Consider the following 113,779-nt stretch of genomic DNA (forward strand, 5'->3'; position numbering starts at 1 on the left):
ATTTCGCTTTTCTCTCGCTGACCCGGCGGCTTGTCAGTCGTTGTTCCCGGTCAGTGGAGGCGCATTATAGGGAGTTCTCGGCGGGCCGCAACCCCTAAATGCAAAAAACTTTTCAAGCGCGGATTTTTTCGGCAAAAGGGCGAAAAAGCGACGAATTTATGTCACTTTTTCAGGCAAACAGCCATAAAAGCTGGCGATCGCTGGAGTAAAATAGAAATAACGATGTCAGTAAGGACCCGCAGCCATGCCGTTAAATGCACAACAACAGGCCGCCCAACGCAATCTTTCTTATCTGCTTGCAGAGAAACTCGGCCAACAAATTCTGGCGGGCGATTATCAGGCCGGTAGCATCCTGCCCGGTGAAATGGAACTGGGCGAGCAATTCGGCGTCAGCCGCACCGCAGTACGCGAAGCGGTAAAGATGTTAGCCGCCAAAGGCATGTTGCTACCGCGCCCGCGCATCGGCACCCGCGTGATGCCGCAGAGCCAATGGAATTTCCTCGATCAGGATTTACTGACCTGGTGGATGACGCGGGAAAACTTCGATCAAGTGATGCAACACTTCCTTATCTTGCGCACCTCGCTGGAGCCACAGGCCTGTGCGTTGGCAGCAAACCACGCCAGCCCACAGCAAACCAAGCTGCTGGCGGAGCTGATGGCGGAAATGCGCGCGCTGCATACCCAGTTTGACCGCGAGCGCTGGATCCAGGTCGATACCCAATTCCACCAGCTCATCTATGAGGCCAGCGGCAACCCGTTCCTGACCTCGTTCGCCAACCTGTTCAGTTCGGTGTACCAAAGCTACTTCCGCGCCATCACCGGTAATGAAGTGATCAAGCTGCGCCATCATCAGGCTATCGTCGATGCGATACTCGCCGGGGACAGCGCCGGCGCGCTCGTCGCCTGCCAGGTGCTGCTGAAAGAGAAAGACTAGACACGCTCCCCGCTTATATATAGAAGAAAGAGACGAGGGACAGACGACCATTTAACCAGGACCGACCATGACCCAATCCGCGCGCAGTATGGCAGGGCTACCGTGGATCGCCGCAATGGCGTTCTTTATGCAGGCGCTGGACGCCACCATCCTCAACACGGCGCTACCGGCGATCGCCCAAAGCCTGGGGCGATCGCCGCTGGCGATGCAATCGGCCGTCATCAGCTACACGCTGACGGTGGCAATGCTGATCCCGGTCAGCGGCTGGCTGGCGGACCGCTTCGGCACCCGGCGCGTGTTCATCTTCGCCGTCACGCTATTCACCCTCGGCTCGCTGCTGTGCGCCCTCTCCCCCACGTTGAGCGCGCTGGTCGCCTCTCGCGTGCTGCAGGGCATCGGCGGCGCGATGATGATGCCGGTCGCGCGGTTGGCGCTGCTGCGCGCCTACCCGCGCAGCGAACTGCTGCCGGTGCTGAACTTCGTCACCATGCCCGGCCTGGTCGGGCCGATTCTGGGGCCGCTGCTGGGCGGGTGGCTGGTCACCTACGCCACCTGGCACTGGATTTTCCTGATCAATATCCCTATCGGCCTGCTCGGCATCTTCTATGCGCGCAAATACATGCCGGACTTCACCACGCCCAAACGCCGCTTCGATTTTCTTGGCTTCATGCTGTTCGGCCTAAGCCTGGTGCTGATCTCCACCGGGCTGGAGCTGTTTGGCGAGCGGGTACTGGCAAGCTACGTTTCGCTGGGTATTCTGCTCAGCGGCTTTGTGATGCTGTTCGGCTACATCGCGCACGCCCGCCGTCACCCTCAGCCGCTGATCGGTCTCGACCTGTTCAAAACCCGTACCTTCTCGGTCGGTATCGCTGGCAACGTCGCCTCCAGGCTGGGCACCGGCTGCGTGCCATTTTTAATGCCGCTCATGCTGCAGGTGGGATTCGGCTATACGGCGATCGTCGCCGGTTGCATGATGGCGCCAACCGCCATCGGCTCGCTGATGGCGAAATCCACCGTCACTCAGGTGCTGCGCTGGTTCGGCTACCGTAAAACGCTGGTCGGCATTACCGTTATCATCGGAGTGCTGATCGCCCAGTTCGCCCTGCAAAGCCCGGGCATGCCGCTGTGGCTGATGATCCTGCCGCTGTTCGTGCTGGGCATGGCGATGTCCACCCAGTTTACCGCCATGAACACCATCAGCCTGGCAGATTTGAACGACGCCAACGCCAGCGCCGGCAACAGCGTCCTGGCGGTCACCCAGCAGCTGTCCATCAGCTTCGGCGTGGCGATCAGCGCGGCGGTGCTGCGTTTTTACGAATCCCTGTCGTTAGGCACCATGATCGACCACTTCCATTACACCTTTATCACCATGGGGATCGTCACCGTGGCGTCGGCGCTGGTGTTTATGTTGCTGAGAAGGAAAGATGGCCGCAATTTGATCAGCGGCCAGGAAAGCAAGAAAGAAGCGAAGGTGGCGAGCTAACGGCGGCCCACCGAGGCGCGTTCCACCAGCTCGGGCGTCAGCACCAGCACCTGGGGCGCGCGCTCCGGGTTTTGCAGGCGGTTGATCAGCGCATCGATCGCCAGTTCGCCCAGCGAATCCTTCGGCTGATGAATGGTGCTCAGCGGCGGCGCCAGATAACGGGCCAACTCAATGTCATCGTAGCCCATCACCGCCATATCCTGCGGCACGGAAAGCCCGGCCTGATACAGCGCCTGATAAACGCCTACCGCCACCGCGTCGTTGCCAGCGAACACCGCATGCGGCGGCTCGTCCAGCGCCAGCAGTTGGCGCATGGCGTTTACCCCGCCCTCAAACTCAAAATCGCAATGCACTTCATACCCTGGCGAAACCGGCAATCCGGCGCGACGCATTGCGTTGCGATAGCCTTCCAGTCGGTGACGAGCGGTGGTTTTATCCTCCGGGCCAGCAATGCAGGCAATCTTGCGGTAGCCGCGGGCGATCAGATGATCGGTCGCCATCTCGCCGCCCAGCAGCGAGTTATCCTGAATAATGTCGTTAGCGCCCTCGAACGGCGCCCAGTCCATCATCACGATCGGCAATGACGGGTAGCGGCTCAGGGCATCTTGCGATGGCCGGTGGTTTTCGGTGCACATCAACAACAAACCGTCGACGCGCTTTTGCAGCAGCGTCTCCATGCTGCGGTTCATGCGCGCGGCGTCTTCTTCGGTATTGCACAGGATTAAACTGTAGCCACGTTCATAGCAGCTGCGCTCCACGCCGCGCACCACTTCGGCATAAAACGGGTTGTTGCTGGCGGTCACCAGCATGCCGATGGTGCGCGTCTGATTGAGCTTCAGGCTGCGCGCCAGCGCAGAAGGCGCATAGTTCAGCTGTTCCACGGCCGCCATGACCTTGTCGCGCACGCTGTCGCTGACAAAACGATTATTGTTGACCACATGCGACACGGTAGAGGTTGAAACGCCCGCCAGGCGGGCGACATCTTTCATGGTGGCCAAAGGATCACCCCTGCTGCTGCAAGAAGGCGTCGATCTCTTCACGCCAGGGCACCGAAGGTTGCGCGCCGGGGCGGGTCACGGCGATCGCCGCCGCCGCATGGGCGAAACGCACCGCATCGGCCATGATCTTGCCTTCCAACAGGGCGGTCACCAGCGCACCGTTAAAGGTATCGCCGGCGGCGATGGTATCCACAGCTTGCACCTTAAAACCGGGCACCCGTTTGCCGTTGCCGTTTTCGCTCAGCCACACGCCGCGGCTACCGAGGGTGATGATCACCGTCGCGATGCCCTTGTCGTGCAGCGCCTGCGCCGCACGCGCCGCATCCGCTTCGTTGTCCACGGCGATGCCGGTCAGGCGCTGGGCTTCGGTTTCATTCGGGGTGATCATATCGATCATGCCCAGCAGCTCGTCCGGCAGCTCACGCGCCGGGGCCGGGTTGAGGATCACCTGCGTTTGATGTTGTTTCGCCAGGCGGGCGGCGGCGATCACCGTCTCCAGCGGCGACTCGAGCTGCATCAGCAGGGCATCGGCGTCGATCACTTTTTGTTGGTAGCGCGCCAGGTAATCCGGCGTTACCGCGGCGTTGGCGCCGGCATCGATGCCGATCACGTTCTCGCCTTCGGCGTTGACGAAGATCAGCGCCACGCCGGTGGTGGTGTCGGCGATGGCTTCAATCGGCTGGGTATCAATGCAATCGCTCGCCAGCTGCCGGCGGACACGTTCGCCGATATCGTCGGCGCCCACGCAGGCGATAAAGGCGATCTTCGCCCCGCTGCGCCCGGCCGCCACCGCCTGATTCGCGCCCTTGCCGCCAAACGCCACCTTATACTGTTTCCCGATCACCGTTTCGCCCGGGTGGGGGAACTGTTCAATATTGAGGATATGGTCGGCATTGATGCTGCCAAGAACCACCAGCTTACCTGTTTCCATCGCATTGATTCCTGAATTGCGCGCCATCGTAAACGCCCCGTTCCGATGGCGCTGGTATGACTTACTGAGTGACCAGTTTCAAATCGACCGGGATGGTCGCCGGCACTTTTTCGCCTTTCAGCACTTTATCGGCGGTTTCCACGCCGATCACGCCGATCTGATCGGGGCGCTGCGCCACCGTCGCCGCCAGCTTGCCGCCTTCGACCGCTTTCACGCCGTCAGCGGTGCCGTCGAAGCCTACCACGATCACGTCGGTTTTACCGGCGGTTTGCAGCGCGCGCAGCGCACCCAGCGCCATTTCATCGTTCTGGGCGAACACCGCCTGCACATCCGGGTGCGCGGTCAGCAGGTTCTGCATCACGTTCAGGCCCTTGGTGCGATCGAAATCGGCCGGCTGACTGGCCAACAGTTTGAATTTATTCTGATCCAGCGACTGCTTGAAGCCTTCACCGCGTTCACGCGCGGCAGAGGTGCCAGCGATGCCTTCCAGCTGAATCACCTTGGCATCGGCGCCCGCTTTCTTGGCGATGAAATCACCGGCCATTTTGCCGCCCACGCGGTTATCCGAAGCGATGTGGCTCACCACGTCACCCTTGCTCGCCACGCGGTCCAGCGTGATGACCGGGATCTTAGCCTGGTTGGCCATCTTGATGGCGTTACCCACCGCATCGGAGTCGGTCGGGTTGATCAACAGCAGCTTGGGCGCCCGCACCATCAGATCCTGCACGTTGGCCAGCTCTTTCGCCGGGTTGTTCTGGGAATCCAGCACCACCAGGTTGTAGCCCAGCTTGTTGGCCTCTTGCTGCGCGCCGTCCTTCATCGAGACGAAGAACGGGTTGTTGAGGGTGGACACCACCAGCGCGATGGTGTCTTTGGCCATGGCATTGGCGCTCAGGGTGGCGCTCAGCGCGATGGCGGAAGCTAAGGTTGCCAGTTTTTTCATTTTCATCATCGTGATTCCTGTAGGGGGAGGTTACTTGTTGCTTTTGTTATCTACCAGAACCGCCAGCAGTATCACCACTGCCTTCACGATCATTTGGTAGTAGGAAGAAACACCCAATAAATTCAGGCCGTTGTTCAGGAAGCCGAGGATCAGCGCCCCGATCAGCGTGCCGACGATGCGCCCCTTGCCGCCGGCCAGGCTGGTGCCGCCCAGCACCACGGCGGCGATGGCGTCCAGCTCATAGCCGGTGCCGGCGGTCGGCTGCGCCGACGACAGGCGCGCCACTTCGATCACCCCGGCCAGCGCCGCCAGCAGGCCGCACAGCGAGTAGACGATAATCTTCACTTTATCGACGCTGATGCCGGACAGGCGGGTCGCCGCTTCGTTGCCGCCCAGGGCATAAATATAGCGGCCCAGGCGCGTATGGTGCAGCATATACCAGGCGGCGATGAACACGATCGCCATGATCCAGATCGGCGTAGGCACGCCCAGCGGACGGCCGATGCCGAACCAGCCGAAGGTGTCGGCCACGTCGGTGAAACCGGTGTTGACCGGGCTACCGTTGGTGTACACCATGGTGACGCCGCGCAGCAGCAGCATCATCACCAGCGTGGCGATAAAGGCCTGCACTTTGCCTTTGGCGACGATCACCCCGGTGCAGGCGCCAATCGCAGCGCCCAGCGCCAATGCCGCCGCCACCGCCACCAGCGCGTTGACCTCAAAGCCGACGATCGACGCCGCCACCGCGCCGGTCAGGGCCAACAGCGATCCTACCGACAGATCGATGCCGGACGTGAGGATCACCAGCGTCATCCCCACCGCCATGATGGCGTTCACCGAAGTCTGCTGCAGAATATTGAACAGGTTGTTCAGGGTGAAGAAGTTCGGGCTCATGGAAGAGACCACGGCGATCAGCACCAGCAGCGCAATCAACGACTTCTGCTCTAACAGCCACTCTTTACTGAACCAGCGCTTGGCTGCGATAGTCTGGGAACTCATATCTGATTACTCCTGCTTTACGCCGTATTGCTTGCCGACGGCTGCCGCCATCAACGCTTCCTGGGTGGCCTGTTCAATCGGGAACTCGCCGCTGAGATGCCCTTCGTGCATCACCAGAATGCGATCGCTCATGCCCATCACCTCCGGCATTTCCGAAGACACCAGAATGATGCTCAGCCCTTCCTGCTTGAACTGGTTGATTAACTGATAGATCTCTTTTTTGGCGCCGACGTCGACGCCGCGCGTCGGCTCATCGAGGATCAGCACTTTCGGCCGGGTCATCAGGCCGCGGGCGATCGCCACTTTTTGCTGGTTGCCGCCGGAAAGCAGGCCGATCGACTGCTCCATCGACGGCGTTTTGATATTGAACAGGCGGATGAAATCCCCCACCGCCTGCCGCTCATCGGCCTGTTTCAGGCTGCCGTCGGCGCGGCTGAAGTAGCGCAGCGCGGTCAGAGACATGTTTTCCTTTACCGACATGCCCAGCACCAGGCCGTCGCGCTTACGGTCTTCCGAGATATAGACGATGCCGTTCGCCAACCCGTCCTGCGGCGAGTGGGTGACCACGTCGCGGCCGTCCAGGCTGACGGTGCCGGCCTTACGCGGCGCGGCGCCGTACAGGATCTTCATCAATTCAGTGCGCCCGGCGCCCATCAGCCCGGCCACGCCGAGGATCTCGCCGCGGTACAGCGTAAAGCTGACGTCTTCAACGCCGGGTCCGGAAAGGTGGCTGACGTCCAGCCGCTTTTCCCCGCGCGGCAAATCAAGGCGCGGGTATTGTTCTTCCAGCTTGCGGCCGACCATCATCTCTATCAGCGAATCTTCCTGCAGCTCGCTCACCGGCCGCTCGGCGATGAACTGCCCGTCGCGGAACACGGTCACGTCGTCGCAGATTTCAAAAATCTCTTTCAGGCGGTGCGAGATATACACGATGCCGCGCCCTTCGGCCTTCAGCTCGTTGATCACCTTGAACAGCGAGGCGGTTTCGGTGTCGGTCAGCGCATCGGTCGGTTCGTCCATGATGATCACTTTCGATTCGAAGCTCAGTACCTTGGCGATCTCCACCATCTGCTGATCGCCGATCGACAGCTCCCCCACCAGCCGGTGGCTGCTGTAGCGCAGGTTGAGGCGCGCCAACAAGCGATCGGCCTCGGCGTACATGCGCTTCCAGTCAATGCGGCCGAAACGGTTGACGAACTCGCGGCCGAGGAAGATGTTTTCCGCAATCGTCAGCTGCGGGATCAGGTTCAGCTCCTGATGAATAATGCCGATGCCCGCTTCCTGCGAATCCTTAGGCCCGTTGAATACCACCTCTTTACCGAGAAAATACTGACTGCCGGCGTCTTTCTGGTAGATGCCGGTCAGCACTTTCATCATGGTGGACTTTCCGGCGCCGTTTTCCCCCACCAGCGCCATCACCTTGCCGGGATAAACGCTGAGAGCGGCGCCGGAAAGCGCCTTCACGCCGGGAAAGGCTTTATCAATCCCTTTCAGTTGCAGTAAAGGTTGCATAAACGCCTCAGAAAGTTACGCCTGCGCACAGGATCACGTTCGCGTAAGGCGAACACTCCCCACTGCGGATCACCGCCCGGCTGTGCTCGGTTTGCGCTTTAAACGCCTGATGGCTGATATAACGCACGCCGATGGTATTGCCCTGGCGTTGGCCCAGTGCGGTCAGTTCCGCCAACAATGCCTCGTGGAGCGACGGATTTTGTTTCACGATTTCTTCCGCCAGGATGGCGCTTTCTACCTGCATCTCTTGCGTGACCGCCGCGAACACCTGCATGAAGGTCGGCACGCCCTGCGTCAGCGCCAGATCGATGCGCTGCGTCGCCGCCGGTATCGGCAAACCCGCATCGCACAAGGTGAGCTGATCGGTATGCCCCAGCCGGGCAATCACGGCAGACACGTCGGAATTCAGTAATACGCCTTTTTTCATCTTCTCACTCCGCTAGCGAAACGTTTCGCTCTCTGGAGGAGTTTAAAAAAACGGCAGGGGAAGGCAACCGGGACAATGCAGAAGTGTGATCGCTATCGAAACGTTTCGTTCGCGCGTGGAAAAAGTGCAAACAAAAGGGGCTCAGCCATGCTGAGCCCCTGTCAGACGGGTTAGATCTCGACCTGCGTGCCGAGCTCGATGACCCGGTTCGGCGGGATCTCAAACTGATCCGGCGCCCGCAGCGCGTTGCGGCTCAGAGCGACGAACAGCTTGCCGCGCAGGTAGAGGTACCATGGCCGCTTGGTGAGGATCAGCGATTCATGGGACATGAAGAACGACGTCTCCGACATGCGGCACGGCAACCCTTCCAGCCCGCAGCGGTGGAACACTTCCTCCACGTTCGGCGTTTCGCGCCAGCCGTAGCTGGCCACCACCCGCCAGAAGGTCGGCGACAGCTGCTCGATGGTCACCCGGCGCACGTTGTGCACGTAAGGCGCATCCTCGGTGCGCAGCGTCAGCAGCACCACGCGCTCATGCAGCACCTTATTGTGTTTCAGGTTATGCAACAGCGCAAAAGGAATGACATTGGTGGCGCGCGACAAGAAGACCGCGGTGCCCGGCACCCGTACCGGCGGCGATTTCTCCAGCGAGGCAATCATCGCCTCCAGCGAGTTGCCGTGTTCGTGCAGGCGGCGCAACAGGCGGAAACGCTCGCTCTTCCAGGTAGTCATAATGATGAACATTACCAGCGCCAGGGTCAGCGGCAGCCAGCCGCCGGAGAACAGCTTCAGGGCGTTGGCGGAGAACATCGGCACGTCGATGATCAGCAAGATGGTTACGATGCCGATCGCCAGGAAGCGGTTCCAGTGCCAGTTATTAATCGCCACCGAAGTGACCAGAATGCTGGTCAGCACCATGGTGCCGGTGACGGCGATGCCATAAGCCGCCGCCAGGTTGCTGGAGTGCTCGAACCCGATGATCACCAGCACCACCGAGATGTACAGCGTCCAGTTGATCACCGGAATGTAGATCTGGCCAGATTCCATTTCCGAGGTGTGAATGATGCGCATCGGCGAAAGATAGCCCAGGCGCACCGCCTGGCGGGTCAGCGAGAAGACGCCGGAAATCACCGCCTGCGAAGCGATAACCGTCGCCAGAGTCGCCAAAATCAGCAGCGGGATCAGCGCCCAGTCGGGCGCCAGCAGGAAGAACGGGTTTTTGATCGCCTCAGGGTTTTTCAGCAGCAGCGCCCCCTGCCCGAAGTAATTGAGCACCAGCGAAGGCAGCACCACGGTGAACCAGGCCAGGCGGATCGGGAACTTGCCGAAGTGCCCCATGTCGGCATACAGCGCCTCAACGCCGGTGATAGACAGCACCACCGCCCCCAGCGCGAAGAACGACACCTTCTTATATTCCATAAAGAAGTTGAGCGCCCATTTGGGATTCAGCGCCTGCAGCACTTCCGGGTTCGAAATGATGCTGCGCGCGCCCAGCACCGCCAACACGATGAACCACAGCAGCATTACCGGGGCGAACAGCTTGCCGACGCTGCCGGTGCCGTGTTTTTGGATAACGAACAGCAGGGTCAGCACCAGAATCGAGAGCGGGACGATATAGGCGTCGAGCGCAGGCGCGGCGATTTCCAACCCCTCTATCGCCGACATCACCGAGATCGCCGGGGTGATCACCACCTCGCCATAGAAGAAGCTGCCGCCGATCAGGCCCAGTATCACCAGCACTGCGGTGGTGCGCGCCGAGGTATTTCGCCCGGCCAGCGACATCAGCGTCAAAATGCCGCCTTCGCCGGCGTTGTCCGCCCGCATCACGTAGGTAAGATATTTGAGGGAAACGATCACGATCAGCATCCAGAAAATCAGCGACAGGAAGCCGAAAACCACGTCTGGACGAACATCGAAGCCGTAATGGCCGGAGAAACACTCTCTCAACGTATAGAGAGGACTGGTGCCGATATCACCGTAGACCACGCCGATGGCAGCCAGGGTTACCGCCGATAGGGACTGCTTATGCTCTGCGCTCATAATTCGTTTCTTTATCAGAACATCCGTTAGCGATGCATCCGCATCAGGCAAAATACGGGCTCAAAGATCCGTCACGCCCACCAGAAAGCCGCACAGTATGCACCATTTATACGGCTTGCCTACCCTTATATCAGAGCCGAAAAATAAACAAAATGTGAACCGGATATCCGGCACAACTGAGAAAAATATTACTAATCAATGAGCTATACCATTAAAAATAATGGTGGTTTATCATCGGATTATCGACCAAGATTGGCTAACTCTCGGACAATGCGACGATTATATGACGCCATCATCCCTTCTGGCAGAACGAATTTCCCGCCTCAGCAGCGCGCTGGAGAGCGGCCTTTATGAGCGGCAAGAGGCAATCCGCCTGTGCCTGCTGGCGGCACTGAGCGGCGAAAGCGTATTCTTGCTCGGCCCGCCCGGCATCGCCAAGAGCCTGATCGCGCGCCGGCTGAAGTTTGCCTTCCGCAACGCCCGCTCCTTTGAATACCTGATGACGCGCTTTTCCACGCCGGAAGAGGTCTTCGGCCCGCTCTCGATTCAGGCGCTGAAAGACGAAGGGCGCTATCAGCGCCTGACCGCCGGCTATCTGCCGGAAGCGGAGATCGTGTTTCTGGACGAGATCTGGAAGGCCGGCCCGGCGATCCTCAACACCCTGCTGACGGCGATCAACGAACGGCGCTTTCGCAACGGCAACAGCGAAGAACCGATCCCGCTGCGCCTGCTGGTCACCGCCTCCAACGAACTGCCCGAAGCGGACAACAGCCTCGAAGCCTTATATGACCGTATGCTTATCCGCCTGTGGCTGGACAAGGTGCAGGATAAACAGAATTTCCGCTCGCTGCTGGTCAACCGCCAGAGCGAAAGCCAAAACCCGGTGCCGGCGGCGCTGAGCATCAGCGACGAAGAGTTTCTGCAGTGGCAACCGCAGATCGACAAGGTGGCGCTGCCGGAAGCCTGCTTTGAGCTGATTTTCCAGCTGCGTCAGCGGCTGGACGCGCTGGAGCAGGCGCCATACGTCTCCGATCGGCGCTGGAAAAAAGCCCTGCGTCTGCTGCAGGCCTGCGCCTTCTTCAGCGGGCGCGATGCCATCGCCCCGCTCGACCTGATGCTATTGAAAGACTGCCTGTGGCACGATCTCACCTCGCTGAAGCTGCTGCAACAGCAGATCGATCAGCTGCTGACCGAGTCGGCCTATCAGCAGCAGTCGATGCTGATCCAGTTGCAACAGATCCATACCCGCTGGCTGCAGGACCAGCAGCAGCAAAGCGATCGGCAGGCCATCAGCCTGGTGAAAAAGGGCGGCATGTTCAGCCGCAAACCGCAATATGCGCCGGCCACGCCGTTCGCCGGCGGCACCCTCACCCTGCTGCTGCAAAAACCGCTGCAGCTGCATGACATTCAGGTCAACCATCTGAGCATTGAGAGCAGCGTGCTGGATAACTGGCTGCAAAAAGGCGGCGACGTGCGCGCCAAGCTGAACGGCATTGGCTTCGCGCAGCCGATCGATTTGAACGTCGATGACCAACTGCACCTGACGGTGCTGGACGTCAGCCGCCAACCTTCGCTGCTGGCGCTGCCGGGCAAACAGGCCACCGCCACGCCGCAGGCGCTGCTGGATGAAATGGACGCATTGGCCCAGCGCCTGGCGGAGCAGCGCCGCGCCTTCAGCCAACATCAGCCCTGTCTGTTCACGCCCGCCGCCGGCCTGGCCAAGATCGAAGCCAGTCTGCTGCAAGTGGCGGAACAGGTTAAACAGCAACAGCAGCAAATGCGCGGCCAGTAACCATGCTCAGTCTGGAGACGCTCGATCTGCTGCTGGCGATCACCGAAGGCGAGATGATCGAGGAGATGATCGTCGGCATGCTGGCGGCGCCGCAGCTGTCGGTGTTCTTTAAAAAGTTTCCGGCCCTTCGCCGGGCGCTGGATCGCGATCTGCCACGCTGGAAACTGCAGCTCAAGGAGCGTCTGCAGGAGGCTATGGTGCCGCCGGCGCTGGCGCAGGAGTTTTACCGCTACCAGCAGTGCCAGCTGGAGAACAACACCCAGTTCTATCACAACCTCAATGACACGATGGAGCTGCTGCGTCAGCTGGTCTCGCCGTTTTATGAACAGGCACGCGCGCTGGTGGACGCCGCCGATCTGCCCAACCACCCGCTGGACGACAGCTTCCAAACCCTGTTCTTGCAGCGCTGGCGCATCAGCCTGACGCTGCAGGCCACCATGCTGCACCACCAGTTGCTGGAACAAGAGCGCGAGCAGCTGATGGCGGAACTGCAGGAGCGCCTGGCGCTGAGCGGCGCGCTGGAGCCGCTGCTGTCGGAAAACGACACCGCCGCCGGCAGGCTGTGGGACATGAGCAAAGGCCAGCTGCAGCGCGGCGATTACCAGCGGCTGGTGGAGTATGGAAACTTTTTGCAGCAGCAGCCGGAGCTGAAAAAGCTGGCGCAGCAGCTGGGCCGCAGCTATCAGGCCAAGGCGGTGCAGCAACAGGACGCGCAGCCGGAGCCGTTCAGGGTCATGGTGCAGGTGCCGGCCACGCTGCCGGAAGAAGTGAGCGGCATTCATCAGAGCGACGACATCCTGCGTCTGCTGCCGCCGGAGCTGGCGACGCTGGGGATTGAAGAGCTGGAATTCGAGTTTTATCGCCGTCTGTTGGAAAAGCGACTGCTGAGCTACCGTCTGCAGGGCGACGTCTGGCAGGAACAGATCCTGATCCGTCAGGTCACCCACCAGCAGCAGGATCAGCAGCCGCGCGGGCCGTTTATCGTCTGCGTGGACACCTCAGGATCGATGGGCGGCTTCAACGAACAGTGCGCCAAGGCGTTCTGTCTGGCGCTGCTGCGCATTGCGCTGGCGGACAACCGCCGCTGCTACATCATGCTGTTCGCCAACCAGATCGTGCATTACGAACTCACCGCCGCCAGCGGCATCGAGCAGGCCGTGCGTTTTCTCGGTCAGCAGTTTCGCGGCGGCACCGATCTGGCGGCCTGCTTGAACGCCACCGTCACCAAAATGGCGGAGAGTGGCTGGTTCGACGCCGATGCGGTGATCATTTCCGATTTTATCGCCCAGCGGCTGCCGGAGGAGGTAATAAAGAAGGTGAAACAACAGCAGCAAAGCCACCAGCAGCGTTTCCATGCGGTGGCGATGTCCGCCTACGGCAAACCCGGCATCATGCGCATCTTCGATCATATCTGGCGCTTCGATACCGGGCTGAAAAGCAGGTTGATGCGCCGCTGGCGGCGCTAGGCGGTTAGAGCAGGCCTTCGACCGCGCCGCGCACTTCCGGCGACCACACGCCGCACTGCACCTGGCCGATATGCGACAGCTGCAACAGCAGCATCACCAAACGCGACTGACCGATGCCGCCGCCGATGGTCTGCGGCATATCGCCGCGCAGCAGCGACTGGTGCCATTCCAGCTTCATGCGCTCTTCGTCGCCGGTCAGCGCCAGCTGATGTTTCAGCGCCGCGGCGTCGACGCGGATGCCCATGGAAGACAGCTCGAAAGCGTCCTGCAGCACCGGGTTCCACACCACGATATCGCCGTTCAGGCCCGCCAGGCCATCCGCCGTCGGCGTGGTCCAGTCATCATAATCCGGCGCCCGCACATCGTGCGATTTGCCGTGCGACAGCTTGCCGCCGATGCCGATCAGGAACACCGCGCCCAGCTCTTTGGCGATCGCCCGCTCACGCCCTTTGGCGTCCAGATCCGGATAGCGCTGCAGCAGGGTTTCGCTGTGCACGAAGTGGATCTGTTCCGGCAGAAACGGGGTCAGGCCATGCTCACGGCTGACTTCCGCTTCCGTCGCCTTGATCGCGGCGTAAATGCTGCGCACGGTACTTTTCAGGTAGTCCAGACCGCGCTCACCGTCGCCCATCACCCGCTCCCAGTCCCACTGATCGACGTACACCGAGTGGATTGGCGTCAGGCGGTCTTCATCCGGGCGCAGCGCCTTCATATGGGTATACAGGCCCTCGCCGGCGCCGAAATCGTAGCTGCCCAGGGTTTTGCGTTTCCATTTCGCCAGCGAATGCACCACTTCGAAGGTGGCGTCAGGCAGAGTTTTGACCTTAACCTGCACCGCTTTCTCGCTGCCGGAAAGGTTATCCTGCGTGCCGTCGCCCAGACGGCTGAGGATCGGCGCTTGCACTTCGATCAGGCCGAGCTGTTGCTCCAGCTGGCGGGAGAAGAAGGATTTGACCTGGCTGATTTGTTGTTGTTTTTGGATGAACTGTTTTTTCATTGCCGTATCTCTTGTAAACCTGTCTCTGTTGACATCGATTAAGCAACAAAATGACACGTCAATTCAATATCCATTAATCAATATTGCCTTTTCACTTTTAATCGTTCATTTTTACCCGGACAGAATTCAACAATCGTTAATTAATGGGGGATTAAATGGCGGAAATTTATCAGATCGATAATCTCGATCGCGGCATCCTCAACGCCCTGATGGACAATGCGCGCACACCGTACGCCGAACTGGCGAAAAACTTCGCCGTCAGCCCCGGCACCATTCATGTGCGGGTGGAGAAGATGAAACAGGCCGGGATCATCACCGGCGCGCGCATCGACGTCAGCCCCAAACAACTGGGCTACGACGTGTGCTGCTTTATCGGCATCATATTAAAGAGCGCCAAGGACTACCCTTCGGCGCTGAAGAAGCTGGAAAGCCTGGAAGAAGTGGTAGAAGCCTATTACACCACCGGCCACTACAGCGTCTTTATTAAGGTAATGTGCCGATCGATCGACGCGTTGCAACAGGTACTTATCAACAAGATCCAGACCATCGACGAGATCCAGTCTACCGAAACGCTGATCTCGCTGCAGAACCCCATTATGCGCACCATCGTGCCGTAACCCGTCAAATTGCATACCCACATTATCCACAGGTAGATCCCAGCCGATTCACAGCGTACAATGCAGCCACTTTGAGTGAGAAGGTTGGGATCGTTGGTTCATGGCAGACATTACTCTGATCAGTGGCAGTACGCTTGGCAGCGCCGAATACGTGGCTGAACATTTGGCTGAAAAACTGGAAGACGCGGGTTTCTCTACCGAGATGCTGCACGGCCCTGAACTGGATGAACTGCCGTTGACCGGCCGCTGGCTGGTGGTCTCTTCCACGCACGGCGCCGGCGAACTGCCGGATAACCTTCAGCCGCTGTTGGAACAGATCGCAGATCAGCAGCCGGATCTTTCCGAGGTGCAGTTCGGCGCCGTCGGTTTGGGCAGTTCGGAATACGACACCTTCTGCGGCGCGATCAAACAGATCGACGATCTGTTGATCGCCAGAGGCGCTAAAAGGATCGGCGATCGTCTCGAGATCGACGTGACCGAGCATGAAATTCCCGAGGATCCGGCCGAGGAATGGGTAAAAACCTGGATTAATTTACTCTAATTCGTCTAAAGATCGCGCGAACGATTGTGGATAACTAAGCTTAAAAGCAGGGTAAAAGCCGTAGTTATCCCAATAACAACCGTAGTGCGCTTTTTGTCCTGTGCATAACAAGCCTTTTAGATCCCAACTTATCTGCGTCGGGATCACCGATCATTCACAGCAAACGATCCTCCTTAATCTGCTGATCTTCATCGTGAATAGTCACTTATCCACAGAGGATCGCGATCCTAATAAGAGATCTAATAAAGAGATCTTTAAATAAAAAAGATCTTCTTTTAATTACCGACGATCCTGACCACTTGGTCGATCGTCTAAACTTGAGTAGAATCCCCGACCCCAGGGCAAATACGATCGTTCGCAATACGGCGAGGTGCAGTTCCATGTTTTATCCAGATCAATTTGACGTCATCATCATCGGTGGTGGCCATGCAGGTACCGAGGCCGCCATGGCCGCGGCGCGCATGGGACGTCAGACTTTATTATTGACACACAATATCGATACGCTGGGACAGATGTCCTGTAACCCGGCGATTGGCGGTATTGGTAAAGGGCATCTGGTTAAGGAAATTGATGCACTCGGTGGCCTGATGGCAACGGCGATCGACCACGCCGGCATTCAGTTTAGGATACTAAACGCCAGCAAAGGCCCAGCCGTTCGTGCCACACGCGCTCAGGCGGATCGCGTACTGTATCGCCAGGCGATCCGTACCGCGTTGGAGAACCAGCCCAACCTGATGATCTTCCAACAACCTGTTGAGGATCTGATCGTCGAAAACGATCGCGTAGTCGGCGCCGTCACCCAAATGGGCCTGAAATTCCGCGCCAAGGCGGTGGTATTGACCGTAGGCACCTTCCTGGACGGCAAGATCCATATCGGTCTGGAAAACTACAGCGGTGGTCGCGCCGGGGATCCACCTTCGATCTCGCTGTCGCAACGTTTGCGAGAACTGCCGCTGCGCGTTAACCGCTTGAAAACCGGTACGCCACCGCGCATCGACGCCCGCACTATCGATTTCAGCGTACTGGCGCCACAACACGGCGATACGCCGGTGCCGGTATTCTCGTTCCTGGGCGATGCCAGCCAACACCCGGAACAAATGGCGTGCTACATCACCCACACCAATGAAAAAACCCATGACGTGATCCGCAATAACCTCGATCGCAGCCCGATGTATGCCGGGATCATCGAAGGGATCGGCCCACGTTATTGCCCGTCGATCGAAGACAAGGTCATGCGCTTTGCCGATCGCAATGCGCACCAGATCTTCCTCGAGCCGGAAGGCCTGACCAGCAACGAGATTTACCCTAACGGGATTTCCACCAGCCTGCCGTTCGACGTGCAGATGCAGATCGTCCGTTCGATGGAAGGAATGCAAAACGCGCGTATTATTCGCCCTGGTTATGCTATCGAGTACGATTTCTTCGATCCACGCGATCTGAAGCCGACGCTGGAAAGCAAATTCATTCAGGGGCTGTTCTTCGCCGGTCAGATCAACGGCACCACCGGGTATGAAGAAGCCGCTGCGCAGGGCCTGCTGGCCGGTCTGAACGCCGGGCGTTTCGCCGACGAACAAGAAGGCTGGGCGCCACGCCGCGATCAGGCCTACCTGGGCGTGCTGGTGGACGATCTCAGCACCCTCGGCACCAAAGAGCCGTACCGCATGTTTACCTCACGCGCCGAGTATCGTCTGATGCTGCGCGAAGACAACGCCGATCTCCGCCTGACGGAAAAAGGCCGCGAGCTGGGTCTGGTGGACGATGTGCGTTGGGCGCGTTACAGCGAGAAGCTGGAGCGAATCGAACGCGAACGTCAACGCCTGCGCGACATCTGGATGCACCCGCACGCCGAGAACGTCGAACAGGTCAATGCCTTGCTGAAAGCACCGCTGTCGCGCGAAGCGAACGGCGAAGAGCTGCTGCGCCGCCCGGAGATGGATTACGCGCAGTTGACCGGCACCGACGCCTTCGCACCGCCGCTGGACGACGTACAAGCGGCCGAACAGGTCGAGATCCAGGTCAAATACGAGGGCTACATCGCTCGCCAACAGGAAGAGATCGAAAAACAGCAGCGCAACGAGAATACCGTGCTGCCGTTGGATCTCGACTACCGTCAGGTTTCGGGACTGTCGAACGAGGTGATCGCCAAGTTGAACGATCACAAACCGAACTCCATCGGCCAGGCTTCGCGCATCTCCGGCATTACGCCGGCGGCGATCTCGATTTTGCTGATCTGGCTGAAAAAGCAGGGACTGCTGCGCCGCAGCGCATAAATCTTGCATCCAGGCGGCCGTTTGTTCATCCCGTAGCCAAACGGCCGCTGACATCACTTGCGCCCTGAATTATCATAGTCGCCTCATTGCGCCAGCTAACCATCCGCTGGTCGTTCAGCGCCTGCCAGAGGATCCGTTGTGCAAAAAAAATTAGACTCGCTGCTTGCGGCGGCAGGCATTGAGCTGCCCGATCAGCAAAAACAGCAGCTGCTGGGTTATGTCGGCATGCTGGATAAGTGGAACAAGGCTTATAACCTCACGTCGGTGCGCGATCCGCAGCAAATGCTGGTGCGCCACATCCTCGACAGCATCGTGGTCAACCCGCATTTGCAGGGCTCACGTTTCATCGATGTCGGCACCGGCCCCGGCTTACCGGGCATTCCGCTGGCGATCGTGCGCCCAGACGCGCATTTCACGCTGCTCGACAGCCTGGGCAAACGCGTGCGCTTCCTGCGCCAGGTGCAGCATGAGCTGGGCCTGAACAATATCGAGCCGGTGCAGAGCCGCGTCGAAGCGTTTCCGGCCGAGCCACCGTTTGATGGCGTGATCAGCCGCGCGTTCGCTTCGCTGCAGGATATGCTGTCCTGGTGTCATCATCTGCCGGCGAAAGGGCAGGGGCGTTTTTACGCGTTGAAAGGCGTGCGCCCGGATGAAGAATTGGCGCACTTGCCGGAAGGCGTCAGCCTGGAATCCATTGTGCGGCTTCAGGTGCCTGAATTGGAAGGTGAACGCCATCTGGTGGTGCTTAAGGCAAACTGAGTTTGTTTTTGATCAAACAAGCGTGAATTAAAGGTAGTACTAAGCGTAAAAATAAGCAGGCTAATTAATTGGTCGCTTTTTTTAGTTAATTTACTTTCTATTAACACAAAAAACGCGGCTAATTAGCGACAATAGAGTAATTGCATTTGGAAATAGTCACGTTAGCAATCATGTGCGAAAGATTGGCCTTTGCTGCTAATGTTAATTGGCTGTTGGAATATTGCCTCGCTGCTTGTCAATAAAAGGTTTTCGTCGGGTATACGGATTGTTTTTGAACAGTTAACTGATAATGTTTTGATTTATATAATCTTTTGATCGCTCAAATTGCTAAAGACGGTTTGGTTGACCATCGGCTATAAATCAGGAAGGGGTATTACTGTGATCGGCTTCGCGTTTCTAAACGCAACGCTGGAATAATCAGACAATTAAATGCGTCCTATTATTCCGACCGTTTTCTTGTGAAAATAGGCTGGAATAGGGAAATTTAAATAATTGTTCACCTTTTCGCTACTTATCGATTGAATTCGTTGGTATGCCCCGTATAATTTGCTCGTTTTTTGCTGCTTGACTCAGGACAGCAAAAACAGTTGTATACGTCACTCAGCATACCCCCTCAGGGGTACGGAGAGAACAAACGTCATGTCTGTGTCCCTTTACAGCGGGAAAGTCGCACGCAAACTGCTGTTTTTGCAGTTAATGACTTTTGTTCTGATCAGCGTTGCTTTCTGGCTGAAAAGCCCGGAATGGAGCGCTTCGGCGCTGGCAGGCGGTCTCGCCGCCTGGTTGCCGAGTGCAATGTTTATGCTGTTTGCCTTGCGCCATCAGGCGCAAACGCCGGCGCCCGGTAGGGTTGCCTGGTCGTTCGCCATCGGCGAGGGGCTAAAGGTCGTGATCACCATCGTTTTGCTGATCGTGGCGCTGGGGGTGTTCAAGGCGGAGTTTATACCGCTTGGCCTGACCTATTTAGCGGTGTTAGTGGTGCAGATAGTGGCACCGGCCGTGATTAACAGTTACCGAAATTAACTAAATAAAGGGTAGAGGCATCATGTCTGCAGAGGGATACAACAGTCCACAGGAGTATATCGGTCACCACCTGACGCAGCTTCAGGTCGGGACTGGGTTTTGGTCGATTAACCTCGACTCGATGTTTTTCTCCGTCGTCCTCGGGGTTTTGTTCCTGGTGATTTTCCGCAAAGTGGCTAAAAACGCCACCAGCGGCGTGCCGGGTAAACTGCAAACCGCCGTGGAGCTGGTGGTTGGTTTCGTCGACAGCAGCGTGCGCGACATGTACCACGGCAAGAGCAAGGTGATTGCGCCGTTGGCGCTGACCGTGTTCGTCTGGGTGTTCCTGATGAACCTGATGGACCTGATTCCGGTAGACTTCCTGCCGTTCATCGGGGCGCATCTCGGTCTGCCTGCGCTGCGCGTGGTGCCTACCGCTGACGTGAACGTCACGCTGTCTATGGCGCTGGGCGTGTTTATCCTGATTCTGTTCTATAGCATCAAAATGAAAGGCGTTGGCGGGTTCGTTAAAGAGTTGACCATGCAGCCGTTCAACCACCCTGTATTCATTCCTATCAACCTGATTCTTGAAGGTGTCAGCCTGCTGTCCAAACCTGTTTCACTGGGTCTGCGACTGTTCGGCAACATGTATGCGGGTGAGTTGATCTTCATCCTGATTGCCGGCCTGTTGCCGTGGTGGTCACAGTGGGTCCTGAGCTTGCCTTGGGCTATCTTCCACATCCTGATCATTACGCTTCAAGCCTTTATTTTCATGGTTCTGACGATCGTCTATCTGTCGATGGCGTCTGAAGAGCACTGATTTTCTTAAAACACTTGCACTTTTAAACTGAAACAAACTGGAGACTGTCATGGAAAACCTGAGTATGGATCTGCTGTACATGGCTGCCGCTGTGATGATGGGTTTAGCGGCAATCGGTGCTGCGATCGGTATCGGCATCCTGGGTGGTAAATTCTTGGAAGGCGCTGCTCGTCAGCCTGACCTGATTCCTCTGCTGCGTACACAGTTCTTTATCGTTATGGGTCTGGTCGACGCCATCCCGATGATCGCTGTAGGTCTGGGTCTGTACGTGATGTTCGCCGTCGCGTAAGTAGAGTAACCCTCTACGACGTAACCAAACTATTAACTTTTAAAGAGGCATTGTGCTGTGAATCTTAACGCAACAATCCTCGGCCAGGCCATCGCGTTCGTTCTGTTTGTCTGGTTCTGCATGAAGTACGTATGGCCGCCGATCATGGCTGCCATCGAGAAACGTCAGAAAGAAATCGCTGACGGCCTCGCTTCTGCAGAGCGTGCCAAAAAAGATCTGGACTTAGCGCAAGCCAATGCGACCGACCAGCTGAAAACTGCTAAAGCAGAAGCTCAGGTGATCATCGAGCAAGCGAACAAACGCAAAGCTCAGATCATGGATGAAGCGAAAGCCGAAGCCGAGCAGGAACGTAACAAAATCGTGGCGCAGGCTCAGGCTGAGATCGAAGCCGAACGTAAGCGCGCTCGTGAAGAGTTGCGTAAGCAAGTCGCGATGCTGGCAATTGCCGGCGCCGAGAAGATCATCGAACGTTCCGTGGATGAAGCTGCTAACAGCGACATCGTTGATAAACTGGTCGCTGAACTGTAAGGAGGGAGGGGCTGATGTCTGAATTTGTAACTGTAGCTCGCCCCTACGCCAAAGCAGCTTTTGACTTTGCCGTTGAGCACCAAAGCGTAGAGCGCTGGCAGGAGATGCTGGCGTTTACGGCTGAAGTCACTCGCAATGAACAGATTTCTGAACTGCTGTCTGGCGCGGTTGCGCCAGAAACGCTGTCCAAGACGTTCATCGCGGTTTGTGGCGATCGGCTCGACGAACATGGCCAGAACTTTATCCGTGTAATGGCCGAAAATGGACGTTTACTGGTTCTTCCTGCCGTGCTGCAGCAGTTCATCGAACTGCGCGCCTCGCTGGAATCCACCGTCGAAGTCGAAGTGCTCTCTGCGAGCGCGCTGAGCGACGAACAGCAGGCGAAAATCGCCGCTGCGATGGAAAAACGTCTGTCACGCAAAGTTAAGCTGAATTGCAAAATTGACAAGTCTGTACTGGCCGGCATCGTTGTTCGCGCCGGCGATATGGTGATTGATGGCAGCGTTCGCGGTCGTCTTGAACGCCTGACAGACGTCTTGCAGTCTTAAGGGGACTGGAGCATGCAACTGAATTCCACCGAAATCAGCGAACTGATCAAGCAGCGCATTGCTCAGTTCAATGTAGTGAGCGAAGCTCACAATGAAGGTACTATCGTTTCCGTCAGCGACGGGATCATCCGCGTACACGGCCTGGCCGAAGTTATGCAGGGCGAAATGATCGCGCTGCCTGGCAACCGTTACGCAATCGCATTGAACCTGGAGCGCGACTCTGTCGGTGCCGTGGTCATGGGGCCGTACTCGGATCTGGCCGAAGGCATGAAGGTTAAATGTACTGGCCGTATCCTGGAAGTTCCAGTCGGTCGTGGTCTGCTGGGCCGCGTAGTTAACACCCTGGGCGCACCTATCGACGGCAAAGGCCCGATTGAAAACGACGGCTTCTCTCCGGTAGAAGCTATCGCGCCAGGCGTTATCGAGCGTCAGTCCGTTGATCAGCCGGTTCAAACTGGCTACAAATCCGTTGACGCCATGATTCCAATCGGCCGTGGCCAGCGTGAGCTGGTGATCGGTGACCGTCAGACCGGTAAAACCGCGCTGGCGATCGATGCGATCATCAACCAACGCGACTCCGGCATCAAATGCGTTTACGTGGCTATCGGCCAGAAAGCGTCCACCATCGCTAACGTGGTGCGCAAACTGGAAGAGCACGGCGCACTGGCCAACACCATTGTGGTGGTGGCGACCGCTTCCGAATCCGCTGCACTGCAATACCTGGCGCCATACGCCGGTTGCGCAATGGGCGAATACTTCCGTGACCGCGGTGAAGATGCGCTGATCGTGTACGATGACCTGTCCAAACAGGCCGTTGCTTACCGCCAGATTTCCCTGCTGCTTCGTCGTCCGCCAGGTCGTGAAGCTTACCCAGGCGACGTATTCTACCTGCACTCCCGCTTGCTGGAGCGTGCAGCGCGCGTTAACGCCGAATACGTTGAAGCCTTCACCAAAGGTGAAGTTAAAGGCCAAACCGGTTCACTGACCGCTCTGCCGATCATTGAAACCCAGGCGGGTGACGTTTCCGCGTTCGTTCCGACCAACGTAATCTCGATTACCGATGGTCAGATCTTCCTGGAATCCAACCTGTTCAACTCCGGTATTCGTCCGGCAGTTAACCCGGGTATCTCCGTATCCCGTGTTGGTGGCGCCGCGCAGACCAAGATCATGAAGAAACTGTCCGGTGGTATCCGTACCGCGCTGGCACAGTATCGTGAGCTGGCTGCGTTCTCCCAGTTCGCCTCCGATCTGGACGACGCGACCCGCAAACAGCTGAGCCACGGTCAGAAAGTGACCGAGCTGCTGAAACAGAAACAGTATGCGCCGATGTCGGTTGCACAACAGTCTCTGGTGCTGTTTGCCGCAGAACGCGGTTACCTGAACGACGTCGAAGTCGCCAAAGTGGTGAGCTTCGAAGCCGCGCTGGTCGCCTATGCGGACCGCGAGCACGCCGAACTGCTGAACCACATCAACCAAACTGGCAACTTCAATGATGAGATCGAGGGCAAGTTGAAAGACGTCCTCGAGACCTTCAAGAAAACCCAGTCCTGGTAACGCCGAACGGTCCTGCTGTTGAAAGACAGCAGGCCGTCTGGCACTGAGGAGAAGCAGAGATGGCCGGCGCAAAAGAGATACGTAGTAAGATCGCTAGCGTGCAAAACACGCAAAAGATCACTAAAGCGATGGAAATGGTCGCCGCCTCCAAAATGCGTAAATCGCAGGATCGCATGGCGGCCAGCCGTCCTTATGCAGAGACCATGCGCAAAGTGATTGGTCACCTTGCGTTAGGGAATCTGGAGTACAAGCACCCGTACCTGGATGAGCGTGACGTTAAGCGCGTCGGGTATCTGGTGGTGTCTACTGACCGTGGTCTCTGCGGCGGCTTGAACATCAACCTGTTCAAAAAGCTGCTGGCGGAGATGAAAGCCTGGTCCGAAAAAGGCGTCGAAACCGATTTGGCGCTGATTGGCTCTAAAGCGGCCTCTTTCTTTGGTTCCGTGGGCGGCAACGTGGTTGCCCAGGTGACCGGCATGGGGGACAAACCTTCCCTGTCGGATCTGATCGGGCCGGTGAAAGTGATGCTGCAGGCCTACGACGAAGGTCGTTTGGACAAGCTGTACATTGTCAGCAACAAATTTGTTAATACGATGTCCCAAGAGCCACAGGTGCTTCAGCTGCTGCCGTTACCGCCAGCCGATGACGAAGAGCTGAAGAAAACGCCTTGGGATTACCTGTATGAACCCGATCCAAAAGTGCTGCTTGATACCTTGCTGCGCCGCTATGTGGAGTCGCAGGTTTATCAGGGCGTCGTGGAAAACCTGGCCAGCGAGCAGGCCGCACGAATGGTCGCGATGAAAGCCGCAACCGATAACGGCGGTAGCCTGATCAAAGAGCTGCAGTTGGTATACAACAAGGCGCGTCAGGCCAGCATCACTCAGGAACTCACCGAGATCGTTTCGGGAGCCTCCGCGGTTTAAGCTAGGTTTACGAATTACGTAGAGGATTCAAGATGGCTACTGGAAAGATTATCCAGGTAATCGGCGCCGTGGTGGACGTCGAGTTCCCTCAGGATGCCGTACCAAAAGTGTACGATGCCCTTGAGGTAGAAAACGGCACCGAAAAACTGGTGTTGGAAGTTCAGCAACAGCTGGGCGGTGGCGTGGTTCGCTGTATCGCAATGGGGACCTCCGACGGTCTGCGTCGCGGTCTGAAAGTGAACAACCTGGACCACCCGATTGAAGTGCCGGTGGGTAAAGCTACCCTGGGCCGTATCATGAACGTATTGGGCCAACCGATCGACATGAAAGGCGACATCGGCGAAGAAGAGCGTTGGGCGATTCACCGCGCGGCGCCAAGCTACGAAGAGCTGTCCAGCTCCCAGGAACTGCTGGAAACCGGTATCAAGGTAATGGACCTGATTTGTCCGTTCGCCAAGGGCGGTAAAGTTGGTCTGTTCGGCGGTGCGGGCGTAGGTAAAACCGTAAACATGATGGAGCTGATCCGTAACATCGCGATCGAGCACTCCGGTTATTCCGTGTTTGCGGGCGTGGGCGAGCGTACTCGTGAGGGTAACGACTTCTACCACGAAATGACCGACTCCAACGTTCTGGACAAAGTATCCCTGGTTTACGGCCAGATGAACGAGCCACCAGGTAACCGTCTGCGCGTTGCGCTGACCGGTCTGACCATGGCGGAGAAATTCCGTGACGAAGGCCGTGACGTTCTGCTGTTCGTTGACAACATCTACCGTTACACCCTGGCCGGTACCGAAGTGTCCGCACTTCTGGGCCGTATGCCATCCGCGGTAGGTTATCAGCCAACGCTGGCGGAAGAGATGGGCGTTCTGCAAGAACGTATCACCTCGACCAAGACCGGTTCCATCACTTCCGTACAGGCCGTTTACGTTCCTGCGGATGACTTGACTGACCCGTCACCAGCCACCACCTTTGCGCACTTGGACGCAACCGTGGTACTGAGCCGTAACATTGCTTCTCTGGGTATCTACCCGGCCGTTGACCCGCTGGATTCTACCAGCCGTCAGCTGGATCCGCTGGTTGTTGGCCAGGAGCACTACGACGTAGCGCGTGGCGTGCAGTCCATTCTGCAACGCTACCAGGAACTGAAAGATATCATCGCGATCCTGGGTATGGACGAGCTGTCTGAAGAAGACAAACTGGTCGTATCCCGTGCGCGTAAGATCCAACGCTTCCTGTCTCAGCCGTTCTTCGTGGCAGAAGTCTTCACCGGTTCTCCGGGCAAGTTCGTATCGCTGAAAGACACCATCCGTGGTTTCAAAGGCATTATGGACGGCGACTATGACCACCTGCCGGAGCAGGCGTTCTACATGGTTGGCACCATTGAAGAAGCAGTGGAAAAAGCCAAGAAACTGTAACGCCTTGAGAGGAGGGTGATATGGCTATGACTTACCATCTGGATGTAGTCAGCGCGGAAAAACAGATGTTTTCCGGCCTGGTGCAGAAGATCCAGGTGACAGGCAGCGAAGGTGAACTGGGGATCTTCCCTGGCCATGCGCCGCTGCTGACTGCCATCAAGCCTGGCATGGTGCGTATTGTTAAGCAGCACGGTGAAGAAGAGTTCATCTACCTGTCCGGCGGCATCCTCGAGGTGCAGCCGAGCGTGGTTACCGTGCTGGCGGACACTGCTATCCGTGGTACTGACCTCGACGAAGCGAGAGCGTTGGAAGCTAAGCGTAAAGCTGAAGAACACATTCGCAGCTCTCATGGCGATGTCGACTATGCTCAGGCATCCGCTGAACTGGCGAAAGCGATCGCAAAACTGCGCGTTATCGAGCTCACCAGAAAAGCGATGTAATGTTTGGGTGCTCTGCACCCAACTTTAAGAAAGCGGCCTATAGGGTCGCTTTTTTTTTACTTTAAAATAAGCATTTCAGCCCGGCGGGCGGTGTGGTGTATAACCCCTGATATCGGGAAAGAAACGTCGCCGAACGCCGACAGTTTTTTCGTCCTGAAGCCGAATCGGCCATGATGGCGGCAGGCCAAGAGGCGCGCGGCCTGCGCCGGGTTCGTGATGAGAAATATGTAGTAATATCGTCGCTAAACGGTTTTACTTTCGTCTATCAAAATGGAGTTATCAGGTTGCTTATGTCGAACAGCGCAATGAGCGTGGTCATCCTCGCCGCGGGCAAGGGTACGCGCATGTATTCCGATCTTCCCAAAGTGTTGCATCCGTTGGCCGGTAAGCCGATGGTGCAGCACGTCATTGATGCCGCGATGAAACTGGGCGCGCAACATGTTCACCTGGTATACGGCCACGGCGGCGATTTATTGAAAAGCACGCTGACGGACGGCGCGCTGAACTGGGTGCTGCAGGCGGAGCAATTGGGCACCGGCCATGCAATGCAGCAGGCGGCGCCGCATTTTGCCGACGATGAAGACGTGCTGATGCTGTACGGTGACGTGCCTTTGATTTCCGTGGATACGCTGCAACGCCTGATTGCGGCCAAGCCGCAGGGCGGCATCGGTCTGCTGACGGTGAAACTGGACGATCCGAGCGGTTACGGCCGCATCGTGCGCGAGCAGGGCAACGTGGTGGGCATCGTTGAACACAAGGACGCCAGCGAGGCACAGCGTCAGATTAATGAGATCAATACCGGCATCCTGGTGGCGAACGGGCGCGATCTGAAGCGCTGGCTGGGGATGCTGAACAACGACAACGCACAGGGCGAGTTTTACATCACCGATATCATTGCGTTGGCCCATGCCGACGGCAAGAAAATCGAGGCTGTACACCCGTCGCGCCTGAGTGAAGTGGAAGGTGTGAACAACCGCCTGCAACTGGCGACCCTGGAACGCGTATTCCAGTCGGAACAGTCTGAAAAGCTGCTGTTGGCCGGCGTGATGCTGCTGGATCCGGCGCGTTTCGATTTGCGCGGGGAACTTGTTCACGGCCGCGACATCACTATTGATGCGAATGTGATTATCGAAGGTCACGTCAAGTTGGGCGATCGGGTGAAAATCGGCGCCGGCTGCGTGCTGAAAAACTGCGTAATCGGTGATGATTGCGAGATCAGTCCTTACAGCGTGCTGGAAGACAGCGTGCTGGAAGTCGGCTGCACCGTGGGGCCATTTGCCCGCCTGCGCCCAGGCGCGGAGCTGGCGGCAGGGGCCCACGTCGGCAACTTCGTGGAAATGAAAAAGGCGCGTCTGGGCAAAGGCTCCAAGGCCGGCCACCTCAGCTACCTGGGCGATGCCGAAATCGGCGATGACGTGAATATCGGCGCCGGCACCATCACCTGTAACTACGATGGCGCCAACAAGCACAAGACGCTGATCGGCGATGGGGTGTTCGTCGGTTCCGATACTCAGCTGGTGGCGCCGGTATCGGTCGGCAAAGGCTCCACCATCGCCGCAGGCACCACGGTGACGCGCGATATTGCCGAGAACGAATTGGTGCTGAGCCGCGTCAAGCAGGTGCACATTCAGGGCTGGCAACGTCCGGTGAAGAAGAAGTCATAGTGTGTTTTGCGTTGGGCTCTGTTCACGAGCCCAATACAAAACATAATAACCCCCACCATCTACAGGCTCGGGGGACGCACGGTAAAAACCGGCAAAAATCAGGTCAAGGCATCGAAAGCGCCCATGAAGGGCGTTCATTAGGAATATAACTGATGTGTGGAATTGTAGGCGCAGTAGCGCAACGTGATATCGCAGAAATCCTGTTGGAAGGTTTACGTCGTCTTGAGTACCGCGGTTATGACTCCGCCGGTCTGGCGGTGGTCGATGAAAAAGGCAACGTCAGTCGCCTGCGTCGCGTAGGCAAGGTACAAAAACTGGCCGAAGCGGCGGAGCAAACCGATCTGCACGGCGGTACCGGCATCGCTCACACCCGCTGGGCAACGCACGGTGAACCGACCGAAGCGAACGCGCACCCGCATGTTTCCGACTACATTACCGTGGTGCATAACGGCATCATCGAAAACCACGAACCGCTGCGCGAGCTGCTGATCGAACGTGGTTACCGTTTCAGCTCCGAAACCGACACCGAAGTGATCGCGCACCTGGTGCACTGGGAACAGTTGCAGGGCGGTACGCTGCTGGAAGTGGTTCAGCGCGTGATCCCACAGCTGCGCGGCGCTTACGGCACCGTGGTGATGGACAGCCGCGATCCGAGCGTATTGGTTGCGGCGCGCTCCGGCAGCCCGCTGGTTATCGGCCGCGGCGTTGGGGAAAACTTCATCGCCTCCGATCAGCTGGCGCTGCTGCCGGTCACCCGCCGCTTCATCTTCCTGGAAGAAGGCGATGTGGTGGAAGTGACTCGCCGCACCGTCAACATCTTCGACAAGCAGGGCAACGCCATCGAGCGTCCTGAGATCGAATCCCAGGTGCAGTATGACGCCGGCGACAAGGGCGCTTACCGTCACTACATGCAAAAAGAGATCTACGAACAGCCGCTGGCGCTGAAAAACACCCTGGAAGGGCGTTTCAGCCATGGCCAAATCAACCTGAGCGAGCTGGGCCCGCACGCCGACGAGCTGCTGGCCAAGGTGCAACACGTGCAGATCATCGCCTGTGGGACTTCTTACCACTCCGGGATGGTGGCGCGCTACTGGTTTGAAGCGTTGGCCGGCGTGCCGTGCGACGTCGAGATCGCGTCCGAATTCCGTTACCGCAAATCGGCGGTGCGTCCGGGTAGCCTGATCATCACCCTGTCGCAGTCCGGCGAAACCGCCGACACGTTAGCGGCGCTGCGCCTGTCCAAAGAGCTGGGTTATCTTGGTTCGCTGGCCGTTTGTAACGTTGCGGGCTCTTCGCTGGTGCGTGAATCCGATCTGGCGTTGATGACCAAAGCGGGCACGGAAATCGGCGTAGCCTCGACCAAAGCCTTCACCACCCAGCTTACCGTGCTGTTGATGCTGGTGGCGCGCCTAGGCCGCCTGAAAGGCATGGCGGAAAGCGTGGAGCAGGAGATCGTGCACGGCCTGCAGGCGCTGCCGGCGCGTATCGAGCAGATGCTGTCGATGGATAAAGAGATCGAAGCGCTGGCGGAAGGCTTCTCCGACAAGCACCATGCGCTGTTCCTCGGCCGCGGCGATCAGTATCCGATCGCCATGGAAGGGGCGCTGAAGCTGAAAGAGATCTCCTATATTCACGCCGAAGCTTATGCGGCGGGCGAGTTGAAACACGGCCCGCTGGCGCTGATCGACGCCGATATGCCGGTGATCGTGGTGGCGCCAAACAACGAACTGCTGGAAAAGCTGAAGTCCAACATTGAAGAAGTGCGCGCGCGCGGCGGCCAGCTGTACGTGTTCGCCGATCAGGACGCCGGCTTTGTCAGCAGCGAAGGCATGACCATCATTCCTCTGCCGCACGTCGAGGAAATCGTCGCGCCGATCTTCTACACCGTGCCGTTGCAGCTGCTGTCTTACCACGTGGCGCTGATCAAAGGCACCGACGTTGACCAGCCACGCAACCTGGCGAAGTCTGTCACCGTAGAGTAATTTGCCGCAGGTAAACTGCAAAAGCCGGCCTTCGCGCCGGCTTTTTTCATGAGTGGCCTTAAAGATGACAGCGCGACCGATTCGGCGATAAACGTTGTCATATTCAAGCGGATAGGCCGCGCCAAAACGGTTTTTTTATTGCTTGGCAAATGTGCTGTTTAACAACTAACTTTTTGATTTATAGATAAAACAATACCCATCAAACGCACTGTAATATAACTGTCATATTGCGTACATTTTTCTGTCACCAAACTGTCCTATTTTCCCTCCTGCAGCAATACTTACTCTGATTAAAACGACTCGAAGTCGATTTTAAGTATCCCATTAGGAGGGATTATGAAACTGATGCGTACCACCGTCGCCAGTATTGTGGCAGCGACCTTCTCCCTGACCGCCGTGTCCGCGTTCGCTGCTGCCAGCCTGACCGGTGCAGGTGCGACATTCCCCGCTCCGGTTTACGCTAAGTGGGCAGATTCTTATCAGAAAGAAACCGGCAACAAAGTTAACTATCAGGGCATCGGCTCCTCTGGCGGCGTGAAGCAAATCGTGGCCAACACCGTTGACTTTGGCGCTTCCGATGCTCCGCTGTCTGACGACAAACTGGCGGCCGATGGCCTGTTCCAGTTCCCGACCGTGATCGGCGGCGTGGTACTGGCGGTGAATATCCCGGGCATCAAATCCGGCGAACTGACGCTGGACGGTAAAACCCTGGGCGATATCTACCTGGGCAACGTCAAAAAGTGGAACGATCCGGCTATCACCAAGCTGAACCCTGGCGTGAAACTGCCTGACCAGAACATCGCCGTAGTGCGCCGCGCCGACGGTTCCGGCACCTCGTTCGTGTTTACCAGCTACCTGTCCAAGGCCAACGCGCAGTGGAAAGAGAAGATTGGCGCCGGTTCTACCGTTAACTGGCCGACCGGTCTGGGCGGCAAAGGCAACGACGGCATCGCCGCCTTCGTTCAGCGTCTGCCTGGCTCTATCGGCTACGTAGAATACGCTTACGCCAAGCAGAACAACCTGGCTTACACCAAGCTGGTGTCCGCCGACGGCAAACCGGTCAGCCCGACCGAAGAGAGCTTCAGCAACGCGGCCAAAGGCGTGGATTGGAGCAAGACCTTCGCTCAGGATCTGACTGACCAGAAAGGCGACAACGTGTGGCCAATCACCTCCACCACCTTCATTTTGGTGCACAAAGAGCAGAAAAACCCTGCTCAGGGTGCCGAAGTGCTGAAGTTCTTCGACTGGGCTTATAAAACCGGCGCCAAGCAGGCGAACGAGCTGGATTACGCCACCCTGCCGACAGAAGTGGTTGAGCAGGTGCGCGCGGCCTGGAAAACCAACGTAAAAGACAGTTCAGGTAAAGCGCTGTACTAACAACGCAGGGGCGCGGGTTCGCCGCGCCCCACACAGTTCTTCAGGCTCCGATCCCGGTTGGGGCTGCCAGGGTTCAAACAGAGAGTAATCTATGGCTGAGTACAAGCCGACCATCAAAGCACCGGGCAAAAACGGTGACATCATTTTCAGCGCGCTGGTGAGACTGGCTGCGCTGATTACCCTATTGTTGCTGGGCGGCATCATCGTTTCGCTGATCTTCGCCTCCTGGCCAAGCATGCAGAAATTCGGCTTCGCCTTCCTGTGGACCAAAGAGTGGGATGCGCCGGCGGAGCAGTTCGGCGCGCTGGTGCCTATCTACGGTACCGTGGTCACCTCGCTCATCGCGCTGATCATCGCCGTGCCGGTGAGTTTCGGCATCGCGCTGTTCCTGACCGAACTGGCGCCGAACTGGTTGAAGCGGCCGCTGGGCATCGCCATTGAGCTGCTGGCGGCCATCCCGAGCATCGTCTACGGCATGTGGGGCCTGTTTGTGTTCGCCCCGCTGTTCGCCGAATACTTCCAGACGCCGGTGGGCGACGTGCTGTCGGGCATTCCTATCGTCGGCGAGCTGTTCTCCGGCCCGGCCTTCGGCATCGGTATCCTGGCTGCCGGGGTGATCCTGGCGATCATGATCATTCCTTACATCGCTGCGGTTATGCGCGACGTGTTCGAACAGACGCCGGTAATGATGAAAGAGTCGGCCTACGGCATCGGCTGCACCACTTGGGAAGTCATCTGGCGCATCGTGCTGCCGTTCACCAAAAACGGCGTCATCGGCGGCGTGATGCTGGGCCTGGGCCGTGCGCTGGGGGAAACCATGGCGGTGACCTTTATCATCGGCAACACCTACCAGCTCGACAGCGCTTCGCTGTATATGCCGGGCAACAGCATCACCTCGGCGCTGGCCAACGAATTCGCCGAAGCTGAGTCCGGCGTGCACACCGCCGCGTTGATGGAGCTGGGCCTGATTCTGTTTGTTATCACCTTTATCGTGCTGGCGCTGTCGAAACTGATGATCATGCGTCTGGCCAAGAATGAGGGGCGTTAACATGGCGACGATGGATATGCAAAACGCAGTCGTTCTGGCGGAAAGCCGCCGCAAAATGCAGGCCTGGCGCCGGCAGAAAAACCGCCTCGCGCTGTTCCTGTCGATGGCGACCATGGCGTTCGGGTTGTTCTGGCTGATCTGGATCCTGATCGCCACCGTCACCAAAGGCTTCGACGGCATGTCGCTGGCGCTGTTCACCGAGATGACCCCGCCGCCGAATACCGCAGGCGGCGGCTTGGCCAACGCTATCGCCGGCAGCGGCCTGTTGATCCTGTGGGCGACCCTTTTCGGTACGCCGCTGGGCATCATGGCCGGCATCTACCTGGCGGAATACGGCCGTAAATCCTGGCTGGCGGAAGTGATCCGCTTTATCAACGACATTCTTTTGTCCGCACCGTCGATCGTGGTGGGCCTGTTCGTTTACACCATCGTGGTGGCGAAGATGGAACACTTCTCCGGCTGGGCCGGCATCGTGGCGCTGGCGCTGCTGCAGGTGCCGATCGTCATTCGTACCACCGAGAACATGCTGAAACTGGTACCGGATACGCTGCGCGAGGCCGCTTATGCCCTGGGTACGCCGAAATGGCGCATGATTTCCGCCATCACGCTGAAGGCGTCGGTGTCCGGCATCATCACCGGCGTGCTGCTGGCGATTGCACGCATCGCGGGGGAAACCGCACCGCTGCTGTTCACTTCGCTGTCGAACCAGTTCTGGAGCACCGACCTGATGCAGCCGATCGCCAACCTGCCGGTGACCATCTTCAAATTCGCCATGAGCCCGTTCGCCGAATGGCAACAGCTGGCCTGGGCCGGGGTGCTGTTGATCACCCTGTGCGTACTGTTACTGAATATCCTGGCGCGCGTGGTTTTCGCCAAGAAAAAGCATTCATAAAATTTTGAGCGCCGCTTTGGCGGCGCTGATGAAAAGAGAGAAGTCTTGATGAGTATGGTTACTGACGCTTCCAGCAGCAAAATTCAGGTACGCGATCTGAACTTCTACTATGGCAAATTCCATGCGCTGAAGAACATCACGCTGGATATCGCCAAGAACAAGGTCACCGCGTTTATCGGCCCGTCCGGCTGCGGCAAATCTACCCTGCTGCGCACCTTCAACAAGATGTACCAGCTGTACCCGGAACAGCGTGCGGAAGGCGGCATCCTGCTGGACGGCCAGAACATCCTGACCGACAACTCGGATATCGCGCTGCTGCGTGCCAAGGTCGGCATGGTGTTCCAGAAGCCGACGCCGTTCCCGATGTCGATTTACGACAACATCGCCTTCGGCGTTCGCCTGTTTGAAAAGCTGTCGCGCGCCGATATGGACGAGCGCGTGCAGTGGGCGCTGACCAAGGCGGCGCTGTGGAATGAAACCAAGGACAAGCTGCACCAGAGCGGCTACAGCCTCTCCGGCGGCCAGCAGCAGCGTTTGTGCATCGCCCGCGGCATCGCCATTCGTCCGGAAGTGTTGTTGCTGGATGAGCCTTGCTCGGCGCTGGATCCGATCTCCACCGGCAAGATTGAAGAGCTGATCAGCGAGCTGAAGGCTGATTACACCGTGGTGATCGTGACGCACAACATGCAGCAGGCGGCGCGCTGCTCCGACTCTACCGCATTTATGTATCTGGGCGAGCTGATCGAGTTCAGTGATACTGATAACCTGTTCACTGCGCCGCAGAAAAAGCAGACTGAAGACTACATCACTGGCCGTTATGGTTGATAGGAAGCATCATGGATAACCTGAATTTAAACAAACACATTTCCGGCCAGTTCAACGCAGAGCTCGAGCATATCCGCACCCAGGTGCTGACCATGGGCGGGCTGGTGGAGCAGCAGCTGACCGACGCCATCACCGCGATGCACAATCAGGATGGCGAGCTGGCCAAGCGCGTGATCGAAGGCGACGCCAAGGTCAACATGATGGAAGTGGCGATCGATGAAGCTTGCGTGCGCATTATCGCCAAGCGCCAGCCGACCGCCAGCGATCTGCGTCTGGTGATGGCGATCATCAAAACCATTTCCGAGCTGGAGCGCATCGGCGACGTGGCGGACAAGATCTGCCGCACCGCGCTGGAGAAGTTCTCGCACCAGCACCAGCCGCTGCTGGTCAGCCTGGAGTCGCTGGGGCGCCACACCGTGCAGATGCTGCACGACGTGCTGGACGCCTTCGCGCGCATGGATCTGGACGAGGCGATCCGTATTTACCGGGAAGATAAAAAAGTCGACCAGGAATACGAAGGCATCGTGCGTCAGCTGATGACCTACATGATGGAAGATTCGCGCACCATTCCGAGCGTGCTGACCGCGCTGTTCTGCGCCCGTTCTATCGAGCGTATCGGCGACCGCTGCCAGAACATCTGCGAATTTATCTTCTATTTCGTCAAAGGGCAGGATTTCCGTCATTTGGGTGGCGATGCCCTGGAAAAGCTGCTCTCCCCGGGCGGTAAAGACGACAAAGCCGACTAACCCTTTCCGGGTAATATCCTTCAAAGGCGCGGTTTCCCGCGCCTTTATTCCATCTTAAGCGCGTAAAGATAAAAAGGTTATAAATATAGCTTTTTATATTATTTCCTGACCTATGTGGCGCTTGCTAGCTTATCCGCCAGCAGGACATCAACCACTTAGGAGCTTTCTATGAAACATCGCGCTTTGGCCTTAACGTTGTTAGCCAGTCTGACCGGCCTCGCCGCCGGTGCCGCGCACGCGGACAAACTTGACGATATCAAGCAAGCCGGCGTGGTGCGCATCGCGGTGTTCGACAGCAACCCGCCGTTCGGCTACATCGATCCGCAGAGCAAGAAGCTGGTGGGCTACGATGTGGATGTCGCCGACGCGATCGGCAAAGCGCTGGGGGTGAAAGTGGAGCTGCGCGCCACCAACCCGGCCAACCGCATTCCGCTGCTGGTGTCGAAGAAGGTTGACCTGATTGCCGCCAACTTCACCATTACCGACGAGCGCGCCAAGGAAGTGAACTTCAGCGTGCCGTACTTCGCCACTGGCCAGAAATTCATCGCCCGCAAAGGCGTGTTGAAAACGCCGGAAGACATCAAGAAGCTGCGCATCGGCGCGGATAAGGGCACGGTGCAGGAAATCACCCTGCGCGAGCGTTTCCCGACGGCGAAAGTGATCTCCTACGATGATACCCCGCTGGCGTTCGTGGCGCTGCGTAACGGCAACGTGCAGGCGATCACTCAGGACGACGCCAAGCTGGTCGGCCTGCTCGGCAACCTGCCGGCGGCGCAAAAGGCGGAGTTTGAAATTTCGCCGTTCAGCCTGACCAAAGAGTATCAGGGCGTCGGCATTCCCAAGGGTGAAGATCGCCTGACCGCCGCGGTGAACGAGACGCTGATCAAGCTGGAAAAAGACGGCGAAGCGGTTAAGATTTACGATCGCTGGTTCGGGCCGGAAACCCAATCCGCTCAACCGCGCGGCGATTTCAAAATCGCGCCTTTGGATCAGCAACCAAAAGCCTGACTTAACCGCTTGCGGTGAGATAGGCACGGAGGGGCGCAGCTTGCTGCGCCCCTGATGCATTCTGCAAGACAAGGATTGAACATGAACCTGGACTGGCTGCTGGCGCCGCAATACCTGAGCTGGCTGTGGCACGGCTTTCTGCTGACGCTGTGGCTTTCCGCCTGCGCGGGCCTGGCGGCCACGTTGCTGGGCTTTGTGCTGGCGGCGATGCGCGACAGCAGCCTGCGGCCGTTGCGTTGGCTGGCGATGGGATACAGCTCGCTGTTTCGCAATACGCCGCTGCTGGTGCAGCTGTTCTTCTGGTACTTCGCCGCCGGGCAGATCCTGCCGTCCGCCGCCATGCAGTGGCTGAACAGCTCACATCAGGTCGGCCCGCTTGAGTGGCCGTCGTTCGAGTTTCTCGCCGGTTTCTTTGGCCTGACGCTCTACTCCACCGCCTTTATCGCCGAAGAGATCCGCTCCGGCATTCGCGGCGTCGCCGGCGGGCAGAAATATGCCGCTCAGGCGCTGGGACTGACCGGCTGGCAGGCGATGCGCTACGTGGTGTTGCCGCAGGCGCTGAAAATCGCGCTGCCGCCGCTGCTGGGGCAATACATGAACGTGATCAAGAACTCGTCGCTGACCATGGCGATCGGCGTTGCCGAACTCTCTTACGCCTCGCGTCAGGTCGAAACCGAAACCCTGCGCACCTTCCAGGCGTTCGGCGTGGCGACGGTGCTGTATATCGCCATCATCGCGCTGCTGGAAGGTTGGGGCATGTGGCGACAACAGCGTAAACCGCTGGGAGGACATTGAGATGGATTTCAGCGTGATTCACGACAACCTGGGTTACCTGCTGTGGGGCACCTGGCCGGACGGGCCGCTGGGTGGCGCGGCGCTGACGTTGGCGATCAGCCTGATGGCCGGCGTGGCCTCGGCGGTGCTCGGCACCTTACTCGGCGTGGCGCTGGCGATGTCACGCGGCGTCGCCGCCGGGCTGCTGGCGGCGGTGTTGGGCTTTTTCCGCGCCATTCCGGTCATCATGCTGATCTTCTGGACCTATTTCCTGCTGCCGATGGTGTTTGGCGTCGAGATCCCGGAAATCACTACCGTGGTGTGCGCGCTGGCGCTGATCGCCTCGGCCTATCTGGCCCATGCAGTGAAGGCCGGCATCGCCGCGATCGGCCCCGGCCAGTGGCAGGCTGGGCTTTCTCTGGGGCTGACGCGTTGGCAGACGCTGCGCATGATCGTGCTGCCGCAGGCGCTGCGCATGATGGTGCCGTCGTTCATCAACCAGTGGATCTCTCTGATCAAGGACACCTCGCTGGCTTATATCGTCGGCGTTGGCGAACTGACCTTCCTGGCGACCCAGGTCAACAACCGCAGCATGGTCTATCCGATGGAAGTGTTCCTGTTCGTGGCGCTGGTCTACTTCGTGTTCTGCCTGGCGCTCGATCTGCTGGCCAACGCGGTCAACCGCCGCTTCGGCGCGCAAACCCGCGCGCTGAAACGGTCCTGGCGCTGGTGGCGCAACAAGCCGCCGTTGCCGGCCAGTTAATCGGCCGTGAGCCGCCAGCCGCGTTCGCGCCACAGCGCGGGCAGTTGGGCCAGGTCGTCAAACGTGGTCACCAGCGGGTGGTCAATCGGCGGGTTATGCGGATCGGCGCAGAAGTAAAAGACCGGGATGCCGGCATGGATGCCGGCCTGCGCGCCGGCGGGCGAATCGTCCACCAGGATGCAGCGCGTCACCGGCACCTGCATCTGTTCGGCGGCGTGAAACACGATCGCCGGATCCGGCTTCCAGCGCTGAATGTCATAGCCGCTGAATAACCGGTCATCAAAATAAGGCAGCATGCCGGTTAGGCCGAGCGAATGCTGCATCTTGCTGACCGGCCCGTTGGAGACGGTGCAGACAGGCACCGTTATCTGCGCCAGCAGCTCACGGGCGCCGGCAATCTGTTGCAGTTCGCTGTCGAACAACCGCGCCACTTCCTGCCGATACAGCGGCTCCAGTGTCTCTTTGGCCAGGTCAGTGCCCTGCTCGGCGTTGACCCGATCGATGATCTCGTACAGCTTCACCCCTTTGTATTTCTTGAATACCTCTTCCAGCGACAGATGAATGCCGTAGTGGGCGAACATGTGCACATAGGCTTTGCTGCACAGCACTTCGCTGTCTACCAGCGTGCCATCGCAGTCGAACAAAATGCAGTCAATCTGATTCATGCGGGACAGGTTCCTTCGGGTTAACGCCGCTGAGGCCGCTCAGCGATCACTTGATCAGGTTACGCGCCTTGAGATCGTGCAAAATTAGCGCGGCGACGTGTGAGCACTGCGGCAGATCGCGACTGTCGCACCACTTCAGCTCGGCGATTTCGGCGGCCGGCTGCAGCTGCCCGGTAAAGTCGGCCTGGTAGCAGCGAATGCGCACCTGGGTGCCGTCCTGCTTGCCGTCCGCCGGGCCGGTGAATTCGCCGTAAAACGCGATGGATTGCGACAGCAGCGCAACGGTCAGCTCTTCGTCGATTTCGCGGCACAGCGCCTGTTCGTCGGTTTCGCCCGCTTCGCGCTTTCCGCCCGGCATATAAAACAGCGTCTTATTGTGTGAGCGCACCAGCGCCACTTTGTCATCTTTCAGCGCGATCAACGCCAGCTTATCGATAAAGGTCGAAGACATGCGGATTCCTGTTTTTAACGGATAGGGATAGAGGGGCGATAGGCCATTTTATCGGCCGTGCCGGCAAACGGCAACGCAGCGGGCGGCAAGGGGGATGAATGCCTGTAAATACAAGCCGTTGACGCGTTTAGCCGTAAAGACGGCGAAAAAAACCTGTGACCGACATCAAAAGCCCCACTTTTTGTTATAGGATAGCCGGCGACTGTCCATTCCCATTTTCGGAATTCTGATAATGACCAAACCAGTATCTGGCCTTGACGCTGAGCAAGGCTTGCTTGGGCGCGTGTTTAAACTCAAGCAACATGGCACGACGGCGCGTACGGAAACGATTGCCGGTATCACCACCTTTCTCACCATGGTGTATATCGTGTTCGTTAACCCGCAAATTTTGGGCGCGGCGGGCATGGATACCCAGGCGGTATTTGTCACCACCTGTTTGATCGCCGCCTTCGGCAGCATCTTTATGGGCCTGCTGGCGAACCTGCCGGTGGCGCTGGCGCCGGCGATGGGCCTGAACGCCTTCTTCGCCTTCGTGGTGGTCGGCGCGATGGGCATCTCCTGGCAGGTGGGCATGGGCGCCATCTTCTGGGGGGCGGTCGGCCTGCTGTTGCTGACCATTTTCCGCATTCGCTATTGGATGATCGCTAACATTCCGGTCAGCCTGCGGGTCGGCATTACCAGCGGCATCGGCCTGTTCATCGGCATGATGGGGCTGAAAAACGCCGGCATCGTAGTGGCTAACCCGGACACGCTGGTGACCATCGGCAGCCTGACCTCGCACAACGTGCTGCTGGGGGCGCTCGGCTTCTTCATCATCGCCGTGCTCTCTTCGCGTAACTTCCACGCGGCGGTGCTGGTGTCGATCGTGGTCACCACCCTGATCGGCTGGATGCTGGGCGACGTGAAATACGGTGGCCTGTTCTCCCTGCCGCCGAGTATCACCTCGGTGGTGGGCCAGGTCGACGTGGCCGGCGCACTGAACATCGGGCTGGCCGGGGTTATCTTCTCGTTTATGCTGGTGAACCTGTTCGACTCTTCCGGCACCCTGATCGGCGTTACCGATAAAGCCGGCCTGACCGACAACCAGGGCAAATTCCCGCGTATGAAGCAGGCGTTGTACGTTGACAGCATCAGCTCAGTGGCCGGTTCGCTGGCGGGTACCTCTTCCGTGACCGCTTACATCGAAAGCTCGTCCGGCGTCGCCGTCGGCGGCCGCACCGGTTTGACGGCGGTGGTCACTGGCCTGCTGTTCCTGCTGGTGATCTTCCTGTCGCCGTTGGCGGGTATGGTGCCGGCTTACGCTGCCGCCGGCGCGCTGATCTATGTCGGTGTACTGATGACCTCCAGCCTGGCGCGGGTGAAGTGGGACGATCTGACCGAAGCGGTACCGGCATTTGTCACCGCGGTGATGATGCCGTTCAGTTTCTCGATCACCGAAGGTATCGCGCTCGGCTTTATCTCCTACTGCGTGATGAAGCTCGGCACCGGCCGCTGGCGTGAAATCAGCCCGTGCGTGGTGGTGGTGGCGCTGCTGTTCGTACTGAAAATCGTCTTTGTCGACGGCCATTGACAGCCAAAGGGCCGACGTCTGTCGGCCCTGAACGCTAGACTCCCGGCGTCGCGTCCGGCGCCTGGTCCAACACCCACTGCAACGGCCGCCTGAAGCGCGCCTGCCAACTGCCGGCGGCATCCTCGCCCTGGGCGAAGTGCAGCGTCTCTACCTGGTTATCCTCTCCAAACAGATTGGCGAAGTGCAACGCCAGCGCCTGCTCACTGAAGTTCTGCCGATCGTAATACGCCATCACGATTTTCTTTTGCGCCGCCAGCGACTGCTGGGCCGGCTTGATCTCCCCGTTGGGGGCGATCAGGAGCGCGCCGGCGTAAAACTGCGGGTACTTCGCGATCAGGTTGGCGGCGTGCAATGCACCCTGGCCGCGGGCGCTGAGGTAAATCCGTTGGGTATTCAGCTTTAGCTGCGGAGCCAGCTGTTGCAGCGTACGCTGAATGGCGGTTTGGGTGCTCTCATCGCTGTAATTCGACCAGCGGAAGCTGTTTTCCGACAGCATCTGCGTGCCGTTGATCTCGATGTAGGCTACGCCCATTTCGCCGAACAGCAGCCGTTCTTCGGGGCTGATAGCGGCGGCTTTGCCGTAGGTATGCAGGAAGATCACCGTTGGCCAGCCTTCGGGCGGTGCTTCGCCGTCCGGCATCGCGTAGCTGGCTTTGCCTTCATAGCGGCGAGCGTGCTGCAGATAGCGCGCTTTGGTGGCGGCCAAAATGGATTGGTAGGTGGCGGAATGTTGAATGCTGTTGAAGGCGTCGTCCTCCAGCAGGTTGTAGTAGTACCACAGGCCGCGGTCGGCGCTCAGCTGCAGGTAGCGTTCCGCCAGCTCGGTTTGCCCTTTCTCTGCCGACGACACCGCCAACTGGTAGGGCGCCCAGACATTGCGGCCGTCTTCGCGCATCAGCGTCAGGTACAGCGACATGGCGCCCAGCTTTTTGTCTTCCTGGTTTTGCGCGGATCGCGACAGCTGGGCGTTGAGCGCACTGTGTGCCGGCAGCTCCAGCGGTTCTTCACCGGCGGGATAACGCATGTCTGCGGCGAAAGCGGGACTGGTGATGGAAACAAAAAATAACGCTAAAATGAAAAAATACATGATGCTATGGCTTTAATTTTCAATGAATTGACGGACTTCATGTCCTGTTGCGGCGCCCGGTGGGCGCCGCGAGACGGTCACTCCACGCGGCGAATAAAATCGCTGAACGCGGACAGCTGGCCGGTCAGGAAGTCCAGCGTTCCCTGATCGCTCAGTTCACCGGCCTGTTCATCGACCTTGCTCTGGATCACGCCGCCCATAAACTCAGGCTTGTTCATTACCATCGCATCGAGGAATACCAGGATCTGGCGCAGATGGTATTGGCAGCGCGCGCCGCCGATCGGCCCCATCGAGCTGGTTTGAATGGCGACCGGCTTGCCGGCCAGCGGCTGATTCGGCAAGCGAGACAGCCAGTCGATGGCGTTCTTCAACCCGCCGGGCACGGAATAGTTATATTCAGGGGTGACGATGATCACGCCGTCGGCCTGGCGGATCTGTTCGGCGATCGCCTCGACAGCGGCAGGGAAGCCTTCACCCTGTTGCATGTCGGCGTCGTACAGTGGGATATCGCGGATGGAAGGTAGCGCTTCAATGGTGACGCCCTGCGGAGCCAGCCCTGGCAGGGCGCGGGCCACCATGGCGTTGTAAGAGCCTTTACGCAGGCTGCCGAGCAGAGTGACGATTTTTAAGGCTTGGTCTGACATGATGATTCTCCCTTTCGAATGAGCAGATTCAGCGTACAACATGGGCGAATAGTAGGCTAAAGCGCGGGTCGAGAATAGGCGATTGCTCAACATTTAGCTGTCTTTACAATTTAATCCAGCGACTCGAGCGGTAAAGACAGCGTTATCCGCTTTGCGCCGCGTTAACCGGGCGTCTTCAGGCCCGTCAGTTTAACGAAGCGCGAGGACGCCGCCGGGCTGCGCGGTGAGATTTCCCCGTCTTTGTGCAGTCCACCGCGCTCTTCGTAGCGCCAGCACAGCAGGCGATCCAGCCCAGGGCTGCCGGCGCAGGCCCAGCTCAGGTATTCGTCGGCGTCGCTCATCACCTGAACGTCCGGCGTGGCACTGGAGCGCAGGTGGCCGGAGAAGGGATGCAGACGCAGCGTAGACTGGCCGCTGTTACCGAGGCCGGAAATTTTCAGCACGCTTTGCCGGATGCTCCACAGCTGAGTTTCTGCCTCCAGCCGATCGTCCTGCGCACCGATCCAGGCACTTTCCGCCGGTGTCTGATGCGCGTGTTGCAGCGCGCTTTGCCGGGTGCCGCGCGCCCGCATCACTTCGATATCCAGTCCGACCTTGCCCTCGTCGCTAAGCAGTACGCCCACGGTGTTGCTGGCGTAGGCGAGGCTAAAATCGGGCAGCTGATGATCGGCGAAACAGGGGCGGCCGGTCGGCGTGGTGGCTATAGGGGGGAGCGTCGGCAAGCCGTACAGGTAGAACATCATTTCGGCGAGCAGAATGCGCCCTTGCAGGTAGCGCGTGCGGCGCTTAACGGAAAAGGTGCGGGTGGCGGCTATCACTTCGTCGGAGAGTCTCTGGGTATCCAGGACAGCGGAGGCCGGGGTCCATCGGGCAAAATGACACGCCATTGTTCACTCCATGACAGAGGGTCGCTAAGAACGCAGGGGTGTTAGATTAAGACTAAGTTGAGGATTTATCATCAAAAAACACTATGCGGATTATCCTATTTATTAACGATGGAAAAGGTATCGTCCGACGCGGCATCGCTCCACCATTGGATCATTGATGCGTTCGGTGCCAAATCAAAGTATGGCTTGCCCAGCAAGTGATTGAGGATGCGCGCTGAACGCCAGGCCATCAGGCTCAGTCCGCCTTCTGCGCTGCCGTGGCTGTGTATCCCGGCATTTACCGCATAAATTCGATTTTGCTCCGGCCCGAGCCATTCAAGATTAAAATTCGGCAGCAGCGGTAGATGCTGCTTCGAATCGAGCGGGATGCGTGGCACCAAGGGTTTCAGGTACGCGGGCAGAGAGGCGCGATAACCGGTGGCGAGAATGACGATATCAGCCCTGAAACTTTCCCGGCGATTTTCCAGACCGTGAAGCGTGCGCAGATGAAAAGCCTCATCCATTGATTCGACGGTCAGTAGAGTACGATGGGGCAGTAAACGCACATTGCGTGTCTGGCGCATCACGTCAAAACGCATATAAAGCTCACGGTACAAGGTTCGCAGCGTATGATTGCTGATGCCGTCTGCCGGCAATTTCTGTGTTTTGATTTCACGTGCGCGGATCTCGGCCGGCAGCGTATAGAAATAGTCGACGTATTCAGGAGTGAAATATTCGTTGGTGAAGGGGGACTCGTCCAGCGGCTGAAAATTGGGACGACGCGAGAGCCAATCCAGCTGTGCCGGCTCGCCCCAGTGTCCCTGCAACGCGTTCAAAAAAACATCGGCGCCGCTTTGGCCGCCGCCCACCACCATAACCCGCTTGCCGCTGAAGTCTGGATTGCGCAGGGCTATTTCGGCGGCATGCATGCAGTTTTCACCCAGCGCCGGGTAAAATGCTTCCGGCAACCAAGGGTCATGTCCGGTACCCAGACAGATATTTTTCGCCCACAGGGTCTGGTTGTGGGTACATACCTTGAACAAACCTTTTTCATCGTCGAAATCAATACGCTCTACGGACTGTGAAAACTGTAGCCCGTCTAACCTTTCGCAGGCCCAACTCAGGTAGTCGGAAAATTCTTCCCGGCTGATAATTTGCTGCTCGGTGATTAAAAAACGATAAATTTTTTTCTGTTCGACCAAGTAATTAATAAATGAAAATTGGCTGCGTGGGCTGACGGCGGTAACCAGATCCTGAAGTACATAGGTTTGCATATAAGCTGAGGGTAGCAGCATACCGGGATGCCAACGGAAGCTGGCGTTACGATCGAGAAAGGTATAATTGACGGCGCCGCTTTCGGCGGCCAGAGCGGCCAGACTGAGATTGAAAGGCCCCAATCCCACGCCGATCAAGTCTAAAGGTTCGTTCATGTAAGCTTATCTCTCACGCAGCAAAATTGATGAGATAAGCTTAGGTGAGTTTTGATGCCGCCGGGAGAAGTAACATGCGGGCGCCGAGTAGGATACGGCGCTCGCAGTCGATTATTTCCCGATGCAGAAGCTTGAGAAGATACGGCCCAGCAGATCGTCGGAGGTGAATTCGCCGGTGATTTCACTCAGGGCCAGCTGCGCCTGGCGCAGTTCCTCGGCCAGCAGCTCCCCCGCGTAAGCGCTCACTAACTGTTCTTTACCCTGCACCAGGTGCTGTGCCGCCAGTTCCAGTGCCTGCAGGTGGCGACGGCGCGCCAGGAAGCCGCCTTCCATATTGCTGGTGAAGCCCATGCTCTGTTTAAGATGATCGCGCAGCACATCGACGCCTTCGCCGGTGCGGGCCGACAGGCGAATAAGTGAGTGGTTGTTCACTTCTGTCAGACCCAGCGCTTCACCGGTGATGTCGGCCTTGTTGCGCACCACGGTGATCGGCAGCGTGCCCGGCAGGCGCGCCATAAATTCCGGCCAGATCGCCGCCGGCTCGGTGGCGGCGGTGGTGGTGCCGTCAACCATAAACAGCACTCGGTCGGCCTGTTCAATCTCGTTCCACGCACGTTCGATGCCGATACGCTCTACTTCGTCGCTGGCATCGCGCAGGCCGGCGGTGTCGATGATGTGCAGCGGCATGCCATCGATATGGATATGTTCGCGCAAGACGTCGCGGGTGGTGCCGGCGATATCGGTCACGATCGCCGCCTCGCGCCCGGCCAACGCATTGAGCAGGCTCGATTTACCTGCGTTGGGGCGCCCGGCGATCACCACCTTCATCCCTTCGCGCAGCAGGCTGCCCTGGCGCGCTTCGCCGCGCACGTTGTCCAGATCCGCCATTACGTCGTTGAGCTGCGCCTCGATTTTACCGTCGGACAGGAAGTCGATTTCTTCGTCCGGGAAGTCGATCGCCGCTTCCACGTAGATTCGCAGGTGAGTGAGCGCTTCCACGAGCTGGTGGATGCGGGTGGAAAACGCGCCCTGCAGCGAGTTCATCGCCGAACGTGCCGCCTGCTCGGAGCTGGCGTCGATCAAATCGGCAATCGCTTCGGCCTGCGCCAAATCGAGTTTGTCGTTGAGAAATGCGCGCTCGGAGAACTCGCCGGGCCGTGCGATGCGCACGTCAGGGAGCGCCAGCACGCGCTTGAGCAACAGATCGAGGATCACCGGCCCGCCGTGGCCCTGCAGTTCCAGCACGTCTTCGCCGGTAAAGGAGTTCGGCCCCGGGAACCACAGCGCGATGCCCTGATCGAGGGTGGCGCCCGTGGCGTCGCGGAACGGAAGATAGTCAGCGTAGCGCGGCTTCGGCAGCTTGCCGAGCAACGCCTGGGCGACGTCTTTGGCCTTGCTTCCGGAAATGCGCAGAATGCCGACGCCGCCGCGTCCCGGCGGGGTGGCTTGGGCAACGATGGTATCGGTGGTGCTCATAACGGTTCTCTCTGACGATTAAGATGCAAAAAGGCGGTCTAATGACCGCCTTTGGGGTGACTGCAAGGGTCGGCGCGCCGAACCCCTACAATACGCTTAGCTTTTTTTCTTGTCGCGGCTGTGCAGACCGCGTTTTTCCAGACCACGGTAAATCAGCTGCTGCTGCAGGATGGTCACCAGGTTACTGACGATGTAATACAGCACCAGACCGGACGGGAACCACAGGAAGAACACTGTGAAGATCACCGGCATGAAGGTCATGATTTTCTGCTGCATCGGGTCAGTCACGGTGGTTGGCGACATCTTCTGAATGAAGAACATCGTCACGCCCATCAGGATTGGCAGGATGTAGTACGGGTCTTGCGCCGACAGGTCATGGATCCACAGGGCGAACGGCGCGTGGCGCAGCTCGACCGAGCCCATCAGCATGTAGTACAGCGCCAGGAAGATCGGCATCTGAATGATCAGCGGCAGGCAGCCGCCGAGCGGGTTCACTTTCTCCGACTTGTACAGCGCCATCATCTCTTGGCTCATGCGCTGTTTGTCATCGCCGATGCGCTCGCGCATCGCCTGCAGCTTCGGCTGCAGCATGCGCATTTTCGCCATCGAGGTGTACTGCGCCTTGGTCAGCGGGTACATGATGCCGCGCACGATGAAGGTGATGATGATGATGGAGAAGCCCCAGTTACCGATAAAGCCGTGGATGAACTTCAGCAGTTTGAACAGCGGCTGGGAGATGAACCACAGCCAGCCGTAATCCACGGTCAGGTCCAGGTGCGGCGCCAACTGGGCCATCTGATCCTGCAGCTCCGGGCCGACCCACAGGGTCGCGTTCAGCTGCTGCTGAGCGCCAGGCTGCACCACGACCGGGGTAGATTTGAAGCCGATGGTGGACAGGTTGTCACCCGGTTTGGCGGTGTAGAAGGTGTTGTCACCCTTGGTCGCCGGTACCCACGCGGTGGCGAAGTACTGCTGCAGCATGGCGACCCAACCGTCTTTGGTGGTGACGCTCAGGTTTTCGTCTTTGTCGAACGCGTATTTCTGGTACTTGTCCTCGCTGGACGAGTACGCCGCGCCGCGGAAGGTGTGCAGCGCGAAGTTGCTGCTGCCGGTGTCGCGGTGCTTAGGCAATTCGGTGGTCTGCTTCAGCTGGCCGAACAGGGTCAGCTCCAGCGGCGTCGCGCCTTTGTTGTCGATGCTGTAATCCACGCCGACCGCATAGTGATTGCGTTTGAGCACGAAGGTCTTGGTGTAGATCGCGCCGTCTTTATCGGTGTAGGTCAGCGGGATGCGCAGCTCGTCCTGGCCTTCCGGCAGGGTGTAGCTGTCCTGCGCCGCCTGATACAGCGGGCGCTCGCCGTTGGCCGGGTTGTCCGGGCCGTTTTTACCGGTCAGGCCGCTTTGTGCCTGATAGACGAACGACGGAGTGGTTTCCAGCAGTTGGAACGGAGTCGATGAACCCAGGGTATCCGGGTAGGCCAACAGTTTAGCCTGCTCGATATCGCCACCACGGGTGTTGATGGTCAGTGACAGCACGTCGGTGTTCACGGTAATCAGCTTACCCTGACCACTGGCTGGCACGGCCTGGCTGGCGGCATCACCGGCTACTGCGTTCGAAGTCTGTTGCGTGGTCTGTGCGGCCGGCTGCGGAGCATTGTCCGTTTGCCATGCCTGCCAGATCATGAAAGACACGAACAGCAGAGCGATGAGGAGAAGATTGCGTTGCGAATCCATCGTTAGTGTTCTCTGTTATCGTCGGTTTTTGGCGGCACCGGATCATCGCCACCTGGGTTCAAAGGGTGGCATTTTAATACGCGTTTCAATGCTAACCAACTGCCTTTTATCATGCCAAACCTGCTTAATGCCTCAATTGCGTAATGAGAGCATGTCGGCTGGAAGCGACAACGAGGCCCTAGCAGCGGACTGATGACGAGCTGATAGGCCCGCACCAGCCCGATCAGGATGCGGGAGCCTGGCGACAGTGGCGACGCCATAATTTATCCAAAGCTTCCGTCAGCGCGCGGTTATCCAAATCCGCTATCCCCTTTTTGGCCACCACGACAAAATCCATCGCCGGTAATTCGTGCTGACGCAAGCGGAAGCTTTCGCGGGTTAGGCGTTTGATCCGATTACGCTCGTGCGCGCGTTTGACGTGTTTTTTGGCGACGGTAAGACCGATGCGGGGATGCCCCAGCTGGTTCAGGCGGCCGAGGATGGTGATTTGCGGCGTGCCAGCCCGTTGTGGCTGCTGGAAGACGAAAGTGAAATGAGTGGGAGTTAACAAACGTAACTCCCTGGGAAAAGCGAGCTTAACCACTCAGCGGGTTAGCTTTATTACTTAGAAACAGTCAGACGAGCACGGCCTTTCGCACGACGGCGGGCCAGAACTTGACGACCATTTTTGGTGGCCATACGAGCACGGAAACCGTGGCTACGGTTGCGCTTCAATACGGACGGTTGGAAAGTGCGTTTCATAGCGATTTCTACCTAAACTTAAAATAATTACTGATCAGTAAACGCGTTTGGCTACTCGGCGTGAAGATGACCGACGCCTCAATCGCAATACATAAAGAAGCGGGATTGTAATAATTGTACAGTCCTGAGTCAATTCGCATCGCGCCAGCCTACCTGGTTGTCTGCCAATAACGGAACAAAATCCGGTCTTGGCCCGTGGTCACCGCAGAATCCTGTCTGGCTAATGACGCACCATAAGGAACCAGGTATCACACGTAGGGCGAAGATTATACGGACTCGGGGTGAAATCGCAAGGATCCCCGTGAGATCCTTTGCGCGCGATCCCAGGATCCGACGTGGATAACAGGGTATAACCGGTTGACAATGTAAAAAACGCGGCGCAGCGGCCGGGATCTGCGCGGTCATTCGGCGTTGGCGGTGAAAAGATCGCCGCCGGCCGCGGCCTGTGGATAAAATGGATCTAATCTGTGAGGAAGGGGAGGATCTCTTGCTCGGATTGCGCTATGATCCGTCATTCCGATCGCGATCCCTCATGCCGGGATCGTGAGGGACACAAACCGTGAAAGGCGGTTCGCATCCCCCACAGGCAAACAGCCGATGCCGGGTATGTGTCAAAAATCATGAGTTATAAAAAAGTTGCCCGTTTCTTTTCTTTATTGATCTTGTTCGAGTGGAGTCCGCCGTGTCACTTTCGCTTTGGCAGCAGTGTCTTGCCCGATTGCAGGATGAGTTACCTGCCACAGAATTTAGTATGTGGATTCGCCCATTGCAGGCGGAACTGAGTGACAACACCCTGGCGCTGTACGCGCCTAACCGTTTTGTGCTGGATTGGGTTCGCGATAAGTACTTAAACAACATCAATGGTCTGCTGAATGATTTCTGCGGCACGGACGCGCCTTTGCTGCGTTTTGAAGTCGGCAGCAAGCCGATCACGCAGGTGATCAGCCAGACCGTGACCGCCAGCGTCAGCAGCGCCCCTGCGGCCCCGGCGGCGCGTACGGCTGCACCTTTGCGCCCGAGCTGGGACAACGCGGCGGCGCAGCCCGAGCTCTCTTACCGCTCCAACGTCAACCCCAAACACACCTTCGACAACTTCGTCGAGGGTAAGTCCAACCAGCTGGCGCGCGCGGCGGCTCGCCAGGTGGCGGACAATCCGGGCGGCGCCTACAACCCTTTGTTCCTGTATGGCGGTACCGGCCTGGGTAAAACTCACCTGCTGCACGCGGTCGGCAACGGCATCATGGCGCGCAAGGCCAACGCCAAAGTGGTCTACATGCACTCAGAACGCTTCGTGCAGGACATGGTCAAAGCGTTGCAAAATAATGCCATCGAAGAGTTTAAGCGCTACTACCGTTCGGTCGACGCCTTACTTATCGATGACATCCAATTTTTCGCCAACAAGGAGCGTTCGCAGGAAGAGTTCTTCCATACCTTTAACGCCCTGTTGGAAGGCAATCAGCAGATCATCCTGACCTCGGATCGCTACCCTAAAGAGATCAACGGGGTGGAAGATCGCTTGAAGTCCCGCTTCGGTTGGGGGCTGACGGTGGCGATCGAGCCGCCGGAGCTGGAAACCCGCGTGGCGATCCTGATGAAAAAGGCCGACGAAAACGACATTCGCCTGCCGGGCGAAGTGGCGTTCTTCATCGCCAAGCGCCTGCGTTCCAACGTGCGTGAGCTCGAAGGGGCATTGAACCGCGTGATCGCCAACGCCAACTTTACCGGCCGGGCTATCACCATTGATTTCGTGCGCGAAGCGCTGCGCGATCTGCTGGCGCTGCAGGAAAAGCTGGTCACCATCGACAATATCCAAAAGACGGTGGCGGAGTATTACAAGATTAAAGTCGCGGATTTGCTGTCCAAGCGGCGTTCGCGATCCGTTGCCCGCCCGCGCCAGATGGCGATGGCGCTGGCGAAGGAACTCACCAACCACAGTCTGCCGGAAATCGGCGATGCGTTTGGTGGCCGCGACCATACCACGGTGTTGCACGCCTGCCGGAAGATCGAGCAGCTGCGTGAGGAAAGTCACGACATCAAAGAAGATTTCTCCAATTTAATCAGAACATTATCTTCATAGCGCTATGAAATTTATCGTTGAACGTGAGCATCTGCTAAAACCGCTGCAACAGGTGAGCAGCCCGCTGGGCGGCCGCCCGACCTTGCCGATCCTGGGCAACCTGCTGTTGCAGGTGACGGAAGGCTCCCTGCTGCTGACTGGCACCGATCTGGAGATGGAGATGGTGGCGCGCGTCGCCCTGTCCCAACCGCATGAGCCGGGCGCGACCACCGTGCCTGCGCGCAAATTCTTTGATATCTGCCGTGGCCTGCCGGAAGGGGCGGAGATCGCCGTCACGCTGGAGAGCGAGCGCATGCTGGTGCGATCCGGCCGCAGCCGTTTCTCACTGTCTACGCTGCCCGCGGCGGACTTTCCGAACCTGGACGACTGGCAGAGCGAGGTGGAGTTCACCTTGCCGCAGGCGACGCTGAAGCGCCTGATCGAAGCTACCCAGTTCTCGATGGCCCATCAGGACGTGCGTTACTACCTGAACGGCATGCTGTTTGAAACCGAAGGCGAAGAGCTGCGCACCGTCGCGACCGACGGCCACCGCCTGGCGGTGTGCTCGATGCCGATCGGCCAGCAGCTGCCGTCGCATTCGGTGATCGTGCCGCGTAAAGGGGTGATGGAGCTGGTGCGCCTGCTGGACGGCGGCGATTCGCTGCTGCAGTTGCAGATCGGCAGCAACAACATCCGCGCCCACGTCGGCGATTTCATCTTCACGTCCAAGCTGGTTGACGGCCGTTTCCCGGACTATCGTCGCGTCTTGCCGAAGAACCCGGATAAAACGCTGGAAGCCGGCTGCGATCTGCTCAAGCAGGCGTTTGCCCGTGCGGCCATTCTCTCGAACGAGAAATTCCGCGGCGTGCGGCTGTACGTCAGCCAGAACCAGCTGAAGATCACCGCCAACAACCCCGAACAGGAAGAGGCGGAAGAGATCCTCGACGTCAGCTACGACGGCGCGGAGATGGAGATCGGTTTCAACGTCAGCTACGTGCTGGATGTGTTGAACGCGCTCAAGTGTGAAGACGTGCGCCTGCTGTTGACCGACTCGGTCTCCAGCGTGCAGATCGAAGACGGCGCCAGCCAGGCGGCGGCCTACGTTGTCATGCCAATGCGGTTGTAGTCTCGTTACCTTGAATTACAGCACCGTCATCGGTAAAGAGATTGCATGGCTCTGACGCGTTTATTGATTAAAGATTTCCGCAATATCGAGGCGGCGGATTTGGCGCTAGCGCCGGGATTCAACTTCCTGGTTGGCGCCAACGGCAGCGGCAAGACCAGCGTGCTGGAAGCGGTGTATACGCTCGGCCACGGCCGTGCCTTTCGCAGCCTGCAGGCTGGTCGGGTGATTCGCCACGACCAACCGGAGTTCGTGTTGCATGGCCGCATCGAAGGTGCGGAGCGCGAGCTGTCGGTAGGATTGAGTAAGAGCCGTCAGGGTGACAGCAAAGTACGCATCGATGGCAGCGACGGCCACAAGGTGGCCGAGCTGGCGCAGCTGCTGCCCATGCAGCTGATCACCCCCGAAGGTTTTACCCTGCTGAACGGCGGGCCGAAATTCCGGCGCGCCTTCCTGGACTGGGGCTGTTTTCATAACGAACCCGGTTTTTTCACCGCCTGGAGCAACCTGAAACGGTTACTGAAGCAGCGCAATGCCGCGCTGCGCCAGGTGAGTCGCTATGCGCAGATCCGCGCTTGGGATCAGGAACTGATCCCGCTCGCGGAGCGCATCAGCGAATGGCGGGCGGAATACAGCGACGCGATCGCCGCGGATATCACCGCGACCTGTGCGCAGTTTCTGCCTGAATTCGGCCTGAGCTTCTCCTTCCAACGCGGCTGGGACAAAGAGAGCGACTACGGCGAGCTGCTGGAGCGCCAGTTTGAGCGCGACAGGGCGTTGACCTATACCGCGGTGGGGCCGCATAAAGCGGACTTTCGCATTCGTGCCGACGGCACGCCGGTAGAGGATTTGTTATCGCGCGGTCAGCTTAAGCTGCTGATGTGCGCGTTGCGCTTGGCGCAGGGTGAGTTTCTCACCCGGCAGAGCGGGCGGCGTTGCCTGTATCTGATTGATGATTTTGCCTCCGAGCTGGACACCGGCCGTCGCCGGTTGCTGGCCGATCGCCTGAAAGCCACCCAGGCCCAGGTTTTTGTCAGCGCAGTCAGCGCTGAACAAGTGACCGACATGGCCGGTGAAAAGGGCAAGATGTTCCGCGTGGAACAGGGTAAAATAGAGGTTCAACCACAGGACTAAAATGAGCGAGAAACGTTGATGTCGAATTCTTATGACTCCTCAAGTATCAAGGTATTAAAAGGGCTGGATGCGGTGCGCAAGCGCCCGGGCATGTATATCGGCGATACCGATGACGGCACCGGTCTGCACCACATGGTATTCGAGGTTGTGGACAACGCTATCGACGAAGCGCTCGCGGGCCACTGTAGTGACATTCAGGTCACCATCCATGCCGACAACTCGGTATCGGTGCAGGATGACGGCCGCGGCATTCCGACCGGCATTCACCCTGAAGAAGGGGTTTCAGCCGCAGAGGTCATCATGACCGTGCTGCACGCCGGCGGTAAATTCGACGACAACTCCTATAAAGTTTCCGGCGGCCTGCACGGCGTGGGCGTCTCGGTGGTTAACGCCCTGTCGGAGAAACTGGAGCTGGTGATCCGCCGCGAAGGCAAAGTGCACGAACAAACTTACAGCCACGGCGAGCCGCAGGCGCCGCTGAACGTGGTGGGCGAAACCGAGCAGACCGGCACCATGGTGCGCTTCTGGCCGAGCCACCAGACCTTCACCAATGTGACCGAATTCGAGTATGACATTCTGGCCAAGCGTCTGCGCGAGCTGTCCTTCCTCAACTCCGGCGTGTCTATCCGCCTGAAGGACAAGCGTACCGACCGTGAAGACCACTTCCATTACGAAGGCGGCATCAAGGCGTTTGTCGAGTACCTGAACAAGAACAAAACCCCGATCCACCCGAACGTGTTCTACTTCTCGACCGTGAAAGACGACATCGGCGTGGAAGTGGCGCTGCAGTGGAACGACGGTTTCCAGGAAAACATCTACTGCTTCACCAACAACATCCCGCAGCGCGACGGCGGTACGCACCTGGTCGGTTTCCGTACCGCGATGACCCGTACGCTGAACAGCTACATGGAGAAGGAAGGCTACAGCAAGAAGGCCAAGGTCAGCGCCACCGGCGATGACGCACGTGAAGGCCTGATCGCCGTGGTCTCGGTGAAGGTGCCGGATCCGAAGTTCTCTTCTCAGACCAAGGACAAGCTGGTCTCTTCCGAGGTGAAAACCGCGGTTGAAACGCTGATGAACGAGAAGCTGGTGGATTACCTGATGGAGAATCCAGGCGACGCGAAAATCGTGGTCGGCAAAATCATCGACGCGGCGCGCGCGCGCGAAGCGGCGCGTAAAGCGCGTGAGATGACCCGCCGCAAAGGCGCACTGGATCTGGCCGGCCTGCCGGGCAAGCTGGCGGACTGCCAGGAACGCGACCCGGCGTTGTCCGAACTGTACCTGGTGGAAGGGGACTCCGCGGGCGGCTCTGCCAAGCAGGGGCGCAACCGCAAGAACCAGGCTATCTTGCCGCTGAAGGGGAAAATCCTCAACGTCGAGAAAGCGCGTTTCGACAAAATGCTCTCCTCGCAGGAAGTGGCGACGCTGATCACCGCGCTGGGTTGCGGCATCGGCCGCGACGAGTACAGCCCGGACAAGCTGCGTTATCACAGCATCATTATCATGACCGATGCCGACGTCGACGGTTCGCACATCCGTACGCTGCTGTTGACCTTCTTCTATCGCCAGATGCCGGAAATCATCGAGCGTGGCCACGTGTTCATCGCACAGCCGCCGCTGTACAAGGTGAAGAAAGGTAAGCAAGAGCAGTACATCAAAGATGACGAGGCGATGGATCAGTACCAGATCGCTATTGCGATGGACGGCGCTACGCTGCACACCAATGCCAGCGCACCGGCGCTGGGTGGCGAACAGCTGGAAAAACTGGTGGCTGAGCACTATGGCGTGCAGAAGCTGATCGGCCGCATGGAGCGCCGCTACCCGCGCGCGCTGCTGAACAGCCTGATCTATCAGCCGACGCTGAACGAAGGCGATCTCAGCGATGAAGCCAAGGTGAAAACCTGGATTGCTTCGCTGGTGCAGGCGCTGAACGACAAAGAGCAGCACGGCAGCAGCTATGACTTCGTTATCTTCGAGAACCGCGAGCGCCAGATGTTCGAGCCGGCGCTGCGCATCCGCACCCACGGCGTGGATACCGACTATAAGCTGGACTTCGACTTCATCCACGGCGGCGAATACCGCAAGATCTGTCAGCTGGGCGAGAAGCTGCGCGGGCTGGTCGAAGAGGGCGCGTTCATCGAGCGCGGCGAACGCCGCCAGCCGGTAGACAGCTTCGAGCAGGCGCTGGAGTGGCTGGTGAAAGAGTCGCGCCGCGGCCTGTCGGTGCAGCGTTATAAAGGTCTGGGCGAGATGAACCCGGAGCAGCTGTGGGAAACCACCATGGATCCTGAAAGCCGCCGTATGCTGCGCGTGACCGTCAAGGATGCCATCGCTGCCGATCAGCTGTTCACCACGCTGATGGGCGATGCGGTTGAACCGCGCCGCGCCTTTATCGAAGAAAACGCCCTGAAAGCGGCGAACATCGATATCTGATGCGTTAATGGCTGTGAAAATCCGCGCCGGGCGACCCGCGCGGATTTTTTTTGCGCCTTTTTTGGCGCTGACAGCCGAGGCTGAAACGCGTTAGCATGGGGAAAAAACCACTGGGAGAAGCGTTGAATGGCTATTGAACTGATTGCGATCGACATGGACGGCACGTTGCTGGATCCGCAGCACCAAATCACGCCGGCGGTAAAGCAGGCTATCGCGGCGGCGCGGCGCAAAGGGGTGCACGTGGTGTTGGCCACCGGGCGGCCTTATGTCGGCGTGCAGGATTATCTGCGCCAGTTGGACATTCAGGGCCCCGGCGATTTCTGTATCACCTATAACGGCGCGCTGGTGCTGCGTGCGGTTGACGGCGCCTGCATTCTGCAAGAAACGCTGGGCTTTGAGGATTATCTGCACTTTGAGCAGATGGCGCGCGAGTTCGGCGTTCACTACCAGGCGTTTGATTTCGATACCCTGTATACCCCGAACAAGGATATCGGCAAGTACACCATACACGAGGCGGAAATGACCGGTATTCCGCTGAAATACCGCAGCGTGGAAGAGATGGATCGCCAGATGCGTTTCCCTAAAGTGATGATGATCGACGAGCCGGAGCTGTTGGACCGCGCTATCGCGCGCATCCCGGCGGAAACGCGCGAGCGTTATACCATCCTGAAAAGCGCGCCTTATTTCCTCGAGATCCTGCACAAGAACGTCGATAAGGGCGCCGGGGTGAGAATGCTGGCCGAGCATTTGGGCGTGGCGCGGGAAAACATCATGACGCTGGGGGATCAGGCCAACGATACGGCGATGATCGAATATGCCGGCGTCGGCGTAGCGATGGGCAACGCCATTCCCGAACTGAAAGCGGTGGCGCAGTTTGTCACCAGCGCCAATACAGAGGACGGCGTGGCGCGCGCTATCGAGAAGTTCGTGCTCAACGCCTGATAACGCGTGGGCGCTGCGGCGCCCCTTTATACTTTCGCCAACACCCCTTTGGCGATCTGCAGATCCTGAATCGCCAAGCCGGTGAGATCGGCGATGGTGATGTGCTGCGGCTCGCGTCGTACCCGCCCTCCCTGCGCCAAGACGGCGCCCATTTCGACGATTGGCGTTGAAATCAGCCTGTTTTGCCGATAAGCCGTCGCGATCTCACCATAGTCCGCGCACTGCGTCAGGGCATCGACCAGCAGCGCGTCTGCGTTGGCCACCAAATCGGTCGCCAGTTCCTGTTTGCCGGGCGCGTCGGCGCCCACGGCGGTGATGTGCGTGCCGGGCCGAATATCCGCCGCCTGCAATATCGGTTCGCGGCTGGGCGTGGTGGTCACGATCAGCCGACAGTGCGCTGCCAGTTCCGCCGCATTCTGCGTAACCCGCACCCGAAAACCCTCGGCTTCGGCATCGCGCCGATACGCCGCCAGCGCCTGTTCGTCTCGTCCCCACACCCATACGTCTCGGCAATCGGTCACCGGTTTCAGGCATTGCAGCTGCAGCCGCGCCTGCAGACCCGTGCCGACCATGCCGATCGCCTGAATATGCGGCGGCGCGCACAGCTCGGCGGCGATGCGGCCGGCCAGGGCGGTGCGCAACGCGGTCAGCCAACCTTCATCCTGCAGCAGCGCCTGCGGTTCGCCGGTCTGGGCGGAGAACGCCATCACCAGCCCCTGATTGCTCGGCAGGCCGTGTTCGGCGTTGCGATAGAAACCGGCGGAGATCTTGACCACGAACAGTTCGTCACCTTCCAGCCAGGCGGACTTGATGCAGCAGTCGCCGGCGGCACGCTCGAACAGGAAATGCTGCACCGGCGGTTGTTGCACTCGCTGTTGCGAGTAGGCGATAAAACCCTGCTTCAGCAGCGGCGTTATGGTCTCGGCGTCGAACGCGGCGAGGATTTGCTGCCGATTAAGGATGTGCATCGGCGATGGCCTTGAGGTATTTCTCCAGCACGATGTTCTTGCCGCACAGTACCACCGCCACCTTTTTACCCTGGTATTCCGGCGCCAGTTTGATCGCCGCCGCCAGCGCCACGCCGGCCGCGCCTTCGATAATCCAGCGATCGCTGGCGGCGATCCGGCGCATCGCGTGTTTGATCTCTGCCTCGCTAACCAGCACTTTGCGGTCGATCAGCTGTTGGCACAGCGGAAAGGTCACGGCGCCCGGCTCGACGCCGCCGGCGGTGCCGTCGGACAGGGTTTCTTGCTCTTCCACCGGGAAGATATGGCCCGCTTCCAACGCGCTGTACAGGCTGGTGGCGTTTTCCGGCCAGCAGGCGATAAGCTGCGTGTTCGGCGACAGTTGCCGCAGAACGGTGCCGATGCCGGCGATATAACCCCCGCCGCCGACCGCCACGAACACCGCGTCCAGATCGGTGAGTTGTTCAACCAGCTCCATGCCGCAGGTGCCCTGGCCGGCGATCACCTGCTCGTCGTTATACGGCGAGATATAGGTTTTTCCCTGTTCGCGTGCGGCCTGTTCCCCCGCCAGTTCGGCGTTCAGCGCATCGCCCGGCACCAATTCCACGGTGCCGCCCAGTGCACGAATGGTGTCGAGCTTGATGCTCGCGGCCGTCTCTGGCGCATAAACCGTGACGCCAACCCCCATCAGGTACCCCGCCAGGGCGACCGCTTGGCCGTGGTTGCCGGTTGAGGCGGCGATCACGCCGCGCCGGCGTTGCTCGTTATCCAGCAGCCGCAGCTTGTTGCTGGCGCCGCGAAATTTAAAGGAGCCGGTGTGCTGCAGATGATCGCATTTCAAATACAGCTCGCAGCCCAATTGCTGAGAAAGCAGTACGCTGCGCTCCAATGGCGTGACCCGAACCTGAGGGCGCAGTTGCTGATGGGCAGAAACAATGGCATCGAAGAGGGGATTCATACCGGCTCCAGAATATTTTGGACTTAAAAATCCATATTGTACTTTTTTGTATTGATTGTAAACCCTGCCATCCGACCGGCGGGTAAGCCGGCCAGCAAACGGCAATGGCCGGAGAAGAGCAGCGGGTTGGCGGTGAAAGTAATCATTAATCTGTCGTTTAGCGACACGATTTTTTATTTATTTGCGTTAAGAAAGGCGCTGCCGCTGAATTATTTTGATCAAGTAAATGAGAATGAAAAAATAGCGCTCGCGGCATCTGCCTATACGGCATGGGCACCGCTGAGTTTCGCTGCCTAGAATACGGCCGCCTACCCGGGCGTTTATTTCCTGCCGGCGCCGCCGAGCGGCTTAAATGATAAGACGCTGAAAAATAATTGCGCCAAAATGCCCCCGAGCGCCTCTCGCTGGCCATATGAAACGCTGCCGCCGATCCGGTAAGATGGCCGTTCAGTGCCAGCATGCGCAGGAGAGCCGCCATGAGCCATCGGGAAAAACAACTGACTTTCGACCCACGCGGGCATCAGTTAACCAATATCAACGTCTGGACGCCGGATAGCCAATGGCTGGCTTATGACGTGCGCCCGCGCGGCGCCTCTTTCACCGGCCTTAGCATCGAGCGGGTCAACGTCACCAGCGGCGCGGTGGAGGTGGTTTATCGCGCCCAGCACGGTGCCCACGTCGGCGTGGTTACGGTCAGCCCCGATGCGCCGGCGCGTTACGTCTTCATCCACGGCCCGGAACATCCGGACAGCGCCTGGCAGTATGATTTCCACCACCGCCGCGGGGTGATCGTCAGCGAACCGGATCGCGAGTTGGCCATTACCCTCGACGCGCTGGATATCACGGCGCCCTACACGCCCGGCGCGCTGCGCGGCGGCAGCCATGTGCACGTTTTCAGCCCGGACGGCAGCCGCCTCAGCTTTACCTACAACGATCACGTGATGCATGAATGCGATCCGGCGCGCGATCTGCGCAACGTCGGCGTGGCTGTGCCGCTGCACGGGGTCAATCCGCCGAAACAGCATCCCCGTGAGTATGACGGCAGCCACTATTGCGTGCTGGTCAGCGAGACCGTGCCGCAGCCGCAGCCGGGCAGCGATCAAATCAATCGCGCCTACGAAGAGGGCTGGATTGGCCGCGAAGGTTACCGTAAGGCCGACGGCCGCCGGCAGCGCTGGGCGCTGGCATTTATCGGCGATACGCTGTCCGCCGCCGGCGAAAAGCTGCCGGAGGTGTTTATCGTCGATCTGCCGGAGAACGACGCCGACTACGCCAGGGCGGGTGCTCTGCCGCTGCAGGGGACGGAAAGCGAGCTGCCGGCGCCGCCGCTTGGCGTCAGGCAGCGGCGGGTAACCTTTACCGGGGAGCGTCGTTTTCCGGGCGTCGCCGGTGCGCCGCGCCATTGGCTGCGCAGCTCGCCGGACGGCAGCCAAATCGCATTTTTGATGAAGGATGACGGCGGCGTGGTACAGCTGTGGACGGTGTCGCCGAACGGCGGTGAGCCGCGCCAGGTCAGCCGCGCCGAGCATGACATCCAGTCGGCGTTCAGCTGGCACCCGCAGGGCGGGGCGATAGCCCTGGTGTGTGACAACAGCGTGATGCTGTGTGAGGTCGCCAGCGGCCGCCTGCAGCGTTTAACGCAGCGCAGCCTGCAGCCGCCGTCGGGAGATGCCGTGGTGTTTTCGCCGGATGGCAAGAAAGTGGCGTTTATGCGCGAGATTGCCGGATTCAACCAGATCTTTGTGGTTGAGGCGTAAGGCGGGCCTGATTAGTGTGTGGCGGTGCTGTCGTTGCCTTCGCCGGGGTTGCCGGTTGCCGCCAGATTCTGCTGCTCGCTGCGCAGGATGCGCGCTTTTGGCGAGTCTGCGGTGGCGTCATTGCCTGAACGCAGATAGTCGTAAGGCAGCAGCACGGTATCCATTACTGCGGAGAACGGGAGATCCAGCGCCACCAGCGGCATCATCGCCCAGCTGGTGTTGTCGTCCTTCAGCATGTCCACGCTGGCGCGGGTGCCGGGATAGTAACCCTGATTCGGGCCGGTATGGCTCATCACGCTGGAGCAACCGCTGGTCGCCAACAACATGCAGCCCGTCGCTATCGCTTTCATCGTCGTCATTAATCCATCCTGCAGGGTTGCTGTGCCCCTAAATTAAGCTGATTTATAACATCCTGTTGCTGCTTTAAAAGAAGCAAAATCCCGCTCTGTGGCGGCTCTCTCACTTTAGTGTAAGTGGTAAAAAAACTTTCACCTAACCGAAAAGCGCTTTTTTTGATCCTCGCCCGTTGAATTGATGAAATCAACCCCCATTTTATCATCAGAGCCGGATTGAGAATTTGCCGTAAGGGAATTCTGGCTTAATTAGCCTGTCCAGAATGGAAGGCGTATTTATTTCAACCTCGCTGAAGTGCCTTAGGAGGCTGTTTTATGCGTAATTTCGATCTTTCTCCGCTATACCGTTCCGCCATTGGTTTCGATCGCCTGTTCAACGCGCTGGAGGCCGGCCAGAGCCAGGGCAACGGCGGTTATCCCCCTTATAATGTCGAGCTGGTGGACGAAAATCATTATCGCATCGCCATTGCGGTAGCCGGGTTTGCCGAGCAGGAGCTGGAGATCACCACGCAAGATAATCTGCTGATCGTGCGCGGTGCGCACAATAACGAACCGGCAGAAAAAACCTATTTATATCAGGGCATCGCTGAGCGTAATTTCGAGCGTAAATTCCAGCTGGCTGAACATATTCAAATTAAAGGCGCCAAACTGGAAAACGGCCTGCTGTATATCGATATGCAGCGCATCGTGCCGGAAACATTAAAACCGCGCCGTATCGAAATTAAATAATTCCCTTTTCGCCGGCAGGAACGCTGTCGGCAAATATGCAGTAACAATCCGCCTGCCGTCAGGGGGCTGAATAAACACATCTCGCTTAATGAAAGGAGTTGTTCCTATGCGTAATTACGATCTATCCCCGCTTCTGCGTCAATGGATTGGTTTTGATAAATTGGCCAGTTCAATGGGCGGCCAGGAACCCCAGGGGTTCCCGCCGTATAACATCGAGAAAAGCGATGACAATCACTACCGTATTTCTCTGGCGCTGGCCGGTTTCCGGCAGAGCGAACTGAATATCGAAGTGGAAGGGCCGCGGCTGACCGTCAGCGGTAAACCCACGCCGCCGGAAAAACAGGTCGAGTACCTGCATCAGGGGCTGGTGTGCAAAGAGTTCCAGTTGACCTTTACCCTGGCGGAACATCTGCAGGTGTCCGAGGCCAAATTTGAAAATGGCCTGCTGCACATCGATCTGGTGCGTCAGGTGCCGGAAGCCTTACAGCCGCAGCGCATCGCCATCGGTGCGACGCCGGAGCTGGAAGCCAAATAACCGACTGAAAAACGGTCATCATCATGCGGGGGAGATCCAGACGGATCTCCCCCGTTGCGTTATGTGGCGCACGCCACAGTCCCCCCGACAGTCCGATGTCATAATCCTTATTAATTGTGTGTCTTTGGCCGCAAATTCCCTCTTCAATTTTGGCAAGGATGTGACCTATGAGCGATATCGCCCTGACCGTCAGCATGTTGGCGCTGGCGGCCGTCATTGGGCTGTGGATGGGGAACTGGAAGCTGTACGGCGTCGGGCTGGGCATCGGCGGCGTGCTGTTCGGCGGTATTCTGGTCGGCCACTTTGCCCAGAGCGGGCAAATCAGCCTGAATGGTGACATGCTGCACTTTATCCAGGAGTTTGGCCTGATCCTGTTCGTCTACACCATCGGCATCCAGGTCGGCCCCGGTTTCTTCTCTTCGCTGCGCGTCTCCGGTCTGCGCCTCAATGCCTTCGCGGTGCTGCTGGTGCTGACCGGCGGTGTCGTGGCGGCGGCGGTGCACAAGCTGTTCGACGTGCCGCTGCCGATCATCCTCGGCGTGTTCTCCGGCGCGGTCACCAACACCCCGGCGTTGGGCGCCGGTCAACAAATCCTGACCGATCTCGGTTCCGATCCGGCGTTGGTGGACGGCATGGGGATGGGCTACGCCATGGCCTACCCGTTCGGCATTTGCGGCATCTTGCTGGTGATGTGGCTGATCCGATTGGTTTTCCGCATCAACATCGAGCGCGAGGCGCAGGCGTTTGAAAACAGCCTGGGCAATCAGCGTGAGCTGCTGCACACCATCAACGTGGCGGTGCGCAATCCCAACCTGCAGGGCATGGCGATTAAGCAGGTGCCGTTGCTCAACGGTGAAGCGATCGTCTGTTCGCGCCTCAAGCGCGGAGAGCTGCTGATGGTGCCGGCGCCACACGAGCGGCTGGAACTTGGTGACTACCTGCATCTGGTGGGCAAGCGTGAAGATCTGGAGAACGCCCGGCTGGTGATAGGCGAAGAGGTGGACGCCTCGCTGTCGACGCGCGGCACCGCGCTGCAGGTGGTGAGGGCGGTGGTGACCAACGAGCAGGTGCTGGGCAAGAAAATCCGCGATCTGAACCTGAAGCAGAAGTATGACGTGGTAATTTCACGCCTCAACCGCGCCGGCGTCGAGCTGGTGGCCGGCAGCAACGTGACGCTGCAGTTTGGCGACATTCTCAACCTGGTCGGCCGGCCGGAGGCCATCGACGCGGTGACGGCAATCGTCGGCAACGCCCAACAAAAACTGCAGCAGGTGCAGATGCTGCCGGTCTTTATCGGCATCGGTCTCGGGGTGCTGCTGGGCTCCATTCCGCTGTTCGTGCCCGGCTTCCCGGCGGCATTGCGGCTGGGGCTGGCCGGCGGGCCGTTGGTGGCGGCGCTGATCCTGGGGCGCATCGGCAGTATCGGCAAGCTGTATTGGTTTATGCCGCCGAGCGCCAACCTGGCGCTGCGCGAACTGGGCATCGTGCTGTTTCTGGCGGTGGTCGGTTTGAAATCGGGCGGCAATTTTATCGATACGTTGCTGCACGGCGAGGGGCTGACATGGATTGGTTATGGTGCGTTAATCACCGCCATTCCGCTGCTGAGCGTCGGTATTCTGGCACGCACGGTGGGCAAGATGAACTACCTGACGCTGTCCGGCATGCTGGCGGGATCGATGACCGATCCGCCGGCGCTGGCCTTCGCCAACGGTCTGCATCCCACCAGCGGCGCCGCCGCGCTGTCTTACGCCACCGTGTATCCGTTGGCGATGTTCCTGCGCATCATGTCGCCGCAGCTGCTGGCGGTGCTGTTCTGGACGCTGTAGTGCGGATCGTCTACAGCCGATAAGGCATCAACACGCCATTGTCAGTGCCGAAATCTTTGGGGTTGCGGGAGATGAGCATCCGGAATCCCACCTGCGCTGTGGCCCAGATAATGGCGTCTGGCAGTTTCACATGCTGTGAGTGGCGCAGTTCTACGGCGCGTTCAGCGACTTCATCGGTAATAGGCAGCAGCAGAAATTGCCCTAAAAACTGACGTGTTTTCAGCTCCAGTGCCGGACCCTGTTTTTTAGCACCTACCATCACTTCCATCCAGGTGATGGCGCTGATGGCCGGATTGATGTGATACTCGACCAGAACGTCCCTGGCTTGAGGAATGCCGTTGAGATAATCGATCAGGATATTGGTGTCGAATAACGCCCGTTGAGCCACCATTATTCCCACTCCTCGCGCTGACGATTTTCGTACTCCACGCCATCTCCCATCGCCCCGGACCAGAGCCCGAAAGCGTTGCTGGGATCTTCCACGTGGTTCTCCGTCAGATAGCGGGAGACTGCTTGACGAATGATCTCGGCCCGCGGAACGTGGCGGATATTTTTCAGATTATCGAGCTGCCGCAGGTCTTCTTCAGGTAAATCGATCACGATGCGAGTCATCGTTGGCCCTCCAAAAAAAGATATACGATATATGCATCGTATATCTTTGTCGGTCAATTTTCAATCAGTCGGCGTTAGCCTTTCTGATGTGCGCGCTCGATCTCTTCCGCCAGAATAGCCACGCCGCGCTCGATTTTCTCCGGATCGGGCACGTAGTTCATGCGCATGCACTGGTGGGTGTGCGGCCATTCATGCTCCAACCCCGGGAAGAAGTAGTGGCCCGGCACCATCAGCACGCCGCGCTTTTTCAGGCGCTGATACAGCACTTCGGTGGTGATCGGCAGATCCTTGAACCACAGCCAGAGGAAGATAGCCCCTTCCGGTTTGTGGATCAGGCAGCGCTCCGGCGACAGGTAGCGGCGAATAATCTCGATGGTGTGCTCGACGCGCTGTTTGTAGAACGGGCGAATTACCTCGTTCGACAGGCGCAGCAGATCGCCGCGCGCGATCATTTCCGTCGCCATCGCCGGCCCCATACTGCCTGGCGACAGGCTAATGATGCCGTTCATGTTGGTTAGCGCGGTGATCACCTTCTCGTCGGCGATCACGATGCCGCAGCGCGAGCCCGGCAGGCCGAGCTTGGACAGGCTCATGCACAGGATGGTGTTCGGGTTCCACAGCGGCGTGGCGTCGCTGAAGATGATGCCGGGGAACGGCACGCCGTAGGCGTTGTCGATCACCAGCGGAATATCACGCTGCTGCGCCAGCAGGTCGAGCTTCATCAGCTCTTCGTCGGTGATCACGTTGCCGGTCGGGTTGGTCGGCCGTGAAACGCAGATCATGCCGATGTCATCGCCGATGGTGAGATGTTCGAAATCGACGTGATACTTGAACTGGCCGTCCGGCAGCAGCTCGATGTTCGGTTTGGCGGAGACGAACAGCCCTTCGTCCAGCCCGGCGTCGGCATAGCCGATATATTCCGGCGCCAATGGGAACAGCACGCGGCGGCGCGAACCGTCGGCGTAGCGGCCGGCGAACAGGTTGAACAAGTAGAAAAACGCGCTTTGGCTGCCGTTAGTCAGTGCAATATTCTGTGGCGAAATCTCCCAGCCGAGCTCGTCGCGCAGCAGATTGGCCAGCGCTTTCAGCAGCGCGTCCTTGCCTTGCGGGCCGTCGTAGTTGCACAGCGCCTCGGTCAGTTTGCCCTGGTCGAGCATCTCCTGGCACAGCTGTTTGAAGTAGGCTTCCATCTCTGGGATCTGCGCCGGATTGCCGCCGCCGAGCATGATGGCACCGGGGGTGCGCAGGCCTTCGTTCAGGTCGTCCATCAAACGGGTAATGCCCGCATAACGGGTAAATTTTTCGCCGAAAAGTGAGAAAGTCATAGGTGTAGTAGTACTGTTTTTTAGCAGGTAATCCCCCACCATACCGCCAGACAAATCCCGCTGCAATGCGGCCGACAAATCGGCCAATGGGCAAAAACTTCGCTCATTGGCCGATTGGTAGCATATTGCGCTGGATTATTGTGACCGTTCGCCGGCCCATACCACCATCACCTTATCGTCGCCGAGCCGACGGCTGAAGGCATAGTAGGCGGCATGCGGCTGCGGGGTTTGCACGCCGCCGCCGATCGCCGGATGGCGAGCGCGGAACTGCCCTAACCGTTGCCAGTGGGCCAGCAGCGGGGCTTTTTCTCCCTGCAGCTCACGCCAGTTCATGTCGGAGCGGGTACCCTGCAGCGGATCGGAACCGGTTGGGCCGAGCGGGCGGCCGCTTTCATCGCCGTAGTAAATCTGCACCGCGCCCGGCGCCAGCAACAGCAGGTTCGCCGCCCGCTGTTGGCGAGGCAGCGAGCCTTTGGCGTCGCTGGCGAAGAACAGCCGGGTGTCGTGTGAAGAGAGATAGCTCAGCACGTTGAAATCCTGCAGCCGCTCGGCCATCTGCCGGTAGGTGGCATCGATGTCAGCAAAGCAGCCCAGCGCCTGCGACGCCTGGTCCTGGAAATCGAAGTTGATCATCGCGTCGAAGCCGTTTTGGTAATAGTCGCTTTTCATCACCCCGTGGCCCCAGGCCTCGCCAGTCATCCAAAACGGCGCATCATCCAACGCCTGCTGCGGATGCTCCGCTTTCCATGCCGCCAATGCCGCCGTGGCGCGCTGTTTCAACAGCGCCAGCGTCGGTTTTTCCACGTGCTTGGCGGTATCGACGCGAAAACCGTCGATGCCGTAATCGCGCACCCACTGGCTGAGCCAGACGGTCAGGTAATCGCGGGTGGTGGCGCCGGGCATGTCGCGCGCGGCGGTGTCGGGTTTGTGGCGATAGAACAGCGGCAGGCCGCTGGCGCCGGGCGCTTCGGTTTTGATATCCGGCAGGAAGGCCAGTGACATCGTCAGATCGTCATAGCCCGGCGCGTCATAGTCGCCGATGTCGGTGCGGATCCAATTTTTCCCCCACCATGGGCGCCAGCCCGCCTTGTCGCTGAAGTTGATGTAGTCGTTGAAGCTGTGCCAGTTTTGCCCTGGCCCGGGGCGCCAGTCGCTCCAGTTTTTCCCCAGGGTTTTCTCCACCTCTGCGCCTTGCAGATACAGCGAGCCGAAGTGGAACGTCTGCATATCCGCCAGCGTGGCGTAGCCGACGTGGTTCACCACCACGTCGAACAGAATGCGAATGCCGCGGCGATGCGCCTGCTCGACCAGCGTGCGCAGCTCCTGTTCGGTGCCCATGTTGGCGTCGAGGCGAGTCCAGTCCAGCGCGTAATAGCCGTGATAGGCGTAATGCGGGAAATCACCTTGGGTGCCGCCGCCGACCCAGCCGTGGATCTGCTCCAGCGGCGAGCTGATCCACAAGGTGTTGACGCCGAGCTGCTGCAGATAATCCAGCTTCTGCGTCAGGCCGGCCAGATCGCCGCCGTGAAAGGTGCCTATTTCCTGCAGGCCGTCGCTGCGGCGCCCGTAGCTGTGGTCATTGGCCGGATTGCCGTTCTCAAAGCGATCGGTCAGCACGAAGTAGACCGTGGCGTTATGCCAGCTGAACGCCGCCGGTTTCGCCGTGGCGGCGGATTCCAGCAGCAACAGGCCGCCGCTGGCGGGGGCGGGCTGCAGCGTGATTTTTCCCTGGCTCACCTGCGCCGTTTGGCCGGAATAGAAATCGCGCAGCGTTTCGCCTTCGGTGAAGGTGGAGGTGACGTCGACCGTGACCGGCTTACCGTCCCAGCGCGGGCAGCTGCGGACGGCAACGGCGGCGCTTTCCGGCGCGCTGCTCAGGCTGAGCTGCAGCGTCGGCGTGCCGCTGCGCGTATCGACGCGCACCTGATAGTCGCCGGCGCGGAACTGCCGCCAGCTGACCGGCGGGTTGGCGTCGCAGGGGTGCAGCGACAGCGTCTGGTTAAGTTTTACCGCCTCCGCCGGTTGCCAGCAGCGGTTATCCTGATACAGGCGCAGCGGCAGCTGGCCTTTGGGCAGCGTGGCCTGGCTGGTGAACAGCCCGGCGGCCGTTTCGTCGAAGGCCGGGAAACCCGGCAGTGTCCAGCTGGCCAGCGCCGAAGGCGACAGCAGCATCAATAAGGGCAGGGGTAACAGTTTCATGGCTCTCCTTACGCGCGGCAGGAAGCGTTTTTCTCGCAGGGTAGCGCCCAGTGTGGCAAACGACGGAAAAATGGCCTCCTCCCTGCGAGGGTTTTTCGAGGAGGAGAGGAAGGGCGGAGCGTTTTCGGATTGATTCGGCTTGGCTTTGTGCGCGCGCTGCGGCAGATTAAACGGTGAACATCAAAGGAGGTTAGCGATGACGGACAAAAACTGGCGAGAAGAGATCGTTCAGGCAATTCAGGATGCCGAATTGCAGCACTTCGCCGAAGAACATCAGCTGCAGGCGCTGTTCGCGCCGCAGCAGGAAGAGCAACACGGCCGGTTATCCTCAGACCACCGGCCGCGCTGAGTTATTTCCGCAACAGCTGCGGGTTGACGCAGTTTTCTTTCACCGTGCCGGTCAACGCGGCGATCAAATTATCCACCGCGCAGGCGGCCATGCCGTAGCGCGTTTCATGGGTGGCGGAGCCGATGTGCGGCAACGCCACCACGTTCGGCATGCTGAGCAGCGGCGAGTTGGCCGGCAGCGGCTCTTTCTCGAACACATCCAACCCGGCGGCGTGGATCACGCCGTTTTGCAGCGCTTCGATCAGCGCCTGCTCATCCACTACCGGCCCGCGGCCGGCGTTGATCAGAATGCCACTTTTCTTCATTTTCGCCAGCTGTTCGCGGCCGATCATGTGGAAGGTTTGTTCGGTCAGCGGCAGCGTGATGCAAACGAAATCCGACTCGGCCAGCAGGGTATCCAGATCGCAGCGACGGGCGTTGAAGCGTTGCTCCGCCTCTTCGTGCGTGCGGCGGGCGTTGTAGAGCACCGGCATGCCGAAGCCAAAGTGCGCGCGCTGCGCCAGCGCCAGGCCGATGCGGCCCATGCCGAGGATGCCGATGGTTTTGTGGTGCACGTCGACGCCGAACCAGTCCGGCCCGATGCTGCCGCGCCATTCGCCGGCCTTCACCCGCTCCGCCACTTCCACCACCCGGCGCGCGGTCGCCAGCACCAGGCTCATGATGGTGTCGGCGACGGTTTCGGTCAACACCGTCGGGGTGTGCATCAACAGCACGTTATGGGCGTTGAGCGCCTCGACGTCGAAGTTGTCGTAGCCGACGGAAACGGTCGAGGCCGCGCGCAGTTTGGGCGCCTGCTGCAGGAAGGCTTCGTCAATTTTACCGCCGGAACCGATGATCCCTTCGGCCTGCTGCAACGCCTGGCGCAGTTCGTCGCGGTTCTCCGGCTGCAGGCCGTTGAAGGCGTGCACGGTGAAGTGCTGTTCCAGACGTTCAAGCAGATCGGCGGGCAGGCTTTTGTACAATACGATAGAAGGCTTCATCACGAACTCCAGCTGGGCCAAAGGGGGCATGGTGCCCCCCCGGTTGGGTTAACAGATAAAAAGTATAACTGGATCAAGCCAATTGCGGCTGGATCTCGTTGCGGGCGGGCTTGACGATCAGCGTCAGCACCACCGCCACCACCAGTGCGATGGCCATGAACATGTAGGAAGCCGCCGGGCTGCCGGTGGCGCCATTCAGATAGCCGACGAACCACGAACCGAAGAACGAACCCAGCGCGCCCATGCTGTTGATCAGCGCCATGGCGCCCCCGGCAACGTTTTTCGGCAGCATTTCCGGAATGATGGCGAAGAACGGCCCGTAGGGGGCGTACATCGCGGCGCCGGCGACCACCAGCAGGCCGTAGGAGATCCAGAAGTGGTTGGCGCCGACGGCGTAAGAACCGAAGAACGCCAGCGCGCCGATCAGCAGCAGCGGCCAGACGAACAGCTTGCGGTTTTGCATTTTGTCCGACGCCCAGGAGACCACGATCATGGCGATGGTTGCCGCCAGGTAAGGCACCGCCGACAGCCAGCCGGCTTCCACCATGCCCATCTGCATGCCGCTGCGCAGGATGGAAGGCAGCCACAGCACGAAGCCGTACACGCCGATGCTCCAGGCGAAGTACTGCACGCACAGCAGGATCACGTTGCGTGAGCGGAAAGCTTCGCCGTAGTTGCGCACGGCCTTGATGCCTTTTTGCTCTTCGTCCAGCTGCTGCTGCAGCGCCTGTTTCTCATCGGCGCTCAGCCAGCCGGCCTGCGCCGGTTTGTCTTTCGCCAGCACCCACCAGCAGAACGCCCAGATAACCGCCGGAATGCCCTCGATGATGAACATTTCACGCCAGCCGAAGGCGTGGATCAGGTAACCGGATACCACCGACATCCACAGCACCGTCACCGGGTTGCCGAGGATCAGGAAGGTATTGGCGCGTGACCGCTCCGATTTGGTGAACCAGTTGCTGATGTAGATCAGCATCGCCGGCATCACCGCCGCTTCCACCACGCCGAGGATAAAGCGGATGGCGGCCAGCATCGGAATATTGCTGACCACGCCGGTCAGCGAGGCGCAGCCGCCCCACAGGATCAGGCACCAGAAGATCAGTTTTTTGACGCTGCGACGTTCGGCGTAGATGGCGCCGGGAATTTGGAAGAAGAAATAACCGAGGAAAAACAGCGCGCCCAGCAGCGAGGCCATGCCTTTGGTGATGCCGAGATCTTCATTGATGCCGGCGGCAGAGGCGAAGCTGAAGTTGGCGCGATCGAGATAGGCCAGGCTGTAGGTGATAAACACGATGGGCATGATGTACCACCAGCGTTTGGCCGCGACAGTCGCTTTGTTCATGTTCAGTATCCTTCAGTGGTGTTGCATCCCCTTCGCCCGGCACGCTGGGCGTGAAAGACGAAGGGGCAGATGCTCTCCCGACGCGTCCCGGTTGTAGGGCCAGAGGCTGACGTCATGCGGAGAAGTCGTTTTTTTTATTGTTATTCGGCCAGCGCCGCACGGGTCGGCAGGCCTTCGCTGTCGCCGATGGCCTGGATCGCCAGCGAGCCGATTTTGTTGCCGCGCTGCACCGCCTGTATTAGCGTTTTGCCTTCCAGCAGGGCGCTGAGGGTGCCGACGGCAAAGCCGTCCCCGGCACCGACGGTATCCACTACGTTGTCGACCTTGACCGCGGCCACTGTCGCCTTATCGCCGGCGGCGGTTTTAAACCAGGCGCCGTCCGGGCCGGTTTTGATGATCACCGCCTGCACGCCGCGCTCCAGATAGAAATCGGCAATGCCTTCCGGCGTCGACTGGCCGGTGAGGATCTGTCCCTCTTTCAACCCCGGCAGAACCCAGTCGGCGGCGAACGCCAGCTGGTTCAGCTGCTCGATCATCACCTCGCGGCTGGGCCACAGCACCGGGCGCAGATTGGGATCGAACGAAATGGTTTTACCCATGGCACGCATCTCGCGCGCCGCATGGTGGCACAGCGCCAGCGACTCGCTGGACAGCGCCGCCGCCACGCCGCTCAGGTGCAGGTGGCGCGCGGAACCGAAATACTCGCGGTTGAAATCGGCAATCGACAGGTGGCTGGCCGCCGAGCCCTTGCGGAAATACTCCACACTGGGATCGGTACCATCGGTGGTTTTGGATTTCACCTGAAAACCGGTGGGGTAGTGGCCGTCGACCGTCACCTGCCGGTAATTGATGCCTTCTTTTTTCAACTGCTGCAGGGTGAAGCGCCCGAACGAATCGTTGCCGACGCGGCTGACCCAGCCGACGTTCATACCCAGACGCGCCAGGCCGATCGCCACGTTCAGTTCGGCGCCGGCGATGCGTTTGGTGAAGGTTTCCACCTCCGCCAGATCGCCGGTTTGTGCCGCCACGAACATCGCCATGGCTTCACCCAGCGTGACCACATCCAGGGGCGCCTGCTGCGCCGTCGTTGCCGTTAACGTTGTCATCATGGGGTTACTCCGCACGCAAGATATTGACGTAATGGCGGGTGACGGCTTCCAGGTCATCGCCCTGCAACGGGAATTCGATACCGCGCGGCGCATCGTGCGGCAGGCGGGCCAACAGGTCGCGCCAGCTGCCGTCGGTCTCGTCCAGCGCGATGGCGCGCCAGCCGCGCGGGCCTTGGGTGGCGGCTTTGACGTGCACGTAACCGACGTGGCGGGCCAGGCGTTCGGCGGCGGCGAAGGCGTCTTGCCCCACCCACAGCCAGTTGGCCATATCGAAGGTCATGCTGACCGGCAGGTGGCTATCTTCCGCGGCGTGGAAAAAGGCGTTCAGCATCGACAAAATGCCGCAGTCCGGCGTTTGGTCGTTCTCGACCACCAGCTTGACCGGGTGTTGCTCCAGCGCCACTTTCAACTCGGTAAAATCAAAGCCGGGGCGGAAATGGCCGAGGGAGAGCTTCAGCTGGCGCGCGTTCAGCGCCTGCGCTTCCGCCAGCAGCGCCGACAGGTTGGGGTTCAGCGTATGTTGCGGTGTGAACAGCGCCTCAGGGGCGGAATAGACGGCGAACAGCTGCTGGCGATCGATCTCTTGCGCCAGCGCCGGCAGGCTGTCCAGTTCACCGGCGGTGAACAGTTCGCGGCGGATCTCCACTCCGTCGGCGCCCGCGCCGGCGATGATGGGCAACAGCGCGCGCTGGCCGCCGTGTTGTTTGACGGTATCGGTGCCGTAGGCGCCGGTGACCACGATGATTTCTGTTTTCATTTTGACTCCTGAGGCGGCATTGTCGCCGCCGCTGCTGTTACCGGTACGTTAAATGGAACCGGTTCCAGCGAAAAGCGACAGAGTGTAAAAATATGATCGCAATCACGAAGCTGAGCAAAAAACAGCCGATTCAGATAGAGGCGGGGCGGTCAACGGCCCCGGAGAAGGTGGATTAGCGGGTGGTGGAGCCGCGGACGATCAGCTCGCCGGAGAACATCTGCTCACCGCTGGGGGTGGCCAGGCCCTGAATGCGCTGCACCAGCCGCTCCAGCGCCGCGTGTCCCATTTGGTAGGTAGGTTGTTTCAGCGTGGTGATGCCGACGCCCGCCAGCTCCGCCCACTCCAGCTCGTCAAAGCCCAGCAGGCCGATGTCGTTGCCCCACTGGATGCCGAGCCGACGCATGGCGCGCGCCACCTGCAGCGTCAGGGCGCCGTTGGCGGAGATCACCGCTTTGCGCATGCCGCGATGGCGGCCGCTGAAATCGCTCAGCACTTGCTCCAGCTTCTGCCGATCGTTGAGCGGCGTTTCGGCCTGCTCCGCCAACAGCGCGGGGTGCTGCGCCATGGTATGTCTGAAAGCGTGCAGGCGTTCGAGACGGGTATTGACCGTACCGAGCGGCTCGCTGAGGAACAGGATCGCTTCGAAACCTTGTTGCAGCAGGTGTTCGGTGGCGACGGTGGCGGCTTCGCGGTTGTTCAGGCCCACCACGTCGCAGGCGAAGTCGGGGATTTTTCGGTCGATCAGCACCATGGGCAGCATCGACTGTTGCAGCGTGGATAATGCTTCCTCGCGCATGCCGACCGCGTTGACCACGATGCCTTCTACCCGGTAACTGCTGAGCAGCTGCAGGTAGTGCTGTTCCTGATTGACTTCGTTGTTGGTGTTACACACCAGCAGGGTAAAACCGTGTTGACGGCAGGCGGCCTCGATGCCGCGCATCACGTCCACCGAATAGGGGTTGGTGATATCGGCGAGGATCAGGCCGATCAGGCGGGTCTGGCCGCCCTTCAGGCTGCGCGCCATCTGGCTTGGCCGGTAGTCGAGCTGCTGGATAGCCTGTTCGATGCGCTGTTTGAGATCGTCGGAAAGCAGGTGCTGTTCACCATTCAGATAGCGCGATACGCTGGTCTTGCCGGTTTTGGCGATGCTGGCCACATCGCTGATGGTGGCGCGTCCTGAGGTGCGCGTTGCCTTGCCTGTGCTCACAGCCGATCCCTCCTGCGGTTAATTGCCAAGGAGACTACCATACCCGATGTGCGAGCGGGAATATTGAAGGATAAGGAGAAAGTCGGGAGGAAGCGGCGGGGCACCGGTGGCGCCCCGCACGGGATTACTGCAGCGGGCTGAGGGTGATCTCGACGCGGCGGTTTTGCGCCTTGCCTTCCGCGGTGCTGTTGGAGGCGATCGGGTTGTCCGGGCCGGCACCGGTGGTGCGGATACGGTTCGCCGCCACGCCCTGGGTGATCAGCGCGCTGGCTACGCCGTCGGCGCGCTGCTGCGACAGGTTCATGTTGAGCGAGCGGGAGCCGGTGCTGTCGGTGTAGCCGACCACGTTGACCGCGGTTTTCGGATACTCTTTCAGCACCATGGCGACGCCGGTCAGGGTGTTGGCGCCCGCCGGTTTGAGCGTGGCGCTGCTGCTGTCGAAGGTCACATTATTCGGCATGTTCAGCACGATGTTGTCGCCCTGGCGGGTGACGCTGACGCCGGTGCCTTTCATCTTGTCGCGCAGTTTGGCTTCCTGCACGTCCATGTAATAGCCTGCGCCGCCGCCGAGGGCTGCACCGGCCGCTGCGCCGATCAGCGCGCCCTTGCCGCGATCTTTCTTGGAAGAGGACAGCACGCCGACGCCGGCGCCCAGTGCGGCACCGAGGCCCGCGCCGATGCCGGATTTACCGACTTCGGATTCGCCGGTGTAAGGGTTGGTGGTACAGGCCGACAGCGTGAGCGCGACGCTCACTGCGCCGGCAATAATTGCAATGCGTTTTTTCATGTTCTTGTCCTTAATGGCATCAATTCTGTACGCGCCGGCCCAACACGGGGGCGCAAAAAGTAGGCGACGCAGGTGGGGCCCGCATCACCGCGCTACTATGACGCGTTGGCTCGCCGGCAGTTCCGGAGAAAAACGTGACAAATGATGAGCGCGGGTAAGTGCTGGGGGAGTTATGCGATAAAACGCCGGGCGGCGCCATGCAGCGGATTCCTAATTGCGCGCCGCCAGGGCGCGAATGCGCCTTTTTTAACCGTAACCGGTTGAATTCTCGATTGCCGGCCAGTTCATGATCAGCGTATAGGCTTGGGTTTCGTCGTTAAACAGGCGTTGCGTCACCTGAAAACCGTGCTTGTGGTAGAACGCGCAGGCTCGCAGGTTCTGCTGATACACCTCCAGGCTGAGCCGGCGGTAGCGCTGCTGCACGTGCGTCATCAGCGCCTGGGCGACGCCGCGGCCGTGATACGCCCGATCGACGAACAGCGCGCCGATGAACTGCTCGTCCAGCACGCTGATAAAGCCGACGATCTCGTCGTTATGCCAGCAGGCCCAGCTTTGCGCGCGCGGCAGGTAGTTTTCCCGCACCAGTGCGGCGCTCTCATGCCAGTATTTTTCCGCCACGAACGGATGGGCGGCGATGGTGCTGGGCAGCCACAGCGCCATCAGCCGTTCGATATCCTCCGGGCCACAGGGGCGGATCACCGTGGCTTTGGGTAGCACATGCACCCCGTGAGATGATCGTTCACCAGCCCGCTGGCCTGCATGAAGGCGTAACAGATCGTGGAGCCGATAAACTTGAAGCCGCGCTTTTTCAACGCTTTGGACATGGCGTCGGACTGCTCGGTTTTAGCCGGCACCTGGCTCAGCGCCTGCCAGCGGTTGAGCTGCGGCCGGCCGCCGACGAAGTCCCAGATGAAGGTAACGAAATTCTCGCCGGACGCCTCCATCGCCAGATAGGCTTTGGCGTTGGTGATGATGGCTTCTATCTTGCCGCGGTGGCGGATGATGCCGCTGTCCTGCAGCAGGTTTTCCACGTCCTGCTCGGTCATGGCGGCGACCCGCTGCGGATCGAAACCATGGAAAGCACGCCGGTAATTCTCGCGCTTTTTCAGGACGGTGATCCAGGAAAGGCCGGCCTGCTGCCCCTCCAGGCACAGCATTTCAAACAGCTCGCGCGCGTCGGTGGTGGGCGCGCCCCATTCCTTGTCGTGATACTCGAGATACAACGGATCGGCCGTCACCCAACCGCAACGTTCGTCTGCCATCCTGACTGTCCTTATGCTGTGTTTATGAACAGTAATCATCGCTCGAAGCGCCGAACTTGGCAAGCCTCTGATTGTTTTGTCATCAGCCCGCTTGACGTGGTGAAAAAGCCGACAATAGTTACTACATGGCCGGTGGAAAACCGGCCAACGATAAAAACGACATTGCCTTCATTTGCAGGCTCTCAGGAGTCGATTCATGCCTCTAAAAATAACGTGCATGCCCCGCCCGGCGGCGCTTGCAGTGGCGTTGCTTTGCAGTATGACCCTTCCGGCTCAGGCGTACGATCAACTGTACGTCTTTGGCGATAGCCTGAGCGATACCGGCAACAACGGCCGGTTCACCTATGACGGCAGTCAGCACCTGCTGTACGACGAAGCGTTGGCGCAACGCATCGGCGCGGCGCTGGTGGCCTCGGACAACGGTGGTGAAAACTACGCCGCCGGCGGCGCCGTGGCGGTGCCGGGCCTGAACCCGGTCGACAACACCCAGGATCAGGTGCAGCACTACCTGAATCGGGTTAACGGCCAGGCCGATGGCGACGGTTTGTATATTCACTGGATCGGCGGTAACGATTTGGCGGCGGCGGCGCTGAATGCCGCTACCGCGCCCGGCGTGGCCTATAACAGTGCCGCGGCCGCCGCCGCGCAGGTGCATTCGCTGCTGAACGCCGGTGCCGGCACGGTGATCGTGCCGACGGTGCCGAACATCGGCTCCACGCCGCAGCTGATGGAACTGATCATTCAGCAGGCGCTGCCGCCGGTACAGGGGGCGGCGATCCAGGCGGCCTATGCCACGCTTAATTCGGTGGCTACCCCGGACAACGCTTCGCGCACGCAGGCGATCCACGCGGCGTTGGCCGCCGCGGCGAAGCAGGGCAGCGCCATTCCTCAGGTACAGCAGGCGATCGCCGCGCAGCTTATCGCGGCGTATGACAGCCTGAGCGCGCAGGCCGCCCAGCTGACCGATTTCTATAATCAAAGTGAAGACCGTCTGCTGGCGCAGGGCAGCGGCAATATCGTGCGGGTGGACGTCAACAAGCTGTTCGCCGAAGCGATCGCCAATCCGGCGCAGTTCGGCTTCGCCAACACGGCCGGCATGGCTTGCCCGGCGGGCGTTTCCTCGGCGGTTTGCCGTTCCGACATGCCCGGCTTCGACGCCGGCCAGTCCTATCTGTTCTCCGACCATTTCCACCCCAGCCCGCAGGCGCACTTGCTGATTGCGGATTATATTCAGGCGGTGTTGGATGGCCCGGCGCAGGTGGTGGCGCTGAATCAGGCGACGGCGGCGATGGCGCGTGACAGCCGCGCCACGCTCGACAGCCGTTTCCAGCAGCTGCGCAACGGCGACAACCCGCAGGGCTCGCTGGGCGTGTTCGGCGGCTACGCCGGCCAGCACTACGACTATGCCGATAATCGGGCGGCGGGGGACGGCAACGCCACCACCCACAACCTGACCGTCGGCGTGGACTATCAACTGACCGACAGCTGGTTGATCGGTGCGTTGATCGCCGGTTCCAACGACGATCAGCATCCTTCCAGCCGTTTTGATTACAAGGCGCGTGGGCTGCTGCTGTCAGCCTTCAGTTCGCTGGCGCTATTCGAGCAGGGCTGGGTCAACGCCGATCTGCACTATGCGACGATGGACTATGACGACATCCGCCGCAGCATGCGGCTGGGGCCGCTGACGCGTACCGAAACCGGTTCGACCACCGGCAAGCAGTGGGGGGCGCGCGTGACCGCCGGCTATGACTTCCCGATCGCCTCTTACCTGACCACCGGGCCGGTGGCGCAGTTCGCCTGGGACTACAGCCGCGTTTCCGGCTACAGCGAAGATGGCGATGACAGCACCGCCATGCGCTTCAACGATCAAACCTATCACTCGCAGATCGGCGCGCTGGGTTGGCGGCTGGATACGCAATTCGGCGTGTTTAACCCTTATGCGGAAGTGAGTTATCAGCATCAGTTCGGCGACGACGTCTACCGCGCCGGCGGCGGCCTGAAATCGACGCAAACCTCGTTTACCCGCGACAGTGCGGGCCAGGACAAAAACTGGGTGGATGTCACGCTGGGGGCCAACATGCCGTTGACGGACAGGGTATCGGCCTTCGCCACCGTTTCGCAAACCGGCGGGCTGAGCAGCGGCGAGCAGTTTATGTATAACGTCGGCGTCAGCGCGCGTTTTTGAATTGGCCATCGGCGCGCTCAAGGGCGCAGGATAGTCATAAGGTCTGATAAGGGATTTATGAGGAAGGCGGCCTGGGGTGAATTATGCGGGCCGCAATGACGTTGGCGGAAATACAAAAAAAAACTGATCCTATGAAAGGATCAGGTAGCCACTTGGCCAACACCAGGGAAAATTTTATTTATTATTGTATAACCAAAGATTAACTGTCAATTTGTTTCTGTGGCCCGTTAGCGCCGTCTTTCATCCCTGGCCGTTCCTCCCATGCCCCGACCGTCGGCACGCCGCGTGATATCGCCTTATTGTTCACGATAATAAGAAATAATCTGGCACTTGATCACATTATCTCTCGATGAGGGGAGTTTTTTAGTTGATAAAATTAACAAAAATAACATTGTCGCAACTTTATCTCGTGGCAAATATAAAGATACACGCACGGAAATCAGCCTGAATTTGACCGGCGAGGGGAGAAATAGCGTTCAGCTAATTGACTATTTAAACGGCGGTGAGTGATATTTTTGTTTAGATACTCTAATGTTTTTGCCGGGTGTGTCTTTCTGGACGGCGAGGCGACCGGCCGGCGCGTTGTCCTTCCCTCGGTGCCCGCCGCGTGAAAATCCAGCGCTTCTCACCCCGATTCGCACTTGTTGCCGGATTCTGGCTGTATATCTTACGGTCAAAGGGTATACTGGCGCATTCCATCTAAATCCACTTGTATCGCGTGCGAATTCAACATGCAAAAGTTTGATACCAAGACCTTCCAGGGCCTGATCCTGACACTGCAGGATTATTGGGCGCGCCAGGGCTGCACCATCGTTCAACCATTGGACATGGAAGTCGGCGCGGGAACCTCACACCCGATGACGTGCCTGCGCGCACTGGGGCCGGAGCCGATGGCGACCGCCTATGTGCAGCCATCCCGTCGCCCGACCGACGGCCGCTACGGCGAAAACCCGAACCGTCTGCAGCACTACTACCAGTTCCAGGTGGTGATTAAGCCATCGCCGGACAACATTCAGGAACTCTACCTGGGCTCGCTGAAAGAGCTGGGTCTGGATCCGACCATCCACGACATTCGCTTCGTGGAAGACAACTGGGAAAACCCGACGCTTGGCGCCTGGGGCCTGGGTTGGGAAGTGTGGCTGAACGGCATGGAAGTGACGCAGTTCACCTACTTCCAGCAGGTCGGCGGCCTGGAGTGCAAGCCGGTGACCGGCGAGATCACCTATGGTCTGGAGCGTCTGGCGATGTACATCCAGGGCGTGGACAGCGTATACGATCTGGTGTGGAGCAACGGCCCGCTGGGTGTCACCACCTACGGCGACGTGTTCCACCAGAACGAAGTGGAGCAATCCACCTACAACTTCGAATACGCCGACGTCGACTTCCTGTTCTCCTGCTTCGAGCAGTACGAGAAAGAAGCCCAATCGCTGCTGGCGCTGGAAAAGCCGCTGCCGCTGCCGGCCTACGAACGCATCCTGAAGGCGGGCCATACCTTCAACCTGCTGGACGCGCGCAAGGCGATTTCGGTGACCGAGCGTCAACGCTACATTCTGCGCATCCGCACGCTGACCAAAGCCGTTGCCGAAGCCTACTACGCTTCCCGCGAAGCGCTGGGCTTCCCGATGTGCAACAAGAAGAACGAGAACTAAGAGGCAGCCATGACTCAACAGACTTTCCTGGTGGAAATCGGCACGGAAGAGCTGCCGCCGAAGGCGCTTCGTTCCCTGGCGGAATCTTTCGCCGCCAACTTCACCGCCGAGCTGGACAACGCCGGCCTGGAACACGGTGACGTGAGCTGGTTCGCCGCACCGCGCCGCCTGGCGCTGAAAGTGGCCAACCTGAGCGCGGCACAGGCCGATCGCGAAATTGAAAAACGCGGCCCGGCGATCGCCCAGGCGTTCGACGCCGAAGGTAAACCGAGCAAAGCGGCCGAAGGCTGGGCGCGCGGCTGCGGCATCACCGTCGATCAGGCTGAACGCCTGGTGACCGACAAGGGCGAGTGGTTGATGTACCGCGCCCACGTCAAAGGTCAGTCGGCGCAACAACTGCTGGCCGGCATGGTCAGCACCGCGCTCGGCAAGCTGCCGATCCCGAAACTGATGCGCTGGGGCGATTCCGACGTGCAGTTCGTGCGTCCGGTGCACACCGTCACGATGCTGCTGGGCGCCGATCTGATCCCAGGCACCGTGCTGGGCATCGAATCCGCGCGCACCGTGCGCGGCCACCGCTTCATGGGCGAAGCCGAGTTCACCCTCGACAATGCCGACCAATACCCGCAGATCCTGCTGGAGCGCGGCAAAGTGGTCGCCGACTACGAAGCGCGTAAAGCCCTCATCAAGCGCGATGCCGAACTGGCGGCGCAGAAGATTGGCGGCAAGGCCGATCTGAGTGAAAGCCTGCTGGAAGAAGTGGCTTCGCTGGTGGAATGGCCGGTGGTGCTGACCGCCAAATTCGAAGAGAAATTCCTGGCGGTGCCGGCAGAAGCGCTGGTGTACACCATGAAGGGCGACCAGAAGTATTTCCCGGTGTACGACGCCGCGGGCAAACTGCTGCCGAACTTTATCTTCGTAGCCAACATCGAGTCGAAAGACCCGCAGCAGATCATCTCCGGTAACGAGAAGGTGGTGCGTCCGCGTCTGGCCGACGCCGAGTTCTTCTTCAACACCGACCGCAAGAAGCGTCTGGAAGACAACCTGCCGCGCCTGGAAACCGTGCTGTTCCAACAGCAGCTGGGCACCCTGCGCGACAAGACCGACCGCATTCAGGCGCTGGCGGGCTGGGTTGCCGGCCAGATCGGCGCTGACGTCAACCACGCCACCCGCGCGGGCCTGCTGTCGAAGTGCGACCTGATGACCAACATGGTGTTCGAATTCACCGACACCCAGGGCGTGATGGGCATGCACTATGCGCGCCACGACGGTGAGGCGGAAGACGTCGCCGTTGCGCTGAACGAGCAGTATCAGCCGCGCTACGCCGGCGATGCGCTGCCGCAGTCGCTGGTGGCCTGTTCCCTGGCGATCGCCGACAAGATGGACACCCTGGCAGGCATCTTCGGCATCGGTCAGCATCCGAAGGGCGATAAAGACCCGTTTGCGCTGCGCCGTGCCGCGCTGGGCGTGTTGCGTATCATCGTCGAGAAAAACCTGCCGCTGGATCTGCAGACACTGACCGAAGAGGCCGTGCGCCTGTACGGCAGCAAGCTGACCAATGCCAAGGTAGTCGACGAGGTGGTGGAATTCATGCTGGGCCGCTTCCGCGCCTGGTATCAGGAAGAAGGCCACGCGGTCGATACCATTCAGGCGGTGTTGGCGCGCCGTCCGACCAAGCCGGCCGACTTCGACGCGCGCGTCAAGGCGGTATCCCACTTCCGCACGCTGGACGAGGCGGCGGCGCTGGCTGCGGCCAACAAACGCGTCTCCAACATTCTGGCGAAGTCTACCGAAACGCTGAACGACAGCGTGCGCGCCTCGGTGCTGAAGGACGCGGCGGAGATCCAGCTGGCGACTCACCTGGTGGTGCTGCGCGACAAGCTGCAGCCGTACTTCGCGGCGGGCAACTACCAGGAAGCGCTGGTGGAACTGGCCGCGCTGCGTGAGCCGGTGGATGCGTTCTTCGACAACGTGATGGTAATGGCGGACGATGCGGAAGTGCGCGTAAACCGCCTGACGCTGCTGAGCAAATTGCGTGAACTGTTCCTGCAGGTGGCGGATATCTCCGTACTGCAGTAAGCGATTCTCTGCTGTGAAAAGGCGCCTGCGGGCGCCTTTTTTATTTCCGTTTCCTGGGGGCGAAGGCAAGGTCGCCTGGCGACTTGGGGGGCGACTTGGGGGGCGACTTGGGGGGCGACTTGGGGGGCGACTTGGGGAAATTGAAGCGTCCGGTCGCCGACGGCAATGAACCTCAGTGCGTTTTGCGCACGATGTTCAACCGCCTCCGGCCGAGACAATGTTCACCGCAAACGGAATCGCGTATCGGAACGCCGCCAGTTGATCTATTCTTATAGGCGCACGGAGTGCGCAAAAAGGGGCGGAGTCCAATGAAAAAGCAGGTTTATAACAGGAGTTATGTCACATGGCGGTAGGGATCCAGAGCAGAGGTTTCGCGCGTTGGTTGGCACCGGTATTGGCATTGTTGGTGGTCATGCAATTGACCGCCTGCGGCGATAAAGAGCCGGAACAGCGCAAAGCATTTATCGATTACTTACAGAATACCGTGATGCGCAGCGGGGCGAACATCCCCACGCTGAGCGAAGACCAGAAACAGAAGTTCGGCAACTATGCCGGTGATTACGCGATTTTGGTCGGCTTTTCGCAGCAGTTGTCCAAGTCGGTCGGCGCCAGCCTGACCCCGGCGCTGGATCAGATTAACCAGATCCGCACCGCGCAGGACTACCTGAACAAACGCGACGCGCTGCAGCAATCGGTCGGGGCGTTGAACCTGCTGGGCCAGCAGATCCAGTCCGCCAAGTCGCAGGCGGATACTGCCCACGCGGCGCTGAAACAGCCTGACGATCTGAAGGCGGTGTACAACCAGGCCTATGACAAAATCGTCACCGCACCGGCCAATGCCTTGATGCCGGCGATCCCGACCACCGCCAGCTTTGTGCAGGATCTGGTGCAGGTCGGCGATTTCCTGCAGAGCCAGGGCAATCAGGTCAGCTTCAACAACAACGGCGTGCAGTTCCGCACCGCGCAGCAGGTGGCGCAGTACAACACCATGATGTCGAATCTGGTGGCCAAACAGCAGAACCTGATGAATGCGCAGAAGACCATTCAAAGCGTGACGCAATAATAACGCGTCCAGGCGCGAAACAGGCCGGCATTGCCGGCCTGTTTTATTTCCCCTCAGCGTTTCCAATAGCTTGCTGGTTTATTGCGCAGGCTTCTGTACTACACTTCAATTAATCCATTCATTAGGCAATGTAGTTTTCTTTCATTCATCACTTCGCTAGTTCCCGGCGGGATGAGTGCTCACAGGGAAGATCAAACAGAGCGTTGCGATCGGCGCTGCAGCTAAAAATAAATTGTGACTAATGTCACAATTCAAAAACAAAACGCCACATTAAAAATGTGATCATAGTCACTTTATTGGGGGTTTTGTGGCGACTTTTTTCTCACTGTGCTTTTTTTACACGTCATAAATGTGATCTTTATCACTATAAATGAGGGTTTGTTGGGGTGTTGTTTGTGACTTGTATCACAAAAAATTCGTGAAGTTCGCGTGACAAAAACAGCGTGATAGAGTCCGTTTCGCATACAGCGGCAACACGGCTGGATCGTCACAACAATAATCACGCGCTCTATTGTCAGCGCGTAACAATAGGGGTGTGTTTTATGTTTTCACCAGACATCAAGGTTAAAGTGCAAAACTTTGGCCGCTTCCTGAGCAACATGGTGATGCCCAACATCGGCGCCTTTATCGCCTGGGGGATTATCACCGCGCTATTCATTCCAACCGGCTGGCTGCCGAATGAAACCTTAGCCAAGCTGGTCGGCCCGATGATCACCTACCTGCTGCCGCTGCTGATCGGTTATACCGGCGGGCGGCTGGTGGGCGGCGATCGCGGCGGCGTCGTGGGTGCCATCACCACCATGGGCGTCATCGTCGGTGCCGACATGCCGATGTTCCTCGGCTCGATGATCGCCGGCCCGCTGGGTGGCTGGGCTATCAAGCATTTCGACCGCTGGGTGGACGGCAAGATCAAAAGCGGCTTTGAAATGCTGGTGAACAACTTCTCCGCCGGCATCATCGGCATGCTGCTGGCGATCCTAGCCTTCCTGGGCATCGGGCCGCTGGTGGAGGTGCTCTCCAAGCTGCTGGCGGCGGGCGTGCACGTGATGGTGAAGAACAACCTGCTGCCACTGGCGTCCATCTTCGTTGAACCGGCGAAAATCCTGTTCCTGAACAACGCCATCAACCACGGCATCTTCTCGCCGCTGGGTATCCAGCAGGCCACGGAAGCCGGCAAGTCGGTGTTCTTCCTGATTGAAGCCAACCCAGGCCCGGGCATGGGCGTGCTGATGGCCTACATGTTCTTCGGCCGCGGCAGCGCCAAGCAATCCGCCGGCGGTGCGGCGATCATTCACTTCCTGGGCGGCATCCACGAAATCTACTTCCCTTACGTGCTGATGAATCCACGTCTGCTGCTGGCGGTGATCCTGGGCGGCATGACCGGCGTATTCACCCTGACGATGCTGAACGGCGGCCTGGTTTCTCCAGCTTCCCCGGGTTCGATCCTGGCGGTGCTGGCGATGACGCCGAAAGGCGCCTACTTCGCCAACATTGCGGCGGTGTGCGCAGCCTTTGCCGTCTCCTTCGTGGTGTCCGCTTTCCTGCTGAAAACCTCCAAAGTGAAAGAGGATGACGATCTGGAAGCCGCGACCCGCCGCATGCAAGAGATGAAATCGCAGTCCAAAGGCGGCGCAGCGGCGCCAGCGTCGGTCGACGGCGATCTGAGCACCGTGCGCAAAATCATCGTCGCCTGCGATGCGGGCATGGGTTCCAGCGCCATGGGCGCCGGGGTGTTGCGCAAGAAAGTGGCGGACGCCGGGCTGAAGAACATCTCGGTGACTAACAGCGCCATCAACAGCCTGCCGGACGATGTGGATCTGGTCATCACGCACCGCGATCTGACCGAGCGCGCGATGCGCCACGCGCCGCAGGCCCAGCACATCTCGCTGACCAACTTCCTCGACAGCAAGCTGTACAGCGATCTGGTCGACCGTTTGGTAGCGGTCAACAAAACCACCGACAACCAGCAGAAGGTGCTGGGCGCGCTGGACGACAGCTTCGAAGCCGGGGAACCGAACCTGTTCAAGCTGAGCGAAAGCAATGTGTTCCTCAACCTGCAGGCTAGCGACAAAGAGCAGGCGATCCGTTTCGCCGGCGAGCAGCTGGTGAAAGGCGGCTACGTCGAGGCGGAGTACGTGCCGGCGATGCTGGAGCGCGAAAAGCTCACCTCCACCTACCTGGGCGAGTCGATCGCCGTGCCGCACGGCACCATCGAGGCCAAAGACCGGGTGCTGCGCACCGGCGTGGTGTTCTGCCAGTACCCGCAGGGCGTGCGCTTCGGCGATGAAGAGGATGAAGTGGCTCGCCTGGTGATCGGCATCGCCGCGCGCAACAACGAGCATATTCAGGTGATCACCAGCCTGACCAACGCGCTGGATGACGAGAGCGTGATTGAGCGGCTGGCGAATACCACCAGCGTCCAGGAAGTGCTGGACCTGCTCGGCGGCAAAAAAGCTGGATAACAGAATCATTTTAAAGGGTGCAGCTTGCTGCACCCTTCGACATTAAGAAGGTAGAGTTATGAAAGCATTACATTTTGGCGCAGGGAATATCGGCCGCGGTTTTATCGGCAAGCTGCTGGCGGACGCCGGGGTTGAACTGACCTTCGCCGACGTCAATCAAACGGTGCTGGATCTGCTGAACAGCCGTAAAAGCTACGCGGTGCACGTGGTGGGCGAGCAAGAACGCGTGGAGCGCGTCAACAACGTCAGCGCCGTCAACAGCGGCAGTGAGGCGGCGGTGGCGCTGATCGCCGAAGCGGATCTGGTGACCACCGCCGTTGGCCCGCAAATTCTCGCCAAAATCGCCGGCACGATCGCCAAAGGGCTGGTGCTGCGTCATCAGCAGGGCAATGTGCAACCGCTGAACCTCATCGCCTGCGAGAACATGGTGCGCGGCACCAGCCAGCTGAAACAGCATGTGTTCGCCGCGCTGCCGCAGGATGAGCAGGCATGGGCTGAGCAGCATGTCGGCTTCGTCGATTCGGCGGTCGATCGCATTGTGCCGCCGGCGGACAGCAACGACCCGTTGGAAGTGACGGTGGAAACCTTCAGCGAATGGATCGTCGATCAGACCCAGTTCAAAGGCCAGCCTCCGGCGATCGCCGGTATGGAGTTGACCGATAACCTGATGGCGTTCGTCGAGCGCAAGCTGTTCACCCTCAACACCGGTCACGCCATCACCGCCTACCTCGGCCAACAGGCCGGGCTGCAAACCATTCGTGACGCCATTCTCGACCCGGCGATCCGCCGCGTGGTGAAAGGGGCGATGGAAGAGAGCGGCGCGGTGCTGATCAAACGCTACGGCTTCGACGCCGACAAGCACGCCGCCTACATCAACAAAATCCTCGGCCGCTTCGAAAACCCGTATCTGCACGACGACGTCGAGCGCGTGGGCCGTCAGCCGCTGCGCAAACTGAGCGCTGGCGATCGCCTGATCAAACCGCTGCTGGGCACGTTGGAATACGGCCTGCCGCATGCCAACCTGATCCAGGGCATCGCCGCCGCCATGAGCTACCGCAGCGAACAGGATCCGCAGGCGCTGGAGTTGGCGGAACTGCTGAACACGCTCGGGCCGAAAGCCGCGCTGGCGCAAATTTCCGGCCTGCCGGCGGAAAGCGAGGTTGTAGAAGAGGCCGTTGCTGTGTATAACGCCATGCACAAGTAGAATCGTGATGATGAACACCCGAGCGCAGCTTGCTGCGCTCCTGCAACCCGAGTTCGGCATCGACGGCCCTCCCCACGCCTTTCGAAAAGCGACGATGGAAGAAGCACAGGCATTTGAAAACCAGGTTCTGGAAAAGCTGAACGCGGGCAAAACGGTGCGCAGCTTCCTGATCGCAGCGGTAGAGCTGCTGGCGGAAGCGCTCAACGTGCTGGTGGTGCAGGTATTCCGCAAGGATGACTACGCGGTGAAATATGCCGTCGAACCGCTATTGTCCGGCAGCGGCCCGCTGGGGGAGCTGTCGGTGCGCCTGAAGCTGATGTACGGCCTGGGGGTGATTTCCCGCCACGAATATGAAGATGCCGAGCTGCTGATGGCGATGCGCGAAGAGCTGAACCACGACGGGTCGGAATACCGCTTCGTCGATGACGAAATTCTCGGGCCGTTCGGCGAGCTGCACTGCGTGGCCGCGCTGCCGCCGGTGCCGACCTTCCTGCAGCCGGGCGAGGCGGATGAAGCGCTGATCGCCATGCAGCGCCAGCGCTATCAGCAGATGGTGCGCTCCACCATGGTGCTGTCCATTACCGATCTGATCGCCGGCATCGGCGCCAAACAACCTTCCCGACTCTCTCCTCTCGGCCGCGGCTAAGCAAAGGCCGCGCGCCACTCGTCGAACAACAGCCACAGCGCGGTGGCGGCCATCAGTCCGGACATCACGCCGTTGAAGGCGCGCAGTTTCCAGGTCACTCGCAGCGCGTTGCGCAACCGGTCGCCCAGCACCGCCCACAGCAGCACGCACGGCAGGTTCAGCAGCGCGAAACCGGCGATGACCGACAGCGTATGGACGAAGGTGGCGCCTTCGCGCGGGGTGAACAGGATCGCCACGTTGATCACCATCAGCCAGGCTTTGGGGTTGACCGCCTGAAACAGCGCGCCGCTGAGCAGGCTCATCGGCTGCGCCTGCTCTTTGGCGTCCGGCGAGGCCGCCTTAAACAGCTTCCATGACAGCCACAGCAGATAGGCGCAGCCGATTACCGCCAGCGGCAGGCGGATGACGCCGGCCCAGCTCAGCGCCAGCGCCAGCAGCGGGATAATGATCGCCAGCTGTACCGCACAACCGACGCAGATGCCAAACAGCATCGGCAGGGTGCGGCGCAGGCCGAAGTTGACGCCCGACGAGGCCAGCAGCAGGTTGTTGGGGCCGGGGGTGATCGACATGACGGTGACGTAGCTGACAAAGGCGGAGTCCAGCATGGCAGGTTCCTTGAAAATGACGGTGATAACGAGAGGATCAGCATAATCGCTGCAATGGGATGGTGACAGAACCACAAATCGGATATTGTCATGGTTACAGTTGTGCAAAATGTAAACTGTACCCATTACCTGGAGAGAAACTGTGACCTTGCTCGATGAAACCCCGGATACCCGCTACCTGCAGCTGGCGGATACGTTGGCCGAGGCCATTCGACGCGGCACGCTGCTGCCCGGTGACCGCTTGCCTTCGGTGCGGCGCTGTGCGCAAACGCACCGCGTCAGCATCAATACCGTGGTGTCGGCTTACCGCACGCTGGAGGATCGCGGGCTGATCGAAGCGCGACCGCAGTCGGGGTTTTATGTCCGCAGCACGCTGCCGGCGCTGAAGATGGCCTCGGCGCCCAGCGGCCGCATCGAGCCGCCGGCGGACGACGTGCTGGCGCTGATCGATACGGTATTCGCCGCCCAGCAGAATCCGGCCTTCACTAACATTGCGCTGGCCTGCCCGCAGACCAGCGACTTCTATCCCGGCGGCAAGCTGGGGCGTATGTTGTCTTCTCAGCTGCGCCGCCAGCCGGATCTGATCGGGCAGTATCCGTTGCCGCCCGGCAGCCTACGGCTGCGCCAGCAGATCGCCCGCCGCTCGATGACGCTGGGCATGTTGCTGGAGCCGGGCGACGTAGTGCTGACCCATGGCTGCATGGAGGCGCTGCAGCTGGCGCTGCGCGTCACCACCAAACCGGGTGACTGCGTCGGGCTGGAGTCGCCAACCTATTTCTATCTGCTGCCGCTGCTGGCCAGCCTGGGGCTGAAAGCGCTGGAAATCCCCACCGATCCGCAGCTGGGGCTGTCGCTGGACGCGCTCGAGTTGCTATTGAACGAGAAGCGGCTGAACGCGGTGATCGCCATGCCGACGGTGCAAAACCCGCTGGGTTGCACCATGCCGCTGGCGGCGAAAAAGCGGCTGGCGCGGCTGATGAACGATCATCAGGTGCCGTTGATTGAAGACGGGCTGTATGCCGAGATCCAGTTCGGCGGCGCGCTGTCGCCGGCGGTGAAGGCGTTCGATCGCGACGGCTGGGTGCTGTTTTGCTCCAGCTTCACCAAAACGCTGGCGCCGGATTTTCGCGTCGGCTGGATCTGCGGCGGCCGTTTTCACGAGGCGTTGCGCAAGCTGAAGGCGGTGTCGTCGATGTCCGAGTCGCAGCTGCTGTCGGAAACGCTGGCGACCTTCCTGGAGAGCGGCGGCTACGATCACCATTTGCGCAACCTGCGCAAGCGCTATGCGGCGCAGGTCGACGAGGCGAGGGCGCTGATCGCCCGGCATTTCCCGCGCGGCACGCTGGCCACGCAGCCGGCGGGTGGCTTCGTGTTCTGGGTCGAATTCCCCCCCGGTGTGGACAGTGTGGCGCTGTTCCATCAGCTGTTGGAGGAGCAGATCTGTTTGACGCCGGGCACCCTGTATTCGCCCAGCGGGCGCTACCGCAACGCGCTGCGGCTCTCCTGCTGCTACCCGTTCAACGCGCGCTACACCCAGGCGTTGGCCCGGCTCGGCGCCAAGGCCTGCGAGATGAGCGGCCTGCCGCCCGGTATTGCGCAGGACGGGTAACGGCGCGCGCCTTTTGCTACAATGCCGGTATCATTGATTAGCGTGCCATTTTGGGCACAACGGGCCAGAGACCATGAAAGAGAAAGAAAAGGCAGAGATCAAGCGCCTGAGCGACCTGCTGGACGCCTTGAACCACAAAGACGCCACCGTGATCCAACAGGGCAACCCTGAGTTGATCGCGCAGCACACCAAAGAAAAAGAGAAACTGGCGACGGAGATCGAGCGCCTGAAAGACGTGCGTGGCGAGAAGCTGAGCGCCGAAGCGCAGAAGCTGAGCAAGCTGCCGTTCAGCCGCGAGATCACCAAGAAAGAGCAAGCCGATATGGGCGCGCTGAAGAAAAGCGCGCGCGGGCTGATTGTGGTGCACCCGATGACCGCGCTGGGCCGCGAGATGGGCCTGAAAGCGGTCACCGGTTACGCCAAGAAAGCGTTCTGAACCCCCGGGCGTCAGACCTTGGTGGTGAAATACGCCTTGGTCTGATAGGGCACGGTGACCGTGTCCTGGCCCTGCAACTCCTCTTCTTCCGCCACCAGCTGGCGCAACCGATCGATAACCTGCTCCTGTTGCGCCTGTGGCAGTGCGGCGATAAAGCTGGTTGAACGTACCCGGTTGTAGATCACGTCCTCCACCGCGCCGCGGTGGCCCAGCATAAAGACCTGCTCCTGCAGCGGTTCAAAGCCTTTGAACGGGAAGAATTTGCGCCATTCGCCGGTATAGAAACGCGGCGCATCCCCTTCGTGGCTGTCGACGATCTGATTCAGTTTACGCACCCAACCGACGCGCGCATCGCGCATGTTCCACACCAGACCGAGTTTGCCGCCGGGCTTGAGAATACGCTGGATTTCCGCCAGCGCCTGCGGCGTGGCGAACCAGTGGAAGGACTGGGCGCACACCACGGCATCGACCGACTCGTCCGGTAGCGGGATCGCGTCGGCGGTGCCCGCCAGCGTTTTCACCTGCGGCAGCGCCGCCGACAATTTTTCCAGCATTTGCGGCACCGGTTCGACGGCGATCACCTGCGCGCCGGTTTCCAGCAGGCGCGGAGTGAACTTGCCGGTACCGGCGCCGAGATCGATGACCGTCATGCCGGCGTGCAGGCCGATAGACTCACGCAGCCAGGCGGCGATTTCCGGCGGGTAATCCGGCCGGCCTTTCACATAGCGATCGGCGTTGGCCTGATAGCCCTCGGCGGCGGCGTGATGAATCGAATGGGTCGGGGTGGTCATATACCTGGCTCCTGGCTGAAAAACACGCGGCTACAGTATAGGCGGAAGAAGAGGGTTAACGCGGCATTCGGCGCACGTTTTTCATCTTTTCCGCCAGCGATTTCAACGGCCGAGCAGGCGACGGTTGAAGTCCTCGAGGCGCCCTTCGGCAAGCCGCGTGAGCATGGTCTTGCTCCAGCTGGCGGAGAGGCCGGCCACCGCCAACAGGCGGCGATATTGTTCCGCGTCGAACGGCATGTGCCAGGCGATGGCGATGGCTTCGGCCACCGACACGTCGCTGTTGCGCGCCGCCAGCTCCAGCGGACGATCGCCGCTGACCGCACCCGGCGAGACCACCCGATACAGCCAGCCGCAGCGGCCGCTTTGCTGCATCAGCACCGAAATATCCTCGATGGCGAAGTGGTAGTTGAGCTTGAAGCACGGCGAGCGCGGCTGGGTGACCTGGATCAGCGCTTCGCCCCAGCGGAAGATGTCGCCCATAAACACATTGTGTTCGGTCAGTCCTTCGGTGGAGATATTCTCGCCGAAGGCCGGGGCGCAAAACTGCTCGGCCTGCGCCGGAAACTGTTCGCGCCAGTGGGCATAATGCTCGCGCGGGTAGTGGCACAGCGCGCGGTCCGGCCCGCCGTGGTAGCTTTTCTCGGCTTGCTCGTCGCCTTCCAGGCCGAGCGGCGTGAGCCGGATGGCGCCATCCACCTGGCGTTTGGCGATGGCGCTGGGGCGCCCGCCTTCATAGGGTTGAATATTGCCGATGTAAACGTCTGGGTGATGCATGTGCGCCTCCGTGTCTCGCGTCGAGGGCTCAGCATAGCCTGAGTTGTGTCAGGGGGACATAACAACCCGCCCGAAAATCCTCGGGCGGGGGCGTGGCGTCAGAAGGTGGTCCAGTTCTCCTCCGCTGCGGCGTTGGCGGCCGTGGTTTTTACGGCAGGCGCTTTCGGCGCGGCGGTTTTCACGGCGGTGGGTTCGGTCTGCTCCGCCAAACGGAACACCGAAACGCTCTGCAGCAGCATGTCGGCCTGTTCTTCCAGCGAATCGGCGGCGGCGGCGGACTCTTCCACCAGCGCGGCGTTCTGCTGGGTGGTGTGATCCATCTCGACGATCGCCTGGCCAATCTGGGCGATGCCGCGCGTCTGCTCATCGGAGGCGGCGGCGATTTCAGCCATGATGTCGCGCACGTGGGTGACCGAGCGGACGATCTGTTCCATGGTGTTGCCGGTGCTTTCCACCAGTTCGGTGCCGGTTTTCACCCGGCTGACCGACTCGGCGATCAGCCCTTCGATCTCCTTGGCCGCTTGGGCGCTGCGGCTCGCTAGGCTGCGCACTTCGCTGGCGACCACCGAGAAGCCGCGTCCCTGTTCGCCGGCGCGCGCCGCTTCCACCGCGGCGTTGAGCGCCAGGATGTTGGTCTGGAAGGCAATACCGTTGATCAGGGTGGTAATTTCAGCGATACGCTGCGAACTGCTGGAGATATCGCGCATGGTGCTGACCACGTTCTCCACCAGCTTGCCGCCCTGTTGCGCGGTCTGCGAAGCGTCGGTGGCCAGCTGATTGGCGTGATGGGCATTGTCGGCGTTTTGTTTCACCGTGGCGGTCAGCTGTTCCATGCTGGCCGCGGTTTCTTCAACCGCCGCCGCCTGCTGTTCGGTGCGGGAGGAGAGATCGGTGTTGCCGGCGGCGATTTCCGCGGAGGCGGTGGAGACCTGGCTAACCCCCATCTGGATCTTCTCAATCATGGTGCGCAGATTTTGGCTCATCGCCGCCACCGCGTTCAGCAGTTGTCCCAGCTCGTCGCGGCGGGTGCTGGTCTGCGCCTGGCGCAGATCGCCGCTGGCGATGCGTTCCGCCATCGCCAGCGTGCTGTGCAGCGGACGGGTGATCTGCAGCGTGATGCGCCAGGCGATAAGTATCCCGGCGATGATGGCGATCAGGGTGGTGATGCCCATCTGCAGCTGCGCCAGGTTGATGTTGCTGCGCGTCTGCGCCAGTTCGTCCTGCATAAAGGCGTTCACCAGCGTGCCGATCTCATGCGCGCGTTCGCCGAGCTGCCGGCTGATCTGCTGTTCGTGCTCATAGGCCGGCAGGTAGGCCGCGATGCGGTTTTTGTAATCGTCCAGGGCGGCCAGCAGCGGTTGCAGCTGCGGGCGCTGCGCGTCGCTGACCCGGCGGCTCAGGGAGTTGGCCGCGTCGCGCGCGTCGTCGATGGCCGCCATCAGCGGCGCTTCGGTTTCCTTGTTCAGGCTCAGCAGCAGACCGCGCGCGCCGTAGCGCACCTGGGTCAGCTTCTGGTTCAGTTGAATGAAGGCCAACTGCAGATCGCCGTTGGTGAGCTGGCGCTCCACCTGGCTCAGGCTGGCCTGCACTTCCGACATGTTCCAGCTCTGGCGCACCGCGTCTTTCGCCGAGACCGCCTGCTCAAAGATTTTTTGCTGTTGCTGATATTCCCCAATCAGCGTCACCAGACGCTGCAGATCCTTGCGGCTTTGGGCGTCCCAGTCCAACGCCTGGCCCTGGTCTATCAGTTTGACGGCGTTATCGATATTGGCGCGATTGTTCTGCAGATACTCCGGCTGGTAGGTCTGGCCGTACATGGCGCGGTTGTATTTGGCCTGGTTGATCTCCTCGTTCAGCCGGTTGCTGAAGTCGATGCGATCGGCGCGGGATTCGATGATGTGCAGGTATTGCGCCCCGGTGCCGGCGATGACGACCGCCAACAGCAGCAACAGCGCGAAGCCGAGGCCGAGCTTTTTACCTACGGTGAGATGAGTGAACTTTCCTGCTAATGCTTGCAATGCCGCCATAGCGTTTTTCCTTCTCCGGGCGAACGTCAATTGAACAAACCATCGGCAAGAAGTGGTCAAACTTTAGCGGATTTCAGGCAAAAAAATACCCGCCGGCGGCGGGCATCTTCATCAACGGCGGCGAATTACTTCTTCGCGGCGAAGCGTGCGGCGGCTTCGTCCCAGTTGACCACGTTCCAGAACGCCTTGATGTAGTCAGGGCGTTTGTTCTGGTATTTCAGGTAGTAAGCGTGTTCCCACACGTCCAGGCCGATGATTGGGAAACCGGAAGCGCCGGCGACGGCTTCGCCCATCAGCGGGCTGTCCTGGTTAGCGGTAGACACCACGGCCAGCTTGCCGTCTTTCAGTACCAGCCAGGCCCAACCGGAACCGAAGCGGGTGGCTGCGGCTTTCTCGAACTCTTCCTGGAATTTCTCAACGCTGCCGAAATCGCGCTCGATGGCCGCTTTCAGATCGCCGCCCAGCGTGGTGCCGGTTTTCAGGTTTTTCCAGAAGAAGCTGTGGTTGGCGTGGCCGCCGGCGTTGTTGCGCATGAAGGTGCGTTTGTCGGCGGGCACTTTATCCAGATCCTGGATCAGCTCTTCAACGCTGTATTTGGCCAGCTCAGGGTAGGCTTCCAGCACGGTGTTGGCGTTGTTGACGTAGGTCTGGTGGTGTTTGGTGTGATGGATTTCCATCGTCTGCTTGTCGAAATGCGGTTCCAGTGCGTCGTAAGCGTACGGCAGGGATGGCAGTGAATAACTCATAATCATCATCTCCAGTGGTGTATGGGCGGCGCAAAGGGCGAGCACCGCGTAAGCAGTCGGATCATTATAGTTAATTAAATGATATTGAAAATGATTATCAATGCCCTGTGAAGTGTGTGGTTAATGAACAAATCGATGCGCTAACATACTGATAGAAGAGGGCGGCGGGTGGCCGCATCAAGCCATCGCCCCGGCACGTGGGTTACTCTCTATACTGTAGGGAGCGCCAAGGTCGAAATGTATCGAAATGTGCCAATGCGTTCACTGAATGAGCACGAGTGTGTAACAACCACAAGCACGCTGTGGTAATATGGCCGGCGTTCGTAGCAAGCATAACAACAGTGACATTCGCGTTTGCCGCGCTAGCGGGGCAGGCGCATTTGAACAATGTGACAATCGAGAGTAAAGGAGACCCCCATGCAGGTCAGCAGAAGGCAGTTCTTTAAGATCTGCGCTGGCGGTATGGCAGGAACGACGGTGGCCGCGCTGGGCTTTGCCCCCGAAGTGGCGTTGGCGGAAACCCGGCAGTACAAACTGCTGCGCGCCCGTGAGACCCGTAATACCTGTACGTATTGTTCCGTCGGCTGTGGGCTGTTGATGTACAGCCTTGGTGATGGCGCCAAGAACGCCAAAGAAAGCATTTTCCATATCGAAGGGGATCCGGATCACCCGGTAAACCGCGGCGCGCTTTGCCCGAAAGGCGCCGGCCTGGTTGACTTTATCCACAGCGAAAGCCGCCTCAAGTACCCGGAATATCGGGCGCCGGGGGCGGACAAATGGCAACGCATCAGCTGGGACGACGCCTTTACCCGCATCGCCAAGCTGGTGAAAGAAGACCGTGACGCTAACTTCATCAAAACCAACGACCAAGGCGTTACCGTCAACCGTTGGCTGACCACCGGCATGCTGTGCGCCTCGGCCGCCAGCAACGAAACCGGTTTTCTGTCGCAAAAATTTAGTCGCGCTCTCGGCATGCTTGCCGTAGACAACCAGGCGCGTGTCTGACACGGACCAACGGTAGCAAGTCTTGCTCCAACATTTGGTCGCGGTGCGATGACCAACCACTGGGTTGATATCAAGAACGCGAATTTGATTATCGTCATGGGCGGTAATGCGGCGGAAGCGCATCCGGTGGGGTTCCGCTGGGCGATGGAAGCCAAAATACACAACAATGCCAAGCTGATCGTGATCGATCCGCGCTTTACCCGAACCGCATCGGTGGCGGACTTCTACACGCCGATCCGCTCCGGGACCGACATCGCTTTCCTGTCGGGCGTGTTGCTGTATCTGATGACCAACAACAAGTTTAACCGCGAGTACGTCGAGGCCTACACCAACGCCAGCCTGCTGGTGCGGGAAGACTTTGCCTTCGAAGACGGCTTGTTCAGCGGCTACGACGCGGAAAACCGCAAGTACGACAAAACCACCTGGAACTACCAGTTCGACGAGAACGGCTTCGCCAAGCGCGACGTCACGCTGCAGGATCCGCGCTGCGTGTGGAACCTGCTGAAGCAGCACGTGAGCCGCTACACGCCTGACGTGGTGACCAACATCTGCGGCACGCCGAAGGACGATTTCCTCAAGGTGTGCGAATACATCGCCGAAACCTGCGTCGCGGATAAAACCGCTTCGTTCCTGTACGCTCTGGGCTGGACTCAGCACTCGGTCGGCGCGCAGAACATCCGTACCATGGCGATGATCCAGCTGCTGCTCGGCAACATGGGCATGGCGGGCGGCGGCGTCAACGCGCTGCGCGGCCACTCCAACATCCAGGGTCTGACCGATCTCGGCCTGCTGTCGCAGAGCCTGCCGGGCTACATGACGCTGCCGTCGGAGAAACAGACCGATCTCGACACCTACCTGAAGGCCAACACGCCGAAGGCGCTGCTGCCGGGCCAGGTGAACTACTGGGGCAACTACCCGAAATTCTTCGTCAGCATGATGAAGACCTTCTACGGTGACAAGGCGCAGAAGGACAACAGCTGGGGCTTTGACTGGTTGCCGAAGTGGGACAAGGGCTACGACGTGCTGCAGTACTTCGAGATGATGTCGCAGGGCAAGGTCAACGGCTACTTCTGCCAGGGCTTTAACCCGGTGGCGTCGTTCCCGAACAAAAACAAGGTGGTGGCTTCGCTGTCCAAGCTGAAGTTCCTGGTGACCATCGATCCGTTGAACACCGAGACTTCCAACTTCTGGCAGAACCACGGCGAGTTCAACGAGGTGGATCCTTCGCAGATCCAGACCGAAGTGTTCCGCCTGCCGTCCACCTGCTTCGCCGAAGAGAACGGTTCGATCGTCAACTCCGGCCGCTGGCTGCAGTGGCACTGGAAAGGCGCGGACGCCCCGGGCGAAGCGCTGAACGACGGTGAGATCCTGGCGGGCATCTTCAGCCGCCTGCGCGAGATGTATGCGCGCGACGGCGGTGCGGTGCCTGAACAGGTGCTGAACATGACCTGGGACTACCTGACGCCGGACAACCCGGCGCCGGAAGAGGTGGCGCAGGAGAACAACGGCAAGGCGCTGGCGGATCTGCTGGATGCCGACGGCAAAGTGCTGGTGAAAAAAGGCGAGCTGCTCAGCTCGTTCGCGCAGCTGCGCGACGACGGCACCACCGCCAGCGGTTGCTGGATCTTCGCCGGCAGCTGGACGCCGGCCGGCAACCAGATGGCGCGGCGCGACAACGCCGATCCGTCCGGCCTCGGCAATACGCTGGGCTGGGCCTGGGCATGGCCGCTCAACCGCCGCATTCTGTACAACCGCGCCTCGGCGGATCCGCAGGGGAAACCGTGGGATCCGAAACGCCAACTGCTGGAGTGGGACGGCGCCAAGTGGGTCGGGGCCGATATCCCGGACTACAGCACCGCCGCGCCGGGCAGCGACGTCGGGCCGTTCATCATGCAGCCGGAAGGCATGGGCCGCCTGTTCGCCACCGACAAGATGGCGGAAGGGCCGTTCCCTGAACACTACGAGCCGTTCGAAACGCCGCTCGGCACCAACCCGCTGCACCCGAATGTGGTGTCCAACCCGGCGGCGCGCGTGTTCAAGGACGATCTGGCGGCGATGGGCAAATCCGACAAGTTCCCGTACGTCGGCACCACCTATCGTCTGACCGAGCACTTCCACTACTGGACCAAGCACGCGCGGCTGAACGCCATCGCGCAGCCGGAGCAGTTCGTGGAGATCGGCGAAAAGCTGGCGGAGAAGAAGGGCATCAAGCAGGGCGATACCGTGAAGGTCAGCTCCAACCGCGGCTACATCAAGGCCAAGGCGGTGGTGACCAAACGTATTCGCACGCTGCAGGTGCACGGCCAGGAAGTCGACACCATCGGCATCCCGATCCACTGGGGTTACGAAGGGGTGGCGAAGAAAGGCTTTATCGCCAACACGCTGACGCCGTTCGTCGGCGACGCCAATACGCAAACGCCGGAGTTCAAGGCGTTCCTGGTCAACGTGGAAAAGGTGTAACGGAGACGAATCATGGCCATGCAATCTCAAGACATCATTCGTAAATCCGCCACCAATGGTTTCACGCCGGCGCCGCGCGCCCGTGACCACCAGGAAGAAGTGGCCAAACTGATCGATGTCACCACCTGTATCGGCTGCAAGGCCTGTCAGGTGGCCTGTTCCGAATGGAACGACATCCGCGACGAAGTGGGGCACAACGTCGGGGTGTACGATAACCCCGCCGATCTGACCGCCAAGTCGTGGACGGTGATGCGCTTCTCCGAGGTGGAGGAAAACGGCAAGCTGGAATGGCTGATCCGCAAGGATGGCTGCATGCACTGCGCCGATCCGGGCTGCCTGAAGGCCTGCCCGTCGGAAGGCGCGATCATTCAGTACGCCAACGGCATCGTCGACTTCCAATCCGAGCACTGCATCGGCTGCGGCTACTGCATCGCCGGCTGCCCGTTCGACGTGCCGCGCATGAACAAGGACGACAACCGGGTGTACAAGTGCACCCTGTGCGTCGACCGCGTGGACGTCGGCCAGGAACCGGCCTGCGTGAAAACCTGCCCGACCGGCGCCATTCACTTCGGTACCAAGGAAGCGATGAAGCAGGTGGCGGCGGATCGCGTCAGCGAGCTGAACACCCGCGGCTACCAGAACGCCGGTCTGTACGATCCGGCAGGGGTGGGCGGCACGCACGTGATGTACGTGTTGCACCACGCCGACAAACCGCAGCTGTACCACGGTTTGCCGGACAACCCGAGCATCAGCCCGGCGGTGACCTTCTGGAAGGGCGTGTGGAAACCCCTGGCGGCCATCGGTTTTGCCGCCACCTTCGCGGCCAGCGTGTTCCACTATGTCGGCGTCGGGCCTAACCGCGTCGAGGATGAGGACGAGCACGACGAGTCGCACGACGAGGAGACGCGCAAATGAGAAAGGAAAAGCCCATTCAGCGTTACAGCGCACCGGAGCGCATCAACCACTGGATCGTGGCGTTTTGCTTCGTGTTCGCCGCCATCAGCGGGCTGGGGTTCTTCTTCCCCTCCTTCAACTGGCTGATGAACATCTTCGGGACGCCGCAGCTGGCGCGCATTCTGCACCCGTTTGTCGGGGTGATCATGTTTGCCGCGTTCCTGCTGATGTTCCTGCGCTACTGGAAGCATAACCTGATCAACCGGGAAGATATCGTCTGGGCCAAGAACATCCACAAAATCGCCATGAACGAGGAAGTGGGTGACACTGGGCGCTATAATTTCGGCCAGAAGTGCGTGTTCTGGGCGGCGATTATCAGCCTGGTGCTGCTGCTGGCCAGTGGCGTGGTGATCTGGCGGCCGTATTTTGCGCCGTCGTTCTCCATCCCGCTGATCCGCATCGCGCTGCTGGTGCATTCGCTGGCCGCGGTCGGCCTTATCATCGTGATTATGGTGCACATTTACGCCGCATTGTGGGTAAAAGGCACCATTACCGCGATGGTGGAAGGCTGGGTGCCGGCGGCCTGGGCCAAGAAACATCATCCGCGCTGGTACCGTGAGGTCCGCGAGAAACGACAGGAAGATAAACCCTGATGAGTATCCGCATCGTTCCTAAAGAGCAGTTAGGGGCACAGCGTGAGAAGTCCACAACGGCGGAGAACATCCCGCCGTTACTTTTCGCCAACCTGAAAAGCCTGTACAGCCGCCGCGCCGATCGTCTGCGTCAGCTGGCGGTCGACAATCCGCTGGGCGACTACCTGAACTTCGCCGCTGAGCTGGCACAGGCGCAGCAGCATGCGCTGCACGATAACCCGCTGGCGCTCGATCTGAGCGAAGCGCTGGCGCAGGGCGCCGCCAGCGGCAAACCGCCGCTCGATCTGAGCGTGTTCCCGCGCAGCGAGCACTGGCGCAAGCTGCTGACGTCGCTGATCGCCGAGCTGCGCCCGCAGGCGCCGGAACATATCCTGGCGGTGCTGGACAACCTGGAGAAAGCCTCGGCGCACGAGCTGGAGCTGATGGCCGACGCCTTGCTCAACCGCGAGTTTGGCAAGGTGGGCAGCGAGAAGGCGCCGTTCCTCTGGGCCGCGCTGTCGCTCTATTGGGCGCAGATGGCCAGCCTGATCCCCGGCAAGGCGCGCGCCGAATACGGCGAGCAGCGCCAGTTCTGCCCGGTGTGCGGCAGCATCCCGGTCTCCAGCATGGTGCACATCGGCACCGTCAACGGCCTGCGCTACCTGCACTGCAACCTGTGCGAAAGCGAATGGCACGTGGTGCGGGTGAAGTGCAGCAACTGCGAGCAGACCCGCGATCTCAACTACTGGTCGCTGGACAGCGAGCAGGCGGCGGTGAAGGCGGAGAGCTGCGGCGACTGCGGCACTTACCTGAAGATCCTCTATCAGGAAAAAGACCCGCAGGTCGAAGCGGTGGCCGACGATCTGGCTTCGCTGGTGCTTGACGCCCGCATGGAAGAGGAAGGCTTCGGCCGCAGCAGCATCAATCCGTTCCTGTTCCCGGCGGAGTAATCGCCCGGCCCCGTTCGCGCGGGGCCGGACCAGCAATTTCAGAACGGGCTTCTGGCATTCGCCCGGTCGAGTTGCTACGTTTAGGCCATGACGCGCCAAGCGAAAGGAACCATGATGTTAAACACCCTGGCAAAACTGACCGCGGTCGCCGTGCTGGCGATGGGGCTGGCGGCCTGCGACAACAAAGACGACACCAAACCGGCGGTGCCGCCACCGGACACCAAGCCGACCGTGACGCAGCCCGCGCCACCGCCGCCGCCTGCGCCGGTAGAAACCCCACCCGCGCCGCCGGGGCTGAACGTGTCGCTGCAGAAGGGCAAAATCACTTTCGAGCTGCCGCCGGGCTTTAGCGATCAGACGCTGAACAGCGGCATCATCAACGACAGCACCTCCACCATTCAGCGCTTCCTCGACGGCAAGTCGCGCCAGAGCGCGGTTTCGTCCGAGGTGATCCCGCCGGACGACATGAAGCTCAACACCAGCGACAAAATGCTGAAAGAGCTGGCGCAGAGCGCCATCACGGTGCTGGCCGAACGCTATCAGAATATCCAGACCACCAAAGAAGAGAACTTCACCGTCGGCAAACAGAAGTTTCGCCGGGTGGATACCGAGCAGACCGTCAACGGGCAAAAAGTGGTGTCCACGCTGGTGCTGACGGTGTTCAACAAGCGGGTGGTGACGCTGCAAATGCTGTCGCCGGCCAAAACGCCGGAAGTGCATCAGGCGCTGGTGCAGCGGATTATCGATACTCTGGCGGTGAAGTAAGGGCATTGCGCCGCGGCCAGGACGAAGCGGAGGAGACCGGATGAAGCTTATCGGCAGTTACACCAGCCCCTTTGTGCGCAAGATTTCCGTGATGCTGCTGGAGAAGGGGATCGCGTTTGAATTCGTCAACGATCCGCCGTATGAGCCCGGCAGCCGGGTGAAGGAGCTGAACCCGCTCGGCAAAGTACCGGTGCTGATCGCTGATGATGGCGAGGTGTTTTACGACTCGCCGATCGTGGCCGAATACCTCGAACTGCTGACGGTGGAGCCGGCGTTTTTGCCGGCCGATCGCGCCACCGCGCTGCGCGTCCGCCGGGTGGCGGCACTGGCGGACGGCGTGACTGAAGCGGCGGCGACGCTGTTCCGCGAAAGCCGGCGCGCGCCGGAAAAGCAGGACGAAAACTGGATGCTGCGCCAGCGTGACAAGCTGACGCAGGGCCTGGACGCATTGGAGGCGCTGGCGCAGGAAAAAACGTGGCTCAATGCCGAGCGGCTGACGCTGGCGGATATCGCCACCGGCTGCGCGTTGGGCTACCTCAATTTCCGCCACATTCTGCCCAACTGGTGCGTCCAACGTCCGGCGCTGGTCAAGCTGGCCGAACGCCTGTTCGCCCGCGAAAGTTTCGCCCGCACGGCACCGCCCTGAACGTTCTTTTCTCCCCGCCGCGGCGGGGTTTTGCTATGCCGATACGTCTAAATTGAAAACCGAGCGACCATGAGCACTGAATCCCACCTTCTTTACAGTCAACTGCCCGCCATCGACCGTCTGCTGCGTGAACCCGCGATTGAACCGCTGGTGGCTCAGCATGGCCAGACGCTGATCGGCGAACTGTTGCGCCGGCTGCAGGCCCAGGCGCGTGACGCTATCAAGCAACAGCAACGTTTACCGGCCTGGTGCGGCGACTGGCCGCAGGCGCTGCGGGCGGAGCTGGCCCGGCAGCAACGCCCGGCTTTGCTGCCGGTGTTCAACCTCAGCGGCACCGTGCTGCACACCAACCTCGGGCGCGCCCTGCTGGCGCAGCCGGTGAAGGACGCGGTCAGCGCGGTGATGGGAGAGGCGGTGACGCTGGAGTACGATCTGGACGGCGCCGGGCGCGGTCATCGCGATCGGGCTGTGGCGGATCTGCTGTGCCGGCTGACGGGCGCGGAAGACGCCTGCATCGTCAATAACAACGCGGCGGCGGTATTGCTGATGTTGGCGGCGATCGCCCCCGGCAAAGAGGTAGTGGTGTCGCGCGGCGAGCTGGTGGAAATCGGCGGCGCGTTTCGCATTCCCGACGTGATGCGTCAGGCCGGCTGCCAATTGGTGGAAGTCGGCACCACCAACCGCACCCATCTGAAAGATTACCGCCAGGCCATCAGCGAGCAGACTGGCCTGTTGATGAAAGTGCACACCAGCAACTACAGCATTCAGGGCTTTACCGCGGCGGTCGACGAGGCTGAACTGGCGCAGCTCGGGGCCGAACAGGGCGTGCCGACCGCCACCGATCTGGGCAGCGGCTCACTGATCGATATGGCGCAGTACGGCCTGCCCGCCGAACCGATGCCGCAGCGGCTGCTGGCCGCCGGCGTCGATCTGGTGACGTTCTCCGGCGATAAGCTGCTGGGTGGCCCGCAGGCCGGCATCATCGTCGGCAAGAAGGCGCTGATCGCGCGCCTGCAGCAGCACCCGCTCAAGCGCGCGCTGCGCGTCGGCAAGCTGACGCTGGCGGCCCTGGAGGCCACGTTGCGGCTCTATCTGCAACCGGAAAAACTGGCAGAGCAGCTGCCGACGCTGCGGCTGCTGACCCGCCCGCAGCAGGAGATGCAACAGGCGGCCGAGCGGCTGCTGGCGGCGCTGAGACCACGGTTCACCGCCGATTTCGACCTGCGCGCCGAACCGTGCTGGTCGCAGATTGGCAGCGGTTCGCTGCCGGTGGATCGCCTGCCCAGCTATGCGCTGACCTTCACGCCGCGCGACGGCCGCGGCGCCACGCTGGAAGCGTTGGCTGAGCGCTGGCGCCGCCTGCCGCAGCCGGTGATCGGCCGCCTCGGCGACGGCCGGCTGTGGCTGGATCTGCGCTGTCTGGAACATGAAGGGGCGCTGATCGACGCGTTGAGCGCATCATGATCATCGCCACCGCCGGCCATGTCGATCATGGCAAAACCACCCTGCTGCAGGCGATCTCCGGGATCAATGCGGATCGCCTGCCGGAAGAGAAGCGCCGCGGCATGACCATCGATCTGGGCTACGCCTACTGGCCGCAGCCGGACGGCCGGGTACTGGGCTTTATCGACGTGCCCGGCCACGAGAAATTCCTCGCCAATATGCTGGCGGGCGTCGGCGGCATTGACCATGCGCTACTGGTGGTGGCCTGCGATGATGGCGTGATGGCGCAGACCCGCGAGCATCTGGCGATCCTGCGCCTGAGCGGGCGCCCGGCGCTGACGGTGGCGCTGACCAAGGCCGATCGGGTGGACGCGGCGCGTGTCGACGAGGTGCGCAGTCAGGTGCGCGACGAGCTGGCACGCCAGGGCTGGCCCGATGCGCCGCTGTTTGTCACCGCGGCGGCGGCGGGAGAGGGCATCGAGGCGCTGCGCGCGCATTTGCTGACGTTGTCGCCCGGCGAGCACGCGCTGATGCGCCGTTTTCGCCTGGCGGTAGACCGTGCGTTCAGCGTCAAAGGGGCGGGGCTGGTGGTGACCGGCACCGCGCTCGGCGGCCGGGTGAAGGTGGGGGATTCGCTGTGGCTGACTGGCGCCGACGCGCCGGTGCGGGTGCGCGGCCTGCATGCCCAGAATCAAACCGTGGAACAGGCGCAGGCCGGGCAACGCATCGCGCTTAACATCAGCGGCGATGTCGATAAAGAGCGGATCGCGCGCGGTGATTGGCTGCTGGCGCAGCGTCCGCCCGAAGCGGCGGAACGCATTCTGGTGGCGCTGGAGACGGATCGGCCGATCCGCCATTGGCAGCCGCTGCATCTGCACCATGCCGCCAGCCACATCACCGGGCGCATTTCGCTGCTGAACGACGGACTGGCGGAACTGATCCTCGATCGCCCGCTGTGGCTGGCGGAAAACGATCGGCTGGTGCTGCGCGATATCGGCGCGCGGCAAACGCTGGGCGCGGCCCGGGTGCTCAGGCTGAATGCGCCCAAGCGCGGCAAGCGTCAGCCGGACTATCTGGCATGGCTGCAGGCCTTGGCGCAGGCGCAAGACGACGTGCGGGCGCTGGCGCTTGAGTTGCCGCAGGGCGCGCTGTCTCTGGCGGCGTTCGCCTGGGCGCGTCAGTTGACCGACGACGGCCTGGCGGCACTGCTGGCGAACCGCGATCTGCTGATCGTCGGTGACCGGGCTCTGGCGCAGGATCAGGTGCAGCAGGCGGAAAGCCGCCTGCTGCAGGTGCTGGCGGAGTATCACCAACAGCACGCCGATCAGCTGGGCTTAGGACGCGCCCGCCTGCGGCGCATGGCGCTGCCTCAGCAGCAGGAAGCGCTGGTGTTTATGATGATCGATCGGCTGCTGAAGGCCGGCGTGCTGCGCAATACGCGCGGCTGGCTGCACTTGCCGGAACACGGCCTGGCGTTCAGCGCCGACGAGGCGCCGCTGTGGGCGCGCATCGAGCCGCTGTTCGGCGACGAGCCGTGGTGGGTGCGCGATCTGGCGAGTGAGCTGGGCGAAGAGGAGAGCCGGGTGCGCGCGCTGCTGCGCAAGGCGGCTCAGCTGGGTCATGTGACGGCGGTGGTGGTGGATCGCTACTACCTCAGCCGGCGCATCGATCAGTTCGCGGCGCTGATCCGCGAGCTGGATGCGGAGCGCGGGGGCGCCAACGCCGCCGACTTCCGCGATCGGCTCGGCGTCGGCCGCAAGCTGGCGATCCAGGTGCTGGAGTTCTTCGATCGCAGCGGCTTTACCCGCCGCAAGGGCAACGAGCATCTGCTGCGCGACGGCGGGCTGTTCGGTAGCGAGTCCCCTACCCGATAAACCTGACGGCGGCCCGGCTGACGTCGGGCGTTTGGGCGGTGAGAAACGCCTGTAAACGTTCGATCAGCGGCCGTTTTGCCGATTCTTCCGGCCAAACCAGATAGTAACCGTCGCCGGTACGTACGGCGACGTCACAAGGCAGCGCCAATAACCCCTCCTCAATCGTCCGCAGGCTCAGCGCCAGATCGCCGATCGAGACGCCGTGCCCGGCGATGGCCGCCGCGTTGCCCTGTTCCAGTGAATCAAATACCTGGCCGCGTGTGAGATCGATCGGGGCTGCGATGCCGCTTTTTTGCAGCCAGCGTCGCCAGTCGCGCCGATCGGGCGAAGGATGGATCAGCGGGCAGGTGGCGAGATCGCGCTGCGCGTCGGCGAGCAGCGCGGGGGCGCAAATTGGGATCAGCCATTCGTCGAACAGCTTGGCGGCGGCGGTATTGGCGCCGAAATGGCCGTTGCCGAGCAGGATGGCGCAGTCGTAGGGTTCGCTGAAAAAATCCACGCTGTCGATGTCCATCCAGACGCTGGCTGCCTGCACCTCGAACGCCTGCGCCGTTTGCCGGAATCGGCTCAGGCAGTCCAGCAGCCAGCGTAGGGTCAGGGTGGAGGGCGCCTTCATCCGCAGCAGATCGCGGTGGCTTCTGAACAGCTCGCAGGCTTGTTCGATGCGGCCAAACCCTTGCTGCAGCTCGGCGGCGAAGATTTTTCCCTGCGGGGTGACCTCGATGCGTGGGCCGTTGCGCTGGAACAGCCGACAGCCGAAGTGCTGCTCCAGCGTTTTGATGTGCTTGCTGACGGCGCTGGGGGTGAGATGCAGCTCGTCGGCGGCCAGCGTGAACGAGCCGGTGCGGGCGGCGCTCTCGAAGGCGCGCAGAGCGTAAAGCGGCGGAAGGGAACTGGCCATCGCGGCGTCTCTAAGAATGAGTCTGGCTCACAGTAAACGACAGGATTACTCCTTTTTCAAGGCGGGGGCTACGGCATCATAATGATCCGACGCCAACCGCCTGAATGTGAGTGAAATAAAGATGAACCTGTCGTTGCTGGCGGCGTATTTCGCCGCCATTTTCTTGCTGATCGCCACGCCAGGGCCGGTGGTGATGATGGTCGCCAACACCGCGGCGCGCTTTGGCGCCCGGCGCGCGCTGTTGACCGCGCTGGGAAGCAATGGGGCCTCTTTGTTGCTGATCGGTATTGCCGCGCTGGTTGTCACCGGGCTGTTCGCGGTGGATATGCGCTTGCTGCAGTGGATAGGCCTGCTGGGCTGCCTGTTTATCGGCCGCATGGCGATCGCCTCGCTGTATGAGGATTTATCCGCACGAACCCCCGATGCGCAGCCCGTTGCACCGTCGCAAAAACGCTCGGCGATCGCAAACGGTTTTCTGGTAGGCATCGCCAATCCCAAGGACATCATCTTCTTCGTTGCCTTTTTTCCGCAGTTTATCGCCGTCACCCCTTCGGTCGGCGCCAGCCTGACGCTGCTGACCGCGCTGTGGGTGCTGGCGGATTTCGCCATCTTGCTGGCCTATATCACCCTGCTGTCGGGAAAGGCGCTGCAGCGCGCGCGGCGGGCGATCTCTGTCCTGTCGGCGTTGCTGCTGTTGGGGGTGGCGGTAGTGGGAGCGGGGTATGCGCTGTGGGGGCTGCTCGGCTGAGGCCGCATAAAAAAACGCCGGTCGGGAAACCGGACCGGCGTTTTATCGTCGCGTTTACACCGCGCCGGTCGGCTGCGGTGTGGGGTCGCCGTTGCGGCGTTTGCCGAGGAACAGCGCCACCAGCGTCAGCCAGCACAGGCCGCTGATGAGGTTGAACAGGTTGAACAGCCCGCTGCCGCCCCAGACGTAGGCGACCTTGGCCAGCTCGATGCCGACGGTGAATACCATCATGCTCAGCATGCCCATGGTGGCGGACACGGTGCCTTTGCTGACGTTGCTGGAGAACAGCGTCAGGCGGTACAGCCCGGCGTTGGCGAGGCCGATGCCGAAAGCGTACAGGCTCAGGCCGGCGGTCATCCACAGGTAGGCGTGGCTGGAGAACTGGGTTGCCAGCGCGGCGATCAGCAGCCCCAGCAGCATCGGGCCTGCGCCCAGCTTGATCAGGCGCTCCACGCTGTTTTTGCCGGTCAGGCGCGCCAGCGTCAGGTTACCGAGGATCAGCGCGCCGAACACCGGGATCTGCAGCAGGCCGTAGTCCAGCGTCGACAGCGACTCACCGCTGATCAGGATCACCGGCGACTGGGCGATCCAGGCCAGCAGCGGCAGGCTGGCGAAACCGATCGCCAGGGCGCCGCACAGGAAGCGGCGGTTGCCCAACACCTGGCGGTAGTCGCGCCATAGGTTGGCGGCGGAAAACGCCTCGCCCTGCAGCGTGGCGGTTTCCGGCATGGCTTTCCACAGGCCGTAGAAGGCGATGGCCGCCAGCGCCGCAAACAGCACGAACATGCTCTGCCACGGCGCGACGTGGATCAGCGCCGCGCCGGCCAGCGGCCCGAGCAGCGGGGCGATCAGCGCCACGTTGGCCATCAGGGCGGTGATTTTGATGCACACCGATTCTTCAAACGACTCCTGGATGGTGGCGTAGCCGACCGCGCCGATAAAGCACAGGCCGATGCCCTGCAGGAAACGCATGGCGATGAACTGCTCGATGGTGGTGACCAGCAGGATCGCCAGGCAGGAGACGATAAAGAACGCCACCCCGGCCAGCATCACTGGGCGACGGCCGCGGCGATCCGACAGCGGCCCGAGCAGCCACTGCAGGAAGATGCCGCCGGCCAGATAGGCGGTCATCGAGGTCGGTACCCACTCTTCGCCGGCGTTGAAATCCGCCACGACGGCCAGCATGCCCGGCTGAATCATATCGTTGCCGATATAGGTGGCGAACTCGAACAGCACCAGACAAAGAGGGAATAAAAGCGCCTGCCGGCCCAAACGTGCCGCAGGTGGTAATGTCGTTTTCATATTATTGTACTGATAGTAAAAGAGAAAAAGGAACTGCCAGGGCGGGAAGCGCAAACTGAGCGAGTTATGGCGGCTATTTTGCCGCCAATTGTTCACCTTCGCAATCATAAGGTGTTGTTTAAGTGCATTCTGATATTTCGCTTTTGGGTTGTCGCCGAACGCCGTGCCCGATAACCTCTTCTTAACATATCAATATGACACAAGATCGGGCGAGCGTTTGAGCGAGAAAATCGGCTGGATAGACAACCTGCGGGCGATGGCGTGCATGATGGTGGTGATGATCCACGCCACCACCTATTACGTCACCAACGGCGCGGCAATAGGGCTGCACAACTGGGATATCGCCAACGTGCTGAACTCGCTGTCGCGCGTATCGGTGCCGCTGTTCTTTATGATTTCCGGCTACCTGTTCTTCGGCGAAAAGAGCGCCGGCCGCCGGCATTTCACCCGCATCATCTGCTGCATTCTGTTCTACAGCGCCATCGCGCTGATCTATATCGCGGCCTTTACCAAGATCGGTTTCTGGCCATCGCTGCGCGGCATGTTGCAAAAGCCGGTGTTCTATCATCTGTGGTTTTTCTACGCCATCGCGGTGATTTACCTGCTGTCGCCGCTGATCAGCGTCAAACCGGTGTCGCGCTACGCCCTGGCCGCCGCGCTGGTGGTGTTGGCGGTGATCGCCAACCCGAATACCGACAAGCTGACCTTCGGCAACGCGCACCTGCTGCCGGTTAACCTGTATATCTACGGCGATACCTTCTACTACCTGCTGTATGCGCTGGCCGGGCGGGCGATTGGCATGATGGAGGCGCGCGGGCGCGCCGTGGGCTGGCTGGCGGCATTGGGATTTGCGCTGTGCGTGGCGCTGATCGCTCGCGGCACCAAACACCAATTGTTCATCAACGGCAACTTCGCCGATACCTACTACATCTACAGCGGCCCGCTGGTATTTATGGCGGCGGTGGCGCTGCTGGTGTGGGTGAAACACTGTTTGCCGCAGCCGATCGGCTGGCTGAGCGCGTTCTCCCGCCATTCGCTGGCGATCTACGGTTTTCACGCCCTGATCGTCAACGTGATGCGCAGCCGGCACCTGGACTTCACCGGCCACCCGCTGCTGGATATCTTCTGGGTGTTCGGCGTGGCGCTGGGGCTCAGCCTGCTGCTGTCTGTCGGCCTGCAGCGGCTGGATACCCGCCGGCTGGTGTCATAGCGGCGAGTGCTGGCGCTGCTGGGCGCGGCGCAGCTGCCGCCCGGAAGAAAAACCGGCCGCCAGCGCGGCCTTCTCCAACCCATACCCTTGTTGCAGGCGCTGTTGCGCCACCGCCAAACGTAGCTGCTCATGATATTCCCGTACGCTGATGCCGACATGGCTGCGAAACAGCCGCGCCAAATGGCGGCTGCTGACGTGCGCCTTCTCCGCCACCTGCAGCACCGACCAGTCGGCTTCCGGCTCGGCGGCCATCACGTCCTGCGCGCGGTGCACCGCCGGGTGCAGGTGGTTGCGGTAACGCAGCCAGGGCGACAGCTGCGGATCGTCGCCGGCGCGGCGGAAATAGACCACCATGTCGCGTGCGACGTCACGCGCCCGGCCGGAGCCGCAGTGGCGGTGGACCAGGTGCAGCGCCAAATCGATGCCGGTGGTGATGCCCGCGCTGGTGTAGACGCCGCGATCTTCGACGAAGATGCGGTTCTCTTTCACCTGCGCCGCCGGCGCCTGCCGGCGGATACGCTCGATAACGTCGTGGTGGGTGGTGCACTGATAGCCGTCGAGCAGCCCGGCCTGCGCCGCCAGCAGCGCGCCGGAACAGATGCACACCAGGGTGATGCGCTGCCGCTGCAGATCGGGCCGCAGCGTCGCCAGCCAGCGGCGCGCCTGCCCGGCCTCTTCCCCGGCGAAATAGCGCTGCGAATCGCCGACGCCCGGCAGCACCAGGATGGCACCGTCTTCCAGGCGCTCGGGCAACGGCTGCAGGCCGCTCAGCGTCATGCCGATGGAGCAGACGATCTGCGGCGCCGGGCTGAGGTAACGCAGGCTGAATTGCCCGGCGAGGCGCAGGGTTTCCGCCGGGCCGCTGACGTCCAGCGACAGTACGTTGGGCAACAGCAGAAAATAGACGGCCTGCGACATGATTACTCCTGTGCGAGTTGCGCCAGCGCCTCATCCACGCTGGCGATGCGGGCGAAACGATCGACCAGTACGGTTTCAGTATGCCGCTTCAACTGCGCGGGGGTAAAGACTTCACCGTCGGGATGGCGCATCGGGAAGGTTAACGTCGCCTCGGTGACGAAAGTCACCCGATAACCGAGATCGGACGCCACCCGGGAGGTGGTTTCGCAGCACTGCTCGGTGCGGATGCCGGAGACGATCAGGTGGTTGATATCCCGCTCGCGCAGCCAGGCGTCGAGGCCGGATTCGGTCAGCGCATTGTGCACATGCTTGTGTACGGTGATATCCGCCTGGTGGGTGAGGAACGGCAGGCGCTGCACATGGCCCGAAGCCAGAGAGAACGGCCCCTGCGGCGAAACGTGCAGCACGTCGACCAGCGCTGCGCCGTGTCGTTGGCAGCCTGCGATCAGGCGCGTCAGCGCCTGTTGAAACGCCGGCAGATCGTCCTCCTGCCAGAATGGACGGTGCTGGAATGATTGCTGGACATCGATGATCAATAACGCGCTTTGTGACATTTTCGGCCCTCCATCAGTGTGTGTAGCGACCATCTTGCGCCGCGCCTTACTCTGGCAGAAGGCCAAAAACGGCCATCATGATGACAACAGCGGACCGACCTTAGGCTTTGCTTACCTGACCGGCGACCAGGCGCCCCTGATGGAAGGTGGCGCTGCGCGCCGGCAGACGGGCGACCGCCTCGGCGGAACAGCTGACGTTGACCAATACGAACTCGGCGGCATCGCCGGCTTTCGGCCAGGCGCGTTGCCCCTTATCGTCCAGCGGCAGCACGCCACCGGTGGAGATGGCCATGGCACGCGACAGGTGATACTCGTCGGAACCGCGGTACAGCTGGGCGTACAGATTGGCCTTCTCCAGGATGTCGCCGGTGCCGAAAGGCGACCAGTGGTCGATCACGCTGTCGGTGCCGGTCATCACGAACACCCCTTTCTCACTGAGCTGCGGCAGCGGCATCATCAGGCCGCCGATCGGCACCGTGGAGGCGATGGCGATCTGCTGCGCCGCCAGCCGGGTGGCGGTTTCCGCCAGTTCGCCCGGCGTCAGCGTGGTCAGGGCGAAAGCGTGGCTGATGGTGACCTTGCCGCGCAGCGCCGGGTTTTTCTCCACGGTGGCGATCATGTAGTTAATGGCGGCGACCCCAGCCGGGCTGGTTTCATGCAGGTGGATATCCACGCCTTTGCCGGTATCGAGGGCGATCTGGAACATGGCGTCGAGCGATTTCTCCATCGCACCGTCGACGTTGGTCGGATCCAGCCCGCCGACGTACTGCACGCCCATCTGCATCGCTTCGCGCATCAGCGCGTCGACCTTGGAGTGCAACAGACCGTGCTGCGGGAAGGCGACGATTTCACAGCTAAAATCCGCCCGGTGGTTTTCCAGCGCGCGCTGCAGGTGCTCCAGGCTTTTCAGGCCACTGACCGGATCGATATTGCAATGGCTGCGCGCCACGGTGCTGCCTTTGGACTGCAGCAAGGCGATCAGGTTTTCCGCCCGTTGCTGCGAGGTGGGCAGCAGTTTCGGGATCAGCGTCTGCTCCAGCGCGATCATGTCCATGATGGTTTTGCCCTGGCGCGGGCGCGGCGCCTGCCACGGGCCGCTGTAGAAGGTTTTGTCCAGGTGGATGTGCATATCGCGAAATGCCGGCAGCAGCAGCCGGCCCTGCGCCTTATAGCGGGGCACGCCGGCCGGCAACGCGGCGTTGGCGGCGTGAATGGCGGCGATCTTGCCGTCTTTGATCTCCAGGGTGTACAGCGCGGTGCGGGTGCCGATCACCGTTTCGCCGTCGTATTCAAAGCCGTCTTCCAGCCGCACCTCACTCAGGCAGTAGTGACGATCGGTCAGGGTCATCGGCGTTGGCGCACACGGCTCGCCGCCAGGCGAAGCGGCCTGCGCCATGCCGCCGGTCAGGCCGATCACCGCGCAGGCGGTGGTGAGTTTGCCGGTTTGGCTGAGGAAGGCTCTGCGGCCCGGTTGCTGAGGATTTTCCACGTTCGGTTCCTTAATCCAGAGGTGAGGGAGTGAAAATATCCCCCAATTTAGGAGAGGAACCGACCGGTTGGCAGCGACATTTGCCACTGGTGACTATTCGATTTGGTAATGATCGGCGTCTGCCGGCGGAATGGTGCTCTTGGCTTGCTCTTTCGTAGCTTTAATGGCTACATTTGTAGTCATTAAAGCTACATTGAGGTCAGCGTGATGCACGATCCGATGCTCGAATTACTGTTCAGCGAATACCGTAGAAAAGTGCTAAGCCTGCTGTTTATTGAAGCCGGGCAGGCGTTTCATGTGCGAGAAATTGCGCGGCGCACCGCAACTCAGGCCGGGACTTTACATAAAGAGTTGAGCCGGCTGGCTGAAGGCGGCATCTTGCTCAGGAAGCGGCAGGGCAACCAAATTTGCTATCAGGCTAACGCCGATTGCCTGATTTTTCCCGAGCTGGCGGCGATTTTCCGCAAGACCTGCGGCCCGGCTGCGCGCTTACGGCAGGTGCTGGCAGGATTTGGGGAGGACATTGAACGGGCTTTCATCTTTGGTTCCGTCGCCAGTGGCAAAGCGACGGCGGCCAGTGATATCGATGTTCTGATCGTCGGTAAACTGTCTTTTGCGGATGTAATTCAGGCGGTTTATCCGCTGCAGGCAACGCTGGGTCGGGAAATTAACCCCAAACTGTACTCGCCGGAAGAGTGGCGAGCGGTTTTGGCCGAGAACTCCGCGTTTATTCAGGACATTATGCAGAAACCCCAACTCTGGATTGCGGGAGACAAGGATGACGCTGGACAATCTGGTCGGGCTGGGACTGGAGGTGATAACGCCTGACGCGGGGGCGATTAAAAACTTGCTGGCCGCCGCCGCTCGCAACCGACGCGATGCGGGTATCACTCAGCTCAGCAATGAGAGCCGTTTCGACACGGCATATAAAGCGGTCATGCAAATGGCGAATGCCGCTTTGCAAGCCAAAGGATACCGCACGCTGACCAGCAGGCCTGGCCATCACCAGACCATGATCCAAACGTTGCCGCTCACTGTAGGGTTGCCGCGCGAGGCAATGATCTGCCTGGATGCATTGCGAAAACAGCGCAACGTGGCGGATTATTCCGGCGACTTGGTGACGGACGCGGCGGTACAAGCTTGCCTTGAGCAGACAGAAGCGCTGTGGGTACGGATTATCGACTGGCTGCAGCGCGAATATCCGCAGATAGTGGCGTAAGCGGTCTCATTTCAACCCGCAAAACACCGTTAGCCGCTGGGCCAGCGCCAGCGTGGCGGCAGGGGCGCCGTCGCGGTAGTAGAGCGCCAGTTCGAAGCTGTCTATCGGCGGCAATCCTTCGGCTCCGCCCAGCACCCGGTGCGTGGGCAGACGGCAGCCGGCCGGCAGCAGGGTGACGCCCAGCCCGGCGGCCGAAGCGGCGGTCAGCGCCGCCAGGCTGGCGCTGCTGTAGCCGATGCGCCAGCGTTTGCCGAGGTTGTCGAGCGCCTGGCACAGCTCGTCGCGGTACAGGCCGTTCAGTGGAAATACTGCCAGCGGCACCGGCGATTGCTCGATGGCCGGGAAGGCCAGGCTGTCCAGCCACAGCAGCGGTTCCGGCCGCGCGGCGCGCGGCGGTTGCCGGCGGCGCTGCTTCACCAGGATCAGATCCAGCTCTTCACGCGCGTAGGCGCTGTGCAGATCGGCGCTCAGGCCGCTGGCGACGTCCAGCCGCAGGTGCGGGTGCTCACGGCTGAAGTCGGCCAGCAGCTCGGTGGTGGGCACGGCGAAATCCTCCGGCATGCCGATCCGCAGCACGCCGTCGCGCCAGATGCCGGTCAGCGCGTCGTGGGCTTCTTCATTTAGCGCGATAATGCGGCGCGCGTAGCTCAACAGCTTGACGCCTTCTTCGGTCAGCAGCACCTGATGCGAGGAGCGCTCAAACAGCGGCTTGCCCAGCATCTCTTCCAGCCGGCGCACCTGCTGGCTGACGGTGGACTGCGACAAAAACACCCGCTCTGCGGCGCGGGTGAAGCTGTTGCTGTCGCACACGGCGACGAAGCTGAGCAGCAGCTGCGGATTGAACATCGGGTAACGATTCATTTTCCCACTGTTGGCTATTTTATTATTTAATTTCCCAATACTAGCGGCGTTGCCTACAGTAACGCAACGCTGCGGCGATCGCGCTGTGACGCCGCACTCTTCATTTCGCAGTACCAGGAATATGCCGTGTTAAATCATTCTGTTAATTCACCTTCCCCGCGCCGCTGGCTCAATCCTCTGCTGCTGGCGCTGGTGTTGATCGGCCTGAACATGCGGCCGCTGTTGACTTCGATCGGCCCGTTGCTGCCGACGTTGCGCCAGGCCACCGGGCTGAGTTTTGGCGGCGCGGCGCTGTTGACCACGCTGCCGGTGCTGATGATGGGGCTGATGGCGCTGGCGGGCGGCACCATCAATCGGCTGTTCAGCGAACGCAGCGCCGTGACGTTGAGCCTGCTGGCGATCGGGCTGGGCGCGCTTTGGCGCGAACTGGCCCCCGGCAGCGTGCAACTGCTGATGAGCGCGGTGCTGGGCGGGCTCGGTATCGGGGTGATCCAGGCGGTGATGCCCGGCATCATCAAGCATCACTTCCTTAAAAGCATGGCGCTGGTGGCCGGGCTGTGGTCGGCGGCGCTGATGGGCGGCGGCGGGTTGGGGGCGGCGATCACCCCGTGGCTGATGAGCGTAGGGCACGACTGGCACAGCGCGCTGGCCTGGTGGGCGTTGCCGGCCCTGGTGGCGCTAGTGGCCTGGTGGCCGGTCAGCCGTGGGCTGTCTCGTCTGGGCGCGGCGGGAGAACACCGCGGGCCAGGCCTGCTGCGCAACCGGCGCGCCTGGCTGCTCGGCGCCTATTTCGGCCTGATCAACGGCGGCTATACCAGCCTGATCGCCTGGCTGCCGCCGTATTACATGCAGCTCGGCTGGCAGCCGCAGGCCAGCGGTTCGCTGCTGGCGTTGATGACCTTTGGCCAGGTGGTGGGGGCGCT

The 113,779-nt window shown here is 60.2% G+C and carries 106 protein-coding genes (1 of these 106 cut by a window edge); 61 read left to right on the plus strand and 45 right to left on the minus strand.

Annotation, left to right across the window (positions count from 1 at the left end; all coding sequences use genetic code 11):
* Nucleotides 1-244 precede the first annotated feature (244 nt).
* Together ACJ8HA_RS14815 and mdtD are read left to right on the plus strand one after the other, a co-directional pair.
* Nucleotides 245-934 (plus strand): FadR/GntR family transcriptional regulator, encoded by a 690-nt coding sequence (locus tag ACJ8HA_RS14815; protein ID WP_033636503.1) that lies wholly within the window; start codon nt 245-247, stop codon nt 932-934.
* A 67-nt stretch (nt 935-1,001) separates the two neighbouring features.
* The gene (gene mdtD, locus ACJ8HA_RS14820) at nt 1,002-2,417 is read left to right on the plus strand and encodes a multidrug transporter subunit MdtD (RefSeq protein ID WP_099816895.1); all 1,416 of its coding nucleotides are present in this window, start codon (nt 1,002-1,004) and stop codon (nt 2,415-2,417) included.
* Here the strand turns inward: mdtD and rbsR are convergent.
* From rbsR to kup, 7 genes are all read right to left on the minus strand, one after another.
* Nucleotides 2,414-3,415: a ribose operon transcriptional repressor RbsR gene (gene rbsR / locus ACJ8HA_RS14825; protein ID WP_025304727.1), complete on the minus strand. Its 1,002-nt coding sequence runs from the start codon at nt 3,413-3,415 to the stop codon at nt 2,414-2,416. The two genes, mdtD and rbsR, sit on opposite strands and share 4 nt — an antisense overlap.
* Before the next feature lie 4 nt (nt 3,416-3,419).
* Nucleotides 3,420-4,346, minus strand: a complete 927-nt coding sequence (gene rbsK, locus ACJ8HA_RS14830; protein ID WP_060434936.1) for a ribokinase — start codon at nt 4,344-4,346, stop codon at nt 3,420-3,422.
* Between the two features lie 61 nt (nt 4,347-4,407).
* Nucleotides 4,408-5,295, minus strand: coding sequence for a ribose ABC transporter substrate-binding protein RbsB (gene rbsB, locus ACJ8HA_RS14835; RefSeq protein WP_025304729.1), 888 nt, complete (start codon nt 5,293-5,295; stop codon nt 4,408-4,410).
* A 24-nt stretch (nt 5,296-5,319) separates the two neighbouring features.
* On the minus strand, nt 5,320-6,288 hold the full coding sequence (gene rbsC, locus ACJ8HA_RS14840) for a ribose ABC transporter permease (protein ID WP_025304730.1): 969 nt from the start codon (nt 6,286-6,288) through the stop codon (nt 5,320-5,322).
* 6 nt (nt 6,289-6,294) lie between these two features.
* The gene (rbsA, locus tag ACJ8HA_RS14845) at nt 6,295-7,800 is read right to left on the minus strand and encodes a ribose ABC transporter ATP-binding protein RbsA (RefSeq protein WP_043140703.1); all 1,506 of its coding nucleotides are present in this window, start codon (nt 7,798-7,800) and stop codon (nt 6,295-6,297) included.
* Between the two features lie 7 nt (nt 7,801-7,807).
* The gene (rbsD, locus tag ACJ8HA_RS14850; RefSeq protein WP_033645162.1) at nt 7,808-8,227 is read right to left on the minus strand and encodes a D-ribose pyranase; all 420 of its coding nucleotides are present in this window, start codon (nt 8,225-8,227) and stop codon (nt 7,808-7,810) included.
* A gap of 170 nt (nt 8,228-8,397) precedes the next feature.
* Nucleotides 8,398-10,266, minus strand: coding sequence for a low affinity potassium transporter Kup (kup, locus tag ACJ8HA_RS14855; RefSeq protein WP_015379467.1), 1,869 nt, complete (start codon nt 10,264-10,266; stop codon nt 8,398-8,400).
* Nucleotides 10,267-10,549: 283 nt separating this feature from the next.
* On the opposite strand from kup, the gene ravA reads away from it, so the two are divergent.
* The gene (ravA, locus tag ACJ8HA_RS14860; protein ID WP_442515388.1) at nt 10,550-12,058 is read left to right on the plus strand and encodes an ATPase RavA; all 1,509 of its coding nucleotides are present in this window, start codon (nt 10,550-10,552) and stop codon (nt 12,056-12,058) included.
* Nucleotides 12,059-12,060: 2 nt separating this feature from the next.
* Nucleotides 12,061-13,524, plus strand: a complete 1,464-nt coding sequence (viaA, locus tag ACJ8HA_RS14865) for an ATPase RavA stimulator ViaA (protein WP_004933781.1) — start codon at nt 12,061-12,063, stop codon at nt 13,522-13,524.
* Between the two features lie 4 nt (nt 13,525-13,528).
* On the opposite strand, the gene asnA is transcribed toward viaA, so the two are convergent.
* Complete coding sequence (gene asnA / locus ACJ8HA_RS14870; RefSeq protein WP_049207099.1) at nt 13,529-14,521, minus strand: aspartate--ammonia ligase; 993 nt, start codon at nt 14,519-14,521, stop codon at nt 13,529-13,531.
* A 155-nt stretch (nt 14,522-14,676) separates the two neighbouring features.
* On the opposite strand from asnA, the gene asnC reads away from it, so the two are divergent.
* The 23 genes from asnC (at nt 14,677) to ACJ8HA_RS14985 (ending at nt 37,306) form a co-directional block, all read left to right on the plus strand.
* Nucleotides 14,677-15,138, plus strand: coding sequence for a transcriptional regulator AsnC (gene asnC / locus ACJ8HA_RS14875; RefSeq protein ID WP_004933786.1), 462 nt, complete (start codon nt 14,677-14,679; stop codon nt 15,136-15,138).
* Between the two features lie 100 nt (nt 15,139-15,238).
* On the plus strand, nt 15,239-15,679 hold the full coding sequence (mioC, locus tag ACJ8HA_RS14880) for an FMN-binding protein MioC (protein WP_060434928.1): 441 nt from the start codon (nt 15,239-15,241) through the stop codon (nt 15,677-15,679).
* A 380-nt stretch (nt 15,680-16,059) separates the two neighbouring features.
* Nucleotides 16,060-17,949, plus strand: a complete 1,890-nt coding sequence (mnmG, locus tag ACJ8HA_RS14885; RefSeq protein ID WP_033631384.1) for a tRNA uridine-5-carboxymethylaminomethyl(34) synthesis enzyme MnmG — start codon at nt 16,060-16,062, stop codon at nt 17,947-17,949.
* Between the two features lie 138 nt (nt 17,950-18,087).
* Complete coding sequence (rsmG, locus tag ACJ8HA_RS14890) at nt 18,088-18,708, plus strand: 16S rRNA (guanine(527)-N(7))-methyltransferase RsmG (RefSeq protein ID WP_025304738.1); 621 nt, start codon at nt 18,088-18,090, stop codon at nt 18,706-18,708.
* Nucleotides 18,709-19,347: 639 nt separating this feature from the next.
* Nucleotides 19,348-19,731, plus strand: a complete 384-nt coding sequence (gene atpI, locus ACJ8HA_RS14895; RefSeq protein ID WP_025304739.1) for a F0F1 ATP synthase subunit I — start codon at nt 19,348-19,350, stop codon at nt 19,729-19,731.
* A gap of 22 nt (nt 19,732-19,753) precedes the next feature.
* The gene (gene atpB, locus ACJ8HA_RS14900) at nt 19,754-20,530 is read left to right on the plus strand and encodes a F0F1 ATP synthase subunit A (RefSeq protein ID WP_025304740.1); all 777 of its coding nucleotides are present in this window, start codon (nt 19,754-19,756) and stop codon (nt 20,528-20,530) included.
* A gap of 49 nt (nt 20,531-20,579) precedes the next feature.
* Nucleotides 20,580-20,819, plus strand: coding sequence for a F0F1 ATP synthase subunit C (atpE, locus tag ACJ8HA_RS14905; protein WP_004093904.1), 240 nt, complete (start codon nt 20,580-20,582; stop codon nt 20,817-20,819).
* 57 nt (nt 20,820-20,876) lie between these two features.
* Complete coding sequence (atpF, locus tag ACJ8HA_RS14910; RefSeq protein ID WP_004933804.1) at nt 20,877-21,347, plus strand: F0F1 ATP synthase subunit B; 471 nt, start codon at nt 20,877-20,879, stop codon at nt 21,345-21,347.
* A gap of 14 nt (nt 21,348-21,361) precedes the next feature.
* A complete protein-coding gene (gene atpH / locus ACJ8HA_RS14915) occupies nt 21,362-21,895 on the plus strand; it encodes a F0F1 ATP synthase subunit delta (protein WP_025304741.1) in 534 nt (177 codons plus the stop codon).
* 12 nt (nt 21,896-21,907) lie between these two features.
* Nucleotides 21,908-23,449, plus strand: a complete 1,542-nt coding sequence (gene atpA, locus ACJ8HA_RS14920; RefSeq protein ID WP_025304742.1) for a F0F1 ATP synthase subunit alpha — start codon at nt 21,908-21,910, stop codon at nt 23,447-23,449.
* 59 nt (nt 23,450-23,508) lie between these two features.
* A complete protein-coding gene (gene atpG / locus ACJ8HA_RS14925; RefSeq protein WP_004933811.1) occupies nt 23,509-24,372 on the plus strand; it encodes a F0F1 ATP synthase subunit gamma in 864 nt (287 codons plus the stop codon).
* A 32-nt stretch (nt 24,373-24,404) separates the two neighbouring features.
* Nucleotides 24,405-25,787 carry a F0F1 ATP synthase subunit beta gene (atpD, locus tag ACJ8HA_RS14930; protein WP_004933813.1) on the plus strand — a complete coding sequence of 461 codons (1,383 nt, stop codon included), beginning with the start codon at nt 24,405-24,407 and terminating at the stop codon, nt 25,785-25,787.
* Between the two features lie 20 nt (nt 25,788-25,807).
* Nucleotides 25,808-26,227 (plus strand): F0F1 ATP synthase subunit epsilon, encoded by a 420-nt coding sequence (locus ACJ8HA_RS14935; protein ID WP_004933814.1) that lies wholly within the window; start codon nt 25,808-25,810, stop codon nt 26,225-26,227.
* Between the two features lie 290 nt (nt 26,228-26,517).
* Nucleotides 26,518-27,891, plus strand: coding sequence for a bifunctional UDP-N-acetylglucosamine diphosphorylase/glucosamine-1-phosphate N-acetyltransferase GlmU (gene glmU, locus ACJ8HA_RS14940; protein WP_043140716.1), 1,374 nt, complete (start codon nt 26,518-26,520; stop codon nt 27,889-27,891).
* Nucleotides 27,892-28,043: 152 nt separating this feature from the next.
* Complete coding sequence (gene glmS, locus ACJ8HA_RS14945) at nt 28,044-29,873, plus strand: glutamine--fructose-6-phosphate transaminase (isomerizing) (protein WP_043140722.1); 1,830 nt, start codon at nt 28,044-28,046, stop codon at nt 29,871-29,873.
* A 336-nt stretch (nt 29,874-30,209) separates the two neighbouring features.
* Nucleotides 30,210-31,250: a phosphate ABC transporter substrate-binding protein PstS gene (gene pstS, locus ACJ8HA_RS14950; RefSeq protein WP_043140725.1), complete on the plus strand. Its 1,041-nt coding sequence runs from the start codon at nt 30,210-30,212 to the stop codon at nt 31,248-31,250.
* 91 nt (nt 31,251-31,341) lie between these two features.
* Entirely contained in the window at nt 31,342-32,298 is a 957-nt protein-coding gene (gene pstC / locus ACJ8HA_RS14955; RefSeq protein ID WP_016929615.1) for a phosphate ABC transporter permease PstC, read from the plus strand.
* A gap of 1 nt (nt 32,299) precedes the next feature.
* Nucleotides 32,300-33,190, plus strand: a complete 891-nt coding sequence (gene pstA / locus ACJ8HA_RS14960; RefSeq protein WP_025304746.1) for a phosphate ABC transporter permease PstA — start codon at nt 32,300-32,302, stop codon at nt 33,188-33,190.
* A gap of 54 nt (nt 33,191-33,244) precedes the next feature.
* Nucleotides 33,245-34,015, plus strand: a complete 771-nt coding sequence (pstB, locus tag ACJ8HA_RS14965; protein ID WP_016929614.1) for a phosphate ABC transporter ATP-binding protein PstB — start codon at nt 33,245-33,247, stop codon at nt 34,013-34,015.
* Nucleotides 34,016-34,026: 11 nt separating this feature from the next.
* Nucleotides 34,027-34,761, plus strand: coding sequence for a phosphate signaling complex protein PhoU (gene phoU, locus ACJ8HA_RS14970; RefSeq protein ID WP_033636521.1), 735 nt, complete (start codon nt 34,027-34,029; stop codon nt 34,759-34,761).
* Nucleotides 34,762-34,929: 168 nt separating this feature from the next.
* The gene (locus ACJ8HA_RS14975; RefSeq protein ID WP_019455482.1) at nt 34,930-35,769 is read left to right on the plus strand and encodes an ABC transporter substrate-binding protein; all 840 of its coding nucleotides are present in this window, start codon (nt 34,930-34,932) and stop codon (nt 35,767-35,769) included.
* An 81-nt stretch (nt 35,770-35,850) separates the two neighbouring features.
* Nucleotides 35,851-36,564 (plus strand): amino acid ABC transporter permease, encoded by a 714-nt coding sequence (locus tag ACJ8HA_RS14980; RefSeq protein ID WP_025304748.1) that lies wholly within the window; start codon nt 35,851-35,853, stop codon nt 36,562-36,564.
* 1 nt (nt 36,565) lies between these two features.
* Entirely contained in the window at nt 36,566-37,306 is a 741-nt protein-coding gene (locus ACJ8HA_RS14985) for an amino acid ABC transporter permease (protein WP_004933841.1), read from the plus strand.
* On the opposite strand, the gene yieH is transcribed toward ACJ8HA_RS14985, so the two are convergent.
* Both yieH and ACJ8HA_RS14995 read right to left on the minus strand, forming a co-directional pair.
* On the minus strand, nt 37,303-37,971 hold the full coding sequence (gene yieH, locus ACJ8HA_RS14990; protein WP_025304749.1) for a 6-phosphogluconate phosphatase: 669 nt from the start codon (nt 37,969-37,971) through the stop codon (nt 37,303-37,305). The two genes, ACJ8HA_RS14985 and yieH, sit on opposite strands and share 4 nt — an antisense overlap.
* A gap of 46 nt (nt 37,972-38,017) precedes the next feature.
* The gene (locus tag ACJ8HA_RS14995) at nt 38,018-38,422 is read right to left on the minus strand and encodes an NUDIX hydrolase (RefSeq protein ID WP_016929609.1); all 405 of its coding nucleotides are present in this window, start codon (nt 38,420-38,422) and stop codon (nt 38,018-38,020) included.
* Between the two features lie 232 nt (nt 38,423-38,654).
* Between ACJ8HA_RS14995 and ACJ8HA_RS15000 the strand changes: the two genes are divergently transcribed.
* Nucleotides 38,655-39,992 carry an NCS2 family permease gene (locus tag ACJ8HA_RS15000; protein ID WP_004933851.1) on the plus strand — a complete coding sequence of 446 codons (1,338 nt, stop codon included), beginning with the start codon at nt 38,655-38,657 and terminating at the stop codon, nt 39,990-39,992.
* A gap of 34 nt (nt 39,993-40,026) precedes the next feature.
* On the opposite strand, the gene ACJ8HA_RS15005 is transcribed toward ACJ8HA_RS15000, so the two are convergent.
* The 9 genes from ACJ8HA_RS15005 to rpmH all read right to left on the minus strand — a co-directional run bounded on the left by ACJ8HA_RS15005 (nt 40,027) and on the right by rpmH (nt 47,970).
* Nucleotides 40,027-41,079, minus strand: coding sequence for a hypothetical protein (locus tag ACJ8HA_RS15005; protein ID WP_025304751.1), 1,053 nt, complete (start codon nt 41,077-41,079; stop codon nt 40,027-40,029).
* Between the two features lie 77 nt (nt 41,080-41,156).
* Complete coding sequence (locus ACJ8HA_RS15010) at nt 41,157-41,723, minus strand: NADPH-dependent FMN reductase (protein ID WP_025304752.1); 567 nt, start codon at nt 41,721-41,723, stop codon at nt 41,157-41,159.
* Between the two features lie 161 nt (nt 41,724-41,884).
* Nucleotides 41,885-42,610, minus strand: a complete 726-nt coding sequence (locus ACJ8HA_RS15015) for a 4'-phosphopantetheinyl transferase family protein (protein ID WP_025304753.1) — start codon at nt 42,608-42,610, stop codon at nt 41,885-41,887.
* A gap of 95 nt (nt 42,611-42,705) precedes the next feature.
* Entirely contained in the window at nt 42,706-44,019 is a 1,314-nt protein-coding gene (locus ACJ8HA_RS15020) for a lysine N(6)-hydroxylase/L-ornithine N(5)-oxygenase family protein (protein ID WP_164099859.1), read from the minus strand.
* A gap of 111 nt (nt 44,020-44,130) precedes the next feature.
* Nucleotides 44,131-45,495, minus strand: a complete 1,365-nt coding sequence (mnmE, locus tag ACJ8HA_RS15025) for a tRNA uridine-5-carboxymethylaminomethyl(34) synthesis GTPase MnmE (RefSeq protein ID WP_141999195.1) — start codon at nt 45,493-45,495, stop codon at nt 44,131-44,133.
* Nucleotides 45,496-45,591: 96 nt separating this feature from the next.
* Nucleotides 45,592-47,229, minus strand: coding sequence for a membrane protein insertase YidC (gene yidC / locus ACJ8HA_RS15030; protein WP_025304756.1), 1,638 nt, complete (start codon nt 47,227-47,229; stop codon nt 45,592-45,594).
* A gap of 2 nt (nt 47,230-47,231) precedes the next feature.
* Complete coding sequence (gene yidD / locus ACJ8HA_RS15035) at nt 47,232-47,489, minus strand: membrane protein insertion efficiency factor YidD (protein WP_004933881.1); 258 nt, start codon at nt 47,487-47,489, stop codon at nt 47,232-47,234.
* A complete protein-coding gene (gene rnpA / locus ACJ8HA_RS15040; protein ID WP_004933883.1) occupies nt 47,453-47,812 on the minus strand; it encodes a ribonuclease P protein component in 360 nt (119 codons plus the stop codon). Before rnpA ends, yidD begins: the two co-directional genes overlap by 37 nt.
* Before the next feature lie 17 nt (nt 47,813-47,829).
* On the minus strand, nt 47,830-47,970 hold the full coding sequence (rpmH, locus tag ACJ8HA_RS15045; RefSeq protein WP_000831330.1) for a 50S ribosomal protein L34: 141 nt from the start codon (nt 47,968-47,970) through the stop codon (nt 47,830-47,832).
* A gap of 682 nt (nt 47,971-48,652) precedes the next feature.
* On the opposite strand from rpmH, the gene dnaA reads away from it, so the two are divergent.
* The 5 genes from dnaA (at nt 48,653) to yidA (ending at nt 55,658) form a co-directional block, all read left to right on the plus strand.
* Nucleotides 48,653-50,047: a chromosomal replication initiator protein DnaA gene (gene dnaA, locus ACJ8HA_RS15050; RefSeq protein ID WP_071826153.1), complete on the plus strand. Its 1,395-nt coding sequence runs from the start codon at nt 48,653-48,655 to the stop codon at nt 50,045-50,047.
* A 4-nt stretch (nt 50,048-50,051) separates the two neighbouring features.
* The gene (dnaN, locus tag ACJ8HA_RS15055; RefSeq protein ID WP_004933892.1) at nt 50,052-51,152 is read left to right on the plus strand and encodes a DNA polymerase III subunit beta; all 1,101 of its coding nucleotides are present in this window, start codon (nt 50,052-50,054) and stop codon (nt 51,150-51,152) included.
* Nucleotides 51,153-51,197: 45 nt separating this feature from the next.
* Nucleotides 51,198-52,283 carry a DNA replication/repair protein RecF gene (gene recF / locus ACJ8HA_RS15060; protein WP_025304758.1) on the plus strand — a complete coding sequence of 362 codons (1,086 nt, stop codon included), beginning with the start codon at nt 51,198-51,200 and terminating at the stop codon, nt 52,281-52,283.
* An 18-nt stretch (nt 52,284-52,301) separates the two neighbouring features.
* Nucleotides 52,302-54,716: a DNA topoisomerase (ATP-hydrolyzing) subunit B gene (gene gyrB / locus ACJ8HA_RS15065; protein WP_025304759.1), complete on the plus strand. Its 2,415-nt coding sequence runs from the start codon at nt 52,302-52,304 to the stop codon at nt 54,714-54,716.
* Between the two features lie 126 nt (nt 54,717-54,842).
* Nucleotides 54,843-55,658 carry a sugar-phosphatase gene (yidA, locus tag ACJ8HA_RS15070; protein WP_025304760.1) on the plus strand — a complete coding sequence of 272 codons (816 nt, stop codon included), beginning with the start codon at nt 54,843-54,845 and terminating at the stop codon, nt 55,656-55,658.
* Nucleotides 55,659-55,684: 26 nt separating this feature from the next.
* On the opposite strand, the gene ACJ8HA_RS15075 is transcribed toward yidA, so the two are convergent.
* Both ACJ8HA_RS15075 and ACJ8HA_RS15080 read right to left on the minus strand, forming a co-directional pair.
* A complete protein-coding gene (locus ACJ8HA_RS15075; protein WP_025304761.1) occupies nt 55,685-56,626 on the minus strand; it encodes an ornithine cyclodeaminase family protein in 942 nt (313 codons plus the stop codon).
* A complete protein-coding gene (locus ACJ8HA_RS15080; RefSeq protein WP_089181466.1) occupies nt 56,613-57,581 on the minus strand; it encodes a threonine/serine dehydratase in 969 nt (322 codons plus the stop codon). The genes ACJ8HA_RS15075 and ACJ8HA_RS15080 overlap by 14 nt, the downstream gene beginning before the upstream one ends.
* A 36-nt stretch (nt 57,582-57,617) precedes the next feature.
* Between ACJ8HA_RS15080 and ACJ8HA_RS15085 the strand changes: the two genes are divergently transcribed.
* Together ACJ8HA_RS15085 and ACJ8HA_RS15090 are read left to right on the plus strand one after the other, a co-directional pair.
* Nucleotides 57,618-57,878, plus strand: a complete 261-nt coding sequence (locus tag ACJ8HA_RS15085) for a hypothetical protein (RefSeq protein ID WP_442515389.1) — start codon at nt 57,618-57,620, stop codon at nt 57,876-57,878.
* A 179-nt stretch (nt 57,879-58,057) separates the two neighbouring features.
* On the plus strand, nt 58,058-59,338 hold the full coding sequence (locus tag ACJ8HA_RS15090) for a DUF3748 domain-containing protein (protein WP_049204656.1): 1,281 nt from the start codon (nt 58,058-58,060) through the stop codon (nt 59,336-59,338).
* A gap of 11 nt (nt 59,339-59,349) precedes the next feature.
* On the opposite strand, the gene ACJ8HA_RS15095 is transcribed toward ACJ8HA_RS15090, so the two are convergent.
* Complete coding sequence (locus tag ACJ8HA_RS15095; RefSeq protein WP_016929593.1) at nt 59,350-59,697, minus strand: YceK/YidQ family lipoprotein; 348 nt, start codon at nt 59,695-59,697, stop codon at nt 59,350-59,352.
* 309 nt (nt 59,698-60,006) lie between these two features.
* Here ACJ8HA_RS15095 and ibpA point away from each other — a divergent pair, with 309 nt between their 5' ends.
* From ibpA to ACJ8HA_RS15110, 3 genes are all read left to right on the plus strand, one after another.
* On the plus strand, nt 60,007-60,420 hold the full coding sequence (ibpA, locus tag ACJ8HA_RS15100) for a small heat shock chaperone IbpA (protein WP_004933919.1): 414 nt from the start codon (nt 60,007-60,009) through the stop codon (nt 60,418-60,420).
* Nucleotides 60,421-60,526: 106 nt separating this feature from the next.
* Nucleotides 60,527-60,955 (plus strand): small heat shock chaperone IbpB, encoded by a 429-nt coding sequence (ibpB, locus tag ACJ8HA_RS15105; protein WP_004933922.1) that lies wholly within the window; start codon nt 60,527-60,529, stop codon nt 60,953-60,955.
* Nucleotides 60,956-61,122: 167 nt separating this feature from the next.
* Nucleotides 61,123-62,781 carry a putative transporter gene (locus tag ACJ8HA_RS15110; protein ID WP_025304765.1) on the plus strand — a complete coding sequence of 553 codons (1,659 nt, stop codon included), beginning with the start codon at nt 61,123-61,125 and terminating at the stop codon, nt 62,779-62,781.
* Nucleotides 62,782-62,791: 10 nt separating this feature from the next.
* Here the strand turns inward: ACJ8HA_RS15110 and ACJ8HA_RS15115 are convergent, their stop codons facing one another.
* From ACJ8HA_RS15115 to ACJ8HA_RS15130, 4 genes are all read right to left on the minus strand, one after another.
* Nucleotides 62,792-63,172 carry a type II toxin-antitoxin system VapC family toxin gene (locus tag ACJ8HA_RS15115; RefSeq protein ID WP_025304766.1) on the minus strand — a complete coding sequence of 127 codons (381 nt, stop codon included), beginning with the start codon at nt 63,170-63,172 and terminating at the stop codon, nt 62,792-62,794.
* The gene (locus ACJ8HA_RS15120; RefSeq protein ID WP_025304767.1) at nt 63,172-63,393 is read right to left on the minus strand and encodes a ribbon-helix-helix domain-containing protein; all 222 of its coding nucleotides are present in this window, start codon (nt 63,391-63,393) and stop codon (nt 63,172-63,174) included. Before ACJ8HA_RS15120 ends, ACJ8HA_RS15115 begins: the two co-directional genes overlap by 1 nt.
* A 74-nt stretch (nt 63,394-63,467) precedes the next feature.
* Entirely contained in the window at nt 63,468-64,718 is a 1,251-nt protein-coding gene (locus tag ACJ8HA_RS15125; RefSeq protein ID WP_049204660.1) for a valine--pyruvate transaminase, read from the minus strand.
* 135 nt (nt 64,719-64,853) lie between these two features.
* A complete protein-coding gene (locus tag ACJ8HA_RS15130) occupies nt 64,854-66,917 on the minus strand; it encodes an alpha-amylase (protein ID WP_167324695.1) in 2,064 nt (687 codons plus the stop codon).
* 196 nt (nt 66,918-67,113) lie between these two features.
* On the opposite strand from ACJ8HA_RS15130, the gene ACJ8HA_RS15135 reads away from it, so the two are divergent.
* Nucleotides 67,114-67,266 carry a hypothetical protein gene (locus ACJ8HA_RS15135; protein WP_162837931.1) on the plus strand — a complete coding sequence of 51 codons (153 nt, stop codon included), beginning with the start codon at nt 67,114-67,116 and terminating at the stop codon, nt 67,264-67,266.
* Between the two features lies 1 nt (nt 67,267).
* Here ACJ8HA_RS15135 and ghrB read toward each other — a convergent pair whose 3' ends face one another.
* From ghrB to ACJ8HA_RS15175, 8 genes are all read right to left on the minus strand, one after another.
* Entirely contained in the window at nt 67,268-68,245 is a 978-nt protein-coding gene (gene ghrB, locus ACJ8HA_RS15140) for a glyoxylate/hydroxypyruvate reductase GhrB (protein WP_049204664.1), read from the minus strand.
* A 73-nt stretch (nt 68,246-68,318) separates the two neighbouring features.
* On the minus strand, nt 68,319-69,587 hold the full coding sequence (locus ACJ8HA_RS15145; RefSeq protein ID WP_033639091.1) for an MFS transporter: 1,269 nt from the start codon (nt 69,585-69,587) through the stop codon (nt 68,319-68,321).
* A gap of 140 nt (nt 69,588-69,727) precedes the next feature.
* Nucleotides 69,728-70,693 (minus strand): sugar kinase, encoded by a 966-nt coding sequence (locus ACJ8HA_RS15150; protein WP_049207119.1) that lies wholly within the window; start codon nt 70,691-70,693, stop codon nt 69,728-69,730.
* 7 nt (nt 70,694-70,700) lie between these two features.
* Complete coding sequence (locus tag ACJ8HA_RS15155; RefSeq protein WP_025304773.1) at nt 70,701-71,453, minus strand: sugar phosphate isomerase/epimerase family protein; 753 nt, start codon at nt 71,451-71,453, stop codon at nt 70,701-70,703.
* A gap of 172 nt (nt 71,454-71,625) precedes the next feature.
* Nucleotides 71,626-72,660, minus strand: coding sequence for a LacI family DNA-binding transcriptional regulator (locus ACJ8HA_RS15160; RefSeq protein ID WP_025304774.1), 1,035 nt, complete (start codon nt 72,658-72,660; stop codon nt 71,626-71,628).
* Nucleotides 72,661-72,784: 124 nt separating this feature from the next.
* Nucleotides 72,785-73,447: an OmpA family lipoprotein gene (locus ACJ8HA_RS15165; protein ID WP_016929583.1), complete on the minus strand. Its 663-nt coding sequence runs from the start codon at nt 73,445-73,447 to the stop codon at nt 72,785-72,787.
* 246 nt (nt 73,448-73,693) lie between these two features.
* Nucleotides 73,694-74,146 carry an N-acetyltransferase gene (locus ACJ8HA_RS15170; protein WP_043140746.1) on the minus strand — a complete coding sequence of 151 codons (453 nt, stop codon included), beginning with the start codon at nt 74,144-74,146 and terminating at the stop codon, nt 73,694-73,696.
* Nucleotides 74,143-74,709: a DNA-3-methyladenine glycosylase I gene (locus ACJ8HA_RS15175; RefSeq protein WP_025304776.1), complete on the minus strand. Its 567-nt coding sequence runs from the start codon at nt 74,707-74,709 to the stop codon at nt 74,143-74,145. Before ACJ8HA_RS15175 ends, ACJ8HA_RS15170 begins: the two co-directional genes overlap by 4 nt.
* Before the next feature lie 196 nt (nt 74,710-74,905).
* On the opposite strand from ACJ8HA_RS15175, the gene ACJ8HA_RS15180 reads away from it, so the two are divergent.
* From ACJ8HA_RS15180 to ACJ8HA_RS15210, 7 genes are all read left to right on the plus strand, one after another.
* The gene (locus tag ACJ8HA_RS15180; protein WP_193402763.1) at nt 74,906-76,894 is read left to right on the plus strand and encodes an autotransporter outer membrane beta-barrel domain-containing protein; all 1,989 of its coding nucleotides are present in this window, start codon (nt 74,906-74,908) and stop codon (nt 76,892-76,894) included.
* A gap of 731 nt (nt 76,895-77,625) precedes the next feature.
* A complete protein-coding gene (glyQ, locus tag ACJ8HA_RS15185) occupies nt 77,626-78,543 on the plus strand; it encodes a glycine--tRNA ligase subunit alpha (protein WP_043140757.1) in 918 nt (305 codons plus the stop codon).
* 9 nt (nt 78,544-78,552) lie between these two features.
* Nucleotides 78,553-80,622 (plus strand): glycine--tRNA ligase subunit beta, encoded by a 2,070-nt coding sequence (gene glyS, locus ACJ8HA_RS15190; protein ID WP_049207117.1) that lies wholly within the window; start codon nt 78,553-78,555, stop codon nt 80,620-80,622.
* Nucleotides 80,623-80,965: 343 nt separating this feature from the next.
* Entirely contained in the window at nt 80,966-81,685 is a 720-nt protein-coding gene (locus ACJ8HA_RS15195) for a DUF3053 domain-containing protein (protein ID WP_025304780.1), read from the plus strand.
* A 542-nt stretch (nt 81,686-82,227) separates the two neighbouring features.
* A complete protein-coding gene (locus tag ACJ8HA_RS15200; RefSeq protein ID WP_025304781.1) occupies nt 82,228-84,147 on the plus strand; it encodes a PTS mannitol transporter subunit IICBA in 1,920 nt (639 codons plus the stop codon).
* Between the two features lie 58 nt (nt 84,148-84,205).
* The gene (locus ACJ8HA_RS15205) at nt 84,206-85,351 is read left to right on the plus strand and encodes a mannitol-1-phosphate 5-dehydrogenase (protein ID WP_262237476.1); all 1,146 of its coding nucleotides are present in this window, start codon (nt 84,206-84,208) and stop codon (nt 85,349-85,351) included.
* 94 nt (nt 85,352-85,445) lie between these two features.
* Nucleotides 85,446-85,997 carry an MltR family transcriptional regulator gene (locus ACJ8HA_RS15210; RefSeq protein WP_016929575.1) on the plus strand — a complete coding sequence of 184 codons (552 nt, stop codon included), beginning with the start codon at nt 85,446-85,448 and terminating at the stop codon, nt 85,995-85,997.
* Here ACJ8HA_RS15210 and ACJ8HA_RS15215 read toward each other — a convergent pair.
* A complete protein-coding gene (locus tag ACJ8HA_RS15215) occupies nt 85,994-86,602 on the minus strand; it encodes a LysE family translocator (RefSeq protein WP_197813075.1) in 609 nt (202 codons plus the stop codon). The two genes, ACJ8HA_RS15210 and ACJ8HA_RS15215, sit on opposite strands and share 4 nt — an antisense overlap.
* 142 nt (nt 86,603-86,744) lie before the next feature.
* Here ACJ8HA_RS15215 and ACJ8HA_RS15220 point away from each other — a divergent pair, with 142 nt between their 5' ends.
* Nucleotides 86,745-88,211 (plus strand): aminotransferase-like domain-containing protein, encoded by a 1,467-nt coding sequence (locus ACJ8HA_RS15220; RefSeq protein WP_025304784.1) that lies wholly within the window; start codon nt 86,745-86,747, stop codon nt 88,209-88,211.
* Between the two features lie 73 nt (nt 88,212-88,284).
* Nucleotides 88,285-88,647, plus strand: a complete 363-nt coding sequence (locus ACJ8HA_RS15225) for a YibL family ribosome-associated protein (RefSeq protein WP_025304785.1) — start codon at nt 88,285-88,287, stop codon at nt 88,645-88,647.
* An 11-nt stretch (nt 88,648-88,658) separates the two neighbouring features.
* Here ACJ8HA_RS15225 and ACJ8HA_RS15230 read toward each other — a convergent pair whose 3' ends face one another.
* The 4 genes from ACJ8HA_RS15230 to sodA form a co-directional block, all read right to left on the minus strand.
* Nucleotides 88,659-89,438, minus strand: a complete 780-nt coding sequence (locus tag ACJ8HA_RS15230) for a class I SAM-dependent methyltransferase (protein ID WP_043140768.1) — start codon at nt 89,436-89,438, stop codon at nt 88,659-88,661.
* A 102-nt stretch (nt 89,439-89,540) separates the two neighbouring features.
* Complete coding sequence (gene yiiM, locus ACJ8HA_RS15235) at nt 89,541-90,212, minus strand: 6-hydroxyaminopurine reductase (protein WP_025304787.1); 672 nt, start codon at nt 90,210-90,212, stop codon at nt 89,541-89,543.
* Nucleotides 90,213-90,310: 98 nt separating this feature from the next.
* Entirely contained in the window at nt 90,311-92,239 is a 1,929-nt protein-coding gene (locus tag ACJ8HA_RS15240; protein ID WP_197813074.1) for a methyl-accepting chemotaxis protein, read from the minus strand.
* Nucleotides 92,240-92,364: 125 nt separating this feature from the next.
* Nucleotides 92,365-92,985 carry a superoxide dismutase [Mn] gene (sodA, locus tag ACJ8HA_RS15245; protein WP_004934003.1) on the minus strand — a complete coding sequence of 207 codons (621 nt, stop codon included), beginning with the start codon at nt 92,983-92,985 and terminating at the stop codon, nt 92,365-92,367.
* Between the two features lie 417 nt (nt 92,986-93,402).
* Between sodA and fdnG the strand changes: the two genes are divergently transcribed.
* The 8 genes from fdnG to selB all read left to right on the plus strand — a co-directional run bounded on the left by fdnG (nt 93,403) and on the right by selB (nt 103,654).
* The gene (fdnG, locus tag ACJ8HA_RS15250; protein ID WP_145957804.1) at nt 93,403-96,450 is read left to right on the plus strand and encodes a formate dehydrogenase-N subunit alpha; all 3,048 of its coding nucleotides are present in this window, start codon (nt 93,403-93,405) and stop codon (nt 96,448-96,450) included.
* Between the two features lie 12 nt (nt 96,451-96,462).
* Nucleotides 96,463-97,365 (plus strand): formate dehydrogenase subunit beta, encoded by a 903-nt coding sequence (gene fdxH / locus ACJ8HA_RS15255; protein WP_004934014.1) that lies wholly within the window; start codon nt 96,463-96,465, stop codon nt 97,363-97,365.
* Nucleotides 97,362-97,997, plus strand: a complete 636-nt coding sequence (gene fdoI, locus ACJ8HA_RS15260; protein ID WP_004934017.1) for a formate dehydrogenase cytochrome b556 subunit — start codon at nt 97,362-97,364, stop codon at nt 97,995-97,997. Before fdxH ends, fdoI begins: the two co-directional genes overlap by 4 nt.
* Nucleotides 97,997-98,926: a formate dehydrogenase accessory protein FdhE gene (fdhE, locus tag ACJ8HA_RS15265; protein ID WP_025304790.1), complete on the plus strand. Its 930-nt coding sequence runs from the start codon at nt 97,997-97,999 to the stop codon at nt 98,924-98,926. Before fdoI ends, fdhE begins: the two co-directional genes overlap by 1 nt.
* A 114-nt stretch (nt 98,927-99,040) precedes the next feature.
* Nucleotides 99,041-99,691: a DcrB-related protein gene (locus ACJ8HA_RS15270; RefSeq protein WP_194572000.1), complete on the plus strand. Its 651-nt coding sequence runs from the start codon at nt 99,041-99,043 to the stop codon at nt 99,689-99,691.
* Between the two features lie 40 nt (nt 99,692-99,731).
* On the plus strand, nt 99,732-100,337 hold the full coding sequence (locus ACJ8HA_RS15275; protein ID WP_025304792.1) for a glutathione S-transferase: 606 nt from the start codon (nt 99,732-99,734) through the stop codon (nt 100,335-100,337).
* 69 nt (nt 100,338-100,406) lie between these two features.
* Nucleotides 100,407-101,801: an L-seryl-tRNA(Sec) selenium transferase gene (gene selA, locus ACJ8HA_RS15280; RefSeq protein WP_346412196.1), complete on the plus strand. Its 1,395-nt coding sequence runs from the start codon at nt 100,407-100,409 to the stop codon at nt 101,799-101,801.
* Complete coding sequence (gene selB, locus ACJ8HA_RS15285) at nt 101,798-103,654, plus strand: selenocysteine-specific translation elongation factor (RefSeq protein WP_442515390.1); 1,857 nt, start codon at nt 101,798-101,800, stop codon at nt 103,652-103,654. The genes selA and selB overlap by 4 nt, the downstream gene beginning before the upstream one ends.
* Here selB and ACJ8HA_RS15290 read toward each other — a convergent pair.
* Complete coding sequence (locus tag ACJ8HA_RS15290; RefSeq protein ID WP_089196388.1) at nt 103,644-104,555, minus strand: LysR family transcriptional regulator; 912 nt, start codon at nt 104,553-104,555, stop codon at nt 103,644-103,646. The two genes, selB and ACJ8HA_RS15290, sit on opposite strands and share 11 nt — an antisense overlap.
* Before the next feature lie 121 nt (nt 104,556-104,676).
* Here ACJ8HA_RS15290 and ACJ8HA_RS15295 point away from each other — a divergent pair, with 121 nt between their 5' ends.
* Nucleotides 104,677-105,303, plus strand: a complete 627-nt coding sequence (locus ACJ8HA_RS15295) for a LysE family translocator (RefSeq protein WP_323711965.1) — start codon at nt 104,677-104,679, stop codon at nt 105,301-105,303.
* A 54-nt stretch (nt 105,304-105,357) separates the two neighbouring features.
* Here ACJ8HA_RS15295 and ACJ8HA_RS15300 read toward each other — a convergent pair whose 3' ends face one another.
* Nucleotides 105,358-106,605: an MFS transporter gene (locus tag ACJ8HA_RS15300; protein ID WP_049204735.1), complete on the minus strand. Its 1,248-nt coding sequence runs from the start codon at nt 106,603-106,605 to the stop codon at nt 105,358-105,360.
* Between the two features lie 217 nt (nt 106,606-106,822).
* Between ACJ8HA_RS15300 and ACJ8HA_RS15305 the strand changes: the two genes are divergently transcribed.
* Nucleotides 106,823-107,815, plus strand: coding sequence for an acyltransferase (locus ACJ8HA_RS15305; protein WP_141996941.1), 993 nt, complete (start codon nt 106,823-106,825; stop codon nt 107,813-107,815).
* Here the strand turns inward: ACJ8HA_RS15305 and ACJ8HA_RS15310 are convergent.
* The 3 genes from ACJ8HA_RS15310 to ACJ8HA_RS15320 form a co-directional block, all read right to left on the minus strand.
* On the minus strand, nt 107,810-108,733 hold the full coding sequence (locus ACJ8HA_RS15310) for a GlxA family transcriptional regulator (RefSeq protein WP_342103497.1): 924 nt from the start codon (nt 108,731-108,733) through the stop codon (nt 107,810-107,812). The genes ACJ8HA_RS15305 and ACJ8HA_RS15310 overlap by 6 nt on opposite strands.
* 2 nt (nt 108,734-108,735) lie before the next feature.
* The gene (locus ACJ8HA_RS15315) at nt 108,736-109,287 is read right to left on the minus strand and encodes an isochorismatase family protein (RefSeq protein WP_043140796.1); all 552 of its coding nucleotides are present in this window, start codon (nt 109,285-109,287) and stop codon (nt 108,736-108,738) included.
* A gap of 100 nt (nt 109,288-109,387) precedes the next feature.
* Nucleotides 109,388-110,776 carry an amidohydrolase family protein gene (locus ACJ8HA_RS15320; RefSeq protein WP_442515391.1) on the minus strand — a complete coding sequence of 463 codons (1,389 nt, stop codon included), beginning with the start codon at nt 110,774-110,776 and terminating at the stop codon, nt 109,388-109,390.
* Between the two features lie 207 nt (nt 110,777-110,983).
* Here ACJ8HA_RS15320 and ACJ8HA_RS15325 point away from each other — a divergent pair, with 207 nt between their 5' ends.
* On the plus strand, nt 110,984-111,604 hold the full coding sequence (locus ACJ8HA_RS15325; RefSeq protein ID WP_149570662.1) for a nucleotidyltransferase domain-containing protein: 621 nt from the start codon (nt 110,984-110,986) through the stop codon (nt 111,602-111,604).
* A complete protein-coding gene (locus ACJ8HA_RS15330; RefSeq protein WP_142591312.1) occupies nt 111,555-111,995 on the plus strand; it encodes a DNA-binding protein in 441 nt (146 codons plus the stop codon). The genes ACJ8HA_RS15325 and ACJ8HA_RS15330 overlap by 50 nt, the downstream gene beginning before the upstream one ends.
* Nucleotides 111,996-112,001: 6 nt before the next feature.
* On the opposite strand, the gene ACJ8HA_RS15335 is transcribed toward ACJ8HA_RS15330, so the two are convergent.
* The gene (locus ACJ8HA_RS15335; RefSeq protein WP_033639068.1) at nt 112,002-112,856 is read right to left on the minus strand and encodes a LysR family transcriptional regulator; all 855 of its coding nucleotides are present in this window, start codon (nt 112,854-112,856) and stop codon (nt 112,002-112,004) included.
* 126 nt (nt 112,857-112,982) lie between these two features.
* On the opposite strand from ACJ8HA_RS15335, the gene ACJ8HA_RS15340 reads away from it, so the two are divergent.
* Nucleotides 112,983-113,779, plus strand: the 5' portion of a protein-coding gene (locus tag ACJ8HA_RS15340) for a cyanate transporter (protein ID WP_164099871.1). Its footprint extends 403 nt past the window's final position; only the first 797 of its 1,200 coding nucleotides appear in the window; it begins with the start codon at nt 112,983-112,985; its stop codon lies off the right edge, out of view.

The organism is Serratia sp. CY33802, from assembly GCF_052169095.1.
Lineage (GTDB): Bacteria > Pseudomonadota > Gammaproteobacteria > Enterobacterales > Enterobacteriaceae > Serratia > Serratia bockelmannii.

Coding starts and splice junctions, on each gene's coding strand:
- ACJ8HA_RS14815 (WP_033636503.1), top strand. CDS start 245: ATGCCGTTAAATGCACAACAACAGGCCGCCCAACGCAATCTTTCTTAT.
- mdtD (WP_099816895.1), top strand. CDS start 1,002: ATGACCCAATCCGCGCGCAGTATGGCAGGGCTACCGTGGATCGCCGCA.
- rbsK (WP_060434936.1), bottom strand. CDS start 4,346: ATGGAAACAGGTAAGCTGGTGGTTCTTGGCAGCATCAATGCCGACCAT.
- rbsB (WP_025304729.1), bottom strand. CDS start 5,295: ATGAAAATGAAAAAACTGGCAACCTTAGCTTCCGCCATCGCGCTGAGC.
- rbsC (WP_025304730.1), bottom strand. CDS start 6,288: ATGAGTTCCCAGACTATCGCAGCCAAGCGCTGGTTCAGTAAAGAGTGG.
- rbsA (WP_043140703.1), bottom strand. CDS start 7,800: ATGCAACCTTTACTGCAACTGAAAGGGATTGATAAAGCCTTTCCCGGC.
- rbsD (WP_033645162.1), bottom strand. CDS start 8,227: ATGAAAAAAGGCGTATTACTGAATTCCGACGTGTCTGCCGTGATTGCC.
- kup (WP_015379467.1), bottom strand. CDS start 10,266: ATGAGCGCAGAGCATAAGCAGTCCCTATCGGCGGTAACCCTGGCTGCC.
- ravA (WP_442515388.1), top strand. CDS start 10,550: ATGACGCCATCATCCCTTCTGGCAGAACGAATTTCCCGCCTCAGCAGC.
- viaA (WP_004933781.1), top strand. CDS start 12,061: ATGCTCAGTCTGGAGACGCTCGATCTGCTGCTGGCGATCACCGAAGGC.
- asnA (WP_049207099.1), bottom strand. CDS start 14,521: ATGAAAAAACAGTTCATCCAAAAACAACAACAAATCAGCCAGGTCAAA.
- asnC (WP_004933786.1), top strand. CDS start 14,677: ATGGCGGAAATTTATCAGATCGATAATCTCGATCGCGGCATCCTCAAC.
- mioC (WP_060434928.1), top strand. CDS start 15,239: ATGGCAGACATTACTCTGATCAGTGGCAGTACGCTTGGCAGCGCCGAA.
- mnmG (WP_033631384.1), top strand. CDS start 16,060: ATGTTTTATCCAGATCAATTTGACGTCATCATCATCGGTGGTGGCCAT.
- atpI (WP_025304739.1), top strand. CDS start 19,348: ATGTCTGTGTCCCTTTACAGCGGGAAAGTCGCACGCAAACTGCTGTTT.
- atpB (WP_025304740.1), top strand. CDS start 19,754: ATGTCTGCAGAGGGATACAACAGTCCACAGGAGTATATCGGTCACCAC.
- atpE (WP_004093904.1), top strand. CDS start 20,580: ATGGAAAACCTGAGTATGGATCTGCTGTACATGGCTGCCGCTGTGATG.
- atpH (WP_025304741.1), top strand. CDS start 21,362: ATGTCTGAATTTGTAACTGTAGCTCGCCCCTACGCCAAAGCAGCTTTT.
- atpA (WP_025304742.1), top strand. CDS start 21,908: ATGCAACTGAATTCCACCGAAATCAGCGAACTGATCAAGCAGCGCATT.
- atpG (WP_004933811.1), top strand. CDS start 23,509: ATGGCCGGCGCAAAAGAGATACGTAGTAAGATCGCTAGCGTGCAAAAC.
- atpD (WP_004933813.1), top strand. CDS start 24,405: ATGGCTACTGGAAAGATTATCCAGGTAATCGGCGCCGTGGTGGACGTC.
- ACJ8HA_RS14935 (WP_004933814.1), top strand. CDS start 25,808: ATGGCTATGACTTACCATCTGGATGTAGTCAGCGCGGAAAAACAGATG.
- glmU (WP_043140716.1), top strand. CDS start 26,518: ATGTCGAACAGCGCAATGAGCGTGGTCATCCTCGCCGCGGGCAAGGGT.
- glmS (WP_043140722.1), top strand. CDS start 28,044: ATGTGTGGAATTGTAGGCGCAGTAGCGCAACGTGATATCGCAGAAATC.
- pstS (WP_043140725.1), top strand. CDS start 30,210: ATGAAACTGATGCGTACCACCGTCGCCAGTATTGTGGCAGCGACCTTC.
- pstC (WP_016929615.1), top strand. CDS start 31,342: ATGGCTGAGTACAAGCCGACCATCAAAGCACCGGGCAAAAACGGTGAC.
- pstA (WP_025304746.1), top strand. CDS start 32,300: ATGGCGACGATGGATATGCAAAACGCAGTCGTTCTGGCGGAAAGCCGC.
- pstB (WP_016929614.1), top strand. CDS start 33,245: ATGGTTACTGACGCTTCCAGCAGCAAAATTCAGGTACGCGATCTGAAC.
- phoU (WP_033636521.1), top strand. CDS start 34,027: ATGGATAACCTGAATTTAAACAAACACATTTCCGGCCAGTTCAACGCA.
- ACJ8HA_RS14975 (WP_019455482.1), top strand. CDS start 34,930: ATGAAACATCGCGCTTTGGCCTTAACGTTGTTAGCCAGTCTGACCGGC.
- ACJ8HA_RS14980 (WP_025304748.1), top strand. CDS start 35,851: ATGAACCTGGACTGGCTGCTGGCGCCGCAATACCTGAGCTGGCTGTGG.
- ACJ8HA_RS14985 (WP_004933841.1), top strand. CDS start 36,566: ATGGATTTCAGCGTGATTCACGACAACCTGGGTTACCTGCTGTGGGGC.
- yieH (WP_025304749.1), bottom strand. CDS start 37,971: ATGAATCAGATTGACTGCATTTTGTTCGACTGCGATGGCACGCTGGTA.
- ACJ8HA_RS14995 (WP_016929609.1), bottom strand. CDS start 38,422: ATGTCTTCGACCTTTATCGATAAGCTGGCGTTGATCGCGCTGAAAGAT.
- ACJ8HA_RS15000 (WP_004933851.1), top strand. CDS start 38,655: ATGACCAAACCAGTATCTGGCCTTGACGCTGAGCAAGGCTTGCTTGGG.
- ACJ8HA_RS15005 (WP_025304751.1), bottom strand. CDS start 41,079: ATGTATTTTTTCATTTTAGCGTTATTTTTTGTTTCCATCACCAGTCCC.
- ACJ8HA_RS15010 (WP_025304752.1), bottom strand. CDS start 41,723: ATGTCAGACCAAGCCTTAAAAATCGTCACTCTGCTCGGCAGCCTGCGT.
- ACJ8HA_RS15015 (WP_025304753.1), bottom strand. CDS start 42,610: ATGGCGTGTCATTTTGCCCGATGGACCCCGGCCTCCGCTGTCCTGGAT.
- ACJ8HA_RS15020 (WP_164099859.1), bottom strand. CDS start 44,019: ATGAACGAACCTTTAGACTTGATCGGCGTGGGATTGGGGCCTTTCAAT.
- mnmE (WP_141999195.1), bottom strand. CDS start 45,495: ATGAGCACCACCGATACCATCGTTGCCCAAGCCACCCCGCCGGGACGC.
- yidC (WP_025304756.1), bottom strand. CDS start 47,229: ATGGATTCGCAACGCAATCTTCTCCTCATCGCTCTGCTGTTCGTGTCT.
- yidD (WP_004933881.1), bottom strand. CDS start 47,489: ATGGCGTCGCCACTGTCGCCAGGCTCCCGCATCCTGATCGGGCTGGTG.
- rpmH (WP_000831330.1), bottom strand. CDS start 47,970: ATGAAACGCACTTTCCAACCGTCCGTATTGAAGCGCAACCGTAGCCAC.
- dnaN (WP_004933892.1), top strand. CDS start 50,052: ATGAAATTTATCGTTGAACGTGAGCATCTGCTAAAACCGCTGCAACAG.
- recF (WP_025304758.1), top strand. CDS start 51,198: ATGGCTCTGACGCGTTTATTGATTAAAGATTTCCGCAATATCGAGGCG.
- gyrB (WP_025304759.1), top strand. CDS start 52,302: ATGTCGAATTCTTATGACTCCTCAAGTATCAAGGTATTAAAAGGGCTG.
- yidA (WP_025304760.1), top strand. CDS start 54,843: ATGGCTATTGAACTGATTGCGATCGACATGGACGGCACGTTGCTGGAT.
- ACJ8HA_RS15075 (WP_025304761.1), bottom strand. CDS start 56,626: ATGCACATCCTTAATCGGCAGCAAATCCTCGCCGCGTTCGACGCCGAG.
- ACJ8HA_RS15080 (WP_089181466.1), bottom strand. CDS start 57,581: ATGAATCCCCTCTTCGATGCCATTGTTTCTGCCCATCAGCAACTGCGC.
- ACJ8HA_RS15090 (WP_049204656.1), top strand. CDS start 58,058: ATGAGCCATCGGGAAAAACAACTGACTTTCGACCCACGCGGGCATCAG.
- ACJ8HA_RS15095 (WP_016929593.1), bottom strand. CDS start 59,697: ATGACGACGATGAAAGCGATAGCGACGGGCTGCATGTTGTTGGCGACC.
- ibpA (WP_004933919.1), top strand. CDS start 60,007: ATGCGTAATTTCGATCTTTCTCCGCTATACCGTTCCGCCATTGGTTTC.
- ibpB (WP_004933922.1), top strand. CDS start 60,527: ATGCGTAATTACGATCTATCCCCGCTTCTGCGTCAATGGATTGGTTTT.
- ACJ8HA_RS15110 (WP_025304765.1), top strand. CDS start 61,123: ATGAGCGATATCGCCCTGACCGTCAGCATGTTGGCGCTGGCGGCCGTC.
- ACJ8HA_RS15115 (WP_025304766.1), bottom strand. CDS start 63,172: ATGGTGGCTCAACGGGCGTTATTCGACACCAATATCCTGATCGATTAT.
- ACJ8HA_RS15120 (WP_025304767.1), bottom strand. CDS start 63,393: ATGACTCGCATCGTGATCGATTTACCTGAAGAAGACCTGCGGCAGCTC.
- ACJ8HA_RS15125 (WP_049204660.1), bottom strand. CDS start 64,718: ATGACTTTCTCACTTTTCGGCGAAAAATTTACCCGTTATGCGGGCATT.
- ACJ8HA_RS15130 (WP_167324695.1), bottom strand. CDS start 66,917: ATGAAACTGTTACCCCTGCCCTTATTGATGCTGCTGTCGCCTTCGGCG.
- ACJ8HA_RS15135 (WP_162837931.1), top strand. CDS start 67,114: ATGACGGACAAAAACTGGCGAGAAGAGATCGTTCAGGCAATTCAGGAT.
- ghrB (WP_049204664.1), bottom strand. CDS start 68,245: ATGAAGCCTTCTATCGTATTGTACAAAAGCCTGCCCGCCGATCTGCTT.
- ACJ8HA_RS15145 (WP_033639091.1), bottom strand. CDS start 69,587: ATGAACAAAGCGACTGTCGCGGCCAAACGCTGGTGGTACATCATGCCC.
- ACJ8HA_RS15150 (WP_049207119.1), bottom strand. CDS start 70,693: ATGACAACGTTAACGGCAACGACGGCGCAGCAGGCGCCCCTGGATGTG.
- ACJ8HA_RS15155 (WP_025304773.1), bottom strand. CDS start 71,453: ATGAAAACAGAAATCATCGTGGTCACCGGCGCCTACGGCACCGATACC.
- ACJ8HA_RS15165 (WP_016929583.1), bottom strand. CDS start 73,447: ATGAAAAAACGCATTGCAATTATTGCCGGCGCAGTGAGCGTCGCGCTC.
- ACJ8HA_RS15175 (WP_025304776.1), bottom strand. CDS start 74,709: ATGGCAGACGAACGTTGCGGTTGGGTGACGGCCGATCCGTTGTATCTC.
- ACJ8HA_RS15180 (WP_193402763.1), top strand. CDS start 74,906: ATGCCTCTAAAAATAACGTGCATGCCCCGCCCGGCGGCGCTTGCAGTG.
- glyQ (WP_043140757.1), top strand. CDS start 77,626: ATGCAAAAGTTTGATACCAAGACCTTCCAGGGCCTGATCCTGACACTG.
- glyS (WP_049207117.1), top strand. CDS start 78,553: ATGACTCAACAGACTTTCCTGGTGGAAATCGGCACGGAAGAGCTGCCG.
- ACJ8HA_RS15195 (WP_025304780.1), top strand. CDS start 80,966: ATGGCGGTAGGGATCCAGAGCAGAGGTTTCGCGCGTTGGTTGGCACCG.
- ACJ8HA_RS15200 (WP_025304781.1), top strand. CDS start 82,228: ATGTTTTCACCAGACATCAAGGTTAAAGTGCAAAACTTTGGCCGCTTC.
- ACJ8HA_RS15205 (WP_262237476.1), top strand. CDS start 84,206: ATGAAAGCATTACATTTTGGCGCAGGGAATATCGGCCGCGGTTTTATC.
- ACJ8HA_RS15210 (WP_016929575.1), top strand. CDS start 85,446: ATGGAAGAAGCACAGGCATTTGAAAACCAGGTTCTGGAAAAGCTGAAC.
- ACJ8HA_RS15215 (WP_197813075.1), bottom strand. CDS start 86,602: ATGCTGGACTCCGCCTTTGTCAGCTACGTCACCGTCATGTCGATCACC.
- ACJ8HA_RS15225 (WP_025304785.1), top strand. CDS start 88,285: ATGAAAGAGAAAGAAAAGGCAGAGATCAAGCGCCTGAGCGACCTGCTG.
- ACJ8HA_RS15230 (WP_043140768.1), bottom strand. CDS start 89,438: ATGACCACCCCGACCCATTCGATTCATCACGCCGCCGCCGAGGGCTAT.
- yiiM (WP_025304787.1), bottom strand. CDS start 90,212: ATGCATCACCCAGACGTTTACATCGGCAATATTCAACCCTATGAAGGC.
- ACJ8HA_RS15240 (WP_197813074.1), bottom strand. CDS start 92,239: ATGGCGGCATTGCAAGCATTAGCAGGAAAGTTCACTCATCTCACCGTA.
- sodA (WP_004934003.1), bottom strand. CDS start 92,985: ATGAGTTATTCACTGCCATCCCTGCCGTACGCTTACGACGCACTGGAA.
- fdxH (WP_004934014.1), top strand. CDS start 96,463: ATGGCCATGCAATCTCAAGACATCATTCGTAAATCCGCCACCAATGGT.
- fdoI (WP_004934017.1), top strand. CDS start 97,362: ATGAGAAAGGAAAAGCCCATTCAGCGTTACAGCGCACCGGAGCGCATC.
- fdhE (WP_025304790.1), top strand. CDS start 97,997: ATGAGTATCCGCATCGTTCCTAAAGAGCAGTTAGGGGCACAGCGTGAG.
- ACJ8HA_RS15270 (WP_194572000.1), top strand. CDS start 99,041: ATGTTAAACACCCTGGCAAAACTGACCGCGGTCGCCGTGCTGGCGATG.
- ACJ8HA_RS15275 (WP_025304792.1), top strand. CDS start 99,732: ATGAAGCTTATCGGCAGTTACACCAGCCCCTTTGTGCGCAAGATTTCC.
- selA (WP_346412196.1), top strand. CDS start 100,407: ATGAGCACTGAATCCCACCTTCTTTACAGTCAACTGCCCGCCATCGAC.
- selB (WP_442515390.1), top strand. CDS start 101,798: ATGATCATCGCCACCGCCGGCCATGTCGATCATGGCAAAACCACCCTG.
- ACJ8HA_RS15290 (WP_089196388.1), bottom strand. CDS start 104,555: ATGGCCAGTTCCCTTCCGCCGCTTTACGCTCTGCGCGCCTTCGAGAGC.
- ACJ8HA_RS15295 (WP_323711965.1), top strand. CDS start 104,677: ATGAACCTGTCGTTGCTGGCGGCGTATTTCGCCGCCATTTTCTTGCTG.
- ACJ8HA_RS15300 (WP_049204735.1), bottom strand. CDS start 106,605: ATGAAAACGACATTACCACCTGCGGCACGTTTGGGCCGGCAGGCGCTT.
- ACJ8HA_RS15310 (WP_342103497.1), bottom strand. CDS start 108,733: ATGTCGCAGGCCGTCTATTTTCTGCTGTTGCCCAACGTACTGTCGCTG.
- ACJ8HA_RS15315 (WP_043140796.1), bottom strand. CDS start 109,287: ATGTCACAAAGCGCGTTATTGATCATCGATGTCCAGCAATCATTCCAG.
- ACJ8HA_RS15325 (WP_149570662.1), top strand. CDS start 110,984: ATGCACGATCCGATGCTCGAATTACTGTTCAGCGAATACCGTAGAAAA.
- ACJ8HA_RS15330 (WP_142591312.1), top strand. CDS start 111,555: ATGACGCTGGACAATCTGGTCGGGCTGGGACTGGAGGTGATAACGCCT.
- ACJ8HA_RS15335 (WP_033639068.1), bottom strand. CDS start 112,856: ATGAATCGTTACCCGATGTTCAATCCGCAGCTGCTGCTCAGCTTCGTC.